General features: G+C 53.9%; 93 protein-coding genes, 1 tRNA gene and 5 pseudogenes (2 of these 99 cut by a window edge). 53 read left to right on the top strand and 46 right to left on the bottom strand.

Translation table 11 applies throughout. The features are described from left to right. Positions 1-246: the beginning of a GntR family transcriptional regulator gene (locus ACM5QY_RS14875; RefSeq protein WP_416121527.1), read on the bottom strand. The gene continues 420 nt to the left of window position 1, outside the view; 246 of the gene's 666 nt are visible here — the first part of the coding sequence; it begins with the start codon at positions 244-246; its stop codon lies beyond the left edge, outside the window. 185 nt (positions 247-431) lie between these two features. On the opposite strand from ACM5QY_RS14875, the gene ACM5QY_RS14870 reads away from it, so the two are divergent. From ACM5QY_RS14870 to ACM5QY_RS14840, 7 genes are all read left to right on the top strand, one after another. Then, entirely contained in the window at positions 432-1,925 is a 1,494-nt protein-coding gene (locus ACM5QY_RS14870) for an ABC transporter substrate-binding protein (RefSeq protein ID WP_416121526.1), read from the top strand. Then, positions 1,922-2,767: an ABC transporter permease gene (locus ACM5QY_RS14865; RefSeq protein ID WP_416121525.1), complete on the top strand. Its 846-nt coding sequence runs from the start codon at positions 1,922-1,924 to the stop codon at positions 2,765-2,767. The genes ACM5QY_RS14870 and ACM5QY_RS14865 overlap by 4 nt, the downstream gene beginning before the upstream one ends. 1 nt (position 2,768) lies before the next feature. After that, complete coding sequence (locus tag ACM5QY_RS14860) at positions 2,769-3,683, top strand: ABC transporter permease (protein ID WP_416121524.1); 915 nt, start codon at positions 2,769-2,771, stop codon at positions 3,681-3,683. Then, positions 3,680-5,062, top strand: coding sequence for a M20/M25/M40 family metallo-hydrolase (locus tag ACM5QY_RS14855; RefSeq protein WP_416121523.1), 1,383 nt, complete (start codon positions 3,680-3,682; stop codon positions 5,060-5,062). The genes ACM5QY_RS14860 and ACM5QY_RS14855 overlap by 4 nt, the downstream gene beginning before the upstream one ends. Before the next feature lie 63 nt (positions 5,063-5,125). Further along, complete coding sequence (locus ACM5QY_RS14850; protein ID WP_416121522.1) at positions 5,126-6,124, top strand: 1-aminocyclopropane-1-carboxylate deaminase/D-cysteine desulfhydrase; 999 nt, start codon at positions 5,126-5,128, stop codon at positions 6,122-6,124. Positions 6,125-6,126: 2 nt separating this feature from the next. Next, positions 6,127-7,110 (top strand): ornithine cyclodeaminase, encoded by a 984-nt coding sequence (locus tag ACM5QY_RS14845; protein ID WP_416121521.1) that lies wholly within the window; start codon positions 6,127-6,129, stop codon positions 7,108-7,110. A gap of 4 nt (positions 7,111-7,114) precedes the next feature. Continuing rightward, a complete protein-coding gene (locus ACM5QY_RS14840) occupies positions 7,115-7,981 on the top strand; it encodes a sulfurtransferase (protein WP_416121520.1) in 867 nt (288 codons plus the stop codon). On the opposite strand, the gene ACM5QY_RS14835 is transcribed toward ACM5QY_RS14840, so the two are convergent. From ACM5QY_RS14835 to ACM5QY_RS14820, 4 genes are all read right to left on the bottom strand, one after another. Continuing rightward, a complete protein-coding gene (locus ACM5QY_RS14835; protein WP_416121519.1) occupies positions 7,978-9,606 on the bottom strand; it encodes a dipeptide ABC transporter ATP-binding protein in 1,629 nt (542 codons plus the stop codon). The two genes, ACM5QY_RS14840 and ACM5QY_RS14835, sit on opposite strands and share 4 nt — an antisense overlap. 127 nt (positions 9,607-9,733) lie before the next feature. Next, positions 9,734-10,162 (bottom strand): hypothetical protein, encoded by a 429-nt coding sequence (locus ACM5QY_RS14830; RefSeq protein ID WP_416121518.1) that lies wholly within the window; start codon positions 10,160-10,162, stop codon positions 9,734-9,736. Continuing rightward, positions 10,162-10,293 carry an Hcp family type VI secretion system effector gene (locus ACM5QY_RS14825; protein WP_416121517.1) on the bottom strand — a complete coding sequence of 44 codons (132 nt, stop codon included), beginning with the start codon at positions 10,291-10,293 and terminating at the stop codon, positions 10,162-10,164. The genes ACM5QY_RS14830 and ACM5QY_RS14825 overlap by 1 nt, the downstream gene beginning before the upstream one ends. A 292-nt stretch (positions 10,294-10,585) precedes the next feature. Beyond that, positions 10,586-11,335, bottom strand: coding sequence for an SDR family NAD(P)-dependent oxidoreductase (locus ACM5QY_RS14820; RefSeq protein ID WP_416121516.1), 750 nt, complete (start codon positions 11,333-11,335; stop codon positions 10,586-10,588). A 181-nt stretch (positions 11,336-11,516) separates the two neighbouring features. On the opposite strand from ACM5QY_RS14820, the gene ACM5QY_RS14815 reads away from it, so the two are divergent. Further along, positions 11,517-12,425 (top strand): LysR family transcriptional regulator, encoded by a 909-nt coding sequence (locus ACM5QY_RS14815; protein ID WP_416121515.1) that lies wholly within the window; start codon positions 11,517-11,519, stop codon positions 12,423-12,425. 61 nt (positions 12,426-12,486) lie between these two features. On the opposite strand, the gene efeB is transcribed toward ACM5QY_RS14815, so the two are convergent. The 7 genes from efeB to ACM5QY_RS14780 all read right to left on the bottom strand — a co-directional run bounded on the left by efeB (position 12,487) and on the right by ACM5QY_RS14780 (position 20,112). After that, positions 12,487-13,761, bottom strand: coding sequence for an iron uptake transporter deferrochelatase/peroxidase subunit (efeB, locus tag ACM5QY_RS14810; protein ID WP_416121514.1), 1,275 nt, complete (start codon positions 13,759-13,761; stop codon positions 12,487-12,489). A gap of 3 nt (positions 13,762-13,764) precedes the next feature. After that, positions 13,765-14,991 carry an iron uptake system protein EfeO gene (gene efeO, locus ACM5QY_RS14805; protein WP_416121513.1) on the bottom strand — a complete coding sequence of 409 codons (1,227 nt, stop codon included), beginning with the start codon at positions 14,989-14,991 and terminating at the stop codon, positions 13,765-13,767. A gap of 14 nt (positions 14,992-15,005) precedes the next feature. Next, on the bottom strand, positions 15,006-16,631 hold the full coding sequence (gene efeU / locus ACM5QY_RS14800) for an iron uptake transporter permease EfeU (protein ID WP_416121512.1): 1,626 nt from the start codon (positions 16,629-16,631) through the stop codon (positions 15,006-15,008). A 230-nt stretch (positions 16,632-16,861) separates the two neighbouring features. Further along, positions 16,862-17,557 carry a glycosyltransferase family 2 protein gene (locus ACM5QY_RS14795; protein ID WP_416121511.1) on the bottom strand — a complete coding sequence of 232 codons (696 nt, stop codon included), beginning with the start codon at positions 17,555-17,557 and terminating at the stop codon, positions 16,862-16,864. Further along, positions 17,536-18,105 carry a DedA family protein gene (locus ACM5QY_RS14790; RefSeq protein WP_416121510.1) on the bottom strand — a complete coding sequence of 190 codons (570 nt, stop codon included), beginning with the start codon at positions 18,103-18,105 and terminating at the stop codon, positions 17,536-17,538. The genes ACM5QY_RS14795 and ACM5QY_RS14790 overlap by 22 nt, the downstream gene beginning before the upstream one ends. Before the next feature lie 7 nt (positions 18,106-18,112). Then, positions 18,113-19,276 carry a ceramide glucosyltransferase gene (locus ACM5QY_RS14785; RefSeq protein WP_416121509.1) on the bottom strand — a complete coding sequence of 388 codons (1,164 nt, stop codon included), beginning with the start codon at positions 19,274-19,276 and terminating at the stop codon, positions 18,113-18,115. Then, on the bottom strand, positions 19,267-20,112 hold the full coding sequence (locus ACM5QY_RS14780) for a UDP-2,3-diacylglucosamine diphosphatase (protein WP_416121508.1): 846 nt from the start codon (positions 20,110-20,112) through the stop codon (positions 19,267-19,269). The genes ACM5QY_RS14785 and ACM5QY_RS14780 overlap by 10 nt, the downstream gene beginning before the upstream one ends. Before the next feature lie 259 nt (positions 20,113-20,371). Here ACM5QY_RS14780 and ACM5QY_RS14775 point away from each other — a divergent pair, with 259 nt between their 5' ends. The 4 genes from ACM5QY_RS14775 to ACM5QY_RS14760 are packed head-to-tail and all read left to right on the top strand — an operon-like array spanning position 20,372 to position 23,291. Next, a complete protein-coding gene (locus tag ACM5QY_RS14775; protein ID WP_416122895.1) occupies positions 20,372-21,613 on the top strand; it encodes a SpoIIE family protein phosphatase in 1,242 nt (413 codons plus the stop codon). Positions 21,614-21,637: 24 nt separating this feature from the next. Beyond that, positions 21,638-22,192, top strand: a complete 555-nt coding sequence (locus tag ACM5QY_RS14770; RefSeq protein WP_416121507.1) for a SiaB family protein kinase — start codon at positions 21,638-21,640, stop codon at positions 22,190-22,192. 15 nt (positions 22,193-22,207) lie between these two features. Continuing rightward, positions 22,208-22,618, top strand: coding sequence for a DUF1987 domain-containing protein (locus ACM5QY_RS14765; RefSeq protein WP_416121506.1), 411 nt, complete (start codon positions 22,208-22,210; stop codon positions 22,616-22,618). Then, positions 22,602-23,291 carry a GGDEF domain-containing protein gene (locus tag ACM5QY_RS14760; protein ID WP_416121505.1) on the top strand — a complete coding sequence of 230 codons (690 nt, stop codon included), beginning with the start codon at positions 22,602-22,604 and terminating at the stop codon, positions 23,289-23,291. Before ACM5QY_RS14765 ends, ACM5QY_RS14760 begins: the two co-directional genes overlap by 17 nt. Positions 23,292-23,366: 75 nt before the next feature. Here ACM5QY_RS14760 and ACM5QY_RS14755 read toward each other — a convergent pair whose 3' ends face one another. The 5 genes from ACM5QY_RS14755 to gntK all read right to left on the bottom strand — a co-directional run bounded on the left by ACM5QY_RS14755 (position 23,367) and on the right by gntK (position 29,831). Further along, the gene (locus tag ACM5QY_RS14755) at positions 23,367-24,701 is read right to left on the bottom strand and encodes an MFS transporter (protein ID WP_416121504.1); all 1,335 of its coding nucleotides are present in this window, start codon (positions 24,699-24,701) and stop codon (positions 23,367-23,369) included. A gap of 735 nt (positions 24,702-25,436) precedes the next feature. Continuing rightward, positions 25,437-26,078: a bifunctional 4-hydroxy-2-oxoglutarate aldolase/2-dehydro-3-deoxy-phosphogluconate aldolase gene (locus ACM5QY_RS14750; RefSeq protein ID WP_416122894.1), complete on the bottom strand. Its 642-nt coding sequence runs from the start codon at positions 26,076-26,078 to the stop codon at positions 25,437-25,439. 31 nt (positions 26,079-26,109) lie between these two features. After that, positions 26,110-27,924 (bottom strand): phosphogluconate dehydratase, encoded by a 1,815-nt coding sequence (edd, locus tag ACM5QY_RS14745; protein WP_416121503.1) that lies wholly within the window; start codon positions 27,922-27,924, stop codon positions 26,110-26,112. Between the two features lie 15 nt (positions 27,925-27,939). Then, positions 27,940-29,277 (bottom strand): gluconate transporter, encoded by a 1,338-nt coding sequence (gene gntU, locus ACM5QY_RS14740; RefSeq protein ID WP_416121502.1) that lies wholly within the window; start codon positions 29,275-29,277, stop codon positions 27,940-27,942. Then, complete coding sequence (gene gntK, locus ACM5QY_RS14735) at positions 29,274-29,831, bottom strand: gluconokinase (protein ID WP_416121501.1); 558 nt, start codon at positions 29,829-29,831, stop codon at positions 29,274-29,276. Before gntK ends, gntU begins: the two co-directional genes overlap by 4 nt. Before the next feature lie 361 nt (positions 29,832-30,192). Here gntK and yahO point away from each other — a divergent pair, with 361 nt between their 5' ends. Further along, positions 30,193-30,471 (top strand): DUF1471 family periplasmic protein YahO, encoded by a 279-nt coding sequence (yahO, locus tag ACM5QY_RS14730; protein ID WP_416121500.1) that lies wholly within the window; start codon positions 30,193-30,195, stop codon positions 30,469-30,471. A gap of 105 nt (positions 30,472-30,576) precedes the next feature. Here yahO and ACM5QY_RS14725 read toward each other — a convergent pair whose 3' ends face one another. Next, complete coding sequence (locus ACM5QY_RS14725) at positions 30,577-31,110, bottom strand: hypothetical protein (RefSeq protein WP_416121499.1); 534 nt, start codon at positions 31,108-31,110, stop codon at positions 30,577-30,579. Positions 31,111-31,321: 211 nt separating this feature from the next. Then, positions 31,322-31,753 carry a CopD family protein gene (locus ACM5QY_RS14720; RefSeq protein WP_416121498.1) on the bottom strand — a complete coding sequence of 144 codons (432 nt, stop codon included), beginning with the start codon at positions 31,751-31,753 and terminating at the stop codon, positions 31,322-31,324. A 219-nt stretch (positions 31,754-31,972) separates the two neighbouring features. Here ACM5QY_RS14720 and ACM5QY_RS14715 point away from each other — a divergent pair, with 219 nt between their 5' ends. From ACM5QY_RS14715 to ACM5QY_RS14705, 3 genes and pseudogenes are all read left to right on the top strand, one after another. After that, complete coding sequence (locus tag ACM5QY_RS14715) at positions 31,973-32,560, top strand: TetR/AcrR family transcriptional regulator (protein ID WP_416121497.1); 588 nt, start codon at positions 31,973-31,975, stop codon at positions 32,558-32,560. Then, positions 32,560-33,480, top strand: coding sequence for a DMT family transporter (locus ACM5QY_RS14710; RefSeq protein ID WP_416122893.1), 921 nt, complete (start codon positions 32,560-32,562; stop codon positions 33,478-33,480). Before ACM5QY_RS14715 ends, ACM5QY_RS14710 begins: the two co-directional genes overlap by 1 nt. Before the next feature lie 107 nt (positions 33,481-33,587). Beyond that, positions 33,588-34,915, top strand: a pseudogene (locus ACM5QY_RS14705) (IS4 family transposase). A 52-nt stretch (positions 34,916-34,967) separates the two neighbouring features. On the opposite strand, the gene ACM5QY_RS14700 reads toward ACM5QY_RS14705, so the two are convergent. Continuing rightward, the gene (locus tag ACM5QY_RS14700; RefSeq protein ID WP_416121496.1) at positions 34,968-36,026 is read right to left on the bottom strand and encodes an NAD(P)-dependent alcohol dehydrogenase; all 1,059 of its coding nucleotides are present in this window, start codon (positions 36,024-36,026) and stop codon (positions 34,968-34,970) included. An 840-nt stretch (positions 36,027-36,866) separates the two neighbouring features. After that, entirely contained in the window at positions 36,867-37,757 is an 891-nt protein-coding gene (locus ACM5QY_RS14695; RefSeq protein ID WP_416121495.1) for a LysR family transcriptional regulator, read from the bottom strand. 157 nt (positions 37,758-37,914) lie between these two features. On the opposite strand from ACM5QY_RS14695, the gene ACM5QY_RS14690 reads away from it, so the two are divergent. Together ACM5QY_RS14690 and ACM5QY_RS14685 are read left to right on the top strand one after the other, a co-directional pair. Continuing rightward, positions 37,915-38,640, top strand: coding sequence for a pirin family protein (locus ACM5QY_RS14690; RefSeq protein WP_416121494.1), 726 nt, complete (start codon positions 37,915-37,917; stop codon positions 38,638-38,640). A gap of 214 nt (positions 38,641-38,854) precedes the next feature. Beyond that, positions 38,855-39,274: an META domain-containing protein gene (locus ACM5QY_RS14685; RefSeq protein ID WP_416121493.1), complete on the top strand. Its 420-nt coding sequence runs from the start codon at positions 38,855-38,857 to the stop codon at positions 39,272-39,274. Positions 39,275-39,311: 37 nt separating this feature from the next. Here the strand turns inward: ACM5QY_RS14685 and ACM5QY_RS14680 are convergent, their stop codons facing one another. After that, on the bottom strand, positions 39,312-39,593 hold the full coding sequence (locus ACM5QY_RS14680; protein WP_416121492.1) for a putative hemolysin: 282 nt from the start codon (positions 39,591-39,593) through the stop codon (positions 39,312-39,314). A gap of 310 nt (positions 39,594-39,903) precedes the next feature. Here ACM5QY_RS14680 and nifJ (ACM5QY_RS14675) point away from each other — a divergent pair, with 310 nt between their 5' ends. From nifJ (ACM5QY_RS14675) to fhuB, 6 genes are all read left to right on the top strand, one after another. After that, positions 39,904-43,434 (top strand): pyruvate:ferredoxin (flavodoxin) oxidoreductase, encoded by a 3,531-nt coding sequence (nifJ, locus tag ACM5QY_RS14675; RefSeq protein ID WP_416121491.1) that lies wholly within the window; start codon positions 39,904-39,906, stop codon positions 43,432-43,434. 303 nt (positions 43,435-43,737) lie between these two features. Then, positions 43,738-44,331: an RNA polymerase sigma factor gene (locus tag ACM5QY_RS14670; protein ID WP_226790033.1), complete on the top strand. Its 594-nt coding sequence runs from the start codon at positions 43,738-43,740 to the stop codon at positions 44,329-44,331. Then, positions 44,324-45,355: a FecR family protein gene (locus tag ACM5QY_RS14665; RefSeq protein WP_416121490.1), complete on the top strand. Its 1,032-nt coding sequence runs from the start codon at positions 44,324-44,326 to the stop codon at positions 45,353-45,355. The genes ACM5QY_RS14670 and ACM5QY_RS14665 overlap by 8 nt, the downstream gene beginning before the upstream one ends. A 129-nt stretch (positions 45,356-45,484) precedes the next feature. Then, positions 45,485-47,836: a TonB-dependent siderophore receptor gene (locus ACM5QY_RS14660; RefSeq protein WP_416121489.1), complete on the top strand. Its 2,352-nt coding sequence runs from the start codon at positions 45,485-45,487 to the stop codon at positions 47,834-47,836. Then, positions 47,836-48,756, top strand: a complete 921-nt coding sequence (locus ACM5QY_RS14655) for an ABC transporter substrate-binding protein (RefSeq protein ID WP_416121488.1) — start codon at positions 47,836-47,838, stop codon at positions 48,754-48,756. The genes ACM5QY_RS14660 and ACM5QY_RS14655 overlap by 1 nt, the downstream gene beginning before the upstream one ends. Beyond that, positions 48,749-50,662, top strand: coding sequence for a Fe(3+)-hydroxamate ABC transporter permease FhuB (fhuB, locus tag ACM5QY_RS14650; RefSeq protein WP_416121487.1), 1,914 nt, complete (start codon positions 48,749-48,751; stop codon positions 50,660-50,662). Before ACM5QY_RS14655 ends, fhuB begins: the two co-directional genes overlap by 8 nt. A gap of 200 nt (positions 50,663-50,862) precedes the next feature. Here the strand turns inward: fhuB and ACM5QY_RS14645 are convergent, their stop codons facing one another. The 6 genes and pseudogenes from ACM5QY_RS14645 to ACM5QY_RS14625 form a co-directional block, all read right to left on the bottom strand. After that, a complete protein-coding gene (locus ACM5QY_RS14645; RefSeq protein ID WP_463366398.1) occupies positions 50,863-56,532 on the bottom strand; it encodes an autotransporter domain-containing protein in 5,670 nt (1,889 codons plus the stop codon). 222 nt (positions 56,533-56,754) lie between these two features. Next, positions 56,755-57,546: pseudogene (locus ACM5QY_RS26505) on the bottom strand (S6 family peptidase); the annotation flags it as partial. 575 nt (positions 57,547-58,121) lie between these two features. Beyond that, complete coding sequence (locus ACM5QY_RS14640; protein WP_416121485.1) at positions 58,122-59,426, bottom strand: alginate lyase family protein; 1,305 nt, start codon at positions 59,424-59,426, stop codon at positions 58,122-58,124. A gap of 76 nt (positions 59,427-59,502) precedes the next feature. Further along, a complete protein-coding gene (nudI, locus tag ACM5QY_RS14635) occupies positions 59,503-59,928 on the bottom strand; it encodes a nucleoside triphosphatase NudI (RefSeq protein ID WP_416121484.1) in 426 nt (141 codons plus the stop codon). Between the two features lie 190 nt (positions 59,929-60,118). Then, positions 60,119-60,346: a YgdI/YgdR family lipoprotein gene (locus tag ACM5QY_RS14630; RefSeq protein WP_416121483.1), complete on the bottom strand. Its 228-nt coding sequence runs from the start codon at positions 60,344-60,346 to the stop codon at positions 60,119-60,121. 32 nt (positions 60,347-60,378) lie between these two features. Further along, complete coding sequence (locus tag ACM5QY_RS14625; protein ID WP_416121482.1) at positions 60,379-60,612, bottom strand: YgdI/YgdR family lipoprotein; 234 nt, start codon at positions 60,610-60,612, stop codon at positions 60,379-60,381. A gap of 515 nt (positions 60,613-61,127) precedes the next feature. On the opposite strand from ACM5QY_RS14625, the gene ACM5QY_RS14620 reads away from it, so the two are divergent. Further along, on the top strand, positions 61,128-62,033 hold the full coding sequence (locus ACM5QY_RS14620; RefSeq protein ID WP_416121481.1) for a GNAT family N-acetyltransferase: 906 nt from the start codon (positions 61,128-61,130) through the stop codon (positions 62,031-62,033). Positions 62,034-62,284: 251 nt separating this feature from the next. Then, positions 62,285-63,220 carry a tRNA 2-thiocytidine(32) synthetase TtcA gene (gene ttcA / locus ACM5QY_RS14615; RefSeq protein WP_416121480.1) on the top strand — a complete coding sequence of 312 codons (936 nt, stop codon included), beginning with the start codon at positions 62,285-62,287 and terminating at the stop codon, positions 63,218-63,220. A gap of 58 nt (positions 63,221-63,278) precedes the next feature. Here the strand turns inward: ttcA and ACM5QY_RS14610 are convergent, their stop codons facing one another. From ACM5QY_RS14610 to ACM5QY_RS14600, 3 genes are all read right to left on the bottom strand, one after another. Then, positions 63,279-63,956, bottom strand: a complete 678-nt coding sequence (locus ACM5QY_RS14610) for a hypothetical protein (protein ID WP_416121479.1) — start codon at positions 63,954-63,956, stop codon at positions 63,279-63,281. 284 nt (positions 63,957-64,240) lie between these two features. Continuing rightward, positions 64,241-65,224, bottom strand: a complete 984-nt coding sequence (gene zntB, locus ACM5QY_RS14605) for a zinc transporter ZntB (RefSeq protein ID WP_416121478.1) — start codon at positions 65,222-65,224, stop codon at positions 64,241-64,243. Positions 65,225-65,382: 158 nt separating this feature from the next. Next, on the bottom strand, positions 65,383-66,339 hold the full coding sequence (locus ACM5QY_RS14600) for a LysR family transcriptional regulator (RefSeq protein WP_416121477.1): 957 nt from the start codon (positions 66,337-66,339) through the stop codon (positions 65,383-65,385). Between the two features lie 113 nt (positions 66,340-66,452). Here ACM5QY_RS14600 and ACM5QY_RS14595 point away from each other — a divergent pair, with 113 nt between their 5' ends. Next, on the top strand, positions 66,453-67,658 hold the full coding sequence (locus ACM5QY_RS14595) for an MFS transporter (protein WP_416121476.1): 1,206 nt from the start codon (positions 66,453-66,455) through the stop codon (positions 67,656-67,658). 173 nt (positions 67,659-67,831) lie between these two features. Here the strand turns inward: ACM5QY_RS14595 and ACM5QY_RS14590 are convergent, their stop codons facing one another. The 3 genes from ACM5QY_RS14590 to ACM5QY_RS14580 form a co-directional block, all read right to left on the bottom strand. Beyond that, entirely contained in the window at positions 67,832-70,261 is a 2,430-nt protein-coding gene (locus ACM5QY_RS14590) for a DUF3772 domain-containing protein (protein WP_416121475.1), read from the bottom strand. A 167-nt stretch (positions 70,262-70,428) separates the two neighbouring features. Then, on the bottom strand, positions 70,429-71,247 hold the full coding sequence (locus ACM5QY_RS14585) for a hypothetical protein (RefSeq protein ID WP_416121474.1): 819 nt from the start codon (positions 71,245-71,247) through the stop codon (positions 70,429-70,431). A gap of 22 nt (positions 71,248-71,269) precedes the next feature. After that, a complete protein-coding gene (locus tag ACM5QY_RS14580) occupies positions 71,270-72,928 on the bottom strand; it encodes a multidrug ABC transporter permease/ATP-binding protein (RefSeq protein WP_416121473.1) in 1,659 nt (552 codons plus the stop codon). A gap of 182 nt (positions 72,929-73,110) precedes the next feature. Between ACM5QY_RS14580 and ACM5QY_RS14575 the strand changes: the two genes are divergently transcribed. Both ACM5QY_RS14575 and ACM5QY_RS14570 read left to right on the top strand, forming a co-directional pair. Continuing rightward, positions 73,111-74,397 (top strand): DUF445 domain-containing protein, encoded by a 1,287-nt coding sequence (locus ACM5QY_RS14575; RefSeq protein WP_416121472.1) that lies wholly within the window; start codon positions 73,111-73,113, stop codon positions 74,395-74,397. A gap of 239 nt (positions 74,398-74,636) precedes the next feature. Continuing rightward, on the top strand, positions 74,637-74,819 hold the full coding sequence (locus ACM5QY_RS14570) for a hypothetical protein (protein WP_416121471.1): 183 nt from the start codon (positions 74,637-74,639) through the stop codon (positions 74,817-74,819). 294 nt (positions 74,820-75,113) lie between these two features. On the opposite strand, the gene ACM5QY_RS14565 is transcribed toward ACM5QY_RS14570, so the two are convergent. Continuing rightward, complete coding sequence (locus ACM5QY_RS14565) at positions 75,114-76,772, bottom strand: glucan biosynthesis protein D (protein ID WP_416121470.1); 1,659 nt, start codon at positions 76,770-76,772, stop codon at positions 75,114-75,116. A gap of 476 nt (positions 76,773-77,248) precedes the next feature. On the opposite strand from ACM5QY_RS14565, the gene ACM5QY_RS14560 reads away from it, so the two are divergent. Beyond that, entirely contained in the window at positions 77,249-78,673 is a 1,425-nt protein-coding gene (locus ACM5QY_RS14560; protein WP_416121469.1) for a pyridoxal phosphate-dependent decarboxylase family protein, read from the top strand. Between the two features lie 12 nt (positions 78,674-78,685). On the opposite strand, the gene ACM5QY_RS14555 is transcribed toward ACM5QY_RS14560, so the two are convergent. Then, on the bottom strand, positions 78,686-79,537 hold the full coding sequence (locus ACM5QY_RS14555; RefSeq protein WP_416121468.1) for an AraC family transcriptional regulator: 852 nt from the start codon (positions 79,535-79,537) through the stop codon (positions 78,686-78,688). A gap of 260 nt (positions 79,538-79,797) precedes the next feature. Here ACM5QY_RS14555 and ACM5QY_RS14550 point away from each other — a divergent pair, with 260 nt between their 5' ends. The 5 genes from ACM5QY_RS14550 (at position 79,798) to ACM5QY_RS14530 (ending at position 87,130) form a co-directional block, all read left to right on the top strand. After that, positions 79,798-81,636: a DUF2264 domain-containing protein gene (locus tag ACM5QY_RS14550; protein WP_416121467.1), complete on the top strand. Its 1,839-nt coding sequence runs from the start codon at positions 79,798-79,800 to the stop codon at positions 81,634-81,636. Positions 81,637-81,678: 42 nt separating this feature from the next. Beyond that, positions 81,679-82,965, top strand: a complete 1,287-nt coding sequence (locus ACM5QY_RS14545; protein ID WP_416121466.1) for an oligosaccharide MFS transporter — start codon at positions 81,679-81,681, stop codon at positions 82,963-82,965. A gap of 24 nt (positions 82,966-82,989) precedes the next feature. After that, complete coding sequence (locus ACM5QY_RS14540; protein ID WP_416122892.1) at positions 82,990-84,180, top strand: glycoside hydrolase family 88 protein; 1,191 nt, start codon at positions 82,990-82,992, stop codon at positions 84,178-84,180. 389 nt (positions 84,181-84,569) lie between these two features. After that, positions 84,570-85,184 carry a transcriptional regulator RcsA gene (gene rcsA, locus ACM5QY_RS14535; protein ID WP_416121465.1) on the top strand — a complete coding sequence of 205 codons (615 nt, stop codon included), beginning with the start codon at positions 84,570-84,572 and terminating at the stop codon, positions 85,182-85,184. A 245-nt stretch (positions 85,185-85,429) separates the two neighbouring features. Then, positions 85,430-87,130, top strand: coding sequence for a methyl-accepting chemotaxis protein (locus ACM5QY_RS14530; RefSeq protein ID WP_416121464.1), 1,701 nt, complete (start codon positions 85,430-85,432; stop codon positions 87,128-87,130). Positions 87,131-87,227: 97 nt separating this feature from the next. Here ACM5QY_RS14530 and dsrB read toward each other — a convergent pair whose 3' ends face one another. The 6 genes from dsrB to ACM5QY_RS14500 all read right to left on the bottom strand — a co-directional run bounded on the left by dsrB (position 87,228) and on the right by ACM5QY_RS14500 (position 92,171). Then, the gene (gene dsrB / locus ACM5QY_RS14525) at positions 87,228-87,425 is read right to left on the bottom strand and encodes a protein DsrB (protein WP_416121463.1); all 198 of its coding nucleotides are present in this window, start codon (positions 87,423-87,425) and stop codon (positions 87,228-87,230) included. A gap of 405 nt (positions 87,426-87,830) precedes the next feature. Beyond that, positions 87,831-88,040 carry a transcription antiterminator/RNA stability regulator CspE gene (gene cspE, locus ACM5QY_RS14520; protein ID WP_013575246.1) on the bottom strand — a complete coding sequence of 70 codons (210 nt, stop codon included), beginning with the start codon at positions 88,038-88,040 and terminating at the stop codon, positions 87,831-87,833. Positions 88,041-88,338: 298 nt separating this feature from the next. Next, the gene (locus ACM5QY_RS14515; protein ID WP_416121462.1) at positions 88,339-89,214 is read right to left on the bottom strand and encodes an ion transporter; all 876 of its coding nucleotides are present in this window, start codon (positions 89,212-89,214) and stop codon (positions 88,339-88,341) included. A 154-nt stretch (positions 89,215-89,368) separates the two neighbouring features. Next, entirely contained in the window at positions 89,369-89,707 is a 339-nt protein-coding gene (locus ACM5QY_RS14510; protein WP_416121461.1) for a hypothetical protein, read from the bottom strand. Between the two features lie 165 nt (positions 89,708-89,872). After that, on the bottom strand, positions 89,873-90,934 hold the full coding sequence (locus ACM5QY_RS14505) for an NAD(P)-dependent alcohol dehydrogenase (protein WP_416121460.1): 1,062 nt from the start codon (positions 90,932-90,934) through the stop codon (positions 89,873-89,875). 226 nt (positions 90,935-91,160) lie between these two features. Continuing rightward, on the bottom strand, positions 91,161-92,171 hold the full coding sequence (locus tag ACM5QY_RS14500; protein ID WP_416121459.1) for an AI-2E family transporter: 1,011 nt from the start codon (positions 92,169-92,171) through the stop codon (positions 91,161-91,163). Positions 92,172-92,643: 472 nt separating this feature from the next. Here ACM5QY_RS14500 and ACM5QY_RS14495 point away from each other — a divergent pair, with 472 nt between their 5' ends. Genes ACM5QY_RS14495 through ACM5QY_RS14485 form a run of 3 tightly spaced genes read left to right on the top strand, consistent with a single transcriptional unit; the run spans position 92,644 to position 95,309 of the window. After that, positions 92,644-93,333, top strand: coding sequence for a DUF969 domain-containing protein (locus ACM5QY_RS14495; RefSeq protein WP_104921719.1), 690 nt, complete (start codon positions 92,644-92,646; stop codon positions 93,331-93,333). Further along, positions 93,330-94,280: a DUF979 domain-containing protein gene (locus ACM5QY_RS14490; protein WP_416121458.1), complete on the top strand. Its 951-nt coding sequence runs from the start codon at positions 93,330-93,332 to the stop codon at positions 94,278-94,280. The genes ACM5QY_RS14495 and ACM5QY_RS14490 overlap by 4 nt, the downstream gene beginning before the upstream one ends. A 12-nt stretch (positions 94,281-94,292) precedes the next feature. After that, positions 94,293-95,309, top strand: coding sequence for a DUF2891 domain-containing protein (locus ACM5QY_RS14485; RefSeq protein ID WP_416121457.1), 1,017 nt, complete (start codon positions 94,293-94,295; stop codon positions 95,307-95,309). 17 nt (positions 95,310-95,326) lie between these two features. Here the strand turns inward: ACM5QY_RS14485 and lpxA are convergent, their stop codons facing one another. Further along, positions 95,327-96,115, bottom strand: a complete 789-nt coding sequence (gene lpxA, locus ACM5QY_RS14480; protein WP_416121456.1) for an acyl-ACP--UDP-N-acetylglucosamine O-acyltransferase — start codon at positions 96,113-96,115, stop codon at positions 95,327-95,329. Positions 96,116-96,486: 371 nt separating this feature from the next. Between lpxA and ACM5QY_RS14475 the strand changes: the two genes are divergently transcribed. Further along, on the top strand, positions 96,487-98,121 hold the full coding sequence (locus tag ACM5QY_RS14475) for a phosphoethanolamine transferase (protein ID WP_416121455.1): 1,635 nt from the start codon (positions 96,487-96,489) through the stop codon (positions 98,119-98,121). Positions 98,122-98,154: 33 nt separating this feature from the next. On the opposite strand, the gene ACM5QY_RS14470 is transcribed toward ACM5QY_RS14475, so the two are convergent. Continuing rightward, on the bottom strand, positions 98,155-99,051 hold the full coding sequence (locus ACM5QY_RS14470; RefSeq protein ID WP_416121454.1) for a LysR family transcriptional regulator: 897 nt from the start codon (positions 99,049-99,051) through the stop codon (positions 98,155-98,157). 157 nt (positions 99,052-99,208) lie between these two features. On the opposite strand from ACM5QY_RS14470, the gene ACM5QY_RS14465 reads away from it, so the two are divergent. Beyond that, complete coding sequence (locus tag ACM5QY_RS14465) at positions 99,209-99,718, top strand: phenolic acid decarboxylase (protein WP_416121453.1); 510 nt, start codon at positions 99,209-99,211, stop codon at positions 99,716-99,718. A gap of 77 nt (positions 99,719-99,795) precedes the next feature. Here the strand turns inward: ACM5QY_RS14465 and ACM5QY_RS14460 are convergent, their stop codons facing one another. Further along, entirely contained in the window at positions 99,796-100,809 is a 1,014-nt protein-coding gene (locus ACM5QY_RS14460; RefSeq protein WP_416121452.1) for an alpha/beta fold hydrolase, read from the bottom strand. Between the two features lie 327 nt (positions 100,810-101,136). Here ACM5QY_RS14460 and ACM5QY_RS14455 point away from each other — a divergent pair, with 327 nt between their 5' ends. From ACM5QY_RS14455 to ACM5QY_RS14410, 10 genes and pseudogenes are all read left to right on the top strand, one after another. Next, positions 101,137-102,666, top strand: a complete 1,530-nt coding sequence (locus ACM5QY_RS14455) for an EAL domain-containing protein (RefSeq protein ID WP_416121451.1) — start codon at positions 101,137-101,139, stop codon at positions 102,664-102,666. A gap of 202 nt (positions 102,667-102,868) precedes the next feature. After that, positions 102,869-103,645 carry a DgsA anti-repressor MtfA gene (gene mtfA, locus ACM5QY_RS14450; RefSeq protein ID WP_416122891.1) on the top strand — a complete coding sequence of 259 codons (777 nt, stop codon included), beginning with the start codon at positions 102,869-102,871 and terminating at the stop codon, positions 103,643-103,645. A gap of 143 nt (positions 103,646-103,788) precedes the next feature. Continuing rightward, positions 103,789-103,864, top strand: a tRNA-Asn gene (locus ACM5QY_RS14445). Positions 103,865-104,040: 176 nt separating this feature from the next. Further along, complete coding sequence (locus ACM5QY_RS14440) at positions 104,041-105,234, top strand: tyrosine-type recombinase/integrase (protein WP_416121450.1); 1,194 nt, start codon at positions 104,041-104,043, stop codon at positions 105,232-105,234. A gap of 230 nt (positions 105,235-105,464) precedes the next feature. Then, positions 105,465-106,421: a plasmid segregation protein ParM domain-containing protein gene (parM, locus tag ACM5QY_RS14435; protein ID WP_416121449.1), complete on the top strand. Its 957-nt coding sequence runs from the start codon at positions 105,465-105,467 to the stop codon at positions 106,419-106,421. A gap of 5 nt (positions 106,422-106,426) precedes the next feature. Continuing rightward, positions 106,427-106,792, top strand: a complete 366-nt coding sequence (locus ACM5QY_RS14430; protein ID WP_416121448.1) for a plasmid partitioning/stability family protein — start codon at positions 106,427-106,429, stop codon at positions 106,790-106,792. Positions 106,793-107,417: 625 nt separating this feature from the next. Then, positions 107,418-107,921, top strand: coding sequence for a sugar dehydrogenase complex small subunit (locus tag ACM5QY_RS14425; RefSeq protein ID WP_416121447.1), 504 nt, complete (start codon positions 107,418-107,420; stop codon positions 107,919-107,921). A 55-nt stretch (positions 107,922-107,976) separates the two neighbouring features. Next, positions 107,977-109,581, top strand: a complete 1,605-nt coding sequence (locus ACM5QY_RS14420; protein WP_416121446.1) for a GMC family oxidoreductase — start codon at positions 107,977-107,979, stop codon at positions 109,579-109,581. A gap of 11 nt (positions 109,582-109,592) precedes the next feature. Beyond that, entirely contained in the window at positions 109,593-110,942 is a 1,350-nt protein-coding gene (locus tag ACM5QY_RS14415; protein WP_416121445.1) for a cytochrome c, read from the top strand. 255 nt (positions 110,943-111,197) lie between these two features. After that, positions 111,198-112,103, top strand: a pseudogene (locus ACM5QY_RS14410) (IS256 family transposase); the annotation flags it as partial. Here ACM5QY_RS14410 and ACM5QY_RS14405 read toward each other — a convergent pair. Beyond that, a pseudogene (locus ACM5QY_RS14405) lies at positions 112,066-112,317 on the bottom strand (LbetaH domain-containing protein); the annotation flags it as partial. The pseudogenes ACM5QY_RS14410 and ACM5QY_RS14405 sit on opposite strands and share 38 nt — an antisense overlap. Here ACM5QY_RS14405 and ACM5QY_RS14400 point away from each other — a divergent pair. The 3 genes and pseudogenes from ACM5QY_RS14400 to nifJ (ACM5QY_RS14390) all read left to right on the top strand — a co-directional run. Next, positions 112,317-112,526, top strand: a pseudogene (locus ACM5QY_RS14400) (ISL3 family transposase); the annotation flags it as partial. The pseudogenes ACM5QY_RS14405 and ACM5QY_RS14400 sit on opposite strands and share 1 nt — an antisense overlap. Before the next feature lie 176 nt (positions 112,527-112,702). Beyond that, the gene (locus ACM5QY_RS14395) at positions 112,703-113,416 is read left to right on the top strand and encodes a DUF2461 domain-containing protein (protein ID WP_416121444.1); all 714 of its coding nucleotides are present in this window, start codon (positions 112,703-112,705) and stop codon (positions 113,414-113,416) included. Positions 113,417-113,726: 310 nt separating this feature from the next. Then, positions 113,727-115,343, top strand: the 5' end (the start) of a protein-coding gene (gene nifJ, locus ACM5QY_RS14390; protein ID WP_416121443.1) for a pyruvate:ferredoxin (flavodoxin) oxidoreductase. 1,908 nt of this gene lie beyond the right edge of the window; 1,617 of the gene's 3,525 nt are visible here — the first part of the coding sequence; its start codon is at positions 113,727-113,729; the stop codon falls past the right edge of the window.

Here is a 115,343-nt window from a genome sequence, read left to right as displayed (position 1 = left end):
ATAACGCGACAATTCAATTTTCGGCACCAGAAACGCCTGCGCGGGTGTGGCATCCAATGCGCCGGCGGAGACCAGCCGCAGCAAGGCTTCGCGTACCGGCGTGACGCTGGTTCCCAGTTTTTCCGCAATCTCTTTCGTAACCAGACGTGCGCCCGGCTTGAGTACACCGACAATCAGCGCGCCTTTCAGTTTGGCTTCAACCTGCATGGTCAGGCTGATCCGCTGCGCTTTTTCCATCTCAAACATGTGACGTTTCCTTTAGCAAAAATATGTCTTTTCTTTTGCGGTTTAAAGTCTGGCTTGCCAAAAATACATTATATAGGATATATCCTGTATTAAGGAATTGAACATTGATTAAACGTTTTCGACACAGTGACTTCACTTTAATTCCGTCAACGCTTCTGGCGGCTTCACTTTGGGAATGACCGTAAATGAGAATACCTGCCTTCAAACTGGCTTCACTGGCTCTGCTGCTCGGCCTCACCACTCAGGCGGCTTTTGCCTCTGAGCTGGTGATCGCGCAAACCACTTCTGCCACCGCGATGGATCCGGGGTTCCTGAAAGAATCCGCCACGCTGGTGGACAACCTCTTTGATACGCTGGTGCTGCGCGATGCCAATATGCAGTTGCAGCCCGGGCTGGCAACCGGCTGGAAGTCGCTCGACGACACCACCTGGGAATTCACGCTGCGTCAGGGCGTGAAATTCAGCGACGGCGAGCCGGTCAATGCGCAGGCGGTCAAATTCTCTATCGACCGTATTCTTGATCCCGCAAACCATGCGCCGACCATCTCTTATATCCGCACAATTAAATCAGTGGAAGTCACCGGTGATTATCAGGTGAAAATTCATACCAGCGGCCCGGATCCGCTGCTGCCCACGCGCATGAGCCGTTACCCGACGTATATTGTGCCGCCAGCGTATGTCACCAAAGTGGGCGCGGCTGAGTTTGCGCGTAAACCGGTCGGATCCGGTGCATACACGTTGCAGACATTTATCCCCGACGAAAAAGTCGTGATGCAGGCCAATCCCGATTACTGGCGTGGTAAACCCGCCATCGATACCGTCACCTGGCGGCCGATTCCTGAAGCCACCGCGCGTATTACCGCCCTGCTGACCGGTGAAGTTCAGCTGGTGGACGGCGTTCCGGCGGACTTAGTCCCGGCGCTGAAAAACAAACCGGGCGTGCATCTGGAGCAGGTCAAAAACGGCGGCCTGACGATTTACCTCGGGCTGAAGAACGACCAGAAACCGCTGAACGACGTGCGCGTGCGTCAGGCGTTGTCTCTGGCGCTGAACCGCACCGCATATACCCGCGATTTGTTGCACGGTTTTGGTACGCCGACCGGCACGATGGCAGGCCCGAAAGATTTTGGTTATGAGGCCATTGCGGCACCGGCGCAGGACGTCGCGAAAGCGAAATCCCTGCTGGCCGACGCCGGTTATCCGCAAGGCTTCACCCTGAAATTCCAGGCACCGCGCCGCTATATTGCCAGCGCCGATGTGGCGCAGGCGATCGTGCAGGATCTGGCCGCGATCGGCGTGAAAGCCGAACTGGAAGTCCCGGAATGGTCGGTTTATACCCAGCAGGTGGCGGCGCAGAAACAGGCTCCGCTGTACATGCTGGCGTGGGGCTCCACGCAGACGCTGGACGCCGATGCCGCGCTGTATCCGATTCTGCATTCCGGCGAACCGTATTCCACGGTGAATTCTCCGGAACTGGATGCCCTGCTTAACAGCAGCCGCACCACGGTAGATCCGGCGAAGCGTGAAAAGATTTTGCAGCAAATCCAGCAGGTGGTGGCCGTACAACAGCCGCTGATCCCGCTTTACAAGGAAGATTCACTGTACGCCAGCGCCGACAACGTAACCTTCAAAGGCCGCGCAGATTCCCGCATTCCGCTGTTCGACCTGAGGCTTAAATGATTTCACTGCGTTCGGTTTTGCAGAGAAAACCCCGTCGTCGCTTTTATGGCGACGGTATTCTCGGCGGCCTTTTGCTGTTGCTGGTCATCATCCCGGCGCTTCTCGCGCCGTGGTTACCGCTGCCGGATCCGTTGAAGAACGATCTGGCGGCGGCGTTTTCTGCGCCCGGCGGCCAGCATCTGCTCGGCACCGATCAACTGGGGCGCGATTTATTGTCACGTATTCTTGCAGGCACCCGCCTTTCCCTGATGGTGGTGTTGCTGGCGGCAGCGATTGCGGCAGTGATTGGCTCGGTACTCGGCATGATTGCCGGGTACGTGGGCGGCTGGCTGGATGCGCTGATCATGCGCCTGATAGACATCCAGCTGGCGGTGCCGTTTATCCTGCTGATCTTACTGGTGATGGCACTGTTCGGCGCATCGCTCACCAACATCATCCTGATCATGGGCGTCACCAGTTGGGCCATCTACGCCCGCGTGGCGCGCGCCAAAACGCTGGAAATCCGTGAACTGGAATACATCGAATCCGTCAAAGCCATGGGCTTTTCGACGCCGCGCATTTTGCTGCGCCACGTTTTACCCAATCTGATGACGCCGCTGATTGTGCTGCTGACGCTGGATATTCCTCGTCTGATTGTGCTTGAAGCGTCGATTGGTTTTCTCGGCATGGGCATTCAGCCGCCGACGCCGACGCTGGGGAATCTTATCGGCGAAGGCCGTTCTTACATGCTGCTCGCGCAGTGGCTGGTGCTGTATCCGGGGCTGGTGATTGCTGCGCTGGTCATTGGCTGCAACCTGCTCGGCGACAGTCTGCTGCGCAAAACCCACACGAGGCTCGACTGATATGCTGCGTTATATCCTGCAACGCCTCGGGCAATCCGTGCTGGTGATGTTCGGCGTTTCCCTGCTGATTTTCTACAGTTTGCACCTCACCGGCGACCCGGCGGCGGTCATGATGCCGCCCGGTTCCAGCCAGCAGGAAATCGAGAATTTCCGCCACAGCATGGGCTTTGACCGCTCACTCATCTGGCAATACGGGCATTACCTGACCGGCGTTTTGCACGGCGATCTGGGCGAATCCCTGCGCTACAGCCAGCCGGTCACGGAGTTAATCGGTCAGCGCGTTCCCGCGACACTGTTGCTCGCCGTCAGCGCTTTGCTCTGGAGCACGATCGCCGGTTTGCTGCTCGGCATCGTCAGCGCGCTGTATCAGAACACTGTGTGGGATTTGCTCTCGCGCCTGCTGGCGTTCAGCGGTCAGGCGATCCCGGTTTTCTGGCTCGGCCTGCTGCTGATTATCGTGTTCAGCCTGAACCTTCGCTGGTTGCCGTCCGGCGGCTATGGCAGCGCCAGCCAGCTCGTCATGCCTGCGCTGAGCCTCGGTGCGTATTACATGAGCGCGATTGCGCGCCTGATCCGCGCCAGCCTGATTGACGTGATGCAGCAGGATTATATCCGCACCGCGCACGCCAAAGGGCTGAGTGCCTGGCGGATTGTGGTGCGTCACGGACTCCGCAACGCGCTGATCCCGGTCATTACCGTACAGGGCATGTATTTCGCCTCGCTGCTCGGCGGCGCGCTGGTAACGGAAATCATTTTTGCCTGGCCGGGCATTGGCCGCCTCGCCGTGCAGGCCATTCAGAACCGTGATTTCCCGCTGGTGCAGGCCATCGTGCTGCTGGCGGCGCTGGTGTTTGTCGGCATCAACCTGATTATCGACCTGCTTTATGGGGTACTGAACCCGAGGATCCGCCTGTGAGTATTTCAATCACGCCATCGATTTACCCGACGCTGGATTTGCTGTCTGCCATCACGCCGTTCGCCAGCGTTTCCGGCCAGATTGATCAGCAACGCGCACTGGCGCACTGGCTGGAAGACTGGATTGTTACCGAACTCGGCGGTGTGCCGGTGCTGGCGGTGAGCGGGCAAACGCAGCAGAACGCCCCGCCGCTGGTGCATATGCGCATTGACCGGCAGGCGGAAAAAACGCTGGTGCTTTACAACATGTATGACGTGATGCCTGCGGATGACGCGGGCTGGGAATTCCCGCCTTTCAGCGGCGGCATGACCGAATGGCCGGGCGTCGGCGAAGTGTTTATTGCACGCGGTGCCGAGAATAACAAAGGCCCGCTGGCAGGGATGCTGATGGCGGTGAAATCACTGAAGGACAGCGGAAAACTCAGCGTCAATATTGAAATTATTCTGGAAGGTGAAGAAGAAACGGGCAGCGGCCAGTTGCGCCGTTATCTGGCGCAAGATCCCTGCCCGGTGTCCGCCGCCAGCGCGGTCTTTTTCCCGTCGCTGTGCGAATACGGCGGCGGCGAACCCCGCGTGTATCTTGGTTTCAGCGGCCTGAGCGGCGGGCGTTTGAAAGTGAGCGGCGGCAAATGGGGCGGCCCGTCCGCAGCGATTCACGCCAGTAATGCCAACTGGATCGCCAACCCCGTCTGGCGGCTGGTGGCCGCGCTGAACGCCATCGCGCCCGCACACAACAGCGGCGTGATCGCCCGCCAGGTGATTGATGAAGAAGCCAACCGGCTGCTTTGCGCACTTGCCGCGCAGTTCAGCATCGCCGACGAATTACAGTTCCGCCGTAGCGAAACCTTATCGGTCAGCGGCGACACGCTGGCCTGCCTGCAACAGCTCATCAACGGCGCGGTGCTGAATATTTCGGAAATCCGCAGCGATCCGCTGGATTCGCGCGGCGTCATCCCGTGCAGTGCCAGCGCTGAGATTGCGCTGCGCGTTCCGCCGGGCATTGACGGCGAAAGCCTGCTGGCGGTGATCCGCCAGACGCTCGCCCGCCCGGAATTCGACGGCGTGGAGCTGGAACTCGACGACAGCTATCCCGGCCACCGTTTTGCGCACCACAGCCCCGGCGTCGGTGCCCTGCTCACCAGTTACGCCATGCAGGGCGCGAAACCGCAAATCTGGCCGTGGGCCCCCGGCTGCGCACCGGCTTACACCTTCGCCCGAGTGGCACCGGCCTTTCTGATTGGCGGGCTGGGTCATGGCGGCAACGCGCACGGCGTGAACGAATTCGTCACCCTGCGCGGGCTGGAACGTTTTCAGCAATCGGTCAAAGACTGGATCACAGCATTCAGCGATGAACCCCTTTTTTCTACGCAGGCGGTTTAGCCGCCGGCGTTTTGCGTCAACTCCCGGGAAAGTTTTAAAAAATAAACCAGCAGGATATTTACCATGAAACAGTCCGATGATTTTGAAAGAGTATCACTGGGGTTCTTCCCCACGCCGCTTGAGCGCCTGACCACACTGGGCAACTCGCTGGGCGTTACGCTGGACATCAAACGTGATGATTACACCGGTTTCGGCGGCGGCGGCAATAAAGTCCGCAAGCTGGAATATCTGATGGCCGACGCCTGCCGCAATGAAGTCGATGTGGTGATCACCACCGGCGGACATCAGTCCAATCACGCCCGTATGGTCGCCGCCGCCGCGCGGAAGTTCGGCATGAAACCGGTGCTGGTGCTGCGCGGCAATCCGCCTGAGGTGTATCAGGGCAACCTGCTGCTCGACAAACTGTTTGGCGCGGAGCTGGAGTTTCTCGATCCGGACGGCTATTTCACTCAGATTGAAGGCGCGATGAACGCCCATGCTGACGCCGCACAGGCGCGCGGTGAAAAGGCGCTGATCATTCCGCTGGGCGGTGCCACACCGCTTGGCGCACTGGGTTATGTCCGCGCCATTGAAGAAATGGACGCCCAGTTGAAAGAACGCGGCGAACCTTCGCCGGACATCATCGTCGCGCCCACCGGTTCCGGCGGCACGCTGGCGGGATTGTACGTCGGTGCGCGTCGTTACTGGCCGGACACCAAAATTGTCGGTATCAGCGTCAGCGCCAAAGCCGAATGGTTCCAGACGCGCATTTCGGCGATGGCACAGGATTGCGCTGACCTGCTTGAATGGCCGCAAAGCTGGACGCCGGAAGACATCTGGATTGAAGACGGTTTTGTCGGCAGCACATACGGCGTGCCTTCCGAAGGCGGCATCGACGCCATTTATCGCGTCGCGCAGGCTGAAGGGGTGCTGCTGGATCCGGTGTATACCGGTAAAGCCATGCACGGCTTAATCAGCCTGATTGAGCAAGGCAAAATCAGCGCAGGTTCGCGGGTGATTTTCGTGCACTGCGGCGGTTCCCCGGCCCTCTATCCCTTTGCACAAACGTTGCTGGAGCACTGAATATGACGCCAGGTTTTCGCACTTTGAGCCGCGCGGATGTGGTCGCACTTGGCGGCACCGATCCGCAGGCCGCGCTGGAAGATATCTGTGACGTTGTCACGCTGATGCGTCAGAATGCGGCGCAGATGCCAGCGGAAACCCACGTCAGTTTAGGCACGCCGCACGGCAAAGCGTATGCGCTGCCCGCCAGCGTGGGCGGGCGGTTCAACGCCGCCGGGGTGAAATGGACCGCACATCGCCCGGATGCGCAAGACAAGCTCCCGCAGGCGATGGCGCTGACACTGATTAACCGCGCCGATAACGGCCAGCCGATCGGGCTGGTGGAAAGCGGCGCACTGACCGCCACGCGCACAGCGGCGGTGTCGGCCATTGCGCTGCGCCACGCCGCGCCGCGTCCGGTTCAGCGTGTTCTGTTACTCGGTGCCGGGGTTCAGGCGCTGGCGCATCTCGACATGCTCCGCCAGCTTTTCCCCACGTTACAACAGGTCAGCTGGTGGGATCGCAGCGCATCTGCGTTGCCGGTTGAACCCGTGCAATTCCCCTGGCCGCTGCTTAGGGTTGCCGATCTTCACACTGCCGTGGCGCAGGACATCGATGCGGTGATCACCTGCACCAGCGCCGCTGAACCGCTGCTCGGGCCGGAAGCCATCCGCCCCGGACGGCTGGTGATTCAGGTGGGTTATCACGAAGTGTCGTTCAGCGCGATTAATCGCGCCACGCGGGTGGTGGTTGATTTATGGGGCGATTTTTGTGAAACCAGCGCCAAAAGCCTGTTCCAGATGTACCGCGCCGGAAAATTCCTGCCCGAACACGTGGATGCCGATTTAGGCAATCTGCTGCTCGACGGCTGGCGACCGGCAGCTGACGACAGCGTGTATTTCTCCTCTTTCGGCCTCAACGTTTTTGACATTGCCCTCGCATCGCGCGTTTTAAAACTCGCCGCAGAACGCGGAACCGGGTCGCTTTTACCGCTTTTTACGGAGTAAGAATTTGGCTACCTCCCCTTTACCGGCTCAACATTTTCTCAATCATAAACGGCTGATCTGCGCCACAGAATTACTCTCGCGCCGTCAGCTCGGGCAGGAGTTTGCCCTGATTGACGTCCGTGAATTTTCGCAATGGCAGGCAGAAACACTGCCCGACGCGCTTCATCTCAACGTGTACGATTATTTTATCCCGGAGAGCACTCCGGCGGGCATTGCAGGCATGGCGAATGCTTTCCATCACGCGTGGCAACAGCTGGCTATCAGTGACAACGTCACGCCGGTTTTCTTCGAACAACAGATCGGTATGCGTTCCCCGCGAGGTGCATGGTTTGCGCAGTTCGGCGGCATAGAAAATGCCCTGATTCTGGACGGCGGGCTGGACGCCTGGGCACAAGCTGGCGGGAAATTGCAGCCAGGAAAAGGTATCAGCGCGGTGATCAGCGCCGGTAATCACAAAAAACCCGATGCCTGCTTTTTCGACAAAAACCTGGCCGCTACCCGCGAGGAAGTGCTGAACGCGCAGGCCAGCGGCGTACAGATTCTCGATGCACGTCGCCCGACAGAGTTCAGCGGTGAATTTGCGCATGATTGCTGTCACCGTGCGGGCAGAATACCCGGTGCGACCCTGCTTTTCTGGGAAGAGGTGGTGCAAAACGGCGCATTTCTCAGCGCGGAAAAAATCCGTCAGCGTGCAGAAGCGGCCGGATTATCGCCTGACCGGCGGGTGATCATTTATTGCCATCGCGGGGCGCGGGCGGCCACGGTGTACACCGCCCTTCAGCTGGCCGGTTATCGCCAGCTGAAGGTGTATGTCGGTTCATGGCACGAATGGGCGGAACACGGCGAACTGCCGCTGATGAAAGGTTATTAACCCTCGCGGCGTAGTTGCAGCGCCCGAGTGATATCGGGCGCCGCAGCCAGTAGGATTTGCGTATAAGGGTGTTGCGGCGCACGCAGAACCCGCGCCGTTTCGCCGCTTTCCACGATTTTCCCGTGATACAGCACCACCACGCGGTCACAGACCTGTTTCACCGCCGCCAGATCATGACTGATAAACAGCACGGTCAGGCCGAGTTGCTGGCGCAACTGATCCAGCAGCGCCAGAATCTGCCCGCGAACCGAAAGATCCAGCGCCGACACCGCTTCATCCGCCACCAGCAATTCAGGTTCCAGCGCCAGCGCACGGGCAATCGCCACGCGCTGACGCTGACCGCCAGAAAACGCGCCGGGCAGACGGCTGGCGTGATGGGCTTCCAGCCCGACCAGTTGCAGTAATTCTTCCACACGCGCCTGAATTTGCGACGCAGGCCGCAGTTTATAGACGCGCAGCGGCTCGGCGATTTGTTCACCGACGGTAATTTTAGGGTTCAGACTGGCGTAGGGATCCTGAAAAATAATCTGCGCACGACGGCGCATTTTCTGCCGTGTTGCGTGGCTGGCCAGCGTCAGTGACACGCCGTCAAATTCGATATCACCGCTGTCGGTGTCCGTCAGGCCAATAATAGCGCGCCCGAGTGTGGTTTTGCCGGAACCGGATTCGCCAATCAGCCCGAGAATTTCACCCCGACGGATATCGAGCGTGGTCGGGAAAAGCACGGTCTGGCGTTTCGCCGGTACAAAAGGCAGACGCTGCGCCTGCGGATAGCTTTTGGTCAGCCCGCGCAACCGCACCAGCGGCGAATCCGCGCTGATCTCAGCCGTTTTTTCACGCGGCTCCGGCTGCGACGCCCCAATCAGTTTGCGGGTATACGGTGCCTGCGGATTTGTCAGCAGTTGCGCCACCGGCCCCTGCTCGACCAGATTTCCCTGATGCATCACGTAAGCCCGGTCGGCGTAGCGCGCGACCACGCTCAGATCATGCGTAATCAGCAAAATGCCCATGTCCATTTCCTGTTGCAGCGCCTGCAACAGCGTCAGAATTTGTGCCTGAATGGTGACGTCCAGCGCCGTCGTCGGCTCATCGGCAATCAGCAACGCCGGTTTACAGCTGATGGCGCTGGCGATCATCACACGTTGTCGCATCCCGCCGGAAAGCTGGTGAATATACTGCTTTGCGCGTTGTTCCGGGTTCACTATCCCGACGCGAGCCAGCAGCGCTACCGCTTCGCGATGCGCCTGTTTCCAGCCCAGTTGCTGATGGCGCACCAGCACTTCAGCAATCTGCTCCCCGACTTTCAGCACCGGATTCATGCTGGTCATCGGTTCCTGAAATATCATCGCCAGCCGTTTTCCGCGAACCGGCGCGTCGAAGGGCGTGTGCGGGCTGGCAATCCTCTGATCATCGAGCCAGATTTCACCGCCGGTCATGCTGACACCGGACGGTAACAATCCCATCAGCGCCAGCGAACTCAGGGTTTTCCCCGAACCGGATTCACCGACCAGCGCCACAATTTCACGGCGGTTCACCTGCAACGAAACCGATTTCACCAGCGGTAAACCGGCGGCGGTATGAAGGGCGAGAGAGCGGACATCAAGAAGCGGTCTGGCGATCGTCATGGGCAAATCCGGCGAAGAAATGAACTTAGAGAATATATCGTATATCTTTTAGTGACAACCCGAAAGCAGGCCGTTGGTTAGACGGATTTGTGCGAGGTTATGCCGGTTTGGTTGGGAAAGATCTGACTCAACAGTACCGGGTGCAAGTGATCAACACCAGGGTGATATCATCCCCATCCAGAACGACTGAATATGTTTCTCCCATGCTGTTTAGTTCTCCGTTTGTGATGCCATTTTCTGACAGATAATTTTCAACCTTTTTCTTCGCTACCATGATGTCCCCCACGTTTTCCCATGTGACCCGATCTTGTGTAAAGCCATAATTATCGTCAGCCCGTGTGTAGTAGAAAATATTCTTAGAGATATCGGGGGCATCCCTGAATAGCTTTGGGGTTAATAGATAATAATCAAAGACATTTGATCTCTTGTAAACTTTTCCGTCCAGCGTATAGATGAGCATGAAATATAAGTAAAAGACAAAAAGAATCACTGTGATAACTATCAGAATAATTATCGCAAGTACGGACTTCAGAAAAAACCTTATTGCACTCAACATTACCGTAATCCTTTTATTTGATCACGATGCAGTGCCTGATATTTATTCTCCATTGAGTCATAGGTTCCGCATCCCTGAGAAATCAGGCCTTGTTTCTCTCCGTTCAGCGTCATGTAGATTTGATTAGCCATTTAACACCTCCTGTGAATTTAAGAGGTTATATCTGAATAATTTGCTTCAAACAAATGCTGTATATCAATATAAAAACAGAAACAATACATCCAAAATATAATTACCAACAGAAGTCCCTGTGTTAACAGGAAAGCTTAATTTATGAAGTTAGTCATCTTCTTAAAAATTAAACGTAATATGAGATGTTATTCACATTATTAAATAGAGGAGCAGACAACCGAAGTGCCAGAAATCCAGACACAAAAAAACCGGCAGTATTCCGCCGGTTCATTTTGACTCTTACTTTAATTCTCAGACCTGCGCCATCCCGCCGTCGACGAAGAGTTCGACGCCGTTGATAAAGCTGGCGGCCTCAGAGGCCAGGAAGGCGACGGTTTTGCCGATTTCTTTCGGCTCACCCAGACGGCCTAACGGGACTTGTGCAGCCAGCGCATCAAACAGGCCCTGACGGTGTTCTTCCGGGACCAGGTCGCCTAAGCCAGGCGTGCGGATTGGGCCGGGGCTGACAACGTTGACGCGGATGCCGCGATCTTTCAAATCCAGCGCCCATGAGCGCGCAAAGTTACGGACGGCGGCTTTACTGGCGCTGTACACGCTGAAACTCGCCGTACCCTGAACTGACGTGGTGGAACCGGTCAGAATGACGGAGGCGCCATCGGTCAGCAGCGGTAAGACTTTCTGAACCGTGAACAATACGCCGCGGACGTTGGTGCCGAAAATACGGTCGAAATGCTCTTCGGTAATGCCGCCCAGTGGTTGCATGTCGCCGCCACCGGCGTTCGCAAACAGAATATCCAGACGTCCGGTGGTTTTGGCGATTTGTGCATAAACCGCATCAAGGTCGGCCAGAACGGAAGCGTCAGCGCGGATTCCCGTTGCCGCAGCGCCGATTTCAGCGACGGCGGCGTCCAGCTCAGCCTGACGACGTCCGGTGATAAAGACCTGCGCGCCCTGCTCTGCCAGCTCTTTTGCTGTTCCCAAACCGATACCGCTTGTCCCGCCGGTAACCAGTGCAATTTTACCGTTCAGTGGAGTTGTCATTTTTCATTCCTCAAAGTCAGATCAGGTTAAGTCAGGTCGCCGGAGGTTTGTGGCCGTTGTCTGCCGCCTCAGGCATGGCGGTAATTTAGCGCCAGACGGTTTATTGAAAAATAGCGAAAAATAAAAATGACTATTCCTGTGGCTGTATAATCAAAACATCGGATAACCGGCGGGAAAGCGTGTGGATCAGTTAACGGCAATACGGGCGTTTGCCCGGGTGGTTGAGGCGGGGAATTTTACCCGTGCGGCGGATTCCCTGAATATGCCCAATGCGACGCTGAGCAAAATGGTGCAGGAACTGGAAGCGCATCTTGGCGTGCGGTTGTTACAACGCACCACGCGGCGCGTGACGGTGACGCCGGAAGGCAACGAATATTATGAAAAAACGGCGCGGATCCTGCGGGATCTGGAAGATGTCGATACGTCGTTTAACGCCGTGCGCAGCAAGCCGCGCGGGCTGTTGCGTATTGACGTCGGCGGTTCGACGGCGCGCGATGTGCTGATCCCGGCACTGGCTCATTTTATGACGCGCTACCCGGAAATCCGTCTGGATCTGGGCGTTTCCGACCGGTCGGTAGATCTTATCAGTGACAATGTGGACTGCGTGATACGCGGCGGGCCGCTGGACAACTCTTCGCTGATTGCCCGCAATATCGGCCATGCGACGCTTATCACCTGCGCGACACCGGCTTATCTGAAAGCCTTCGGCACACCGGCTTATCCCGATGAACTGAAAAACGGCCACCGGCTGGTGAGTTATCTTTCACCGCAGAATGGCCGGGCTTTTCCGTTTCGTTTTGAACGCGATGGCGGGAAAACGGAAATTAAGGTCGATCACCGCATCGGCGTGAATGAAAGCAATGCCCATCTGGCGGCGGGAATGGCCGGTCTGGGGGTTATCCAGACGTTCAGCTATTCCATTTGTGAGGCACTCCAACGCGGAACGCTGGTAGAAATCCTGACAGAGTGGCGGCCTGCGCCCTATCCGTTCCATGTGGTGTATCCGCAAAACCGCCACGTTCCGCATCGCCTGCGCGTGTTTATCGACTGGCTGGTGGAAACCTTTCCGCAAAAAGTCAGCGGTAAATAGCCAGCAACGTAAAGGTTGCTGGCTTTATTTACGGGTTATGTTTTAGCCGGGTTAATGACAATCAGGATTCGAACATTTCCGCGCCGATATACGACCCTTCTTTTGGCGCAGGCGGCACAAAGAAGATCCCCGAACCGATGTGCGAAATGTATTCGTTCAAGGCGTCTGAGGAACCCAGACGGGTTTGCAACGCTTCAAACTGTGCCGGGTCTTTCTGATAACTGATAAACAACAGGCCGGCATCCAGCTGCGCCATGTTATTCAGGCCGTCCGTGTAGTTGTAAGAGCGGCGTAAGATTTTGATGCCCTGATTGTTTTCATGCGACGCCAGACTGATGTGCGCGGTCGCCGGAATGATCAGGTTTCCGTCAGCATCCTTTTTCCTGAAATCAGGCGTATCAAATTCCTTCGTGCCGGTTAACGGCGCGCCGGAGACTTTGTGACGTCCGAACACGTTGTTCTGATCACTGACGCGGTCGGTGTCCCAGCTTTCAATGTGGATTTTGATTTTACGCACCACCTGATAACTGCCGTTTTGCTGCCACGCCGGGCCACCGTCTTTGATCCAGACATATTTGTCGAAATCGGCTTTTTCGGTGATGTTGCGCGTACCGTCCTTGAAGCCGAACAGATTGCGCGGCGTGGACTGCCCTTTTCCGGCGGACGCACGGCCGAAGCCCATGACCGTCCAGCGGGTCTGGGCTGCGCCGGTGCTTTTGGCGATACGCGCCAGATCGCGGATGGCGTGATACGCCACCTGCGGATCGTCCGCACAGGCCTGCAACGATAAATCGCCGCCGGTCAGTTCCGGCTGCATGTCGTCACTCGGCAACTGCATCAGGTTACGCATCAGCACCGGTTTGTGCTGCGTCAGCCCGAATGTGTCCGTAAAGACGCGCGGCCCCAGGCCGACGGTCACCGTCAGCGACGCCGGGCCGAGATCCATCGCTTCACCGGTATCCATGCCGACGCCGCTGTCACGGCCAGGCTCAACCTGTCCGATGGTGCCGCCTTTCATCAGTTGTGCAATCGCCGACGACCAGCGCGCCAGAAGCACTTGTAAATCCTGCCGGGTGGCCGTCGTCAGATCAAACGTCATATACATGATATGACGCTGCGGCGGCGTGCTGATCCCCGCCTGACCTTCGTGACCGTAAAAAGGATACTGGCGGGAAAGGTCAATTTTATCTTCCGGGTCGCGGGCGGCCGTGGCCTGCCCGTGCGCATAGCTGACCGCTGGAATAGCCAGAGCACTGGCACCTGCCACGGCTCCTTTCAGCAATTCACGACGGGAAAACTTACCGGCCTCCCTGGCCGGACTGAGTTTGTCGCTCATTCATCAGGCTCCTTTATTCGCCGCCACTTTCTCGGCGATTTTTGACAGCGGTTCCTGCAACGCCTGAATCGTGCGGCTCAGTTTGGCGGCATCAGACGCTTTCAGTTCAGCGGTGTAGTATTTATATCCGCCCGGCACTTTTGAGTCGCGGTAAGTTTCCAGCATGTCGTGAACGGCAGCGAACTGCGCGGCAACCTGTTTAGTCAGCTCAGGATCAATTTTTTCCAGACCCGGTTGCAGGTAGGCGAATGCCTGCTGAGCGCCTTCGACGTTACCGGCGAAATCCACCAGATCGAAGTGGCTGAATGCCTCTTCTTCCCCGTTGATTTTGGTGTTTTGCACTTCTTCCAGCAGATCAGCCGCACCGTTAGCCAGATCTTCCGGTTTGTAAGTCAGCGCTTTGGTCAGCGCGTCCAGACGCACCACGTTCTGCTGCAATTCAGTGGCCGTTTGTTTGGTTTCGGCGGTAATTTTGCCCTGACCGAACAGGTCACGTTCGATGGCGTGGAAGCCGTGCCAGCCTGCTTTCGGATCCAGATTGGACGCACGCATGTCGATCAGGTAATCCAGATTCCCGGCGTTATCGGTCGCTTTGAAGCCCGGCAGAATAAAGCCGTTAACGTCAGACTCGATACGTTCGTAGAACGGACGCGCTTTGGCGTAATCGGCTTTGGCCGCCGTCAGATCACCGGCATCGATATCCGTTTTCAGGCGGTTAACGGCCACGACCATCGCGTCCACCACGCCATTCACATAGGTGGCGTAATCTTTGGTGCCCTGCGCCAGAATGGTGGCGGTGCTGCCCTGCGGCTGCGCGGCACTTTTACCGGTGACGGTAAAGTCGATCAGTTCACGTTTCGCGCCCGGACAGTAGATTTGGTATTTCCCGCCGTCGAGCGTCAGGGTGAATTTCACCGCAGGCAGCCCCGGCGCGAGGTTTTCTTTTTCGCCCAGAATACGGTTGTTGCTCAAAAGCTCTAATTCGGTAATCGACGTCGCGGTTTTGTTCACCACGTTAAAAGTCACCGGACCGGCTTTTGCGGAATCGTGATCGACCACGCAGGTGCCGTCTGCGGCACTGGTCATGGTGATATTCACTTGCGAAACGCCGTTTTTCACCGGAGCCGCGGATGCCGCATTGGCAGGCACTTCAACCGAGAACATCAGCAATGCCGTCAGCCCTGCGGCAGTGATCAGAGATTCTTTTTTCTTAAACGTCTTAACGCGCATAAGTTTCCTATCCTTTATTTATTTTTTGGCAAGCCAGTGTGTAATGGGGAACCGAATGACAGGCGGTCTTTATCCGAAAAAGAAAGCCGTGCATTGCGGAGCCTCAGGAGAACCCGTAGTGCAGAGATGACAAAAATCAGGGCCAGCGCCGCCAGAAGAGCAGGCAACATTTCAGCCCAAAAACGGTACGTATCCTGATAGGTTTGCATCTGTAACAGCGCGTCAGAAACGTTCTGCTGGTACGCGCCGCTCACCTGCCAGTTGCAGTCAGACGCCGCCTGTGTCGGGTTGCGTGCCGTTACAGTGCGCGAAGATTGCAGGCCGCTGCCCGACAGCGTGATGACTTCATCAGCCTGCCCGCTGGCCGCGAGCAATACGCCCTGTGCGACGGACACCTGAACGGTGCAGTGAATTGTCCACGCCGCCTGATACGGCCCCGGATGCTGCGCCGGATCCAGCCCGATCGGAACGCGGTTGCCGTAAAGCGCCACCACCTGATCGAGATCTAAAACAGCGGGCGCTCCCGGCGGCGAATACGCACTTTTGATCGTCCATTCGTCCGTTGGCATTCCGGCCTGAGTACCCGCCGTTGACGCATCCGCTGGCAGGTTTATCGCCGTGGCACTGCCGCTGGCGGTTTTCACACTCAGCTGATAACCGTTTCCGGCCACCGGCAGAAGCTGTAACTGCCCCGCCGCGTTTTGCGCGTCATTGCTGACCAGCGGCGCGGTATCGGGCACCTGAAGATTAAAAGTCGGATAAAACAGAAACAGCGAAACCGACGCCAGCACCAGCACAACGGCGGATGCCAGCAAGGCGCGGGCGGCGGCTTTTGGCGCAGGACGACGGTGCGCGGGCCAGTAAATCAGCACCACAACAATCGCGATGTAGAGCCCCCATCCGAAAGTTTCGATAAGGTTCGGATCCGCCGGAATACCGAGAACACCGGTGATCAGCGCGGAACGGACAGTGCCCGGCGGCACCAGCCAGGACAGATCGGCAACACGTTGCTGCCCGATATTGAGCCAGCCCGCTTCGTGCGCGGTCATCAGTGAGGTAATAATCAGGCCACCGGCGACGAAAATCAGGAACAGGCCGGTGAAGCGGAAGAAGCGCGAGAGGTTGATGCGGATGCCGCCGTAGTAAATCCCGCAGCCGATAAACACCGCCACCAGCAGCCCGATCACCGCACCCACGGCAGCCCATGCTGCCGACTGCGCCACCGAGAAAGTGGCCAGCAGGAAGACGCTGGTTTCGAAACCTTCTTTCAGCACGGCCAGAAATGCCATGCTCGCCAGTGCCCAGGCGCTCGACTGGCTGATCGCCTGCGCGGCCTCGCTTTCCAGCGTTTTCTTCATGTTGTGGGCGTGGGTGTTCATCCACAAAATCATGCCGGTGACGAAGAAGACGGCGACCGCGCCAATCACCGATTCCATTCCTTCCTGACTCGCCTGCGGCAGCGCGCGTTCGGTCAGATCCAGCGCCACGCCGACCACCACAGATAGCAGCACGGCAAGGACGACGCCGACCCACATCGCGGTCAGGCTTTTGCCATTCTTCCGCAGAAACGCCGCAATAATGCCGACGATAAGCGCGGCTTCTAAACCTTCACGAAGTCCGATAATAAAAGTGGCTAACAAAGGGGATAACTCCGTGGCAACAAGAAGCATTATCAATTATTAATGATAATTGATATCAGTTGACCGGGCGGGAAGAAAGATATGGAGTATGAGGATTTGCAACAGAGTGATGTAGAAATAAGAATATGATGTAAAGATTGCTTTATTTGTAACCAAATAAAAACCGCGCAGGTAAGATTTGAAAGTGAGGGTCGCGGCGCAGAAAATTGTCGTTCATATTCCGGCGGAAATCAGGCCTGACTTTGGCGTTTCAGGCTGATGATTTGTCGTACCGATTCCCGCACACTGATGGTCCGAAAGATATCCCGCATCATCGACATATCCGCCATCAACCCGCGCAGCCAGCCCATTTTGGCGGCCTTGTACGGGCTGATTACGCCCTGCCAGCTCACCACCTGCACGCGAAATCTGCCGGCAATCCACAGCCGGTTAATCCAGACTTCCAGCCCAAAATGCGGCAACGCACGGATTTCCGCCAGACGCGTTGCCAGCAGGTCGCGGGCAAACACCCGTTCGCCGGAAATATAATCCAGCCTGATACACCGCCAGATCCACGGGCTGTTGCGCCTCAGGCTGATGGTCACATCCGCCTGATTCTGACTCACCGGCTGAATCAGCCGGGTGATATCGCGCTCGCTCAGCCCTACCAGATCCGCATCCAGCATCAGCAGATGGCTGCCCGTCGCCGCCGCAATCCCTTCCGCCACTGCGTGACTTTTACCGCTGTTTTTCGCCAGGCTGACCACGCGAACGCCCTTTTGCCGCGCCGCCTCTGCGGTGTTATCCGTGGAACCGTCATCCACCACGATAATTTCGAACAACAGAGGATGATTGCGCACGGCGTCCAGCACCTTACCGATGCGCAACGCTTCGTTGTGAGCCGGGATAATGCAGCTCACGGTGATCATTCTTTTGACCTCAGCCATATCACACCCGCGGCGACCAGCACGATTAACAGCCCCAGAGAGACGTACAGGATCCCGTTGTTCACCTGCGTAATGATGTCGCCGAACATCCAGCCTGTCGCCAGCAGAAACAGGCTCTTGGGAATGGCGGCGACGATGTTGTAAAAAAGAAACGGGATTACGGGCATACGCGCCATGCCCGCGCCGGTGAGCACCAGCGCACCGGCGGAATGCGTCAGCTTGGCCAACACCAGCAACCGCCCGCCTTTATGCTCAAAACTGTGCACCATTTTTTCCAGTCTGGGCTGCGTCAGCCCGAGGCGCGCCAGCCAGCCGGGCGGTTGTCCGTCCGGCCCGATCACCCAGCGCCCGAGCGAATAAAAAAGAATATCGCCGAGCACTTCGCCCGCCATCACCACGGTTAAAACCGTGGCTAAACTGAAATAGTTGAGGCGGACAAAGTAGCCCGCGAGCACCGTCACCACGGGGCCTTCGATAATCGCCAGTGGTGTCAGAAACAGCAGTCCGTGCGTTTTAATCAGTGATTCAAGGGTTTCAAGAGCAAACATACGGTCCTTATTTTCCCGGCTGCTGACTGGCAGGTACGGGGGGTTTTTCAACAAAAAGAGGGTTGCCGCCTGAGAGGTTACCGCGCCAGGAGAATCCGCGCCCTGCCCAGCACCATAACCACAACGCGGGCAGCAGAACATCGCGCAGAAACATCGCCAGAATGTCCCTCAGCTGATGCGGCCAGCCGAGCGCTTTTGCCAGCGCCCATTCCCCGCCGAACCACAATACAAAAAGCGCGAACGGCGCGATCACCGGCAAACCACCGCTGGCGGTCAGCCAGATGACGGCGGCCAGCGCGGGCAGGAAACCCATCATAATTTCAGGCACGAACAACCAGAAGAAACCGTCCCGGCGGATACGCGCCCACCGCAGTTGCCTGCTCCAGACCGCGTCCAGACTGCGATGTCCGACGGGCTGTGCAAAAGGTCTCGCAGGCAAACGCACTTTCAGTCCGGCGCGGCGCACCAGTTTTGTCGAGGCCACGTCTTCGGCAAGTTCATTACCCAGCGCCGCCAGACCGCCACCATTATCGAGCACCTTACGCCGCCAGCACAGCGTTTTCCCCTGCGCAAAACCGTTGCCGAGAAAATCAGACATATACTGCCAGCGCGCCTGATGGGTGTTCAGCATCGCGGCCTCGACTGCGCCCCATAAATTCTCCGGGCGGATGCCGATGGCCGGCGAACTCACCAGCCCGGTTTCATCATCAAACGTATTCGCCAGCGAACGCAGATAATCTGGCGGCAAAAGCAGATTGCTGTCCGCCATCGCCACGACATTGGCGGTGGTGTTTTCCCACGCTTTATGGAGATTATTGACCTTCGGGTTGGCCGATATTTTGTCGTCCCCGACCAGCAAACGCGCACGGTGATGCGGATACTCTGCGATCAACTTTTCCACCAGCGGGATCACCGGATCAAACCGCGACGCCACGCAGAACACAATTTCGTAAGCGGGATAATCCTGATGAAAACCGGAGCGAAGCGTCTCCTCTTCGAACGCATTAAGCCCGCACAACGGTCTTACCAGTGCGATAAATTCTGCGGTTTCCTGCGCTTTATCCTGCGTCTCACTGCGGCGCAGTCGCCAGTATGCCATCGCCAGAGAGGTGAATTGTAACGTCATAAGCAAACTGCCAAAGGTTGCGGTGACTGCGGTGCTTAAAGCCATGATGAAACCCCTTCATTGTGATGCTCTGGCGAGATGCGCTCCGCGAATTCCTGTGGCTGCGCAGCGGGGTGTTGCCTGAAGTCCAGCATGACGAACTGCCCCTGTGAGTCTTCCGCAATCGCACTCATGTTTTGCACCCAGTCGCCGCAGTTGGCGTAAAGCACATCCTGCCGCTGTTGCAGAACGGGACGATGCAAATGACCACAGATAATGCCGTCGAACCCCCCGCCGGTCGCCAGACGGGTCAGCCTTTTTTCCATCACCCGCTGCGCCTGAAGCGCAAACAGATCAGTGGTGCGGATAAACGGCAGGATCAGCAGGCGTAACACCGGCGTTTCGCTGGCTCGCCGGAACAGGCGGGACGCCAGTGAATCTTGCAGCAGCCAGTCAATGCCGCTGCCCAGACGCGAAAACGTGTAAGACCGCAACGGCCAGAAATCACAGCAGTCACCGTGAACCACCAGATAGCGTTTGCCCCCTGTGGTTGTGTGAACCACTGAACGGTGGCCGGGAATGAGTGCGTTGAGAACAGATTGGGCGGGATGGAGCGTTTCATTGTGCGGATCATGGTTTCCCGGCAGGTTAATCACCCGGACGCCCTGCCTCGCCCGTTCGCACAATAAATCGATGATGAGGTCGTGGCCCGGCGTCCAGTGAACCGCCCGCCGGTGCCAGATATCAAACGTGTCACCGACCAGATAAATATGGTCCGCTTCATGGTTTTTCAGGAATGTCAGGAGTTTTTCTGCTTCACATCTTCGTGAACCAAGATGGAGGTCGGAAAGGAAAAGGCTTCGGAAACGCGTTGGTGTGCTGGCAAGTTCATATCGTGACATCACATACTCCGGTCAGTATTCCAGATTTCCGGTCGTCAACATCGTCAGAAAAAAGGCAAAACGATAATGAGGTAATACCCATCCTAGAGGGCTTTCATTAAAGTTTTCTTAAAGCGGAGAAATGTGAAGCGCGAAGTAACGTATTCGTCGTAAGGAAATGTTTTTGTTATTGGTCATTCGGATTTTTCTTAGTGACGTCGATAAACTGAAATATTTCCGCAGTAATCTGTTCATCTTTATCGTGACCGGATCTGCCAACATGGAACGCTCAGGCTATTTGCAAAGACAATTTACGCCCAGCTCCCGTTCTTTAACTGCCCGGGAATTGTGTATTGATGTCCCTTTTGTTACCCCGGAAAGTGACAATCTGAAAGTGATGGAATTATTCACGCAGCACCCTTCGCTGATAAGCCTCCCCGTCGTGGAAGATAACCGCCCGTTCGGGTTGATCAACCGTCATATTTTTCTTTCCCAGATGACCCGCCCTTATTTTCGCGAATTGTATGACCGGAAAAGCTGCATTGCTTTTATGGATAAGCATCCGCTGGTGATTAATTCCGAAAGTACGCTCGATGAGCTGGCGCAGAAAATGGTGGAGTCCGGCGACCGCTCGGTCACTGACGGGTTCATTCTCACCTCCGGCGGCAGTTACATCGGCATGGGCCTGGGGATAGACGTCATCAAAACGGTATCGAACGTGCAGACTCAGCAGCATCAGCAAATCATGCAAAGCATTGAGTATGCGCGCGTTATCCAGGAATCCATGCTGAACAAATCGTATCAGACGCTGGCGGCACAGCTCAAAGACTGGAGCCTGGTGTGGCAGCCGAGAGACTGTGTGGGCGGCGATTTCTATGCGTTTCATGAGGTGGATGGCGGCTGGCTGCTGTTTGTCGCCGACTGCACCGGGCACGGCGTGCCGGGCGCATTTATGACGGTGATTCTGTCGTCCGCGCTGGATAAATCCTTGCAGCAATGCCCGGCCAATCGCCCGGATTTGCTGCTCGGCCACGTCAATCATTTCATCAAGCAAACACTCGGACAGTCCGAACGGTCGAATCAGACGTCCACCTCTAACGACGGCTGCGACGCGATGGCGGCGTTTATTGACCCGCGTGAAGCGCGGCTGATCTGGTCCGGCGCGCGCCTTTCCGGGTTTCTGTTAGCGGCTGAAAGCGAAGAAGCGGTGGCGCTCAGTGCTGACCGGATGGGCGTCGGGTATACCGAAACGCCCGCTGATTATCGCTGGACGCTGCACGAAACCCCGCTGAATCCGCAGGATTTACTGTTTATTTTCACCGATGGCCTCACCGATCAGGTGGGCGGTAAACGCAACATCATGTTTGGTAAGAAAAAGGTCAAAACGTTGCTCGAACAGCACCGTTGCGCACCGGTCACCGAACTTTCGGCCGCACTGATGCAAGCCTATCTCGGCTGGCAAGGCCATCAGCAACGCCGTGATGATATGACTTTTCTAGGTTTTCGTTATTGTGGCCTTTAAGGCCGGCAACCGTAGAGTTTATTTATGACAAGCGAACCCGTTTTCACCGGATCGTTCAGTGCGCCGCATTATGACGTGGTGGCATTGCAGTACACCGGATTCTTCTCGCAAAACAATATTACCGCGATGGGCGAAGTGATCCGCTTGTATCTGGAACAGCATGAAACGTCTTCCAGCACCCGCCGTAAGCTGTTTTCCACCTTTATTGAGATGGTGCAAAACATCCTGCGTTACTCCTCCGACAGCCGTGCGCTGGCGCGTGCCGATGACGAAATGCGTTTCGGATCCGTCACATTAGGCTTCGATAATGGCCGGTACGTGTGCGAAAGCACCAATCTGATCCGCCCGGAAGACATTGTGCGGCTGCGCGAACATCTGGAAACGATCCGAACCATGAGCGCCGATGAAATCAAGCTCACTTATAAAGCGTCGCTGCGGGCGGAAAGCCCGGTGTGGAGCAAAGGCGCGAATATTGGCTTGCTCACCCTCGCACGCGATGCCAGCGAGCCGCTGGAATTTACTTTTTGTCAGGTGGAAGCCTCCGGACTTTCCACTTTTCATCTGAAAGCCATCATCTAAAAAGAGCGCATCACTATGAACAATATCAGCATCCCTGCGACTTCCTGCACGCCGGAAGTTGAATTTGATTTTGATGGCCGAACCTTGTCGCTGGCCGGTGAGTCTTATCCGGAGAATGCGGCAGCCTTTTATCGCCCGCTGATCACCGCGCTGGAAAGCTTTGTGGCGCCCCCTTCTCAGCACGCAGATTCCTCACTGACGCTGCACGTCGCGCTGAGTTATTTCAACAGTTCCAGCACCAAAATGCTTTTCAGCCTGTTAAGTACGCTCAATAACGGTGCCGCCGCCGGTCTGGCCGCGACGCTGCACTGGTATTACGACCCTGAGGACGATATTTCAGAAGAATTTGGCCAGGAACTGAGCCTTGATTTCCCCGCCATCGCATTCCACCTCCACTCGGAAAGCTATCATGACGAGCTTAGATGAGTTATTTACGGCAGAAAGCGCCATCCTGCAGGATAACCGTGAACTGGCCGAAACACCGGGGCTGGACGCGGAAATTTACCGCGACGCGCTGATCAAACTGACCGCGCATTATCAGAAGATCATGAATGAATCTTACCGGCTGATAAGGCGAAGCGATCGCGCCGAGCGGGACCTGAACCAGCTTAATGAACGGCTGGAATATGAGGCTACGCACGACCCGCTGACCCAGGTTTTTAACCGCAGCGCCATTATTGACCGGATAACGAAAGCCCTGAACACCGGAGAAGCCGGGCTGATTTTGCTCGATATTGATCACTTTAAGGCGATTAACGATCAGTACGGGCATCCGGCAGGCGATGCGGTAATTTGCGGGTTGATCCGGCGAATCGAGCAATCCGTGCCGGAATTAGGCAGCATAGGACGCGTCGGTGGCGAAGAGTTCACCATCCTGCTGCCCCGCTATACCAAAGCCCAGTCGGTGATTGTCGCCGGGTATATTCATGCGCTGCTCAACGCGTCGCCGCTGGATTTACTGCCGAATCAGCTGGTGACGGCGAGCCTGGGCGTGAGCTGGGGAAAGCAGAACAGCAGCTTTGATACGTTGTATAACGACGCCGACGCCGCCATGTATGAAGCGAAAAGACGCGGCAGAAACCGGGTACATTGCGGATAGTCAGTGCGCGGTATTACACGCAACGCAGATAAAAAAGCGTGAATGCAGGCCGCCTGCATTCACCTTTTTTTGGCCTTACACTTTCTTAAATTCAAGGCGTTTGATTTCGCCGACCACCAGCAGATAGCAAAGCATCGACATCAGCGCAGAGCAGCCAACGAAGATCAGCGCACTGTTGAACGAATGTAAGTTTTTAACCAGGTAACCAATGAGCAGCGGCGTGACGATGGAAGCAACATTACCGAAAATATTGAATATCGCGCCACACATGCCGATCATTTCTTTCGGTGCCGTATCAGCAATCACTGGCCAGCCCAGCGCACCGAAACCTTTGCCGAAGAAGGCCAGCGCCATCAGCGCCACAACAACAAAATTATTATCGGTGTAATTACACAGAATAATCCCGGACGCCAGAATCATGCCGCAGACAATCGGGATTTTACGCGCTGCGGTTAATGAGAAGCCGCGTTTGAGTAAATTATCCGAGACCACGCCCCCCAGAATACCGCCGCAGAAACCACACATGGCCGGAATGGAGGCAATCATGCCGACTTTCAGGATCGACATGCCTTTTTCCTGTACCAGATAAATCGGGAACCAAGTCAGGAAAAACCAGGTAATGGTGTTCAGGAAATATTGGCCGAAGAAAATGCCTAGCATCATTCTGCTGCTCAGAAGCTGACGAATGTAATTCCATTGAGGGCCTTGTTTGCCCTTTTTGGATTTCGCCTGATCCATATTCACCACCGCGCCGCCCTGTTCGATATAGTCCAGCTCGCTGGCGGAAACGCCCGGATGGTCAAGCGGATTACGGACAAACTTCACCCAGAACAACGTCAGCACAAAACCAATCACACCCATCACCACAAACACGTTTTCCCATCCCCAGGCGTAAGTCAGCCAGCCGAGGAATGGCGAGAAAATGGCGAGCGAGAAATACTGCGCCGCATTGAATATAGAGGACGCCGTGGCGCGTTCACGCGTCGGGAACCACGCCGCCACCATACGGGCGTTAGCCGGAAATGCCGGGGCTTCCGCAAAACCTAACAGGAATTGCAGCAGGAACAGCGAACCCACAGCGTACGCCACCGGGAACCAGCCGACAAAGCCCTGCACCAGCGTAAAGAACGACCAGAAAAACAGGCTGTAAGTATAAACTTTGATGGTGCCAAACCGGTCAAGCAGCCAGCCGCCGGGCAGTTGCATCAGCAGGTAGGAAATACCAAAGGCAGAGAATATTTTGCCGAGGTCGACAACGTCTAATCCCAGACTTTTAGACACTTCTGTTCCGGCTATCGATAACGTCACGCGGTCGGCATAATTCACGGCGGTAATAATAAAAATAATCAGCAAAATAATGTAACGGACATGCGTCTTTTTATTTCCTGACGCCACAGATTCAACACTCATGTTATCCCTCTCTGTAACACTTTCCGGGATCAGCACGCTTTGAAACATTCTCAGTCAAAGTGTGAAATGCAGAAACCGGAGGTTTGCTATCCCTGTTAAAATAAAAAATCCTTTTGGCATTTTTTTGGTAAATAACGCCCTTAATTCACCCGTATTGTTGACGCAATGAATGTGATTTAAGGTGACCTTCAGAGGGTTAAATCAGTATAGGAAAGAGAGTTCGAGATAACACTGTGCAGACGCCCAATCATTCGCGGCAAATTTTATTATTTTACTTTGCATTCTCACATTACGATAACCTAGAAATAACATCAAATTATCGCTTCATGGTTACCCGACAAAAATAGTGATGCGAGTCACACTTTATATTTCATATGCCATAAAAGTTCCGTTATTCACCCGGTAAAGCCGGTCAATTGCACAATGGGTAATCAGACACTTTACTTTATAATCTTCTTCATTAACCCGTATTCATTGACGAAGTGTGATTAACCTTTTCAGAGAACAGCGTTAGCTCTGTTTATTTTTGGATTAATAAGAACTTGCGCGAGGCGCTCTTTAATATCCGAAAGGCAGCGTTAACAACAGATGCATTTTAAAAGGAAAAACTACAGCACGTATTTAACCCGGTACCGGTGGTCTGGTCTATTCAGGTATAAAGTAAAAAGAAAGCCCGCAGAAATCTCTTTCTGCGGGCCTGTTTTTCTATTTACGTTTTATTGCTACGTTTATTCGTTACGCTTTTGCACCGGCAACGGCTTCTTTCGCCAGTTCGGTGATACGCGCATAATCGCCGCTTTCCAGCGCGTCCGCTGGCACAAGCCACGAGCCGCCAATACACAGCACACTTTTCAGCGCCAGATAATCACGGTAGTTCTTCGGAGAAATACCGCCGGTCGGGCAGAAACGCACCTGCGGGAACGGGCCGCCAATCGCCTGCAACGCTTTCACGCCACCGCTGGCTTCCGCCGGGAAGAATTTAAATTCACGCAACCCGTGATCCAGCCCCAGCATCAGTTCTGAAACGGTAGAAATCCCCGGGATCAGCGGGATAGTCCCGGCGGTGGCCGCTTTCAGCAGATCATCCGTCAGACCGGGGCTGATGGCAAACTGCGCGCCCGCGTCGGTAACGTTTTTCAACTGCTGCGCGTTCAGCACGGTGCCCGCGCCAATAATCGCGTCCGGCACGTCTCTGGCAATCGCACGGATCGCGTCCATCGCACAGGCGGTACGCAGCGTGACTTCCAGAACGCGAACGCCCCCGGCGACCAGCGCTTTCGCCAGCGGTACCGCGTGTTCCAGTTTGTTGATGACAATCACCGGCACAACCGGGCCAGATGTCAGGATTTGTTCAGCGCTCGTTTTCCAGTTTTTCATCATTGTTTTCTCTTGTTTCAATTCTCAGACATTAAAATTTGATACAGCACGCGCCCTGTTCCGCGCCGGAAAGCTGGCTGCGTAAGGCACCGAAAAGCTCACGGCCACAGCCGGTATGTTCGTCACTCAGATCGGGCTGGTACGCAGTACGTAGCGCCAGTTCGGCGTCGTCCACCCGTAACGCCAGCTCGCCGGTGCGGCCATTCACGCGGATGATGTCGCCGTCCTGCACTTTCGCCAGCATACCGCCGGTATACGCTTCCGGCGTGACGTGGATAGCCGACGGCACTTTGCCGGATGCGCCTGACAAGCGGCCATCGGTGACCAGCGCCACTTTAAACCCGCGATCCATTAACACGCCGAGCGGCGGCATTAATTTGTGTAACTCCGGCATTCCGTTGGCCTGCGGCCCCTGAAAACGCACCACCACCACGCAATCGCGGTTAAGCTTTCCGGCCTCGAACGCGGGCACGATGTCATGCTGACTTTCAAAGACCACCGCGGGCGCTTCGATAATCTGGTTATCCGCCGGTACCGCCGAAGTTTTCATCACCGCGCGCCCCAGATTGCCGGACAACACTTTGGTGCCGCCGTGATGTTCAAACGGCGCGGAAACGCGGGCGATCACGTTTGTATCCAGCGAACTTTCTGCGCCTTCGCGCCACGCCAGTTCGCCGTTATCCAGCCACGGTTCCTGCGTGTAACGTTCCAGCCCGAAACCGGCCACGGTGCTGACATCCTGATGCAACAGCCCATATTTGAGCAGTTCGCGCACCACCAGCGGCACGCCACCGGCAGCCTGGAACTGGTTGATATCCGCCGGGCCGTTCGGGTAAATGCGGCACAGCAACGGCACGGCGTCCGACAGCTCAGAGAAATCATCCCAGTTGATGATGATGCCCGCCGCGCGCGCCATCGCCACCATGTGCATGGTCAGATTGGTGGAACCGCCGGTCGCCAGCAGAGAGACCATTCCGTTCACCACGGTTTTCTCATTCACCATCTGGCCGAGCGGCTGATAGTTGCCGCTGGTTTCGGTCAGTCGCGTCACCTGACGCGCCGCCGAATCAGTCAGCGCACCGCGCAATGCGGTGTCCGGCGGTACAAATGACGACCCCGGCAGATGCAGCCCCATGACTTCCATCACCATCTGATTGGTATTGGCCGTGCCATAAAACGTGCAAGTGCCGATGCCATGATACGACGCGGCTTCCGCTTCCAGCAGCGCCTGACGATCGACTTTGCCTTCGGTGTACAGCTGGCGAACGCGGACTTTTTCTTTGTTCGGCAAACCGGTGCTCATCGGCCCGGCCGGAATAAAGACCGCCGGAAGGTGCCCGAAGGACAGCGCCGCCATGACTAATCCCGGCACGATTTTGTCGCAAATCCCGAGGTACAGCGCGCCATCAAACATGTTGTGCGACAACCCAATGGCGGCTGACATCGCGATAATATCGCGGCTCATCAGCGACAGTTCCATACCGTCCTGACCTTGCGTGACACCGTCACACATTGCCGGTACGCCGCCCGCCACCTGCCCGACCGCGCCGACAGATTTCAGCGCGTCTTTCAGGCGCTGCGGATAATGCTCGTAAGGCTGATGTGCGGAGAGCATGTCGTTGTAGGCAGTGATAATCGCAATGTCGCTGCGCACCATATTTTTCAGGGCGTTCTTTTCATCCGGCTGGCAGGCCGCAAAGCCGTGCGCCAGATTGCCGCAGGCCAGTTGCGCGCGGTGTACCGTTTTCGAACGGGCAGATTCCATGCGGGCCAGATACGCTTCCCGGGTCAGTGCCGAGCGTTCAATGATCCGCTGCGTGACGCGCGATACTGTTTCGTTAATCATCTCGTTCTCCTTTTCTTAAAGCATCGTGAAAGCAATCATGCCGATGATCCCGCCGGTGGTACCCAGCAGGGTTTCCATCACCGTCCAGGTTTTCAGCGTTTGCAGTTCACTGGCACCGGTAAATTTACCGAACAACCAGAAACCGGCGTCGTTCACGTGGCTCAGCACGATAGAACCACCGGTAATGCAGATTGCCAGCGCCGCGAGTTGTCCGCCGTTCAGCCCGAGCTGGTGTGTCACCGGCAGCACCAGACCGACGGTGGTCAGGCAGGCGACGGTCGCCGACCCCTGAATCACGCGCACCACGGCAGCCAGCGCAAAACAGGCTACGGCGATAGGCAAACCGGTGCCGATCATGGCGTCACCGATAGCCGGGCCGACGCCCGAATCCACCAGAATTTGTTTGAACACGCCGCCCGCACCGGTCATCAGCAGGATGATCCCGGCCGGCTGGACGGCAGCAGAACAGATGGCGAGGGTTTGTTCGTTGGTCATGCCGCGCGGTTTTGCCAGACCGTAAATCACAATCAGGCAGGCAATTAGAATGGCGGTAAACGGGTGGCCGATAAATTCCAGCCATTGCTGCAAATGCGAACCTTGCGTCACGAAACGCGCGCCGATGGTTTTCATCCCCACCAGCACCAGCGGGCACAAAATCAGCGCCAGACTGAAACCGAAAGACGGCAGATTGTCTTTATTCAGCGTTGGCGCATTTTCTTCCACCGGCATCGGCCAGCTCACGTAACGGCTGATGAAGTTGCCGTACAGCGGGCCTGCGATCAGCATACCGACAATGGCAGCGACCAGACCGATGGCAATCATCCAGCCAAAATCCGCGTTGAGTTGTGATGCCAGCAGCATCGGCACCGGACCCGGAAGCAGGAAACACGCGGCGGCAGCCACACCGGCAAATAACGGGATCGCCAGCCTCACGATATTGCCGTCAGTACGGCGCGCAACGGCAAACACAATGCCGATCAGCAGGACAATCGCGACGTCAAAAAACAGCGGCAACGCGCACACCAGCCCGGCAATCCCGAGGGCGTAATGGGCTTTGCTTTTCCCGAAACGATTCAGTAAATGGGCCGCAATTTGATCGAGAGCGCCGACTTCATGCAGGATCTTGCCAAACATCGCGCCCAGCGCTACCACAATCGCCAGAAAACCGAGCGTGCTGCCCATGCCTTTTTGCATGGTGTCGGCGATGGTATCAATGGGCATACCGGAGAAAATCCCGGCGGCGATTGACACCAGCATCAGCGCCACAAAGGCGTGCATGCGGACTTTCATGACCAGGAACAGCAGCAGTAAAACTGATCCGACCGCTGTCCCGACTAACGTTACTGTATTCACGCGCAATGCTCCTGTTGCTGAAAACTTTGAATATGTTGCAGGGTTTCTGCGATCACACCGTCAAGTGGCTGATTGATATTGATGGTGATCACATCGCGCTCTTCCGCTCCGGGCTGTTCGAGCGCGGCGAACTGAGAAATCAGCATTTGTGACTTAAAAAAATGGCCTTTCCGCGCTGCCATGCGTTCCTCGATGACCGGGAAATCGCCTTGCAGATAGATAAACGACAGATTGCCGTTCCCTGCCCGCAGGCGGTCGCGGTAACGTTTTTTCAGCGCGGAACACACGATGATCGAGACGTTATTGGTTCGCTGCATGGCGAATGCCGCATCATTGAGTGCCGCCAGCCACGGCGCGCGGTCATCATCGTTGAGCGCTTCACCCGCGGCCATTTTTGAAATATTGCTGCGCGGGTGCAGAAAATCGCCGTCAAGAAAACCGGCGGATAGCTGGTGTGAAACGGCGTTGGCCACAGCGGATTTGCCGCTGCCTGACACGCCCATGAAGATATAAATACGATTATTGTTTTGGTTGTTGTTCTGGTTATGGCTCACGACTACGCTCCTGGCACTGTCTCTGAATGAGTAATGTTACCGGTAACATGTTATCGGTAACATTATCAGAGGGATTTTTGCATCTGACAATCGTTGGCGGCGGGTGAAAACCATAAATGTGATCAGGTTCAAAGATAATTATTAGCAATGAAACAATTTTTGTAGGGTCATTAACAGGTGAATAACACGGCAGGATAATCATTAAAGAATATTCATTACGCCTTGTAATAATCACGTTCCTTGTCTATTACTTAAATCACGTGGTAAACCGCTGTTTTTGCTCCGGCTTATCACTTAACAGGGTAATTATTGACAGGCTTATTCTGCCGGGTTTCCGGTATTCATCCTTCTGAGGCAAAAAATGAAAATATCTCACGCATTGTTGGCAGTGGCTTTAACCGGTGGTCTTTCCTTTAGCGCATTTTCAGCACAGCTTTTGAAGAAAACAGATTTTGAAAAAGTCGCCTCGCAATACACCAAAGTCGGTTCTGTCACCACGTCAAATAAAACATCTCAGTCTGGCGCGCTGGAAGATTTGTCTAAAAAAGCCGATAAAAAAGGCGGCGATGTATTTGTATTAACCTCCGGCAATACCAACAATAAAATCCACGGTACCGCTGACGTTTATAAGAAAAAATAAGCAGCACATTTGATCGTAAAAAAACCACGTCAAGGCGTGGTTTTTTTATGCTTCTGTTTATACGGGTTTCAGGCCGTAAGTCCTTTCAATAACGAACTGATGCGGTCAGGATTTATACGGGTTTTTCAACGTCAGCTGTTTAGCTTTCCAGGTTTGAGCGATAAACATCAGGCGTTCGACATCACGCACAGTGAAAATCAGCAACTCTGTGCCGTTCATCGCCTTCGCCAGCACATTGTTGTGATTGAACAAGTCGATCAGCACCGGTGTTTTATTATCAACAGGAGAAACCGCGACCTGCATTTCGGCTTTCACGAATTCAGGGCGCTTATTGATAATTTCTGCCTGCGTGGCGCGCTCATTTTCAGGTAACGCCGCCCAGGACAAATAGGTGGTGAAAACGCTGAGTTTGTCAGCGAAATTAACCCGCGTAATTTTCCCCAGATGCCCGATTTCATAATACGTTTCGTACTGCCCGGTAATGAACATGATGTAAGTGTCATCATCATCGGTCTGAAGCAGCAGCGGATTATTCTTTTTGGTCACTTTAGAATGCGGATTGTAATTGGTGAACGTCATATCCGGGACGTTATACATTTCCCAGTGTCGGAAGGTCGCTTCCTTGTTAAAGTTAAACATATCTTTCTGGGAACAACCGCTCACAAATAAAACACAAATTATCAAAATACATCGCTTTATCATGTCTTTGTCCTTTCAAACCCATAAAATTTCCTAAAGCAGCAATATCGGCATTTCGTTATAAAGCTTGAGATTTATATTATTAATAAACAGGCAAGACAAAAAAAATCCACGCCGTAGCGTGGACTATGTAAATGGCGATTGAAGCGGTCTAGAAAGGCCGGATGACCGCCAATATCCCGATGACGATCACGCAGATTGCGATGATCCCGGCGGCATTGCGCAGTAACGCGAAATTTTTTACCGGCTGGCCGGTGGCACGTTTGCGTAAATCGCCGGAGAGCAAACCGTGTAACGCGGAAAGGAAGAACACCACCCCGATTTTAATCAGCAGCCACGCGTGCGGGATCTGCCCGTGGCTGACAATCATCACAATCCCGGCAATCCACAGCACAATCATCGCCGGGCTGGTGACGCAGCGGTTCCATTTGCGGACGGTGTCGAGTAATGCCGCTTTGCCCGCGTTATCCTGCCTATCTGCAGTTTTAGAAAACGTGATGGAAACCAGCGCCATCGCCAGCATTCCGCTCAACCACAATATCCCTGCGATAATATGCAGGGCATTCAGCCACTCATGAAGCATGTTTTATTCCTTCTAAAGTTAACGACAATGCGGTACGCCGGACAACTTCAACCTGCTGTCTCTTCACGGCTTTTACCGGATTATGGCCTTTTCCCCTGATAAAGGCACGGGTAATGTCTTCGCTTTTCAGAACGCCGGGCTTTCCGTTTTCTTTCTTTTTGGAACTTGGGTAGGTAGACTGGGCTACCTACTCGATAACAGACCAGGAAGAACTACGCTATGTCACACCCAGAAACGCCACCGGAAAGTGCCCGCGACCGCCTGCTCGGTGCTGCACGCGTCCTGTTTTATAACGACGGTATTGCCGCCACGGGCATTGACGCCATCGTGAAAAGAGCGGGCGTGGCGAAAAAAAGCCTCTACAACAATTTTGAATCCAAAGCGGAACTGGTCGCGACGTACATTACGGTTCGCCACGACGAATGGCTGGCGCTGTATGCGCGACGTGAACAGGAAGCGTCCGGCCCGAAGGAAAAAGTACTGGCGGTTTTCCGTGCCTATGACGATCACGCCGAATTTGCCTACGAGCGCGGATTCCGGGGCTGCGGGCTGCTGAACGCCGCCGCTGAACTCCCCGCCGGTGCACCCGGAAGACTGGCGGTGCGCGGCCACAAAGAACAGGTGGAATCCATCGTGACCGCCCATTTGCTGGCGCTTTTTGCTGACGATGAAGCGAAGGCGCAATTACTGGCGCGGCATTTTTCATTCCTGCTCGAAGGGGCGATTTCCCGCGCCGGGCTGGAAGGGAACGGCGCCTGCGTGCGTCAGGCGATGGCAATGGCCGAAGCCATGATGGAGGCGCCGTGATCAGTACATCTGCAGAACGTTTACTTGGGATTCTGGCTGTGGTTTTTGCCTCGGTATTATGGGGCTCGACGGGCACGGCGGCCACGTTTGCCCCGCAGGTCAGCCCGCTGGCGATTGGTGCGGTAGCAATGGGGATTGGCGGCCTTTTACAGGCAGCGATTGCCGCACGCGGCATTCTCAGACACCGCCGGACGCTGTCTTTACACTGGCGGATTTTACTGACCGGCGGCCTGTCGGTGGGCATCTATCCGCTGGCTTTTTATGCCTCGATGCATCTTGCAGGCGTGACCGTGGGGACGGTGATTTCCATCGGCTCCGCCCCGCTGCTTTCTGCGCTGATTGAATATTTTCTCGAAGGCCAGCGTTTAACACGCCGCTGGATGACGGGCGCGGCCATCGGCGTCGCGGGTATGGTGCTGTTATGCCTGGCGGAGAGCAGTACGCACGCCCTTTCCGGCCAGCAACCGCACGCGCTGGCAGGCATGGCGCTCGGTCTGGTTGCCGGGCTGACTTACGCCCTTTACGCGTGGGCGGCGCGGCAGCTGATGCAGCGCGGCGTGCCGTCGCGTGTGTCGATGGGCGCAACGTTTGGCCTCGGCGGTCTGATGCTGATGCCAGTGTTATTCGTGACCGGCGCGCCTTTGCTGGCGTCGTGGAATAACGCGGCGGTTGGCGCTTACATGGCGCTGATCCCGATGTTTACCGGTTATGTGTGTTTTGGTTATGCGCTGGCACGCATTCCGGCCAGCCTGGCGACCACCATCACGCTGCTCGAGCCTGCGGTGGCGGCGGTGCTGGCGGTGCTGATTGTCGGTGAACACCTGCCTGCAATGGGCTGGACTGGTATCGGGCTGGTCGTCGCCTGCCTGATTTTCATCACCGTGCCGCTGAGAAGAAGGCCGGTGCTGACATCGGCCTGAAAGAAGTATGGCCCTTTGCAGGGTAATGCCGATCAGTTAAGGATCAGTTGAACGATCCAGTGGCTGTGTAAAAATCCAGAAACGTTCTTCGTTTCTGGATTTTTTTTATGCGCATTGCTCAGGCTCTTGAGCTCGTTTCCTGCTACGACTCTACCCGTAACCCTCTGACTTCTCTCGGTGATGTTCTGGATCCCGACCTTGTCTCCCGCTGTCTGGCCGAGTCAGGTTCCGTCACGCTGCGTAAACGCCGTCTCCCGTTGGAAATGATGGTCTGGTGCATCATTGGCATGGCGCTCGAACGCGAAGAACCCCTCCACCAAATCGTGAACCGTCTGGATATTATGCTCCCCGGCAACCGGCCCTTCGTTGCCCCAAGCGCCGTTATCCAGGCCCGCCAGCGCCTGGGAAGTGATGCCGTTCGCCGCGTGTTTACCCAAACGGCACAGGTGTGGCACAACTCCGTCACCCATCCACACTGGTGTGGTCTGACATTACTGGCGGTGGACGGTGTCGTCTGGCGAACCCAGGATACACCAGAAAATGATGTGGCTTTCCCGCGACAGACCTATGCCGGGCAACCGGGGCTTTATCCGCAGGTGAAAATGGTCTGCCAGATGGAACTGACCAGCCACCTGCTTACGGCTGCCGCCTTCGGTACGATGAAAGAAAGCGAATATACGCTGGCAGAAAAACTGATAGAACAAACAGGCGATAACACACTGACTTTACTCGATAAAGGTTATTATTCTCTGGGGCTGCTGAATGCCTGGCATCAGGCGGGAGAGAGCCGTCACTGGATGATCCCGTTGAAAAAAGGAGCGCAGTACGAAGAGGTGCGAAAACTCGGTAAAGGCGATCATCTGATAAGGATGAAAACCAGTCCTCAGGCCCGGAAAAAGTGGCCTGATCTGGGGGAGGAAATGACGGCTCGCCTTCTGACGTTTACCCGTAAAGGCAAAGTCTGCCATCTGCTGACCTCAATGACAGATGCCATGCGGTACCCGGGGGGGAAATGGCCGATCTCTACGGCCACCGTTGGGAAATCGAACTGGGTTATCGTGAAATTAAGCAGACGATGTTACTGAGTCGGTTAACGCTGAGAAGTAAAAAACCAGAACTTGTCGAGCAGGAGTTATGGGGGGTATTACTAGCCTATAATCTTGTTCGTTATCAGATGATTAAGATGTCTAAAACCCTAAAGGGTTACTGGCCGAATCAGCTAAGCTTCTCAGACTCGTGCAGTCTGGTGATGAGGATGTTAATGACGCTTCAGGGCGCATCTCCGGGCCGGATCCCCGAACTGTTGCGTAATCTGGAGAGTATGGCGCAGATGGTGAAGCTGCCGATAAGAAGAGAAAGGGCCTTTCCGAGAGTGGTGAAGGAAAGACCCCGGAAGTATCCAAAAGCACAGGAAAAAAGCCAGTCAGTTGCTTAACTGACTGGCATTACCCTTTGCAGGGCCATTTTTTTGCCTAATTCACACGCAATTACACTGCCGCAGGGGCTTCCAGCGAGGCCATATCAATGACAAAACGGTAGCGAACATCTGCTTTTTCCATACGTTCAAATGCCGCGTTGATTTCATCCATACGGATCATCTCGCAGTCCGGCAGGATGTTTTTCTCGGCGCAGAAATCGAGCATTTCCTGCGTTTCGCGGATCCCGCCGATTGGCGAACCCGCCACACGGCGACGGCCCAGCAGCAGCGGCACGGTATTGAACTCTTCCATCGGCCCGACCTGACCGACCAGCACCAGCGTCGCGTCCACATCCAGCAACGACATGTACGGCGTGATGTCGTGTTTGACCGGCACGGTATCGATAATCAAATCGAAATGGTCGTGCGCCTGCGCCATGGCGTCGCTGTCTGCGCTGACCAGCAAACGGCTTGCGCCCAGCGCCAGTGCGTCGGCTTCTTTAGCATTAGAACGGCTCAGCACGGTGACATCTGCACCCAGCCCGACGGCCAGTTTAACGGCCATGTGACCCAGTCCGCCCAGACCAATGACACCAACGCGGCTGCCCGGCCCGACATTCCAGGTTTTCAGCGGCGACCAGGTGGTGATACCGGCGCACAGCAGCGGCGCGGCTTTGGAGAGGTCTAACCCTTCCGGCATACGCAGGCAAAACTCCTCACGCACCACTAAATGCTTGGAATATCCGCCCTGCGTAGGCTCTTTGGTGAAACGGTCGTAACCCGCGTAGGTGCCGGTGTTCCCTTCGCGACACAGCTGTTCTTCGCCCTTCTTACACTGGTCACATTCCTGACAACTGTCCACCAGACAACCGACAGCAACGTGGTCGCCCACTTTGTAACGGGTGACCTGATTGCCAATTTGCGTCACGCGCCCGACGATTTCATGGCCGGGAACAATCGGATAATAACTCCAGCCCCAGTCATTTCTGGCGGTATGCAAATCAGAATGGCAGACGCCACAATACAAAATTTCCATGGCGACATCATTTTCACGCAGGCCGCGACGTTCAAATGCGTAAGGTGCCAGCGGCTTTTTCGGATCGTATGCTGCAAATCCAACAGTTTTCATCGGTAAACTCCTGAGTTGATAGTGACCCCTTTACTATAGAATTTACCCTCAAAGCCACAAGCCACAGTCCTCCGTAATCCTTGCCTGATTCTGTTCAGTTTTCGTTTTTAATCTGCCGGCTCGCCGCACAAACTGGCCCGACAGACAGAGAACGTTTCGGTTTTTCACTCGCCGTGAGGGCCATGACCGAGAACGTTTCGGTTTTTCAATAACGGGTATCACTCAGCGGCTCGCGCCGAAACCGACCAGAGAGGGCCAGGACGGGCCCTCTCTGGGCTCTCCACGTCTTTTTCAACACGCGCTCCGCTCGCTGGCACTGTTTCAGATGCCACCGCTATTGCCGCGAAAACTTGCCGCTACGCGGTTCCTTCATTTCGGTCTTCGAGCCTTGCGGTCTCGAAACACTCACTCAGCAAGCTTTCTGATAGCGGCCAAGGCTTATCTAAATTCCACGGCATTTTGGATAACAATCAGCAGTGAGGTTGCGAATTGGAAAGTTTGTGGCCGCTTTCAAAAATCACGCCAAAGCGAGAGGTGGAAAACCGCGTATCTTTTCGCGCGGTTTGTAACCCGAGTGAAGGGAACCGCGCAGCGGCGGGATTTTGCGGCAATAGCTGTGGCATCTGAAACATAGCCAGCCAGCGATAGCGCGCAGTTAAAGAGCCGGAGATTCTTAAGAGGCGCGGCGATAGGCGCCTCTTAAGGCCAGTTTGGGTGGCAACCCAAGGTCTTGTGGGTTTGGGTGGTAACCCAAGGTCTTGTGGGTTTGGGCGGCGAGCCCAAGGTTTTAGCCAGTTTGGGCGGCAAGCCCAAGGTTTTAGCCCATGTGGCCGGCAAACCTTACGACACCCGCTGCGCTTTCAGCCTGTCCTGTAAGAAATCGAGAAACACGCGGGTAACTTCACTGCGCTGGCGGTGTTGCGGATAGAGCGCATGCAGACTCAGCGAACCGGGCTGGAAGCCGTCGAGGATCCTCACCAGCGAACCGTTTTCGAGCGCCGGGCCAACGATAAATTCGGGCAGCAATACAATGCCCAGCCCGGAAATGGCGGCGTCGCGCAGCACTTCGCCGTTGTTACTCAGCACCGGCCCGCGCACGTCGAAAATCCGCAGCTTGCCGTGGCGCTCCAGTTCCCAGCCATTTTGCCCTTCGCGGCCATAACGCAGGCAATCGTGCTGAAGTAAATCATCCGGCGTTTCCGGCGTGCCACGCCGTTCGAGATAACCGGGGCTGCAACAGATGACGCGCTTAAGCTGCCCGAGGCGGCGCGCCACCAGCGAGGAATCCGCCAGATTGCCAATGCGAATGGCGATATCAAACCCTTCGCCCACCAGATCGACATACCTGTCCACCAGTTCCACCTGAAACTGAATCGCCGGATTTTGCCGTAAGAATTCTGCAATCAGCGGCGAGAGATGGCTGATGCCAAATGACATCGGAATGCTGATGCGGTAAGAGCCTTGCAACGCCTGGCGTTTAGGCGAAACCGCCCTTTCGGCTTCTTCGATATCGTCGAGAATGCGCTGCGCGTGTTGCGCAAAAAGCTGGCCGGATTCGGTCACCGACAGTTTGCGCGTATTGCGGTTAAGCAGCCTGACGCTCAGTGAGGCTTCCAGCGCGGCCATCCTGCGGCTGACGTATTGTTTGGACAGCAACAACTGTTCGGCCGCTGCGGTGAAATTCCCGGCTTTTACCACCGCCACAAAAATACGGAGATCTTCAATCTGCATGTCAGTTTCGCCCTGAGGAATACCGTGAATTATTGTCAACTAAATCGTGACAGTGAAAGTCAATCCACCTCATTGTTGAACAAATTAGTTTACGTGTATTCTCTGTTCATCGGAAGCGCAAACGCACTTTCCCCCTGACAACACTGAGGAGTACACCATGATCGAACAACGTCTCTCTGAACAACGCGGCTTAGGTGACCACGGCTGGTTGCATTCCCGCCACACGTTTTCTTTCGCCAATTACTGGGATCCAAAACAGGTCGGGTTTTCAGACCTGCTGGTGATTAACGATGACCAGGTCGCACCGGGTCGCGGCTTCGGGGCGCATCCTCACAGCAACATGGAAATAATCTCCTATGTGCTCGAAGGCGCGCTGGAACATAAAGATTCAATGGGCACCGGTTCCGTGATTGTCCCCGGCGATGTTCAGCTGATGAGCGCAGGCAGCGGCGTGACGCACAGTGAATTCAACCACTCCGGTGAAGAAAACGTGCATTTCCTGCAAATCTGGATTGTGCCGTCAGAGAATGGCACCCCACCGGGATATCAGCAGGTGTCCGTCGCAGAAGCGGATAAACGCGGGAAATTCCGCCTGATCGTGTCACCGCTTGGCACAGACGGTTCGCTGACCGTGCGTCAGGATATGAAAATCTACGCCGGTTTCTTTGACGGTGCAGAACAGGCGACGTTTACCCTCGACGCTGACCGTTACGCTTACATTCACGTGGCACGCGGCAGCATCAAAGTGAACGGTGTCGAATTCAGAACCGGCGACGGCGCGCGTATCCGCAATGAAGATAGCGTCACCTTTACCGATGGCGATCAGGCCGAAGTGCTGTTGTTTGATTTGCGTCCGGTTGAAGTGAATCATCCGACACGCTGATACGGCGTAATGCCTGAGTAAAGCACGTTAAAGCTGAAGCCTGTGGACTTCCTGAAAAGGAAGGTCGCAGGCTTTTTTTTGGCACCGGTTTTAGGTGCGGAGATGTCACTGCCAGACACATTCATCCGCGATATAATTGCGATGCAATATGTAATATATTAAGATGAATGTAACGAAATTATTGACGCGTATGGAATATTTCTCAGGAGAGAACATGAAGAAGTCACTGTTTGTTCTGGCAGCCGCCCTTACTATCAGCGCATGTAGCAGCCAGACCGGCGTGAAACAAACTGATTTGCAGCATCACCGTTTTGAGTTACTGAGTGTGGACGGTCAGACGGTTCCGGCCGCACAGGGTCGTATCCCGGAAATTGAGTTCGGCTCTAACCTGCATGTTTCCGGTCAGATGTGTAACCGCTTTATGGGTCAGGGCAATCTGCAAAACAACGTGCTGACGGTGAAAGGCGGTCTGGCGTCGACCATGATGATGTGTCCCGACGCAAACCTGAATAAGTGGGATCACGTGATTAACGACGTGCTGAGCAACGGCGCTGCCGTTTCCCTGAATGAGAACAAGATGGTCCTGAAACAAGGTAAACATACGCTGGTTTACCGCCTGAAAGACCGGATGTAATCATAAAAAAACGCCAGACTTTCGTTTGGCGTTTTTTTTAAGCTTTGCAAAGCCCCTGCATCAGTGCGGCTTCAGAGCACTGACGGCCATTGGTCATCGAACACATACCGACGCGGCTGCCATCGAGCTGTGGCGCTAATCTGAGTTGCCCGCCCGCCATTGAACAAGCTGCATACGCCGGGCTATCCATGTTGACGGTACGCTGACCGATATTCACGCTGTTGCCTTTTTGGGGAACGTCAGCGGAATCGTCGTGGCTGCTGCATGAGGCCAACACCAGCACACCGGCGGCCAGTAACACGCGAAACGCAGTGATCATCTGTCCTGCTCCTGAATGATTTTGGGTAATGCGGGGGAATTTTTTAGAACGGTCATCATATCCGACGTTTTTCGCCTGCGTCGAGCCCTGCTGCTAAAGAACATCAACTTTTTCCTAAAAATCGCGGTTTTATTCATAAAACGAAACAATTTTCTGCCCCGACCCGGCCAAATCATTCACCTGACTAATAAAAACCCATGCACACAATCAGGATAAATTGATTATTCCGCCCTCTGCTAAGCTTTTATGATTATTGCCGGTAAAAATTATTGTTTTCCGGCCTGTTTGTGAGCAAAGCAAAGGGTATTCCATGATCACCACTGACGGTAATAACGCAGTCGCTTCCGTGGCTTATCGCACCAACGAAGTCATTGCCATCTACCCGATTACCCCCAGTTCTACCATGGCCGAAATTGCCGGGGCCTGGTCCGGCGAAGGGAAGAAGAATTTGTGGGGCGATGTCCCGACGGTAATGGAAATGCAGTCCGAGGCCGGTGCGATTTCCACCGTCCACGGCGCGTTGCAGACCGGCGCGCTGTCGACCTCTTTCACCTCGTCGCAGGGTCTGTTGCTGATGATCCCGGTGCTGTACAAACTGGCCGGTCAGCTGACGCCGTTTGTCCTGCACGTGGCGGCACGCACCGTCGCGACGCACGCGTTGTCTATTTTTGGCGATCATTCCGACGTGATGGCCGTGCGCCAGACCGGTTGCGCCCTGCTCTCTGCCGCCAGCGTGCAGGAAGCGCAGGATTTCGCGCTGATCGCACAGGTCGCCAGCCTCAACAGCCGCGTGCCATTTATCCATTTCTTCGACGGTTTCCGTACCTCGCATGAAATCAATAAAATCGCGCCGCTGAGCGACGACACGCTCCAGCAGATGCTGCCGCAGGCGCAGATTGACGCACACCGCGCCCGCGCCTTGTCACCGGATCATCCGGTGATCCGCGGCACGTCCGCCAACCCGGATACCTATTTCCAGTCACGCGAAGCCACCAACCCGTATTACAACGCTACCTGCCAGCATGTTATTGACGCAATGAATGCGTTCGCCGCCCTTACCGGCCGCGAATATAAGCCGTTTGAATACGTCGGCGATCCGCAGGCAGAACGTGTGATCGTGCTGATGGGTTCCGGGATCGGCACCGCCGAAGAAGTTATCGAGACCCTGAATGCGCGCGGCGAGAAAGTTGGCGTGCTGAAAGTGCGTCTATACCGTCCGTTCAGCGCTGAACATTTGCTGGCCGTATTGCCGGAATCCGTGAAAAGTATCGCCGTGCTGGACCGCACCAAAGAGCCGGGCGCGCTGGCCGAACCGCTGTATCTCGACATCATGACCGCGCTGGCCGAAGCCTGGAGCCGCGGCGAGCGCGATTCGCTGCCGAAAGTGATCGGCGGCCGTTACGGATTATCCTCGAAAGAGTTCGGGCCGGACTGCGTACTGTCGGTGTTCCGCGAACTGGCACTGAACAAACCGCGTCCGCGTTTCACCGTCGGCATTTATGACGACGTCACCGGGCTTTCCCTGCCGGTGGTTGAAGAAGAGTTACCTGAGCGCGCGTCCCTCGAAGCCCTGTTCTACGGGCTGGGCAGTGACGGTTCGGTGTCAGCCACCAAGAACAACATTAAGATCATCGGTAACAGCACGCCGATGTATGCGCAGGGGTATTTCGTCTACGACTCCAAAAAGGCCGGTGGCCTGACGGTTTCGCATCTGCGCGTCAGCGAAAAACCGATCAAATCCGCGTATCTGGTCACTCAGGCGCATTTCGTTGCCTGTCACCAGTGGCAGTTTATCGATCTGTATCAGATGGCAGAACGTCTGCGTCATGGCGGGATTTTCCTGCTCAATACGCCGTTCAGCGCCGAGGAGGTCTGGGCGCGTTTACCGCTGGAAGTGCAGGCCACGCTGATTCAGCGCGAAGCCCGTTTCTACGTGATCAACGCGGCGAAAATTGCCCGCGAATGCAAACTCGGCGCACGCATTAACACCGTCATGCAGATGGCGTTCTTCCACCTGACGCAGATCCTGCCGGGTGACGAAGCACTGAAAGCATTGCAGGACGCGATTGCCCGCAGCTACAGCAGCAAAGGCGAAGACGTGGTCACGCGCAACGGGATGGCGCTGGCCGCCACGCTGGAAGAGCTGGTTGCCGTGCCGTTGCAGGCCATTCCGGAAAATCCGCGCAAACGTCCGCCGATTGTGTCGGACGCCGCACCGGATTTCGTCAAAACTGTCACCGCCACCATGCTGGCAGGGCTTGGCGATGCCCTGCCGGTTTCTGCGTTCCCGCCGGATGGCACCTGGCCGACCGGCACCACGCAGTGGGAAAAACGCAACATTGCCGAAGAAGTGCCGATCTGGAAACCGGATCTGTGTACGCAGTGCAACCACTGCGTCGCCGCCTGCCCGCACTCGGCCATTCGCGCCAAAGTGGTTCAGCCGGACGCCATGGAAAACGCCCCTGCGGCGCTGCAATCGCTGGACGTTAAATCCCGCGACATGCGCGGCCAGAAATACGTGTTGCAGGTCGCGCCCGAAGACTGCACGGGTTGTAATTTGTGCGTGGAAGTCTGCCCGGCGAAAGACCGTCAGGATCCGTCCATCAAAGCCATTAACATGGCCGACCGCATCGAACATCTGGAAGAAGAACGCGCCAACTATGACTTCTTCCTCAAGCTGCCGGAAATCGATAAAACCACGCTGGAACGCATTGATATCCGCACCTCGCAGCTGATTACGCCGCTGTTTGAGTATTCCGGTGCCTGTTCCGGTTGTGGCGAAACGCCTTACATCAAACTTCTGACGCAGCTGTACGGCGACCGTTTGCTGATTGCCAACGCCACCGGTTGTTCGTCCATTTACGGCGGGAATCTGCCGTCAACGCCGTACACCACCAACGCCGACGGGCGCGGTCCGGCGTGGGCAAACTCCCTGTTTGAAGATAACGCCGAGTTCGGGCTGGGCTTCCGTCTGACGGTCGACCAGCACCGCCGCCGCGTGCTGCGTCTGGTGGAATCGCTGGAGCCACATATTCCGGCGGAGGTGTTAGGCGGCCTGCGCGATGAAACGTCCACACCGGAAGTTAAACGCGGGCATGTCACCGCGTTGCGTAAAATTCTGGCCGACATTGATACGCCGGACGCACGCCAGCTGGCGACCGACGCGGATTATCTGGTGGATAAATCCATCTGGCTGATTGGCGGCGACGGCTGGGCGTATGACATTGGTTTCGGCGGCCTGGATCACGTCCTGAGCCTGACGGAAAACGTCAACGTGCTGGTGCTCGATACCCAGTGTTATTCCAACACCGGCGGGCAGCAGTCGAAAGCCACGCCGCTGGGAGCGGTCACGAAATTCGCCGAACAGGGCAAGCGCAAATCGCGTAAAGATCTGGGTGTGAGCATGATGATGTACGGTCATGTGTATGTGGCGCAGATTTCCCTTGGTGCGCAGCTCAACCAGACGGTGAAAGCCATTCAGGAAGCCGAAGCTTATCCGGGGCCGTCGCTGATCATCGCGTACAGCCCTTGCGAAGAACACGGCTATGATCTGGCGCTCAGCCATGATCAGATGAAACAGCTGACCACCACCGGTTTCTGGCCGCTGTACCGGTTTGATCCACGTCGCGTGGCAGAAGGTAAACCGGCGCTGGCCCTCGATTCAAGGCCGCCTTCCAGCGGGCTGACCGATACGCTCAATAATGAGCAGCGGTTCAGAAGGCTGAATGCGCAACAACCGGAAGTGGCGGCGCAGTTGTATGCGGCGGCGGAGAAGGAATTGCAGCAGAAATATGACTTTTTGGCGATGCTGGCGGGGAAGAAGACGGAGTCTGAGTCTTGAGTCTTAAAATCAAGGTCGTGGGCGCCATCTTACCTTTCTCAAAAATAACAATGGTTTGGTTTGCTCCTCCCCCTGCGAAGGGGGAGGCTGGGAGGGGGTTTAGCAGGCCATTGCGCCGCTAAAACCAACACCCCATCCCGGCCTTCCCCTCGTGAGTGAACTGAACCCCGAATTACATAACCCCAGGTTCTGAACAGGCATCCTGAAAGATCATTTCGTAATTTTTACTTAAGGCAAATGAGAGGATAAGGTTAATTTATTTCGAGAATGATTATCATTTGTGAATGAATGATTGTGGGATTTATGTCTAAAATAGGCATCGCAGAAGTTCCCTGTCTTTCATTATCTGAGAATCCAGTGCCGGCTTTCGAGAAATATTACACTGAATTATATCGGTTTATTAACCGTAAGCTTCGTGACCGCGAGCATGCAGAAGACATGGCGCAGGAGACATTTATCCGGGCTTTGTCTGTCACGCAGCCGGTCCGGTCGCACCGGAGTTTGCTGTATCGCATCGCGCGAAATCTGCTGGTCGATCATTATCGCCGCCCCGAACTTCCGCTGGATGAGGCGTCTGAAGAAACCGATGGCGCGCATTTTGCCGCACCGTCTTATCTGCAACCTTACGAACTCATTGAAGAAAATCAGTATAATGCGCTGATGACCCGCACCATCGAAGCCCTGCCGCCACGATGCCGGGAAGCTTTTATCCTGCATCGTTTTGACGGATTGTCGCAAAAGGATGTCGCGAGCCACATGGGAATATCCATCAATATGGTCGAGAAGCATATTATCCGCGCCATGATTGCCTGCCGGAACAGCAATGACGCCTGGCAGCAGGAACATCACGCCCCGAAAGCCGCCGGTCACGCAGAAAAGGATGCCCGCGATGAATAACATCTCTGATGCGCAGATGTCCGCCAGCGAACAGGCCGCGCGGTGGCTGAGCCGGCAACAGGCCGGTTTGTCGGCACGCGAGCAGCGCGAGTTTACTGACTGGCTCTCGCAGGGCGAAAATGCCGGGGAATTTCAGGCGATGCAGGCCGTGTGGCAGCGGGTCGGAGATTTACCGCAGGAAAATATTGCCCGGTTGCGGGCTTCGCTGCCGGTGAAAAAACCGCAGGTGCGTCATCCTTTCTGGTTTGCCGCCCCGGCTGCCGCGCTGCTTTGCGTGATTCTGATGTGGCCCGCGTGGCAATGGTTTGCGCCGCCGGTCATGACCACCGCGTTCCATACCGGTCGCGGAGAATTAGAACAACTCACGTTGCCCGATGGCACGCTAGTCAGCCTCGATGCCGAAACGCAGTTGCAGGTCGCGTATTTTGCGCAACGCCGCGAAGTCACGCTGATCAAAGGTCAGGCGTATTTTCAGGTGCAACATCTGGAAGATAAGCCGTTCATCGTTTTCAGCGGCCCTTCCCGCGTGACGGTTTTGGGGACGCATTTCAGCGTCCGGTACATTCCGAAATCGATGAGCGGCGACGGCACGGACGTTGCCGTAAGCAGCGGCGCGGTGCGTGTCGGGCCGCGTTCGTGGCTGCAAAATATGCACTGGCGCGTGATGGCTACGCTGCGACAGGATCCGCAAAACCGTCATCTGATGGTGCTTCGCGCTACACAACGGGCGACCAGCGATGCCAGCGGCGCACTGACGCGTCAGGCGTCTGTCGCGCCGGACACAATTGCCGACTGGCGGCAGTCGCGGATTAATTTTAATAACACCCCGCTCAGTCTGGCGCTGGCCGAATTCTCGCGTTACGGCGAAATGCCTTACCACGCGGCCTCGCCGGACGTCGCCGCGCTGCGCATCAGCGGCAGTTTTAACGTTCACCGCCCGGACAGTTTCGTCCGCGCATTACCTAAAGTGTTGCCGGTAAAAATCAGCACACAGACCGGTGAAACGCAAATCTCACGGCGCTGATCGTCACAAAAATTTCCCCCCGCTAAAAAAAGTTTAAAAATTTTCAGGAGACGACGTCAGGGTTTTGGCGTCGGCCTCGTCTTCAGAAAGGATAATGATTCTTATTTGGTTTTTTCTGGGGATAACTGCATGACCATTTCGACGATTTACCAGGGTGCCCGTTTCAAAACCGGCCTGAGCGCCATCGCGCTGGCGGTTTGCTCACCGCTCGCCGTTGCGGCGGCCACGCTCACCGTTTCACTTCCGGCTCAGCCGCTGATCGCTTCGCTCAATACGCTGGCACAGCAGGCGGGCGTGCAGCTGATTGCCGCGCCCGAATCTGTGGCGCAAAAAACGGCACCGTCCGTGAAGGGAACGATGACGCTGGAAGCCGCGCTCGGCCGTGTGCTGCAAGGCTCCGGCCTGAGTTTCAGCATTGAAAATGACACGGTTGTCGTCGCCCCGCAGCCTGCTGCCGGTTCCGATACCATGACGGTGAACGGGCAATCCGGCGCGTGGACCACCGTTCCACAGGAAAGCAATTCCGCCACCAAAACCGACACGCCGCTGCTTGAAGTGCCGCAGTCAGTTTCCGTGGTGACGCGCGAGCGTATGGATCGCCAGAACGTGCAAAGCGTGACGGAAGCACTGCGTTATGTGCCGGGCGTGAAAACGGAAACCTACGGCGTCGATCCGAAAGGCTATGACTGGATTTATATTCGCGGCTTCAATGCCCTGACTACCAACGATTACCGCGATGGCCTGCGTCAGCTCAACAACAGCTACAGCTATTTCCGCACCGAGCCATACGCGCTCGAACGCATTGATATTGTGCGCGGGCCGTCATCCACCCTTTTCGGGCTGGGCGATGCGGGCGGGATTGTGAACCGCGTCAGCAAACTGCCGTCCGCGCAGGGCGTGCATGACGTTCAGGTTGAACTGGGCAATTTCAACCGCCGTCAGGCGCAGTTTGATATGAGCGACAAAATTGACGATGACAGCCACTATCTGTACCGCGTCATTGGCCTCGCCCGCGACAGCGACACGCAATTTCAGTACAAAAACGGGCCGGACGTGGAAGACAACCGCCTGTATCTCGCGCCGTCGTTTACCTGGCTGCCAGACGATCAGACCAGCCTGACCCTGCGCGCGGATTACCTGCGTGATACCTCCGGCGGCACCATTTCCGTGCTCACCAAACCGGGCGGCAACGTCACCGACACCCTGCTCGGCGATTACAACTACAACCATTTCCGTCAGGAACAGTTCACCGTGGGTTATGAACTGAGCCATCAGTTCAACGACATTTTCCAGGTGCGTCAGAACGTGCGCTACGGCCAGACCGACACCATTCTTAACAACCTGCTGCCAGGCAATGTCAATTTCACCACCGGCACCGTGTCGCGTAACGCCATCCGTTTTGATGAACACATGCGCGCGTTCAATATGGATAACCAGTTGCAGGCTGATTTCGCCACCGGTCCGGTGACACACCGCCTGCTGACCGGGCTGGATTACAGCCGCCTCGACGGCAATGCCAAACGTTTTGGCGCAGCCGCTCCGGCACTGGATATCTACAATCCGGTGTACGGGCTGGATATCGCGGATCCGACTTACGCGCTCAATGACAACGATCAGACCACCGCACAGCTCGGCGTTTACATGCAGGATCAGGTTTCCCTGACGCCAAAATGGCTGCTGACGTTGGGCGGCCGTCATGATGACGTGAGTATGCGTACCGAAAATAACCTGACCGACACCACAAGCTGGGTGGACAAAGGCGCCTGGACCGGGCGCGCCGGTCTGACCTATCTGGCCGAAAACGGACTTGCGCCGTACATCAGCTACGCCGAATCTTTCGTGCCAAACAGCGGCACCGACAGCAAGAACCGTACGTTTGATCCGAGCCAGGCGCACCAGTATGAAGTTGGCGTGAAATATCAGCCGGATCCGGCGCTGCTGATGACGCTGGCGGCGTTCGATATCACCAAAAGCAACGTGCTCACCAATGAGATCGTGAATAACGTGATCACCGGGTATCAGGTGGCGTCCGGCGAAGTGCGTTCGCGCGGTATCGAAGCCGAAACCACGGTGAAGCTGACGGAGAATCTGGATGCGCTGGCGTCGTACACCTACACCGAAACGGAGATCACCAAGAGCAACAACGGCGATCGCGGCAAACAACAGGCTAACGTGCCGAAACATATGGCATCGACCTGGCTGAACTACGGTTTCCATCAGGGTGTGCTCGACGGCCTGCTGCTCAGCACCGGCGTGCGTTATGTCGGCAGCATGTATGGCGATAACGCCAACACCATTCCGGTGAAGAACTTCGCGCTGGTGGATGCGGGTGCGAAATATCAGGTGAACCAGCATGTGACGGTCGGATTCAACATTCAGAACCTGTTTGATCACCACTATGTCGGCACCTGTGACGACGACACCAGTTGCTATCCGGGGCAGGAACGGACGTTTATCGGCTCGCTGAAATACAGCTTCTGATGTCCGCTTTTTTACTCAGTCGTCGAGACTGTCTGAAAGCGTTGCTGGCGCTGCCGTGGGTGAATGCCCCGGCGGCGCTGGCCGCTTCATCCCGGTTCGTAACGACAGGCGCAGATCGTATTATCGCGATTAACTGGCTGGCGGCGGAAACCCTGCTGTCACTGGGCATTGCGCCGCTGGCCGTTTCCGATGTGGGTTATTTCCACCGCCGGATTGCCGAACCCGTTTTACCGGAAAATGTGCAGGATATCGGCCCGTACTGGGAACCGAATATCGAGCTTATCGCCGCCCTGAAACCCTCGCTGATCCTCAGCGATAGGATCGCGCCCGCCCTTCTCGACAGCCTGCAACGCATCGCGCCGGTGCAGGTCGTTTCGGTCTATCCCGCAGCGGGCGATCTTTGGCTGGCATTAGTCAGTTTCACTGCTGCTCTGGGCAAAACATTCTCCGCATCCGCGCAGGCGGCGCAGCTGACAGACCACGCCACCCGCACTCTCCGTGACGGCCAGCAACGGCTCAGCCACGCGGCCGGTCAGCGGATCCTGGTGGCGGTGCGCAGTCAGGACGGCAAATACGCCACAGTGTATGGCCGGAATAGCCTGCCGGACGTCATTCTTACCCGCCTCGGCCTGAGTAACGCCTGGACGCAGCCGGTTGGCGCGATGGGCACGGCAAACGTCAGCGTTGAAAAGCTGGCGTCATTGCCCGCTGACTGGCTGTTTTACACCGAGTTACCGACGACGCTGACGCAGGTTTCCCGCCTGCGCCAGCCGGACGGATTATGGCAACAGCTGCCGCTGGTCGCGGGCGGATGCGCACGGGAACTGACGCATTTCTTTCCGTTTGGCGGCCTGACGACGGCCACCAGTCTGGCGCAGCACATCACGACAGCGCTCACGGAGCCTGATTCTCATGCGTAAATTTTCCCCGTTGCCCTGGCTGATTATCCTGCCGCTGGCGCTGCTGTGCGCCCTGCTGTTAATCAGCAATCTCGGTCGCCTTCATGCCGGTAATCTGCCTTCCACGGCCAGCCTGTTACTGCATTACAGTTTTCTGCCACGACTGGCGACCGGCGCGCTGGCGGGCATGGCGCTGGCGACAGCTGGTTTGCTTTTTCAGCAGGTTCTGCGCAATCCGCTGGCGGAACCGGCCACTTTGGGCATTGCCGCCGGTGCCAATCTGACGATGTCGGCGGGCATTATCGTTTTCCCCGGTTTACTGGTTTTCGGCCTGACGAATTTGGCGCTGGCCGGTGCGGCGCTGACCGCGCTGGTGCTTTATCTGCTGATCGCCCGTCAGGGGCTGGATCCGCTGAAAATCATTCTGACCGGCATGGTCATCAGCCTGTACGGCAATTCCGTGAATACGCTGATGGTGTTGTTTAATCATGATTATCTGAGTGATTTATTCAGCTGGCAGGCCGGTTCTCTGAACCAGAACGGCTGGCCGGTCGCGCAGTTTTTACTGTTGCCGGTGCTGTGTCTGATGGCGGGAAGCGCGCTGCTGGCAAGGCCGCTGATGCTGATCGGTCTGTCAGATCAGAGCGCCGGCGCGCTGGGCGTTTCGGTGGTGAAAATCCGCATCGCCACGCTCGCCGTTGCCGTTGCGCTCAGCGCGCTCATCACCAGTCAGGTCGGCATCATCAGTTTTATCGGGCTGGCCGCTCCGGCACTGGTGCGTCTGGCGGGCGTCCGGCGCTTCACGCATCAGCTGATTTGCGTGCCGCTGACCGGTGCCGGGCTGCTGACCGCCGTCGATCAGCTGGCGCAATTTCTCTCACCCGCAGGCGGGGATTTGCCGACCGGTGCGCTCGCCGGATTACTCAGCGCGCCGCTGATGCTGATGTTGCTGTTCCGCCAGCGCAATCCGTATATCGCCCCGCAAACGTTGAGCATGCCGGTGTTACGCACGCTGACGCGCCGCCGGATTGCCGTTCTGCTGCTGATGCTGGCGGGCGGCATCGCGCTTTCGCTGTTCGTCAACCGCACGCCCGACACCACGGCAGCAGTCGGTTCACTTCTGCAATGGCGCTGGCCGCGGATGCTCGGTGCGCTCAGCGCGGGCGCGATGCTGGCGGTAGCCGGTGTGCTGATCCAGCGCCAGAGCGGCAATCCGCTGGCAAGCCCGGAACTGCTGGGTATCAGCAGCGGCGCATCGCTGATGGTGGTGTTGCTGGTGATCCTGTTCAACCAGCCGCTGTCGCAGCTTTTCCCCGCCGCGCTGGCGGGCAGTTTGCTGGCAATTTTCACACTGTTTATGTTCGGCATGCGCTCGCGTTTCCAGCCGCAACCGATGGTGATGGTCGGGCTGTGTCTGACCAACCTGAGTATGGCGCTGAGCATGTTGTTGCTGATGAGCGGCGACCCGCGCGCGATGATGCTGCTCAACTGGAGCACCGGATCGACCGCCGGAATCACGCCTGAACGCGCAATGTGGGGCGCGGGACAGGCGCTGATGCTAATCCCGCTGGCGTTGTTATTGCAGCGCTGGATTACGTTGCTGAGCCTCGGACAGCAGACCACGCGGGCGCTCGGTGCCGGTGTGCGCCGCAGTAATATGCTGATTTTACTGCTCGCCGCCGCGCTGACCGCAGGCGGCACGCTGCTGATTGGCCCGCTGAGTTTTGTCGGCCTGATTGCGCCGCAGCTCGCCCGCTACAGCGGTGCAAACCGTTTTCGTGCGCAATGCCTGCTCGCCGCGCTGTATGGCGGATTGCTGATGGTGATCGCCGACTGGCTGGGTCGCAATATTGCCTGGCCGTGGCCGGTATCAGCCGGAATGCTCTGCGCATTGCTCGGGGGCCGTGGTTTCTGTGGGGTCTGGTGAGGCGGTAGGACCGCAGCGGGCGGTTTAGGCGCCAGCCGCTGAGCAATCACCGCACATGAAAAACCGAAATTTTCCCGGTTCCGATCCTGAGCCCCATCATGGCAAGTGATAACCCGTCCCCGTGATGCCCGTTTGGGCTCGCTACCCCAAAAAAATGGGGCTGCCATTCCTCCGGCAGCCCCTGAAACTGATTTAAAAAATCAGAAATTATACTTAACCCTGATCATCCCCTCCTGCGACTGATACCCTTGCTGATTACTTCCCGTGTAGCTGAACGACGTACTCAATCGCGGTGTGAATTTAACGTCCACGCCCGCTTCATACTCAACGATGTCCCGCCCTAATGTATCGCTTTCAACAGTAAACACAGTGCCGTCATTACTGGCGACAGTGCCCTTGTTGTTGTTCATCAGTTCATGGCGATAGGTCACTTTAAACGCAGGGGTCACTTGCGTATTGCCCCAGGTCAGATCGTGGGAAATCTTAACCCCGACATTCGGTTGCAGGCTGTCGTAGCGGTTTGCGTCGCCGCGCACTTTCATCCTGTCGATAACCTTTCCATAAAGTTCGTTATCCGACGACATATGTTCATCGTAGCCGGAATAGAACACGTTCAGACTGTCGATACCGATTTGCGGCACGAGAGTGGTATCACCAAACCGTATCGCCCAATTGGCGCTCAGCCCGGCCGAAATGGCATTGCCGGTGATGTCACTTTGCCCTTCGCCCAGGTTCAGACCACTACTGTTAACTTCACGCGTCACCTCTGTCGCGGCGTGGGTGTAACCCAGAGAACCGGTCAGGACTACGCTGTCCAGTTTTTGTGAGGCAAATACATTCACCGCGTAACGATCGGCTGAGGCTGATGATCCGTCGCCTGACAGGTCGAAGTCTGAATAATCCACAGAAACACCCACGCGCGTGTTGCCCATTTCCGTGTATCCACCAATGGAAATTCCATCCACTTTGGCATTGCCATTTCCAGCCATGACGCTGCCGTTGCTCATGTGCGGCATGATCCACATGGCGTCATCGTGGTAGCAGGAACCTGACAAATCGCAGGCAAATTTGCCACCAGACGCCGCAGACCAGTCAACCTGCGCCATGCTCCATTCCGTGGGCTTTTGCATGCCAAGGGACAGAAGCTGAACATCGTAGGCATGAAGATTACTCGGGTTAATCACAAATGTCGGTTGCGGTGGCACTGGGTCCGTTGGCTCGACCGGTACGACCGGGTCCGTTGGGTCTACCGGTATTACCGGGTCCGTTGGGTCAACCGATGGCGCAGTAGTCGTTAATGTGACATCCCTTGAACCGTAACTTAACTGCTGATCAACCCCTTCAATCCCCCCGTTTAATGAAGCAAACTCGCCTTCGATGCCTCCCTGCGCTGTCAGGAAAACATAGGATTGCGGTGTATACGTTCCCGGCGCATAAATCATCTGCAATCCGCCATCAAGCGAGGCATGGCCGGTGATCCCCAATACCGATGCGCCTTCCAGCGGGTCTATATCAATGAGTAACCACGAATCTGCCGTCTGGGTATAGTTACCGGATACGCGCAAGCTTTTGCCCGCACCAGCAGGGCGAACTTTCCCGCTGTTATACAGATCGCCGCCCACGGTGCCGTATCCCTGAAGCATACCGCCGGAATTCACCTGTACATCACTGGCGAGCGAGGCCCAGTCGTGCTGCGCATCGCCAATTTCCAGGATCCCCTCTTCAACCAATGTTTCCTGATTGAAGGTGTTGACCTTATTAAGCGTCAGTTTGCCGCTGCCGCGCTTCACCATCTGTCCGGCGGTTCCGCTTAACAAGGTGTCCGGCGTCATATCGCCCTCAGCAGCAAAAACAAGGCGGCCACCGTTAATAGCAATTTCACCCGCAGGCGTGGACTGTGCCTGACTGACGATCATATCGCCCAGATTCAGTTCCAACAGGCTGTTCCAGAGGTGGTTATCGCCGCTCAGGGTCAGTGTTTTATCACCCTGCTTCACGATTTTACCGCCCGTTTCACTGATCAGATCTGCCGCCAGCGTGGTGTCTTCCGACGATGAGAAGCTCAGCTTGCTGTTGTTTTTCACCCGCAGCGAGCCATCAAACGTAGAGGTATCGCCAAAGAGAGACACGCCCTGACTGCCTGAAATATTCAATGTGCCGCTGCCTGCCAGCCCACCGTAAATATTCAGACCGGACTTCTCGCCCAGCAATGTCCCCTGCGTGGCTACGTTCATTACACCATCAATACGCTGGTTTTGCGCGGTGCTGTTCGATGTCAGAACGCCACCGTCGAAGGTCACGCCATTGAGCAAATCGTAACCGTTCTGATCGAGCGTAGCGGTGTTCGCCAGCGTAACAATGTTTGCGATATCACCCAGCGCCTGGCTGTTGCCGAGGAGTGTTTTCCCGCCAGAGAGCGCCACATCACCGGTAAAGGTGTTGCTGGCCGCCAGCGTCAGGTCGTCTGCGCCCTGTTTGTTCAGGTGGATTTTCTGGCCGCTGATCGTGCTGTTGAGTGTGCCGCTTTGCAGATTGAGCGCTGACCAGCTGTTGGCGTCAGAAGAGGTAATCTCAGAACCCGCCGCATTCGCTTTAATATTCAGCGTGCCGCTGTGACCGTGCAGATCGACGATACTGCCTGCCGCCAGATTGCTGAAACTGACGTTGCTGTCGCTGTTGAGTTTCAGCGTACCCGCCGTCATACGGATATCACCGCCTGTCGCCGCCGTGGTGCTGCCCAACGTCAGCGTGCCGTCCTGAACATCCAGTTCGTTGGTGTAAGCGCGGTTATCGCCGGTGAGCGTCAGGTTTTTAGCGCCGGTTTTAACGGCTTTGCCGGTGCCTTCATTCGCCAAATTTGCCGCAAGTGTGGTGTCCTCAACCGGGCTGAGATACAGCTTACCGCCGGTTTTCAACAACAGATTGCCGGTGAATGCAGTGGTATCACCATAGAAGGAAACCCCCGGAGCACCTGTAATATTCAGCGCACCACCGCCCGATATTGAACCGTAAAGACCCAGGTTAATGCCAAATGACCGGTTGTTGCCATTCAGGGTGCCGCTGGTATCTACACGCAGCGCACTGCGCAACGTGGCACCACTGCCGCCACCATTACCATTTGTACCGGAAGCAATCGTACCGCCATCAAGAACGATCGTTTTGGCCGACCCGGCGTCTTGTTTAACATCACGCAATTCTAAAGTGGTATTATTACCCACCGTCATCGAACCACTGCCGCTGAGTTGGCCGTTGTTCCCGGTCCAGTTAACTTTGCTGTTATTAAAGACGATGTCGCCATTTTCAAATGAGTTGGTCGAAAATTGGGTATAGGTATCGTTTACGGTCAGGCGGTGGTCATTGAGCTGATATTTGCCCACCGTCGTCAGGCTTGAAGTCCCGTTAAAGGTTGCCGTGCTGTCATCACTCAGGCTGATCCCGTCAAGAGTGATCGCCCCGTCTTTACTGTTTATTAAGGAACCTGACGCCAGGTTGAGAGTATTTGATAAGTTAATACCATTGATATCAAGAATGGCGTTTTTTGCCACAGTCACGATATTGGTTACCGCACCAAAAGCCAGATTGCTACCCGCGAGGGTTTTTCCAGCAGATAACAGAACATCCCCGGTAAAGGTGTTCATGCCGCCAAGCGTCAATACACCCGCCCCTGATTTAATCAGATGTATATCTGCGCCTGAGATCAGGCTGTTCAGCACTGAACTCTCATCTGTTTGCAGATTTAAGGTTGAGGAATGTGTTTTATCAGAAGAGAGAATTTTTGAATTTATCGAGCCTGATTCCATATTCAACGTAACGCTGTGGCCGTTAAGATCGATAACCCCGCCGTCTTCTAATATCACATGCGAGTTTTTATCAATGGCATTATCCACACCTAATTTCAGCGTTATATCGCTTTTGCGCGATAACAGATTGTCACTGTTGTAACCGCGTACCGTCACATTGCTATTCAGATCGTTGACAGTATTTAGCGTGATAACACCACCCTCGTTGTCCTGGGCATCGACGGTAAGATGACTACCTTCTGTAAGCACGCTGTTGACTAACACATCACCACCACCGGAGAAGTAATATCCCGTCTGTGTCGGCTTCAGTGTGTTATTCAGCGCCAGCGTTTCCCCTGCCAGCGCCCCGATTGCCAGATGCTGGAAATCGCTCATGTCATAGTTAAAATTATCAGCCGTGTTGAAGCTAATCATTCCAGCAGACTCAAGGGTCACATTCCGCAGGACGTTGCCCCCTGCTACAGCGCCATAATTGACATTCAGACGACCATTGCCCAGCGAATTTTCGTAGTCGGTAATCAGGTTAATCCCACGTCGGAGATCGATATTTCCCACCCAGTTTTCATTGGCACTGGCGATATGGACTGTACCTATGCTTTGTCCATTCCCCAGATACAGCGATGAGCCGCTTGACGGGAGGTAGCCGTTAATTTTGACTTTTCCGTTACCACCACCCAGATAAAGATCCTGCGCACCCTGCGTCAGATTCTGCCCGGCTACACCGAGTTCAAGATTAGAACTGCTTCCTAAATAAAGATCTTTTGTCAGCAGAGACATCATGTCTGCAGACGTAATGGCCCCGGTCAGGGCAAGCACGCCACGGGAGGAGTCCGAGATTTTGTCCAGAATAGTGACAAGGCTATTGGTGTTATTCCCCACATCCAGCACACCAGCTTCAGTAATCGTCCAGCCATCAGTCTGCGTCCCAAGACTTGCCAAAGTTTCAGTAATAACCCGGCCCGATGAGATAAGATTACTGCCCGTCAGGGTATTAAGGCCGGTCAGATACAGCGTGCCTAGCCCTTCTTTGAGGATATGACCCGAACCACTTAACGCCGCGTTGATTTGCACGCGGAACGCCTCTTCAGGGGTCACTTTAAGAACAGAATTCTTACCGGTAAGATTCACGCGGCCATCAAGATACGCCCCTTCTTTAATACCCTGTTCGCTGCTGCTCAGCTCGCCACCGGACGTCATCACTATTGAAGAGCTGTCGTCCAGCACGAAGTTCCCCCGAGCCATCGCGTTGCGGCCCACGGTAAACTGGCTGCCGGTTAAATTGACCAGGCTATCGCCGAGATCAAAAGACGCTGTTTCATACTGCGTGGGGTCGATATATCCCCCGGCATGTAAAGTATAGGCACCCTGCACGGCCAGATTGCCGCTGAGAATATCCATCCCACCGCGGGTATTTACGTTGCCTTTTAGCGTCCAGGAAGAGCCCGCTGTACCCGGTGCATAGACCAGATGCAGCAAACCTTTACCCGCCGAACCGCCGTCAAAGAAATTGCCGAGATAGGTTTTCGGGCCGCTGCCGGTAAAGGTGAAGTTAGAGAGTGTATTGGCATGGCTGTTACCAAACGTTGCGCCATTATCCATATGGATAATATCGTTCCAGGTCAGGGACTGGCCGTAAAGATCGAGTACCCCGCCACGCGTGCCGAACCCGACCTGAGTGCCATCAAGTTGATCGGCAGCCCCCAGACGAACAATCGCTCTGCCACTGCTGATATGGATCACATCAGCTGCGTGGCCACCAAGGCGTTGCAGAATAGTGAGGCCATCCCCGACATACAAACTGGCATGGTTTACACCGCTGCCCGCAATCACCAGTGTCCCAAGACCCACTTTGCGCCAGATATCGCTCGCGCTGCCGGTCAGGTTGCTGAGGACCGTGGCACCGACGTTAATGATGTAGCCTGCCGTGTTCATACGCCGGCTGCTGTCGCCACCGTCAGAGAGCGTGTAATTAGAATTAAAGGTGAGTGAACCTGCGCCGAGGTCAAAATTTTGGGCCGTCAGCTGGAGCGTTCCGCCTGCCCCGCCGAGGATCAGGTTTTTATTACTCATGAAATCTTCATTGCCCCGGGCAGAAGCGGCAATATCGGTACGGATACCGTGATAGCGAATGATGTCACCGTTGAGCGTGAAGTCCCCTTCCCCGGTGTTAATATCCTGGTCACCGACATAAATAATATCTGAGGAGTTCGATGTCGCTATTGCCGGATCGTTGAAACTATCAATTATTTTTTGTGTCCATTCTGGGGCTGACTTGAGAAAAGTCCATTTATTATAGCCCCCACCAGAACCTGCTGAGTTAATACCTAAAAATTTCCAACTTTGAGATTTTGTATCCCACCCCCATATACCGCTACCACTATCACCAGATAACGTACCTACATCAAGTGGCGTTATTTGATTGACAGGCAGCAAGAAAGACAAAGTATAAACATCGCCAGAATAGCTTTTCCCGTTAACAATATTAAACCCACCTGCCAGCGGACCGTAGTCAAGGTAAGTAGCCTCTCCGACGGCTGTCGCAATAGCAAGATAACCACCACCAGTACGCGCGATAAGAAGCCCAGATTTAAATTGACTGGTATCGGTAAAGAGTTCTGCGGGTGCAACATCGGTGGCAATAGTTCGTTGACGAACCAGTTTATAATCATCTCCGGCGTCTACCTCGTATGCACGCTTTGTCACTTCATTCATAAGCGTATAGCTGTTTGCGTTATCCGCACCGCTAAATAGAGTCGCATCTAACTGCTGAAATTCCTTCGCAAACGACGCCTCGCTGGTATAGTCAACATGCCCTGCCGTTGCGGTAACCTGGGGATCTATTAATGTCTGAAACCCACCGTCATTACTGGCAGAAAAATCAGGCATCACATTAATGATTCCACTTAAAGAACCATCCAGGTGATAAATAGGAATATTTGTCGCACCGGGTGTGAAAGGCCCTCTATTTTCGCCAAAATCACGATAAACCTGAACACTAATATCATCACGAATTAATGCCGAATAGGCTGGATTTATTTGCCCGGTCAATATTAGAGAAGCAAGTAGTTTCTTTTTGAATTGCATTTTGTTTATCCTTAAACACACGAAAAACCCGCTCCGCAATATGTCAGGGAGCAAAGAGAGAGGCGATTTATTAAATCCCAACGAAAATAATACTACAAACATAAAGCAATTGTAACGTTATACGTTTTGAATTTCCGCCGTCCCAAACTCATTGAATAAATATTTCATATGGTAATTAACACGACATACTAAATATTAATATCACTTACATTTAATAGCAGTCTGTGGAACCAATAAAACCTTCATTAATCATCCGCGGGGAATAAAAAACAGGAGAATAAAAAAACACATCATAACTGCGATTAAATAATTTGTACTCGCAATGAACGTGCGGAAAATTAAAAATAAAGACGCATCAGTACGGCTTTATTTAAATGGTCACGAATCACTTTGATTTTAAAAATGCTCCTGGCCACTTTAAGAACGACATTGAACGAGGAGTAAGAAACGGCGAGATTTTTTTCGTGCAGATTAGAACCTGAAGCAAAAGGACCGCACAGCGGCGGGTTTTGCGCTGGCTTAAAAGCTTACCCCAATGCCTGGTTCAGGCCATCACCCGCACAAGCGTTGAATCCCTACTTTGCAAAAGCAGGCAGCGAAAGCAACCACGTCTCGCGCTCAGCCTCCATCACCGCGCCGCGCGTCACATCCTCATGATATCCGCCCGAGGCCGGTTTAACCGCAGGCGGCAGGTCAAAGGTGGCGCGGCGAATCTGCTGTTCGTAACGTTTATCGCCGGTGCCGTTATCCGCCCACGAAAGCAGCGGCACAGGCCGCACACGGATTTGGTCAATGGTTTTATACGGCCACGGCACGGCAGGGTCAGTGTAACGCGCCATAAAATCCAGCGAGGTCAGCAGCCCGCCGCCCTGAGGCGTTTTGTAGTGCCAGAGGTCGATACCGTTTTTTTGCGCCAGCACCGCCATCATGCTGATCGCCTGCAAATTGAAATAGCTGTAATGAAAAGAACGGGTGCGCGCCAGTTCGGCAGGCTGCGTACCGTCGGGTTTGAGCTGAATATCCAGCTTACTTTTCATCAGCTTCGCCATATCCCGGATTACCGCCTTATCACCGAGATACCACGCAATGCCGGACACCTGCGTGACATACCAGTTGCCGTGATTATTCTGCGTACGCCCTTCTTTTTTGGCGATTTTGCTGCCCTGCAGCCAGGTCAGATAATCCTGCATCCAGACGCGGATTTGTTGGTCATCATGGTCTGTCCAGGCCGGATTCCCGTGCAGTAAAACCAGAGAATCCACAATGCGCGTGGAGAAATAACGCCCGTCCAGCACACCCGCATTTCGTCCGGCAGAAATCCCCGGCACGCCCTGCGCGAAATTAAGATTCGGGTTCATGCGTGTTTCAGGTGTGATAAACCACGCACGCAGCAGGCTGGCGGCTTTATCAGCATATTTCTGCTCACCGGAGAAATACCAGGCCAGCGTCAGGTTTTGCACGCGGGCGGTAAAATCCGCCAGCCGCACGCCGTCACTCTGATCGTTTTTGCTGGCCGGATTGACGTGCCCGTCTTTACGGATCCACGGCAGACCGTCTGATTTACTGTCATCCGGCCACCAGTAAGCGCTCAGGCTGAGGTAATCGTGTTTCGAACCGGAGGGCGGCGTCATGCCTTTATCGGTCACGCTCAGATTGGGCTTCTTCAGCGCGGAATCTGCCGCTGCCAGTAAATAATGGTAGGCATCCGCCGTTTGCGGCGCAGCGGTGTTGTCATGTAACTGCTGGCGCACCACATTTAACTGCGCAGTATTGAGGAACGCGGGTTGTGTATCAGCCAGGGCGGCGGCGGAAGTCAGCAACATTGCAATGGCAGTCGTCGCTTTGCGAACATCAGATTTTCGGCACGGCAATAACGTCATGTTTTCTCCCGATACGGTGTTTTTGCGCACTGAAGACAACCGGTAAATGCATGAACGCGGATCCACATCTTTACCGTTAAATCAGCCCGCGCTGTTTTAGCGTAATTCGCGTCGCTTCATTTAAATCGTACCCCGGAAGATCGTCCTTGTGCACCCAGGCATATGTTTCAAATTCTTCATTGAGGGTGATCTCGGTGTTCTTGGCCTGACAGGTGAAAATCAGGTAAATCATGTAGATTTCTTCTTTTTTGCCATCCGCGTAATTCTTTATGCGGATATCATCGCGGAACGTCCACGGGGTGATATGCGTGAGTTCCAGCGCGTCGCCTAACTCTTCCCGCACTTCGCGCAGCAATGCCTGCTCAACGGTTTCGCCCGGTTCCATTCCTCCACCGGAAAGCGCCCACTGGCCGGGAAAAACACCGCGCCCGGAAGCCATTTTACACAGCAGATACGTCCCTTCGTGTTCAATCAACGGACAAACGATGGTTCTTTGACGCATGATGACTTTCCTTGTTTTGAGATTTTGTTTTGAGAATATTGCGCGCGGTAAAAAATACCATACTCCGCAGATGCATTGGCGGGCGTCGGAAAGAGTTGAGAGATGCTGCGCAAAATAGCCGCCGGACTGGCAATAAAAAAACCTGCTTTAACAGCAGGTTTTTAAGAAAAAATAACCAGACACACCGGACTTATTTAGGCAATTCCGTGACCTGTTTCACTTCTGATTTATTGATCTGCTGTTTCACACCATTGGCATCCGTAAATTCAAGCAATCCGGTAGGCGCTTCTTTTGGCTTACCGTCGCTGATGATGGTTCTCGCGTCATTGGTCTGAATGGCATAACTCGTCCGCGTGCAGCCCGATAAGGCGGCGACACTGATTAATGCGGCTAAGGGCAAAAGCAAGGTCCTGTTCATCTTTATCTCCTGTCTACCGGTTGTTGAGCAACTCAGTTATCCAGCTCGCTCATGTTTTTAACCTGATCACGGTTAATCTGCTCAGTCTTTCCTGTCTCAGCGTTTTTGTACGATACCAGGCCGGTATCGCTGTCAACCTGAGGTTTCCCGTCCGTGACGATGGTTTTTCCGTCCGTGGTTTTAATCGCCTGATTCGATGCACACCCGGCTACGAATAAAATGGAAACCGCAGCCAGCGACGCGGCAATAAGGGTATTGTTCTTCATGTGTTCCCTCCTGAATTAGTGTTGTGACTTAGGAATTATTGTATTAAGTATAAGTCATGATTTCGGATCCTTTTTGAAATTCAGACAAACGGAAGTTTTTCTATCGTTGTATGTATATTTTTTCACTTAGAGAACCCCATCACGAATCAGGTTTCGATTTCAATCCGAAGTTGTGCCGGTAGGGTAGTTAGCCTTTAAACGGACAACTATCAGGTTCTGATTATCAAGAGTGAAGTAGGGGAAATTAATATTCTTTTGTGCCAGATAAAAATAAAAACGATGTGATTCCTTTATGGTTAGCAATGATTCCATATGCGTTATGAATACCCTATTTTCCATGAGTTACTTTTTTCATCTCATTGTCATATGTCACAACATATCTCCTAATAATTAACATAAATTCAAACGATCGGTAAAAACGATCAATCTTCTGAAATTGATCGTCTATACCCGTTTGTATAGTGAAATTAATATCTTCATTCTGCAGACACTTAAAAACTCAAGAATTGAATTCAATGTTCATCACGAATCTACTTGGCTGGGAAGAAGGCACTCTGAAAGAATATCAAGAGTGTTATAATTTATACGGTGGGAACTTCTCAACTCATCCAGACGTTATTGAGTTACAACGTCAACTTCTAAATATTGATGCCCGGTACTTTATAAGAGCGGATAAAAAAGGTTCTATGCAGGGTGGGATCTGTGTATGGGGTGCGAAAATGCTTGCCAATGACTATGATTCAAAGTGTTTCACTCATCAGTTATCTTTACCCGTAGCCAAAGATGAGCTCATATTGCCCATCAGCAATAGTCGTAGTTTCATATTGCCATTCAAGAGCAAAATAATTTCATCGATTCATCGCGCTTCAATTATTAATACAACTTACACCGTCAACTCACAACGACATATCTGCATAGCTAAAGACGTTGATAAACTGTCCATCAAAACCAGACAAACACGAAAAAAAGAGTTTAGAACTTTTCTCGCGCAGGGTGGAGAAGTTCATCGTGTTGAGGATTTCTCTGCCACAGAACTTGTAGAAATATATTCAGCTCTATTCTTCAAAAGAAGATTAAGCAAGATTAACCATAAGACAGAACTTGCCCATTTTTTAGATGTTTTAAAAAAACACACCTTCGGTTCAATATTATTTATTGATAACTCGCCAGTTGCCTTTCAACTCATTATGAAGGCTGAAAGTCCCGATATTATTTCTTACGACTATATTAATATAGGACTGGATACATCTTATTCTAAACTCTCCCTCGGCACCGTTATTACCTGGTTAAACATTAATGAAGCCAGCGAAGAATGCCAACGAAAAGGTAAGAAAATGAGGTTTTCGTTTGGTAAACCCACCGCAGATTATAAGAATCGCTGGTGTCTTCAGGAACCCCTTGGCAGGACAATTACCCTCTAATTTGTCAATACGTCCCCCCCCGTCAGGGCAGATGAAAAGGTTTACGGCGTATTCTACATTCACTGTCGGGTATTTTGGTCAAACCCGAGCCCTTAGCAACCCAGGTTGCAGGCCGGGGTTACTATTAAAACGCGCTGACATTCTGTCGCATAATCCGTATCATAGCCCCATAAATCAGCATGCTGAACAAGAAACTCGCGTTATAGGTTCTGCCCCTATAGTGCCCCTAAACGAACTTAGCGCCCTATAAAATGACTATGAATCAAGAATTTAACAAGAAAGAAAAATACAACATCGATAAGTTGCAAAAGCGCCTGCGTCGTGAAGTGGGTAAAGCGATTGGTGATTTTGGCATGATCGAGGAAGGCGACCGCATTATGGTGTGCCTGTCCGGCGGTAAAGACAGCTACACCATGCTGGAAATTTTGGGCAATTTGCAAAAAAGCGCACCGGTGAATTTTTCACTGATTGCGGTCAATCTTGATCAGAAGCAACCGGGCTTCCCGGCGCACATTCTGCCGGAATATTTAGAAAAGCTGGGTGTGGAATATAAGATTGTCACCGAAGACACCTATGCCATCGTGAAAGACAAAATCCCGGAAGGCAAAACTACCTGTTCTCTGTGTTCACGTCTGCGTCGCGGGATTTTGTACCGCACAGCGACTGAGCTGGGTTGTACCAAAATTGCCCTCGGCCATCACCGGGACGATATTCTGCAAACGCTGTTCCTGAATATGTTTTACGGCGGCAAGCTGAAAGGCATGCCACCTAAACTGATGAGCGACGACGGTAAGCACATCGTGATCCGCCCTCTGGCATATTGCCGTGAGAAAGATATCGAGCGTTTTGCGGTTGCGCGTGAATATCCGATCATCCCGTGTAATCTGTGCGGATCTCAGCCAAACCTGCAACGTCAGGTGATCGGCGACATGCTCAATGACTGGGATAAAAAATATCCGGGCCGTATCGAAACCATGTTCAGCGCGATGCAAAACGTGGTGCCTTCACATCTTAACGACATGAATCTTTTTGATTTCAAAGGGATTAAGCATGGTGGCGAAGTGATTGATGGCGGTGATCTGGCGTTTGACCGTGAAGAGATCCCGATGCAACCTGCAGGCTGGCAGCCGGAAGACGACGAAACCGCCGCGACGGTTGAACGTCTCAATGTGCTGGAGATTAAGTAAGATTTCGCCCGGTCTTCTCCGGTTTTAAAAGCCCGCGCTGATGCGGGCTTTTTGCTTTTCAGGCCAGCGTGAGGGTTTCAGTCCAGTTGTAGTTGGTCATCACCAGTTTCACCGGCAGGCTGAGTGACCCGAAGCTTTTATGCTGATTCTCAAGAAACCAGACGCGCAGCGGTGCCGGCAGGTATTGCGCGCTGTAACGCAAGAGCGTGCTGTGCCAGAACACCTGAGGGATTTCCGTGTGAGGAAACCGCTCTCTGATTTTTTCTGCCCACGGCGTTTTCATCAGATCGTCTACCAGCGATTGTCTGACGCGCTGGCTTTTTTCATCAGGAAATCCGGCAAGCAGTAATTGATCCGGTAACGCAATCAGCCGTAAATCCTGAATGTGCAGGGTATGTCCGTCACAATGCTTTCTGAAAATATCGGTTAACCCGGCGATCCCTTCCGCGTCTTCCGGTTTGTCGTACAGCGCCTGCGTGATGCAAAAGAAGGTGAAATGCATTCCCGTTAACGGCGCAACGTCGGCCAGCGGATCGCCATTCGCTGCCGTTTCCAGCGCCGATAACAGCCCTGCCATGTCCGGCCCGGCGCGGTTGCCGCTGGTAATCGCCAGACGCGTGGGATGATAGAAAGGTTCCGTGCGGATCACGCCGGTGTCCGGGTGCGTATTCCATTCATCCAGCGTTCTTCGGGTCGCATCGTCATACGCTTTTTGAATTATTGCTGCTGTATGCAAGACAAACTCCTGAGTATTCAAAGAATGGGATCATACGGGCAAAAGTGCCTTCGGATGCACCTTGCAGGGCATAAACCTCAAAAAAGATTGAGCGAAATCAACATTAGAACCGTTGATTGAGTGCAGTATCTATTTCGCAGGTGAATGCAACGTCAAGCGATGGGCGTTGTGCTCCATATTGTCTTATTTCCAAATTTTTAGAATTAATGCATAGCACAATTTAATTCGAACGACGCCGGTCTTATGACCGGCTTTTTTTTGCTTTTTTTCAGGCAGTTAACGCATTACAGCCAGCGACTTTTCTTGAGCCACCACGCGACCACAACCCCCAGCAGCATCAGAAATCCGCAGAAAACACCAAAGCCCAAAGGCGACGTATTGCCGGGGATCCCACCGAGGTTGACACCAAAGAGACCGGTCAGGAAGGTCGTTGGCAGGAAAATCATCGCCAGCATCGACATGGTGTAGGTGCGGCGGTTCAGGGAATCGGCCATCAGCGAACTGATTTCATCGGAGAGCACTGCAGTACGCGCAATGCTGCCATCCAGATCATCAAGCCCGCGCCCCAGACGATCGGAGATTTCCTGCATCAGGCGGCGGTCGTCATCGTTCATCCACGGCAAACGCTCGCTGGCCAGACGCGAGAAAACGTCACGCTGCGGTGCCATATAACGGCGCAGGACGATCAGCTGTTTGCGCAGCAACGCCATCTGGCCGCGCTCCGGCACCTGTTGTTCCATCAGGTCATCTTCGATATCAATGATTTTGTCGTGCAGGTCTTCGATGAAATCGCTGGTGTGATCGGTCAGCGCATCGCAGGTTTCCACCAGCCATCTGCCGGTATTTTTAGGCCCGCTGCCGCTTTGCATATCGCTGATCATCTCTTCCATCGAGGACACTTTACGGTGACGGGTCGAGACGATAATTTTATCGGTAAGGTAAACGCGGACGGTGACCAGCTGATCGGGCCTCGAATCCGCATTCAGATTGATGCTGCGCAGGGTGATTAATGTTCCTTCGCCGACGCGCACCACTTTTGGCCGCACGCTGTCACCGGCCAGCGCTTCACGCACAGTATCGGGCAGCACCGGCGTATTACTGATCCACCGCTCGCTGGCAGGCAGCGTGTAATCCAGATGCAGCCAGCAGGGCTTTTCATCGCTCGCCACACATTGCGGGCTGATTTCGTTCACACCCCCCTCGCCGTTCATCTGTAAAGCATAAACGGCATCGGCGACCTGTAGTTCATTTCCCTTTATCACTTCCACGATGTTCCTCGCTTTTTCTGCATTATCTTTTCTAAGTTGGCGGTTAAGTGCTTGAAATTACAAAATACTGCTCAGGTAAAACCCCTTCACCTCAATGTCCTGAAGCGATCATGCCACGGGTGGCGGTAAAAAATGTAAACACCGTTCAGTTTACTGTTTCACGATATACCAGAGTATTTCGAACTGCCCGGTGCCTGCATTTCGGCCAGATCCTGCATCACACCGCGCATCATTTCCAGGAACTTGCGCAGCCGCGCCGGGTAGTAGCTGGAATAGGGATAAACCAGATACACGGGCAGCGGCAGCGCGTTCCAGCCGGGTAATACACGTTGCAAATGCCCCTGCGCGAGATCTTCCTGTACCACCCACGCTGACACAATGCCCGCCCCCAGCCCGGAAAGCGCGGCCTTGCGCACGGCGTACAAACTGTCTGTCGCCAGACGCGGCGCAATCGTGCAACTTTCTATTCTGCCGTCGGTGTCGTGGCAAAGTCTGACGTCGTTGCGATAGTAGGTGCTGAACGCTATCCACGGCAATTTCGCCAGTTCGCTGACCTGCGTCACCGGATGCTGTTGCAGTAAGTCGGGTGTGGCGACCACGATGCGCGGCACTTCCGCCAGCAAAACCGCCACCATTGAAGGATCTGCGACATTCCCGACCTGAATGGCACAATCGATATCTTCAGAGAGAAAATCCGGCGTGCGGTCGTTGAGCATCCAGTCCACCGTAAGGTTCGGATATTGCTGCAAATAACGGGTCAGCGGCCCGATCAGCTGATCCTGCCCGAACGCGTGCGGTGCGCGCACGCGCAGGATGCCCACCGGTTCATCCCCCGCGCCGTGCAACTGATCTTCCAGCGACGCCCAACGTTCCAGTAATAATTTGGCCTGCGCATAACAGCGTTCGCCGTCGTCGGTCAGTTTCATGGCGTGTGTGGTGCGAAGAATCAGTCTGGCACCCAGCATCTTCTCAAGCGACTGCAAACGGCGGCTGACCGTTGGCTGGCTGGTGTTGAGCTGAGCGGCGGCGGCAGAAAGACTGCCGCTTTCAACGATACGGACGAACGTCTGCATTAAGTCGATGCGGTCAATACCGCTGGTCAGTGGTGTATTCATACGCCTCGCGTATAACAGTTTTACCTTTGTGCAGGCTACCACTTATAACCGTTCGGGTGAAGAATGCGTTCCATAACATCTGACGCAACAAACAACTTCATCAGGAAAACACCATGTCTGACATCACCCAACCCACTGCAACAACGGCTGAACCGGCTCTTTCCGGTAAAATCATTTTTACACTGGCCGCCGGTGCCGGTCTGAGCGTGGCTTCGATTTACTACAGCCAGCCGATGCTCGGCATTATGGGCGGTAACTTACAGGCCAGCACCACGTCGGTCGGGCTTATTCCGACGCTGACGCAAGCCGGTTATGCACTGGGGATTCTGTTTTTAATCCCGCTGGGCGATCGTCATGACCGCCGTACAATTATCCTGCTCAAAAGCATTTTGCTGGCCCTTGCTTTGCTGTTGTGCGGTTTTGTTCCGGGGATTCATGGCTTACTGGTCGCCAGCCTGATCACCGGTATCGGCGCAACCCTGGCGCAGGATATCGTGCCAGCTTCAGCCCATCTTGCGCCGGCGGCGCAGCGCGGTAAAACGGTCGGGACGGTGATGACCGGCTTGCTGATCGGGATCCTGCTTTCCCGCGTGGTCAGCGGCTTTGTCGCAGAATATTTTGGTTGGCGGGTGATGTATCAGCTGGCAGCGGTGAGCGTGGCGTTGATTGGTTTTGCGCTGTGGCGTGTTCTGCCGCGTTTTACGCCCGACACGCGTATCAGCTATGCCCGTCTGCTGCACTCCATGTTCGGGCTGTGGAAAAACTATAAAACGCTGCGTCACGCGGCACTGGCTCAGGGGTTGTTGTCGGTGGCGTTCAGCGCCTTCTGGTCAACGCTGGCCATTATGCTCAGCGATACGTACCATCTGGGCAGCGCGGTGGCCGGGGCTTTCGGGCTGGCCGGCGCAGCCGGTGCGCTGGCAGCTCCGCTGGCCGGTGCGTTAGCCGATAAAAAAGGCCCGGCGCGGGTGACACAAATGGGTTCAGCCCTGGTGATGGTGTCATTTGCGGCGATGTTCCTGCTGCCGCTGTTATCACCCCATGCGCAACTGGCGCTGATTGTGGCGAGTGCCATCGGTTTTGATTTAGGTATTCAGGCCACATTGGTTGCTCATCAGACGCTGGTTTATGGCCTCGAACCGGCGGCACGCGGCAGACTCAACGCCCTGCTGTTTACCGTCGTGTTTATCGGGATGTCGGCAGGTGCCGCACTGGGCAGTAAAGCGCTGGAAGCCGGTGGCTGGACAGGCGTGATTCTGCTGGCAACCGTTGCGGCCGCCGCTGCCCTGCTGGTCCGTTTGTTGAGCCGCAAGAGCTGACCGGGCGATCCAGCGGGCCTCGGAAAATGGAGCATGTTGAGTAAGAACGGGTGACTGGCGATGCGTTGTTTCTTTATCGCATACGGCGACCGCATTGACGGTCACCTTTCATTAACAGGGTGGCAGTGACACAGAATGATTTACAGGGTCCAGGTGGGCCGCCACCCATAGATTTACTCTTGTGCCGGAACGTTCCGGCCACTCGAAGGCCTCTCGATCACCATCGTCTGCGTCTGACTCAGACTGATCCCCGCATCACGCAACATCTTGAGGATTTCATACAACAAGTCGCTTCGCGTCGCACTCACAATACGCGGGCTGCTCACATAACCCGTTACGCTCAGAATGATGCCGGTCGGGCCCAGTTCTTTAAAGCTGACGGACGCTTCGGGCGTATCGAGGATTTGTTCATGCGCGTTGTAAGCGTCGAGCAGCAAACTGCGAACCTGTTCCGGGTCGATATCGAGCGGGAAGGTCAGCGAGATAGTGGCCACGCCTTGTGCGTTACCCATGGTGGCGTTACGCACGTTCTGAGAAATCAGTTGCGAGTTCGGCACAATCACGGTGGATTTATCGCTGAGCTGGATTTCCGTCGCACGGACGTTGATCCGGCGAATATCCCCTTCCACGCCGCTGATGCTGATTAAATCGCCCACTTTCACCGGACGCTCGGTCAGCAGGATCAGACCGGAGATAAAGTTCTTCACAATCTCCTGCAAGCCAAAACCGATACCCACCGACAAGGCGCTCACGATCCACGCCAGTTTGTTCCACTCAATGCCGAGCGACGACAGCGTCAGCAGGATAATCAGCACGTAACCGACGTTGGTGAACAGCGTCACCAGGGATGCGCGCATCCCGCGATCCATCATGGTTTTCGGCAGGAAATCATTATCCAGCCAGCGGCGGGCAGAACGCAGAATATACCAACCGACCACCAGACACAGCACCGCATTGACCGCGTGTGCCGGAATAATGTTCACCCCTTCGAGACCTTTACCGCCCCAGATATCGACGATTTTCGCCAGTAATTCCAGCGGTGTCGTGGAACCGAAAGTGCCGTTGAGCAGCGCAACAGCGGCAAACAGCAGCAGCGCGGTTTTGCCGATAGCAGAGAATAATGTGGCCGCCAGTGACAGGTGACGGTCATTGACACTCAGGGTACCTTTGATGATTTTGCCGCTGTGAGTCCCCGGCGCGAACAGGCTTTCGAAGAAATCCACCACGAAATGAATCAGCAGATACAGGCAGCTCAGCACCAGCCCAATCCACAGCAGTTCGAAGGTCACGAAACGGGCCAGCGGGATATAACCAATCAGCAGCGCCAGCATGATAACGACGGCGGTGATGCTGATCACCAGATGGATCAGCCCGGCCAGCGTGGAGCGGGCTTCGGTTTGCTCGCCGTCGGCTTTCATTTTGCGACGCATTCTGTTGACGCGCACCGGTGCAATCAGGCAGTTCAGCGCCACCAGCAAGGCCGCAAGGCCGTTACCGAATAACGTTGCGGCCACGCTGGCACCCACCAGATTATTCAGTTGCTCGATAATGCCGAACAGGAAAATAAACGTCGCCAGCAGAACCGGGAATGAGGCCAGCGTTTTTGCCAGCGGATCGGCAATGCCCGGCAGACGCCATGACGGATGATTATTCGATAACAGCGCAATCCCCAGCCCGGCGATCAGGGCGGAGAAATAGGTCAGTTCCCCCAGTTGTTGGGCGAATTCATTCACCCACGCGGACGTATCCGGCAGCCGGGTAAAAATATAGCCGAGCAACTGAACGCTGAAGCCCAGCGTCAGTGTGGTGCTCAGTGTGGTGAAACAGGCCAGGAAACTGCGGCGGAAACGGCCCTGCGGCAACCAGCGCGGCAGGATCCAGTTCATCGGTTTATCCAGTACGTGGCGGCCGAAAATGCCCAATGCCAGCGCCAGCAGCAGGTAAATACCCGAGCCGACGCGCCATTCCGGGCTCCACGCCTGGGTCCAGGCATCACTGATCTGCGAACCAAATTCGTCAAACTGCGCAGCATCATCATCGTTAGGCTTGAACAGCGGTGCCCAGAAATTCCCGCCCAAAATACTGCCGGTGTTGAGTGCAATTTGCGTTTTCAGTGCATCACGACGCAGCCCGGAAATCTGTGAAGACAGGTTTCGCGCACCGACGGCAATCGCTTTGGTCTGTTCAATCTGCGTCGTAAGAAGGGTTTTGCTGTTGTTGAGCTTATTACGCTGGCTGACCACCTGCGGCGTTTCTGTCAGTGTTCCCGGCGCAGGTGCGGGCCCGAGAACGTCGAGCTGTGCCTGAACCTGCGCCAGATCGGGTGCCAGTGCTGCCGCCAGTTTATCGGCGTCTTCGGCCAGTGTTTGTGCGGCATCGGTCAGGCCGGTGAATTTTTTGTCAGTTTTCGCCGATGAGACCTGTTGTTTGAGCTGATCCAGGCGTTTTTGTAATGCCGGCAGCGCCGTGGTGGCGTTGACTTTGACCGGCTGTTCTGCGGCCGGTTGCGCGGTGCTGTCATCGGCCTGACTCAGCGCCGGCGTTAACAGCAGACATGACAGCAATGCCAGTAACAAAAACGGCACTCTAAACATTTTTTGCATAGAAAGAGGGTTCCGGGAGTTCATTATTTTTTTACGAAACAAGAGTGTTTTAGAAGAACGGCGTAAGGATACCCTTTCCTGTTAAGAAGAATAGTAGGGATTGTCTGTTTATGTTGCAGTAAAGCCGCGCCGGGCTGCACGTTCAAACACGGAGCCCAGCGGGAAGATCAGGGTTTTGCCCCGAGCATCTGACGCAAAATCGCCGCCGAGTCTGCCGGTTGCAGTGCAAGAATGCCGGAATACAGGCTGATGGAGATCTCACAGACTTTCTCGTGATCCACATCCGGCTTCGTCAGGTCGCTGAACATCTGCAACTGCTCGCCGTACATGTTGCCCAGCGCTTCACGCACCGGTGCCATCATCGCAATCACACGTTCTGTACTGACCGCCGCAGGTTGTTCGGTTTGCGCGCTGCTGGTCGCCAGAAGCAAATCGTTCATGGTGTTGAGATCTTTCCGGAACAGCTCCGGCGGCAGAACCTGCGCGGTGTTAACGCCACCGCTGACCTGCGGATACAGAAACTTAAAGCAACTGCCGTCCTTGCGCGCCTGCAAGGTTTGCATCTCTTCCAGATTCACCTGCATCGCCTCGTTAACGTTGGCGTCAGGCGCATGGCTGATGCGCTGCGTCAGCAATACGGAAACCATCGGTTTCACCGTATTAATAGCATCCTGCTGCGATTTACCTGCTTTGCGCAGCTTGAGAATATTGCTGCGGATCTGCGCATACAGCGCCGGTTCCTGCGTTTTGATGGTGGTGTATAGCGGCAGTTCAGCCAGCGCCTGATCGACCTTTTGCTCTTCACTGTTACTGACAAGATGCGGCTTTATCACCGCGCTCCACAGCAAATTTCCGCCGATAAACAGCACCAAAAACAAGAAAACCGCAGGCACGCGGTTTAACATGCCTTTTTTGTGCAGCAGCCCGATCAGTAAGCCTATTGCGACGGCACTGACGCCCCACACCACCCCTTCAGTCCAGTTCATTCCTGTTCCTTTTTATAAACGGTTAAAGACCGATTTGTGCGACCGCATCACGGCTGGCGTCGGTGCGCGCCTGCCCGTGCAGTTCTTTCAGTTTGCCCTGACGCATTTCCAGCAAACGATCGGCGTGTTCAAAATAGTGATCATCGTGGCTGATTGCCAGCACGGTTTTACCCATATCGCGCAATTGTGGCAACAACTCGCGGTAGAACGTCCGGCGAAATTGCGGATCCTGATCCGCCGCCCATTCGTCGAGCAGCAGGAAATCGCGCCCTTCGGCTGCCGCCAGCAGTAAGGCCACGCGTTTACGCTGCCCGGCGGAAAGCTGAAGATTGGTCACTTCGTTCCCGATGAACTGAAGTTTTTCTTTCATGTTCAGGCGTTGCAGCCAGTCTTCCACCAGTTGCGGATCCGGCGGTTTGCCCTGCGGGCCGATGAGCTGGCCGAACAGATGGAAATCGGTAAACACCGCCGAGAAAAGCTGCCGATACTGTTCGGTGTTTTCCGCTGTGACCGGCACGCCGTCGAGCAGGATTTGCCCGGAACGCGGCTGATACAGGCCGGTGAGCAGCATCGCCATCGTGGATTTCCCGCTGCCGTTGCCGCCGATCAGGAAGACCAGTTCGCCACGGGAAATCGTGAGATTCAGCGGCCCGACGCCAAAGCCTGCGCCCTCTTCTTTTCCGGCATAGCTGAACGTCAGGTCGCGCAGTTCCAGCGTCTGCCAGTGCTTCGCCGCCACCGCCGGGGTGAACGCTTCATTATGTCCGGCCAGTTTCAGCGCTTTCAGTTTACCAAAAGCGACCTGCGCGCTGAGTAACGTGGGCAGTGCGCCGACCGCCTGCAACATCGGCGTGCGCAGGAACAGCAGCGTCAGGGAGTACGTTGCGGCGACGTTGGTATCCGACCAGCCGAGCGTGTTCGCCATAAAGAACACCAGGCCGATCGCGCCCAACATCATGATATTCGACCAGTTCACGGCGCTGAGATGGAAGGTATCGGCGCGGATAATGTGATGACGGTATTCTTCAGCGTCTTTGCGGTACACATCGTCAAACAGGTGGCGCGCACGTTCGCGGTTCAGCGCCAGTTCTTTGCGCCCTTCAATCACTTTCTGATAATCCGTTTGCAACTTGTCTTCGGCGTCACGCACCTTCGCCAGATGGCGGTAAACGTGAGACACCAGTTTAAAGCCGCCAAAAATGGTGATCAGCAACCAGATAACGGTGACCAGCAGCATTTGCGGGGAAAGCCAGGCCAGATAACCCGCACAGCCGAGGGTCAGAATAATTCCCTGCACCAGTTCCGGTAAGCGCACGAAGGCCAGTGTGATATTGCGGATGTCGCTGCCGAGGCTGGCAAGCAGCTGCGCATTGCCGATTTGCTCGATGCGCTCGATGTCCGTATCCAGAATACGTTTGATGAATTGCCCGCGCAGACGGTAGATAAAATGGTGGCCGAGCACGGTAAGCGCCAGCTGAGAGCCAAGCGTGACCGCCATCAGCAGCAGGAGTAACCCGAGAAACTGTGGCAAAACCATCAGTGAAGCCTGCGTGGTTTCAATCAGTTTAAGATTGATGAACGCGATCAGGCCGATACCCAGTATGGCGCTGAGCAGACTCAGCGCCATTACGCCTAAAAACGGCCAGCGATATTGTTTAAATACAACGCGTAACAACTCCATGAATTGATCTCATTCTGAATGCAGGGGAATCATGCTGCACGCAGTGTAATGACACACCTTGTCATATCAAGAACAATTCTCATTTTAACCGCGTATCCGCCTGCATTCCGCTGCATTCCTAAAAAAAAGCCGCAGGCAATAAAAAAGCTGACAGCCCGCCCGGCGCTTCCTAAACTGAGGTAATGGATAAAGAACAAGAACTTCACCGAAGTAAACGCAACGCGCTCGGGCTGCTGCTGATTGCCGCCGCCCTGTTTGTCATCACCCTTTTCCTGCCGCCCAACTTTTGGGTTTCCGGCCTGAAAGCCATTTCCGAAGCCGCGATGGTCGGCGCAATGGCGGACTGGTTCGCCGTGGTGGCGCTGTTTCGCCGCGTGCCGGTGCCGTTTGTGGCGTCCCACACGGCCATTATTCCCAAAAACAAAGACAAAATTGCCGACAATCTGGCGGTGTTTGTGCAGGAAAAATTCCTCGCGCCCGCCACGCTCATCAACCTTATCCGCCAGCACGATCCGGCGCGGATGCTCACAGACTGGCTGAACGCGCCGGATAATGCGGCACGTTTCGCGAAATACGCGGTGAAGATGATCCGGGGGTTTCTGGATGTCACCGACGATCAACGTATCGCGCAACTTATCCGGCGCGCGCTGTACCGTGTCATCGATAAAATCGACCTGTCTGCGTCGATTGCCACAATGCTGGAGAGCCTGACCAAAGGCGGCCGTCACCAGCAACTGCTGGATCAGGCGATGGATCAGCTGGAAATCCTGCTGGCAAAAGACAGCACGCGACAGTTTATTTCCACGCAAATTGTCGGCTGGATGAAACGTGAACATCCGCTGACCGCCAAACTTCTGCCCACCGGCTGGCTGGGGCGAAACGGTGCCGATCTGGTGTCGAATGCGGTGAATTCCGTGCTCGATGATATGGGCAACGACAAAACGCACGCTTTCCGTAAAGGCTTCGACCGTTCGGTACAGAACTTTATCTGGAAGCTGCAAAACGACCCGGAAACCGCGCAAAAAGCCGAAGAAATTAAGCAATACCTGAAAGATGACGAGAAGCTTAATGTTTACGTGTTGCAGCTGTGGGGCGATATGCGCAACTGGCTGAAAGAAGATCTGGACAGCGAAGATTCGCGGGTTTTTGCCAAAGTCACGGAATCCGGCCAGTGGCTGGGCAATGCGCTGGCGCAGGACGAGAAATTGCGCAGTTCACTGAACCTGCAAATGGAAACCATCGCCGAGAAAATGGCACCGGAATTCGCGCAGTTCCTGACGCGTCACATCAGCGACACGGTAAAAGGCTGGGATCCGCGGGACATGTCGCGGCAAATCGAGCTGAACATCGGGAAAGATTTACAGTTTATCCGCATCAATGGCACGCTGGTCGGCGCATTTATCGGGCTGGTGTTGTATCTGCTGTCGCAGCTTCCGGTAGCCATTCCGTGGGTGGTGGCGCGGTTTTAGCGGCAAACTCTACAGCTTGCAGATGCATTAATCACCACAAATGACTATTCATATTTACAATCAATACCCCCTCGCGAGTTAGGTTTTAACTATTGAATGCATAAACAACACCAACTTTCACTTATCAATCTTTAAAGTAGAATGCAGTTCATTGGCAGCACGTCGTAAGCAGTGGTTATAAGCCAGCTCGCTGTTCGCCATCCCATTAATATTTATTTGATTAATAAGGAACTGACAGCATGTATAACTTCCAACGTTACAACGCAAAAGAACTGGCTCTGGCCTACATGAGCGGCAAATCACACGATTTCTCGCCACAAGAATTCTTACAACAGTTGAAAGAGATCGAGAGTTCTTTCGACGCGGCGCTGAGAAACCCTCAGCAACAACCGCAAAACGGAATGCTGGTTAAGGCGTTTTGATTGCCATCTTGGCCTTAATCAGTTGAGTACCGTGCGTTACCCTGGCATTACCCTTTGAAGTAATTTTTGCAAGATCCTGTGTCTGGTTCACCTGCAAATGACAGATACTCAGAAAAGTAAGAAAGCAAAAGCCCCGATGATTCGGGGCTTTTTGTTTTTCTGATCTTTCGATCCTCAAAATCATTCAGCTTGCAGGTAGGCGGCAAGCGATCGAACCCCGATGAGCTGACATAAGTCAGTGATTCGGGTGAACGAGTGCAGCCAGCACCCCTGCGGCCTGAATGATGAAGAGGATTATTTGGTCATCTGACGGTCATCGATGTATTTGCGTTTATCCGGCGCTGGCGGGAAGTACTGATACAACCAGGTTTCCGACAACGCTTTCTGGCCGGAACGCAGGAACATACGCAGTTCTACCGGCGCGACGGAATCGCTGTCCGGATACCAGTCAAACAGGATCCGGTAGCCGTCGAATGGCTGCACGTACAGAATTTCGATGTTCTTGATCTTACCCGACGAGGCGTTAATCACCGGTTCGATACCTTTATCGGCAAAGGCTTTCAGCTCGCCGCCGGTGAAATCAATGGCAAAACGACGCGCCCAGACTTGCGGATAATTCTCGCCCGGTGCCCAGCCTTCCGGGAAACCGCCCATGCCGGTGCGGGTCGCCAGTACGTTGGCCATCGGGCTGCGGTGCGGTGGCTCACCACTCCAGTAGAGTTTGTAGCTGAAGTTGAATTCAGAACCCGCCTTCACCGGTGTTTCCGGCTGCCAGAAGCACACGACGTTATCGAGCGTTTCGCCGGTGGTCGGGATTTCCATCAGATTGACGGCACCTTTTCCCCAGTCTCCGACCGGTTCCACCCACAGGCTCGGGCGCTTGTTGTACCAGCCGATCACGTCCTGATAATTATTGAACTCGTGATCGAGCTGCAACAGGCCAAACCCTTTCGGACTGTTATCGCTGTAGGCGTTGAATTGCAGGCGCTGCGGGTTGTTCAGCGGACGACAAATCCATTCGCCGGTGCCGGTCCACATTTGCAGACGATCAGAGTCGTGGATCTGCGGATGAATCGTGTCGCAACGGCCACGTTCACTGGTGCCACAGCTGAACATGCTGGTCATCGGTGAAATGCCCAGCTGTTTGATGTCTTCGCGGGCGTGAAGATGGTTTTCAATCTCCATCACAACGCGGGTCGGTTCGCAGTGGATGAGGAATTTATAGGCACCGGTGATGCTCGGGCCATCCAGCAAGGCGTAAACCGTAAAGGTGGTGTCGCCAGGTTTCGGCGTATCAAACCAGAAAGCGGTGAAGTCCGGGAATTCTTCCGGCTGATCGGTGAAGGTATCCACCGCCACGCCGCGCGCGGACAGACCGTACTGATAAGTATCGTCCACCGCACGGAAATAACTGGCACCGAGGAAAGAGACTACGTCGCGGCGCGTCAGCTCCGGGGCTTTGTTGACTTTGAAACCGGCGAAACCGAGATTCGAGAAGCCTTCCAACTGCTTGGTATCAACACCAGCGTCGTGATAATTAAACAACTCCGGGCGGAAATGAATTTCACGCGCGAGATGTTTCACCGGATCCACGGAGTACATGCGCACGCGACGGCGGAACCCCATGCCGACGTGGAACAATTCGACGTCAAGCTGGCGGTCCGGCAGGCCATTCCACAGGGAATGCGCGTGATCGTATTGGATGGCGTTGTAAGCCTGTGGTGTTAATTCCGCCAGCGTCTTAGGTAAAGGAAGCGGCGCACCGCCGTAAGGTTTGTCCGCCAGCTCTTTCGCCATCTTTTGCAGCGCGTTGAAATCAAACGGCAATTCTCCGCCATCTGCCACATTCGCCGCTGCCGCCTCAGCGGAACGGGTGAACAGTGAAGACATCGCCGGCACACCACACCAGGCGGCGAATGCCATTGATGCTTTAATAAATGCTCTTCGTTCCATGCCAGAATCGTTTCCTGTACTGGGCAAAAATCTGGGAGCACCGCCTCACGACGTGGCCCCCCGCGTATTCAAAAAATTTCGACCCTAAGGCTAACGTAAAATTCACACGCCGAGTACAGGAAATTGAATGCATTCAGCTAATATTTTACTTGAAAAAGTAAGCACATCTGTCAGCAACATTCCGCGTCAGACAAGGGCTGCGCGGCTTTTGGGCAACGGGTGCTCAAAGGGCGAGCAATGCCCTGTTTTAGGGCAGAAATTGCGCCTGATTTTAGGAGCATTCTGTTACAGGAAGGTTATTTCCCATAGGTTTCTCATATCAAAAGGTGACAACGTCACGTAATCCACGCAATTAACACTGATCGCTTTGCTGGTATGAGCCCGCCCCGCGTGGTGAAAATATGTCAATTTGCCGTAGCCGTTTATTCGGGTAAGTTAAAGAATTGTATTAATCATCTGAACCTTAATGGAATTTTATGCACCCACTGCTTCAGCACGACCTGGATACCCTGCCTGAGATCCTGCGACAGGCCTGCGACACGGCGGTTTCTTTCCTTGAAACGCTGCCGGAGCGTTCCACCTGCCCGCCCGCCAGTGCACAAAACCTGAAAACCGGTGACGACCGGCTACCGGAACGTGGCATCGGCGCACAGGCCGCGCTGGAGCATTTCTGGAATAACTACGCCAGCGGGATGTCCGCCAGCGCCGGCCCGCGCTATTTCGGTTTCGTGACCGGCGGCGGAACCCCGGCTTCGCTGGCCGCCGACTGGCTGGTCAGCACCGTGGATCAGAATACACAGCTTAATTTTGATTCGGTTTCCGCCGCTATCGAACTGGCGACTATCGCCCAGCTCAAACAACTCTTCGGCCTGCCGGACGCGCTGTGCGGCACGTTTGTCAGCGGCGCGACCATGGCGAACTTTGTCAGTATGGCGATTGGTCGCCAGTGGCTGGGGCAACAGCGCGGCATAGACATTGCGCAGCAAGGGCTGGCGGCGCTTGGCCCGGTGCGCGTGCTTTCCGCCGCCGCGCATTCGAGCAGCGTGAAAGCACTGAGCATGTTAGGCATCGGGCGTGATGCGCTGGTGACGGTTGCCACACTGTCGGGCAGTGAAGCAATTGATACGGCGGCGCTGGAAGAAATTCTGGCCGCCGATCCTGACCGGCCAACGATGGTGCTCGCCAGCGCCGGAACGGTGAATACGGTCGCGTTTGATGATGTGCCCGCCCTGCTCCGGTTGCGCGAGAAATACGGTTTCTGGCTGCACGTTGACGCCGCATTTGGCGGTGTGGCGGCGGCCTCGAAGCGCTATGCCCCGCTGCTGGCAGGCTGGGAAGACGCGGATTCCATCACCGTGGATGCCCATAAATGGCTGAACGTGCCCTATGACAGCGCGATTCAGTTTACCCAACAGCGCCATCTGGCGTTGCAGGTTCAGGTTTTCCAGAACCATTCTGCGTATCTCGTCCTGCCCAGTGTGCGTCCGGACAATTACCTGCACCTGACGCCGGAAAACTCGCGGCGTTTTCGCGCCCTGCCGGTGTGGATGGCGCTGAAAGCCTATGGCCGCGACGGGCTGGCTGAAGTGGTAGAACGCAATGTCGAACTGGCACATTTGCTGGGCGAAAAACTTGCCGCGACGCCGGGCTTTACGCTGCTCGCGCCGGTCAGTCTCAACGTGGTATGTTTTGCGCTTGATGATGCCGACGGAACGCCGCAAGCGCTGGCGAAGCGGAACCGTTTCCAGCAACTGCTGGATAACGCAGGCGTGGTGCGCTGCACGTCGACGTCGCTGAACGGTAAGCCGGGAATGCGCGCCGCACTGGTGAACTGGATGACCGGTGAAGCCGATATTCATCTGGCGCTGGATTCCATCAAAGCCTGCTACGCGGAAATCTGATCTACTGCCCTTTCAGGGCAATAACGAAAACGCCGCCTTGCGATATTGCAGCGGCGTTTTTCCTATCATTTTTTTGAAACGCGTAATGAAATATGGCGCATCTGAAAATCCGCATTGCAGGCCGATCTCCTCGATTGAGCGGTCAGTAGAACGCAGCAGTTCGCAGGCGCGTTTCACCCGCCGCGTCGCCAGATAATCCTGAATGGAACCCCCGGTTTCCTCACCAAATACCCGCGAAATATAGCTTTCCGATAAACCAATCGCCGCCGACAGTTCCGCCAGCGAGAATTTCTGCACGTAGTTTTCCTCAATCCACTGCATCACTTTCGACGCCGTGGTGCGGCTGACCGTTTTCGGCAACGCCTCTTCTGCTGGCATAAACGCCATCAGCTGCAAAACCAGCATGGAAATTTCTTCCCACTGATGGCGCTGCATTTCCGGCAGCCGGTTGAACTGTTCGAGGATCACTTCGATATGGCTGGCGTGTTCGGTGAGATCAAAAATGTGCGCCGCGCGGTCAGCGTCCCATAAGCTGGCAAACCGCGCCCGCCGTTGCGGAAAGGATTGCAGGCAGCCGTCGAGCAGAACGTGGTCAAGGTGAATGGTCGTGCGCAAATAGGCGTTTCTGGTATCCGCTTCAACAAAGACTTTATGCAGCTTAAAAGGCGGGAAAACAAATAATCGCCCCGGCCGCAGCGTATATTGCTGATTATCGACAATGACGATGCCATAACCCTGGCTGACGAAGAGTAATTCCAGACACTGGTGCCAGTGAAAATAATTGGCGCTGCCGCGGTTCATCCGGTTAAAAGAAACCTGACGATCGGTAAGGGCAATACGTTCAAGATAATCGGATGCCGCCATTGCGGGGTTCCTTGCGTTATTTAACGCCCGTTTTCTGCCGGGACAACAAAACACAATTTTTCGTCTGCTTTTTATAATTTAAGCCGTTTACCGCCAGATTAATAATCACAATTTCAAAAATCACCGCATTCTGTGAAGCACGTAACAATCAGAGATCGCCAGTTCTCTATATTTCACTCGCGATACTGAGAAATGAAATAATATTTCAAATTAATAAGCCCTTATTTTCTGGTACCCATCACGTCACCGGGAGTCCCTTTATGACGCTGAAAAAAATAAACACCGGCAATCCGCTGCGTACCCGCGACGATGTACAACATCTGCTCAAAGATCTGCTGGCCGCCGTTTCGCCCTACACCGAAGAAGGCAAAAGCGGAATCGACCTCGGCAATACCACCACGCATTACGGTAAAGAGATTGCCAAAATGGAAGCGCTATCACGCATGCTGTGGGGGATTTTTCCGCTGCTGGCCGGTGGCGGTGAATGCCCGGATTTGCCGTTTTACATCAATGCGATCCGCTTCGGTACGGATCCGCAGCATCCGCAATACTGGGGAAAAATCCGCGATTTTGATCAGCGTTGCGTAGAAATGGCAGCGTTTGGCGTCGGGCTGGCCCTGCTGGATAAACGTCTCCTGTGCCATTTTTCGAAGCAGGAACAGGAAAATCTCGCCGAGTGGCTGAATCAGGGACGCGACGCCGTGATCCCCAATAACAACTGGAATTTCTTCCCGATCATGGTGCAGATGGGCTTTAAACAGGCCGGCATCCCCTGGGATAAAAACGCCGTGGAAAAACGTTTTGCGCTGATGGAAACCTATTACCTCGGCGACGGCTGGTATTCCGACGGACCGGGACGCCCGCGCGACTACTATATTTCGATGGCGTTTCATTATTACGGCCTGACTTACGCACAGAATATGGCCGACGTGGATGCCCCGCGCGCCGCCGTGCTGAGGGAACGTGCCGGGCAGTTCGCGCAGGATTTCATCGCGATGTTTTCCGCCACCGGTGCCGCCGTGCCGTTTGGCCGCAGCCTGACGTACCGGTTTGCCGAAGCCGCGTTCTGGAGCGCCGCCGCGTACAGCAAGCTGGATGTGTTCACACCGGGCATTGTTAAAGGGCTGATTTTGCGCCATCTGCGGCACTGGCTTAAAGAGCCGATTTTCGACCGCGACGGCGTACTCAGTATTGGCTATCACGCGCCGAATCTGGTGATGGCTGAAGACTACAACGCGCCGGGTTCGCCGTACTGGGCGTGCAAACTGTTTCTGGTACTGGCCCTGCCGCAGGACGACGCATTCTGGCTGGCACAGGAAGCGCCGCTGCCTGAAATCCCCGCCACGCACTGTATTCCTCACGCCAGCCAGATCCTGACGCGCGACGCACAGGGTCAGCATGTGGTGATGCTCACGTCCGGGCAAATCGAGCTGAACAATTTCGTCAATACCGAAGCCAAATACACCAAATTCGCCTACTCCAGCCAGTTCGGTTTTACGATTGACCGTGGCCGTTACGGACTCAATCACGCCGGTTGCGATTCCCTGCTGATGTTCTCGGAAGACGACGGCTATTTTCGCGGCCGCCGCGAGTGTGCCGAAACGCACATCACGGAATCGATGATTTATTCCCGCTGGCTGCCGTGGCACGACGTGACGGTGCAAACCTGGCTGATCCCCTGCGGAGACTGGCATCTGCGCGTCCATCATGTCGAAAACCGGCGGCCCCTGACGTCGGCGGAAGGCGGTTTTGCGGTGATTCAGGAACCGGCGACGCACACGGAGATTTCCGCGGACAAACGTGCCGTCATCGTCAGCGCCCGTAACGGCAGCAGCAGGATTGTCTGTCTCGATGACAGCGCGACGCGCAACGCCGCCACCGTCATCACCCCGCCGAACAGCAGCATTATGTTTGCCGAAACCGCCGCAATTCCGGTGCTGACCGGCGCGCTTGCCGCCGGTTCACACTGGCTGATCACCGCCGTTTGTGCCTCGGCCACGCAGGATATTCGTGCGCAAGGCGTGCCGGAAGTGATCCGCGAAGGGCAGCAATTGCGCTGGCACGGTCAGGGACACAGCGGGCAAATCACGCTGCGTTGAAATTTTCGCTTTGCCCCGTCAGAACTGTCTTCAGGAGTCATTATGAAAGCGATAAAAACAGCCAGTAAGTCGGCGTATTACAAAATGAGTGGCTTTATATTTCTCTATTTCTTCACCTGGTCTTCCAGCTTCGGGCTTTACGCTTTATGGCTCGGCCAGAAAGCCGGGCTGGACAGCGTGACCATCGGCACGGTATTTGCGGTCAACGGTGTGTTCGCGGTGATCATGAAACCGGTCTACGGCTACATCATGGACAAAATCGGCATGAGCAAATCCCTGCTCTATTTTGTCGTGCTGGTCTCGGCCCTGATGGCACCGTTCTTTATCTTCGTGTATCAGCCGCTGCTCGACAGCCATCTGATGGCCGGGATTATCGTTGGCGCGTTGTATCTGAGCCTCGGCTGGTACGCCGGTGTGGCAGCGTCGGAATCTTACGCCGACCGCTTCAGCCGCCTTTATCACATGGAGTTCGGACAGGTTCGCATGTGGGGGTCGCTCGGCTGGGCGCTGGCGGCGTCGTTTTCCGGCGTGCTGTTTAATCTCTCTCCGGCGTGGAACTTTGGTCTGAGCAGTGCGACATCGCTGGTGATGCTGGTGGTTCTGCTGTCATTGAAAATTGGTGATGAAGAACTCAAAGATAACGATGTGATTTCCCAGCAGAAGATCATGTTCAGCGATGTGATTTTGCTGCTAAAAAACCGTAAGTTCTGGATGTTTTCGCTGTATGTCGCCGGTGTGGCGTGGATGATGTTTGTCGCCGAACAGCAGTTCTCGCGCTACTTCGTCACCTTTTTCGACACCAAAGAGCAAGGCAACGCGTGGTACGGCTATCTGAGCACCGTGCAGTCCGGACTTGAGTTTCTGATGATGATGGTGATCCCGTTCCTGGTGAACTATTTCGGCGCTAAAAAGAGCCTGCTGCTGGTCGGCACGCTGGTCGGGCTACGCCTGATTGCCTCCGGGCTGACCAGCGATCCGCTGCTGATTTCCATCATCAAACCGTTCTACGGGCTGGAAATCGCGCTGCTGCTGGTGTCGGTTTTCAAATACATCGCCGAGCATTTCAGTAAACGCGTGAACGCCACCATGTATCTGCTCGGCTATCAGGCGATGATTTACGTCGGTTCCATCGTCGTTGCGCCACCTGCCGGATACTTCTACGACCGCATCGGTTTCGAACATACCTATCTGTTTATGGGCGGCATCGCGCTGTGCTTCACGCTGATTTCCGCCTTCACGTTATCCGCCTGCCAGAGCCTGCGTTCCGGCGCACCTGAACCCGCTGCAACGCGTGAAAACAGTGCTGAACTGGCACCGCTGAAACGCTGAATTTTTTTTAAAAAGGGAGAAGAGATAATGATGAACATCGCAAAAGAGACGTTACGCCCTGTTGAGCTCAACCAACTGGACCGGATTGCCTTCGCGCAAAAAATGCTGCGCGCACGCGAGGTCGTGCTGAGCAAAATAGCGCGTAATCTGGACAAATTCGGTGACAAATTTCCGGCAGAAAACTGCGAGAAAGGCCATTATCCGCTGACTGATAATGTGGAATGGACCCCCAGTTTCTGGACCGGTCAGCTGTGGCTGGCGTGGGAAATGACCGGTGATGACCGTTACCGCGTGGCGGCGGAAAAACAGGTGACGTCTTTCGGCAACCGCATCGCCAACCGGATTGATACCGCGACACACGATCTCGGGTTTCTTTACAGCCTGTCGTGTGTAAGCGCCTTTAAACTGACCGGTAACCGTCAGGCGCGCGGTTTTGCGCTGCTGGCCGCCGAAGCGCTGATGGATCGTTTCAACACGCGGGCAAAAATCATTCAGGCCTGGGGAGATCTGAACGATCCGGAACAGGCCGGGCGCATGATTATCGACTGCAATATGAATCTGCCGCTGCTGTACTGGGCCAGCGAACAAACCGGCGAGCCGCGCTTTGCCGACGCAGCGCGCGCCCATGCGGAACAGGCGGCGAAATATATCGTCCGCCCGGATGCCTCAACGTATCACACCTTTTATATGGACACGGCGACCGGCGCGCCACGCTTTGGCAATACACATCAGGGTTATGCCGACGATTCCTGCTGGTCACGCGGTCAGGCCTGGGGGATTTACGGTTTCCTGCTCAGCTACCGTTACACCGGCGATGCGGAGCAGGTCGAGTTGTCACGCCGCCTGGCGCACTATTTCCTCAATCGTTTACCGGAAGACGATGTGTGCCACTGGGATCTGGCACTGCTGGGCACCCATGCGGTACGTGACAGTTCGGCGGCGGCGATTGCGGTCTGCGGATTGCTGGAACTGGCGGTCACCCTGCCTGCCACCGACGATAAGCGCGCCAGTTATGAAGAGATGGCGCTGCGCATTATGGATTCCCTGACAGATCATTATCTGGCGCCCATTCAGGAAGATTGTGACGGATTGCTTAAGCATTCGGTCTATCACATGGGCAGCGGCAAAGGCGTCGACGAGTGTTGCAGCTGGGGGGATTACTTTTACGTTGAGGCGCTGACACGCCTGACGCAGTGCTGGCAATCATACTGGTAAATGTTCAGACGCAGCGTTTGCGCGCTGCGTCTGGTTTTATTGCCATTTTTCATTCGTGAATTATTTTAAAGGATAATGCAGATCATCATTTTCTGGCGAACAGTTCCGTTGTGTTACGGTAACACGGCGTTAAACCAGTACATCTTGTATGTCATTACATCCATTAGGAATAGTCCTAGTTTTTTTATTTTTTTGATCAGTATCAAAGTTTAATGTGACATAAACCAAATTAATCTAAGCGCCCGTTCCCGTTAGTCCTCAAAAAATAAGGCTTTCACGCTGACGTTTTTCATGCAAAAAGTAGAGTCAGCACGCTAATGCTTCACGTTGTGCTGTTACTCCCGCATCCAATCATTATGCAGAACAAGGACGTCCTATGAGGACTCACCATGCAAACGATAATCTTGGATCCATGCAGGTATACACGTCTTGGCCTGCAGCAATTTCTCACCAGCGAACGACAGATCACTGACGTTGATCACTTTGACCAGCTTCAGACAGGGTGTGCAAAACTGAATCCTTCCGTGGTATTTATTAATGAGGATTGCATGTCTTCACATCCGGACAGCAAAGAACGGCTGGGCTCACTGATCACCGAATATCCCGACACACTGTTTTTTATTTTTATGTCACGCACGCGTATTCATTTTGAAGAATATATTTTCGTTCGTAAGAACGTCATTATTACCTCGAAATCGATTAAAGCTGAAACGCTCAAACAACTGTTAAATCATCCGTCACTGCCTCAGGCACAAAACCCCGCCAGTTCTGCTGTGCTGGATATCCGGCCGGTTATGCTTAGCCGATCTGAATCTGCCATGCTGAAAATGTGGATGTCAGGCAACGGAACGATTGAAATATCCGATAAATTACAAATCAAAACTAAAACGGTGTCTTCATACAAAGGAAATATTAAACGAAAGATTAAATCACCGAACAAACACATTATTTATCACGTCATCCGTTTGTGCGACCAGCTCAACAACGGCATCTACGCGAATTAACGTTTCCCACCTCGGGTTCTGGTTACAGGCTGAGCATGTGCTTCGCCTGTAGCAACCTGCTTAAACCTCAAAATGCGATCCAGATCTCATAGATAAATTGAATCCTTACGCAAAAATGCCGATGACCTGTTATGGCGTTTTCATTTCGTCACGGCCGGACTTGCCCCGCTGGCAATGCCTTTATCGCTGTTAATCACCGCCGGGAACAGGCGGTATGCAGGATCAATTGAGCGGAACAAAATAAAATGGATACTCCTACATTCACGACAACGCGCACCTCTTTTATCAGTAATATCCGACTTATCACCCTGATCAGCCTGATCCTCACCGGGATCCTCTTCCTGTTTGCCCTGTCCATCGGAACCTCCGGTTTCTTTTTAAAACAGAGTAATGCAGCACTGGCGAATGCCACGCAGGAATTGCAAATCCGTCTCGCGCTGTCGAACAGTTCTAACCATTTACGCACAGCGCGTTTACTACTGATTCAGGCAGCGGCCGCGGCCCGTATCGGCGATCAGGACGTGTTTAAACAAAACCTGACCGACGCGGCCAGCCGGATTAAGCAATCTCAGACCAGTTTTGACAGCTATATCAACCGGCCCAATAAAACGGATAAGGATCTGGCGCTCGATGAACCGCTGAAACACGCGTACAACGCCTATCTGACCAAAGGCATGGCACCGATGCTGGAATCCGCCCGGCAGGCACATTTCGAAGAAGTGATTTCGCAGGAAGCTGAAACCGTGCGCGGACTGGATCAGGCGAACAATGCGCCATTGCTGGCGGCGATTGCTTACCGCACCGAAACGGCCAATGCAATTAACGATAAGGCGCAGCACAACGCGGTGCTCGGTTATATGCTGATGGGCGGCGGTTTTCTGATTGCGCTGGTGCTGACGTTTATGACTTATCTGGTGATGCGCAAAGTCATCATCAATCCGCTCAATCGCCTGGTATCGCGTATCCAGAAAATTTCTGAAGGCGACCTGACTCAACCGGCAGAAAGCAGCGGTCGCAACGAAATTGGCGTGTTAAGCAGCAATGTTGAGCAGATGCAAAGCTCGCTCTCTTCCACCGTCAGAACCGTGCGCGAAGGCGCGGTGTCGATTTATCAGGGTTCGACCGAAATTGCATCGGGTAACACCGACCTATCTTCCCGCACTGAGCAGCAGGCCGCGGCGCTGGAAGAAACCGCCGCCAGCATGGAACAGCTGACCGCGACGGTGAAACAGAACTCCGAGAATGCCCACCACGCCAGCAAACTGGCAGCAGATGCGTCGAATAAAGCGCAAAAAGGCGGCGACATTGTGGCGGACGTGGTGACCACCATGGATAAAATTTCCCGAAGTTCATCCAAAATCGCTGAAATCACCACGGTGATTAACAGTATTGCCTTCCAGACCAACATTCTGGCGCTCAACGCCGCCGTTGAAGCCGCGCGCGCGGGCGAACAGGGCCGCGGATTTGCCGTGGTTGCCAGCGAAGTGCGAAACCTCGCGCAGCGCAGCGCACAGGCCGCCAAAGAGATCGAAGCGTTAATTGAAGAGTCGGTGGATTATGTCGGCGAAGGCTGCATTCTGGTGGGTGATGCCGGGGATACGATGTCCGAAATCGTGACCGCCGTCAGCCATGTGACGGACATCATGGGCGAAATCGCCTCGGCGTCTGATGAACAAAGCCGTGGGATCAGCCAGGTAAGCCAGGCGGTTTCTGAGATGGACGGCGTCACCCAGCAGAACGCCTCGCTGGTGCAGGAAGCGTCCGCGGCGGCGGCGTCACTCGAAGAGCAGGCAGCCCGCCTGACGCAGGCCGTCGCGGTGTTCCGTCTCGATGCGCATACGCAGAGTTCTTCTGCAAAGCGCCAGCCGCCGTCGCGCGCACTGAAATCCCCCGCTTCACGCACGACGAAAAACGCAAACGAAGAGCCAAACTGGGAAACATTCTGACCCGTAATCGCGCCGGATAGCCCGGCTTAAAGACAAAAAAATACCGGTGGCAGATGCACCGGTATTTTTTTATTCAGAATACGGACGAAGACGTGAATTACTCAGTGCCTTCGCGCGGCTCAACGAATGTGCCGTCTTTAGTATCGCCTTCATTGAAGAACCATATGCCTGCCGGATAATCTTCCAGCGACACCAGATACATGACGCCTTCGTAAAATTCCTCTACGGCTAATACTTTACCTTCGCGACGCGGCCCGCCGTCGGTTTTCACTGTCACAAGATCATTAATTTTCATCAGGTTATCCCATGGTTTTCAATTATCTTTATTGTAGTACAGACCGCCTGACAAAGGCACAGCGCAGGCTGAAAGTCGGCTTGAAAATGAGAAAATGACGCTGCATGAGTAATTTACATTTTCTTAACATTTTGATGCCAGAATCCTGACTTTCATTTCTTCTATACTGCCTGCGTGCTCACCCCCGAGGGAGTACATAATGAATGTCATAAGAAATATTTTTGCCCGCCTCTATGCGGGCATTTTTTTGCCTGCAATTCAGGGACTTTTTTCGAAGATGGGGATGATGCGAGGAGATCTGGCAGGCTTCTGCTGTGTCTCTCATAAACGACAGACGTAAAAAAACCCGCGCATGCGGGTTTTTGTCATCTGTGCATTTATCGCTGAAACAGCGAGAAAGCAAGATTAGATAGCGGTAACGTTAGCCGCAGACGGACCTTTAGCACCGTTCTCGATAGTGAACTGTACGTTCTGGCCTTCAGCCAGGGTCTTGAAACCTTGATCCTGGATAGCGGAGAAGTGTACGAACACATCTTTGCTGCCGTCAGCAGGAGTGATGAAGCCAAAGCCTTTAGACTCGTTAAACCACTTAACCTGACCTTTCATCATTGACATAAGAATTACCTTTTAAAAATAAATTTCGCCACCATGGGCATGTTATAGCCGGATTTCAGTCGTTACTTATGGAGGCACTAAGAAGGAAATTCGTCAGAGCAGGGTTATCATGGATAACGCTTTAAATTGGAACAACTTTACTCAGGATGTCGTGCATAAATAGGTCTGTACCACAGGCCGGTATGTATTTACTCATGACTGCCCTTTAATAGCAACTCTTTTTAATCCAATGCGCGAGTAAAGTCCAAAATCAGCCAGTTTATGTACCATGCAGTACAATTTACGTACAATTAACAAGCTATTTATCAATAGGTTGAGCAGTTTCTGATGTCAGAACCGCGCCACAGTGCGCACAAAACTTAGCATCAATTTCATGGCCCGAATGCAGACAAGTCTGACAAGAACGGGCGGCACGCCCTTTTTCCAGCTCTTGAGACATGTAAGCGGTTAAAATCCCGGTAGGAACGGCAATGATGGAATACCCGAGCAGGATAAGCACCGACGCAAGCATTCTGCCAATCGCCGTATGTGGCGTGATATCGCCGTAACCGACCGTTGTCAGCGTCACCACGGCCCAGTAAACCGATGCGCCGAGCGAGGTAAATCCGTCCTTTCCGCCTTCTGCTGCGAACATCAGCCCGCCAAATAAACACAAGATGATCGCCACGAAGCCAAAGAAGATGCCCAGTTTGCGTTTTGCGCGCATCAGGCTGCGCCACAAAATCCCGGCGTCGCTCATATAACGCAGCAGTTTCAGCACGCGCAGAACGCGCAAGATCCTCAGCAAACGGATCAGCACAATCAGATCGGTGGCCGTGCCAAACGACGGAATCAGCCAGATGATGTACATCGGTAAGATCGTCAGCAGATCGATAATGCCAAAAAAACTCACCGGATAACGCGTTTTGCGCGGGGACGAAAATACCCGCAGAACGTATTCCACGGTAAACAGTGCGGTAAACGCCGCTTCGGCCAGGCCGAAACGCCAGAGAATGTTTGGCGTATTGGGGAATAAATCGGTAGCGCTGGATTCAAAGAACAAAATAAACACGCTGAGAAGCGACGCCACAATCCAGAACGTTTCCATCCGGCGGCCGCTGCGGGTGCGGTGCTCAAATAAAAGCGCGTAACATCTGCGCCGCGGGGAAGCCAGAAAACGAAAATCCTGTGACATAGTCAGTACCAGCAATAAAGATATACAAAAGGATAAACGCTTTTTGCCGTGCCGCCTATCATGGCGGAGTCCAAAAAAAACGCCGGTCACACAATGCCCTGAAAGACGGGATGTGACCGGCGTTTGTTGAGACGTAATGTGCTTAAGTTAAATATTAATCCATTAACTCTGAAACGGCATTGCGGACGTAAGCGGTAATCTGCGCGACATCTTCTGCGTCAGCGCTGCCGCCGCCAATGGACCGCACAGTGCTCTCCAGATGGCCGATATCCTGCTCAACTTTCTTCGCAATCTGCACTTTAACAATGGTGTCGACCGAAGAGATAAAAGCCCGCATCACGGCTTTCAGGGCGAAAATCTCACCGAAAGAGTCGTACGCAGGTTTGTCAGCCGCTGCTGGTTGCGCCGCCCGTGGTGGCAAGTTTTTCAGCCTGTCCACATGTTCAATCATCAGATCCATATCTCTGATGAGTTCATCAAAACTCTTAGCCACTGGTTTTCCTTCGCCCGGCGAAAGGCAGCAGGATACCACCGCGCTTACAAGCCGAGAAGCCACAGAAATGCGTAAAGAGTAAATTTCGCCACAATGCACCCGCCCCGCTGTTCCCGACGAACAGAAAGACAGGCGCATCAGGTCGCTATTTAATCAGATTGCTGATTATCCGGCGTTTTTCAGTGACGCCATGTCGACAACAAAGCGGTATTTCACGTCACTTTTCAGCATACGTTCGTAAGCGCCATTGATGTCCTGCATGTCAATCATTTCAACATCACAAGAAATGTCATGTTCAGCACAGAAATCCAGCATTTCCTGCGTTTCTGCGATACCGCCGATCAGGGATCCGGCAACAGCTTTGCGGCCCATGACCAGTTTACCGCTGTGCAGCGCAGGTTCGATTGGCTCGATAAGGCCAACCAGAATATGCGTACCGTCGCGTTTCAGGGTATCCAGATACGGATTCAGATCATGCGGATTTGGCACGGTATCAAGGATGAAATCGAAGTGGCTTTTCACCGCCGCCATCTGTTCAGCATCGGTGGACAACACAACGTGGTCCGCGCCCAGACGATACGCTTCCTGCTCTTTGCCTTGAGAACGCGTGAACAGCGTCACGTCCGCGCCCAGCGCTTTGGCAAATTTCAGGCCCATGTGGCCCAGACCGCCGAGACCGACGATGGCGACTTTATGGCCTTTACCGACTTTCCAGTGCATCAGCGGCGAGTACGTGGTGATACCGGCGCACAGCAGGGGTGCGGCAGATTTGATGTCCAGTTTTTCAGAAACGCGCAGAACGAATTTTTCTGAAACAACGATTTGTTCGGAATAACCGCCGTAGGTCATCATATTGTCATGACGATCGTGGCTGTTATAGGTCATGGTCGCGCCTTCTTCACAGTACTGTTCCAGGCTTTCCGCGCAGGATTCACAGTGCTGACAGGAATCGACCATACAGCCTACACCGACGGTATCACCGACTTTGAAGCCGGTGACTTTCGCGCCAACCTGCTTCACGTGGCCGATAATTTCGTGCCCCGGAACCATCGGATAAATGCTTTGATGCCATTCATTACGGGCCTGATGGATATCTGAATGGCAGACGCCACAATACAGAATGTCGATAACAACGTCGGTATCACGCGGGTCACGGCGAACAAAATTATGAGGCGCAAGAGGCGCATCCGCTGAAAGTGCAGCGAAACCCTGAACGTTAAAAGTCATTTTTTTCTCCTGATAGTCTAACGGAATACGACATGCCGGTAAGAAACCGGCACTGAGAAAGTATGACCGTTAAAGGTGACAAACAGGTATAACGATTCTCGCCATTACTTGCCTGAATCTGTTTTTTTCAGGATTTTTGGCCGGATGCGATGAGAGGTTGTAATGCGATGCGCAGGAAAGGAGCAACCGTGACGCCACGGGGTTGCGGCGTCACGTTAAAGCAAACTCAGATCAGGCCCGCGTCTCTCAGTTCGCTTTTCAGATACGCGTAATAGATAGGCGCAGCGACCACGCCGGGGATGCCAAATGCCGCTTCGAAAACCAGCATCGCCAGCAAGACTTCCCAGGATTTCGCCTTGATGCGGCTGCCGACAATACGCGCATTGAGGAAGTATTCCACTTTATGAATGATGATGAGATACCCCAGCACCAGCGCCCCAACCCACAGTGACAGCGAAAGTCCGACAATAAAAATCAGCGTATTCGAAATCAGATTCCCCACCACCGGCAGCAAACCACAGACAAACGTCACGACGACCAGCGTTTTTGCCAGCGGCAGGTGAATACCGAACAGCGGCAAAATCCCGAACAGGAACACGGCAGAAAGCACGGTATTGATCAGGGAAATCTGGAACTGCGCAAACACCACATTGCGGAAAGCATCGCTCAGCAAACGCACCCGCTGAAGTAGCTCTTTTTTCAGTGGCGCGTGGTGTTCGCCCTGCGTGTGATGCTGAAGCGAAATAATCGCGCCGAGGATCATGCCGATCAGCATGGTGACGAAAACGTGCGCGGCGTTTTTACCAAACGTCTGGATCATCACGATGTGTTCACGCAGCCATTGCAGGAAACTGCGCTGCAATTCTTCGATATTGGCAGGAAGATAATGCAGGAGAACCGGCGATAACCGGCTTTGCGCATCCGTCAGAAGCCGCGACACCATCGCGTTAAACGCCACCGGGTTTTTCATGTCTTCCATCAGAAAATCCGCAAGCCCGGCGACGGCAATCGTCAGACAGCTCACCACTACCGTACTGATAAACACCACCACCACCCAGCGCGCACGTTCTCCGCTAATGATTTTCTGAAAATATGGCGTCAGCGCGTTGACCAGTTCATACACCACAAAACCGGCGATAAAACATGCCAGTAAATGAAGAGGAAGAACCAATAAAAGCCCGCCCATCACAATGAATACACTGAGCCAGCGAATTTGATTCGATCTCACTATTTGCATTGCCTGCATCCTTAATCCTTCGAGTACCGGGTCTGACCCTGAATAGCCACATCATAGCACTGAACCCGGACTTGTTAGCGGCTTACAGAACTATCAGAAAGGAAAACAGTACCCGGAAACCCCCGGACATTCGGATCACTTTTACAAAATATAATAAATGCCTTATGTTTAAAAATATCCCACGCGTTTTATTCTGTTATTTCCTCCCCGGCTATTTGAACCTGCGAAAAATATCCCTCGTTCCAGTTCATCCTATTGTTCAATGACATAAAAATTGAGCATCAGAATAATTCCCTCTGACTCCCAACGCCCGTATACCTTGCGTTCCCCTAATCCACTTGTTACTTTCCGCCTCACGCATTGCTTATGCTCATTAGCACTAATTTATTACACGTAGTGATTACCTGCGTATTTTTACTGTCGACGTTCACCCAAAAAATAAAGCAAACACAACATCACTGAGGGACAAATTATGTGGGTTTTAATTGGCATTCCGATCGTCGTGCTGGGTTTTGCGCTGCGGTTTAATCCATTATTGGTGGTCACCGTGGCGGGTATTTCCACCGGGCTGGCAGGCGGAATGCACACCGTCGAGATTATCAGTGCTTTCGGAAAGGCGTTCACCGATAACCGTTATATGGGCCTTATCTGGCTGACATTGCCGGTCATCGCCATTCTTGAACGCAGTGGCCTGAAAGAACAGGCCAGACACCTGATTTCCAAAGTCCATGCGGCGACCACAGGCCGCGTGCTGATGTTGTACTTCTTCCTGCGCCAGATGACCGCCGCGCTCGGGCTGAATTCTCTGGGCGGACACGCGCAGATGGTGCGCCCGCTGATTGCACCGATGGCTGAAGCCGCCGCCGTCACCCAATACGGTGATTTACCTGAGGACGTGCGTCAGAAAATCCGCGCGCATGCCGCTGCCGCCGATAACGTCGCGGTGTTTTTTGGTGAGGACATTTTTATCGCTGTGCAGTCCATCCTGCTGATTAAAGGTTTTCTGGAACAGTACGGCATAAACGTCGAGCCGCTTCACCTTTCCGTGTGGGCGATCCCGACCGCCATCGCCGCGCTGATTATTCACTTTATCCGGCTCTGGCTGCTCGACCGCTCCCTGGCTAAACGCTTTGATACACAACACGGGAGTGCCGCAAAATGATCACTTTGCAAACCGTGTACATTCTTGCCGGACTGATGTTCTGCGCTTATGCCTTCTTTAATCTGCGCGATAAAAGCAATGCACGCCGCTATGTCAACGCACTGTTCTGGGGCGTTTACGGCATCACTTTCCTGTTTGGCGGCGAGCTACCCCATTTTGTCACCGGCTGTATGGCCATTGCGCTGGCAGTCATTGCCGGTACCGGCAAACTGGGTAAAGGTAAATCTGACAGCGAACAGCCCGAGCTGGTCGAAAAACGCGAAGCCGGTGCGAAGCGTTTCGGCAATAAGCTGTTTATCCCTGCCCTGCTCATTCCCATTGTGACGCTGATTGGCACGCTGACGCTGAAATATACCCCGCTGGTGGAAGCCAAAAACGTCACGCTGATTTCACTGGTCATCGGCACACTGGTGGCGTTTATCGTCGCGCTGGTGATGCTGCGCGATTCGCCGGTAAAAGCCATTAAGGCGGGCGGTCAGACGATGGATACCGTCGGCTGGGCGGCGATTCTGCCGCAAATGCTGGCCGCGCTCGGTGCGCTGTTTGCACTGGCAGGCGTCGGCGGCGTGGTGTCGGAGCTGGTCAAAAACATTATTCCGCTCGACTCACCGCTGGCGATTGTGGTGGCGTATACCTTCGGCATGGCGTTGTTCACCATGATCATGGGCAACGGCTTTGCGGCGTTCCCGGTGATGACTGCCGGTATCGGGCTGCCGCTTATCGTGAATCAGCTCGGCGGCAATCCGGCCATTATGGGCGCAATCGGTATGCTTTCCGGCTTCTGCGGCACGCTGATGACGCCGATGGCGGCCAACTTTAATATCGTGCCTGCGGCGTTGCTCGAATTGCAGGATAAAAACGGCGTGATCAAGGCGCAGTGGAAGACCGGTGTTTTGCTGTTGCTGGTTAACACTGCGTTCATGTACCTGTTTGTGTTCCGCTTCTGATGAGGCAATAAGATGACGATGACGACAACACTGACGCCGGAACTGGCGTCGCGCTTTGCCTCGCTGGCACTGAATCATTTGACGCGTGAGTTTCCGAACAAACTGATGCACGCCATGAGCAGCGCCGCCGATGCGCAGACACCGCGTCAGTTGCACCCGATATTTTATGGCAGCTATGACTGGCATTCCTGCGTCCACGGCTACTGGTTATTACTGCGCCTGCTGGATCGTTTTCCCGATTTGCCCGAAGCCGGAGCGATCATTGCCGTGGTCAGCGCGCATTTCACCGACGAAAACGTGGCCGGTGAAATGGCCTATCTGCGCCAGCCGCAGCACGCCGGATTTGAGCGGCCTTACGGCTGGGCGTGGTGCCTGGCGCTGACGCAGCAGTTGCACAAAATGGCGTTGCCGCAGGCGGCGCAATGGGAAAAAACGCTGGCACCGATGAGCCGGTTTTTTGAGAAAAATTTTGCGGATTTCCTGCCGAAAGCCACCTATCCGCTGCGTGTGGGCAGTCACTTTAATACCGCCTTCGCGCTGTCGCTCACCCTCGATTACGCCCGCTGCATGAAGCATGACAAACTGGCGGAACTGATTGAGGAGACGGCGATGCGCTGGCATCTGGAAGATGTGCATTGTCAGGCGTGGGAACCGGGCGGCGATGAGTTTCTTTCGCCATCACTGATGGAAGCGGAACTGATGCGCCGCGTGTTACCGGGGGAAGCGTTTGTGACATGGTTCGGGCGTTTCCTGCCGGACTTAGCGCAGCGCCAGCCTGCAACGCTGTTCACCCCGGCGACGGTCACCGACCGCAGTGACGGGAAAATCGGGCATCTCGACGGGCTGAACCTTAGCCGTGCCTGGTGCCAGCGCTCCCTCGCTTCGGCATTACCGGCGGGTGATCCGCGTGCTGCGCTGCTGCGTCAGACGGCAGAAGCCCATCTGCACAGCGCGCTGGATCACCTCGACAGTACGTATATGGGCGAACACTGGCTGGCGACGTTTGCGCTTTTAGCGCTCGAAGCCTGAAGATTCACCTCACCCGCTCAGCGAATAATGCCGCGCGTGGAACGGGTGAAAAAGTCATTGAAACAGCGCAGAAAAGGGAATTCTGCGCTCAGCCGTTGAATTTCCGTTTTCACATCTTCTGACGCCGACTGCTGTCGATACAGTAAATCGTACAAATGCAGAATCACATTCTGCTGCGCTTCGTCAGCGGCGGCAAACACGGGGGCCTGCTCATTAATCCCTTTGGGCACGGCGCGATTGCCCTGCGCCTCAATGTACGGCGGCACATCCTGCACCACGCAGCTATTTGCCAGCAGATGTGAACCCTCCCCGACAATGCAAAACTGATGCACCGCGCACATGGCGTCGATCCGCACCGCATCGCCCACGGTGACATGCCCCGCCAGCCCGCTGTTTTCACCGATAAATGTGTCGTTGCCCACCTGACAGTCATGCCCGATATGCACGCCGCCGTCGAAGGTGTTCCGGTGGCCAATCCGCGTAAAACCGCCGCCCTGCGCGGTGCCGCGATGAAACGTTGCGTGACGGCCAATCCGGTTGCCGTCGCCGATTTCCAGCCCGGCGGCCTCACCGGCATATTTCAAATCCTGACTGATTTCCCCGATTGAAGATTCCATTCCTATAATATTGTGACGCCCGATACGGGTGTTGCCGTTAATCACGACGTGGGAGGCAATACGCGTCCCTTCACCGATGTGAACACCGGCGGAAATAAAACAAAAAGGCCCGATAACAACGTGCGGCCCGATAACGACACCGGGTTCAATGATACTGCTGGCCGCAATAGTGGCCGAAGATGAAATCAACGCGAACGTCCTTCTGACAGCCGGAAGCCACCAGTGGTGAATTAAACCTGTCGGAATTAATCAGAGAGGAAGGTCAATATGAGCGGAGAAATGCACTCAAAAAGGTGTAAACGAAGCGGTTGAGGAATGATCGCACACTTCGCCATGCCGCACAGCATAAGGGTTTCAGCCCGGAAAACCCGCTTACTATATTTTATTTATTTTCTGAACCTTTTCTAAAAATGTGATTGGTAAAGGGAGTATCAGTATTTTGTTACAGTAGCATTAAGGCTTTCTTAAGCTTGCAGTTATATGATTCGCGCAAAATCATTTCTGCACGTTATGTTTCGCTCACATTAACGCCCGCGACCTCAGCATGTTGGGAGTTTTCATTGCGCTATTTATTGCCGAAAATCAGCTACTTTAAGCTGACCCTGCTTTTAACTCTGTATTTTACGTTTGTTGTTAACCTGCCAATTTTATTGCACTTTTACCGCATTCTTCATGCGTTGCCGGCCTACAATCTTTTGTTCGCGCTGACCATTCCCGTGGCACTTTTCGCCGCGCTGAACTTTGTGTTTACGCCGTTCAGTTTCCGTCCGCTGCTTAAGCCTTTCTTTATTATCGTGCTTCCTGTCAGTGCGCTGGCCAGTTTTGCGATGATGACCTTTCAGGTGGTGTTTGACCGCGGCATGATCGAAAACATTCTGGATACCCAGTCTGCCGAAGCGACCTCTTACCTGAATCTGAAGGTGGTGCTGTGGTTTGTGTTCACCGGCATCCTGCCCGCAATCCTGCTGTTTTTGACCCCGGTCAGTTATGAAAAAACCGTTTTGCGTCGCCTGGGTGTGCGCCTGGTGTCGATGGTGATTTCCCTGCTGGTGGTCGCCTCCATTGCCGGCGTGTTCTACAAAGATTACGCCTCCGTGGGCCGTAACAACCGCACGCTGAATCTGGAAATCGTGCCGACGAATTACCTGTACAGCACTTTCCAGTACATGAATCATCGTTATTTCACGCCAAAAGTGCCGTTCCAGACGCTGGGTAACGACGCCAAACTGGTGCAGCAGCCGGGGCAGAAACCCAATCTGGTGTTCCTGATTGTGGGCGAAACCGCGCGTGCGCAAAATCAGTCATCAAACGGTTATGCCAAACCGACCAATCAGTACACACAGGCAATCCCCGATGTGGTGTATTTCAACAAAATGACGTCCTGCGGCACTGCAACGGCGATTTCCGTCCCGTGCATGTTCTCGAATATGAAACGCACCAGCTACGACGCCAACCGCGCGCGCAACAGCGAAGGGTTGCTCGATATTCTGCACAAATCCGGTGTTTCAGTTTTCTGGAAAGATAACGACGAAGGTTGTAAAGGCGTGTGCGACCGCGTGCCGAACGTCATTATCGATACCAAAAACGACGGCAAATATTGCGATGGCGATACCTGTTACGACATGGCGCTGATGCAGAATATTGACGACGACATCCGCCCGGACGGCAAGAATACGCTGATCGCCCTGCACCTGATTGGCAGCCACGGCCCGACGTATTACAAACGTTATCCGCCGGAATTCCGCAAGTTCATACCGGATTGTGCGCGCAGTGATATCGAAAACTGCTCGCAGGAACAACTGGTGAATACCTACGATAACACCCTGCTGTACACCGATTATCTGGTGTCTCAGGTGATTGAAAAAGCCAGGCACTATCAGGATAAGTACAACGTGGCGGTGATTTATCTTTCCGATCACGGCGAATCGCTGGGCGAGAACGGTTTGTATCTGCACGGTACGCCCTACAGCGTGGCACCGGCCCAGCAGACGCACGTTCCGATGCTGTTCTGGCTGTCAGATGGCTACATAAAGGCTCAGGGCATCGACCTGCAATGCCTGAAAGCCAGTGCGGCGAAAGATGATGTGTCGCAGGATAACCTGTTCCATACCGTGCTCAGCGTCATGAATGTGCAGACCTCGGAACGTGACCCGCAACTGGATATCCTCGCGGCCTGCAAAGCCCCGCGCGCCTGACGTTTGTTTTAACCGGAAGGTTTGCTGCCTGCTTCAGGGCAGCAAACCACATTCTTCCAGGATGCTTTTTGCCAGGGCACTGACAGTCTGGTCAAACCGCTCCGATTCATCCTCCAGCATCATATATAAAGCCGTATGCCGTACCGTTCTGGCCGATAATGCCAGACGGCTCAGCAAGCCGCTCTCCAGCGCACTTTGCACCGTTTCCAGCGGCAGCCAGCCGTATCCGACTCCCACCGCAATCGCCTCCATCGCCGCACCAACGGTGGTAAACGTCCAGTCTGCTATCGTCCCCGAGGCATGGTTATCTGTGCGCGCCGTATGCCGGTCCGCGACGCTGATCAGGGGGAAACGTGCCAGATCCTGCGCCGTCAGCGGAACAGGAAGTTGCAGCAACGGATGGTCACTTTTCGCCACCGGCACAAAATCAACATCCAGCAAAAAACGCCCGTGGATCGCATTCTCCGGCGCCAGCGTTGTGATGTACAAATCCGCCGAACGCTCATTAAGCTGCGCAATACTTTCCCCGCGCAGGATTTCAGTCAGATGCACCCGTGTATCCGGGAATTGCTGCTGAAACGCTTTCAGGGCACGGAATAAATGGTTTTTCGGAAACACGCTGTCCACGACCAGACTGAGTTCCGTGCGCACGCCGTCTTTCAGACCGGCGGCGCGATGCTCCAGTTGCAAAAACGCCATGATCAGCGGGCTGGCCTGCACCAGCAGCGCGCGCCCCTGTTCGGTCAGGACCGCCTTGCGTCCATGGATTTCCAGCAATGATAACCCGAGCCGTTCCTGCAAGCCGCTCAGCGCATAACTGACCGATGACTGGCTGCGGTTAAGCACCTGCGCCGCCTGAGCATAACTACCCTGCTCTATAACCGTTTGTAAAACTACCCATTGTTCGAGGGTGGTACGCGGAAGTGCCAAGGGATTTTCCTTTCGGATGAGTTTTCTCGCTATTAAACCGATCTGATTTTCAGATGGTTTACATCGAAAATAAGCGTTTTTATATCTGATTTGTGAAGTGTAATCTTCTTCTCAACGAAACGAAACGTTTCATCCCAACACCGAGTTAAGGAGAATTATGATGAGCAACTTCGACAAACATGACCTGAGCGGTTTCGTGGGCAAACACGTTGTTTACACTTACGACAACGGCTGGAACTACGAAATTTATGTGAAAAACGCCGAAACTCTGGATTACCGTATTCACAGCGGCCTGGTCGGGAATCGTTGGGTGAAAGACCAGCGCGCATATATTGTCCGCGTCGCGTCTGATGTCTACAAAATTTCATGGACTGAGCCGACCGGCACTGACGTCAGCCTGATTGTAAATCTGGCCGACAACGTGTTCCACGGGACCATCTTCTTCCCGCGCTGGATCATGAATAATCCGGAAAAAACCGTCTGCTTCCAGAACGACCATATTCCGCTGATGAATTCATACCGCGACGCAGGCCCGGCGTATCCGACCGAAGTGATCGACGAATTCGCCACCATCACCTTTGTGCGTGACTGCGGCGCGGATAACGACACCGTGATCGACTGCGCCGCCAGTGAATTACCGGCCAACTTCCCGGACAACCTGCGTTAATTCATTTATTTAACACAATAAAAAAGCCGCAGCGCGTAATGCACTGCGGCTTTTCTGTCTGTTTACTTTCGGTTAAATCAGCGCGCCAATGTTTTGAGCAGTGCAGCGTTAAATTTCTCCGGTTCTTCCATCTGCGGCGCGTGCCCTAATCCGGCAAAGGCAATCAGCTTCGCGTGGGGGATCAGCTTCGCGGCCTGCTTACCCAGCACTTTGTAATTGCCGATTTTCGCTTTCACCGCAGGCGGCGCGATATCACTGCCAATCGCCGTGGTATCGGACGTCCCGATCATTAAGGTCGTCGGAACGCGGAGGTTTTTAAATTCGTAAAACACCGGCTGCGTGAAAATCATGTCGTAAATCAGCGCCGAGTTCCACGCCACCAGTTTATGTCCCGGCCCGTTGTTCAGCCCAGCCAGCATATCGACCCAGCGGTCATATTCCGGCTTCCACTTATTCACGTAATAGGTTTTCAGCTCGTACTGTTTAATGCTGTCCGCCGACGTTTTCAGCTCGCGGTCATACCACTGATCGACCGTGCGGTAAGGTACGCCCTTGGCTTTCCAGTCTTCCAGCCCGATCGGATTGACCAGCACCAGCTTCGACACTTCCGGGGCAAACATCAGGCTGTATCGGGTCGCCAGCATCCCGCCGGTGGAATGCCCGACAATCACCGCTTTCTTGATGTTGAGGCTTTTCAGAAGGTCATGCGTGTTGTTCGCGAGTTGCTGAAAGCTGTACTGATAATGCCCCGGCTTGGTGGAAGAACAAAATCCAATCTGATCGGGCGCAATCACGCGATAACCGTTCAACGCCAGCGCCCGGATAGTATCGCCCCAGGTCGCGGCACAGAAATTCTTGCCGTGCATCAGCACCACCGTCTGGCCGTTTTTATGCCCGGTCGGTGCGACGTCGAGATACCCCATTTGCAGCGGCGCACCCTGCGAGGTGAAGGAATATTGTTTGAGCGGATAAGGGTAATCAAAGCCTTGTAATTGCGGACCGTAGGAAGGCGCATCGGCCGCAAAAACGGGCGCGGTAACGGCAAGGGATAAAGCAGCAGCGCAAAAGAGCATTTTAACACGGGGCAACATTGTTCAGTCCTATTGTCGTTTACCGGACAGGCGGCTTAAAGTCTTATGCTACAAACTTTATGCTGCCAGGAATACCCGATAAAACTGAAACAGCACGAACGGATTTTAGTCTTGAGATCTCAGAATAAATCGTAACCCTGTGCGCAGTAAATTTGAGTCATGCAAAAGATCGTTGAACCGCGAAGTATTGATGACTCACATCAAATTTTTGTTAATCATCAGAGGAGTGAATATCTTAAAAGTGAGCGGTAACAGTGGATTGAGCTTTTTTGGGTTATATTAACTGTACGATACTTCTTTCTGTCGCTTTCACTGGTGGATATCCCTTTGGCCTTAAATTGGTTAAACCGACCGCATATCCGGATTTGCCTGTCGGTACTGGCATTTTTCATTGTAGCTGCACTGGGAACGCTGGCCATTTCATGGCAAACCTCGCAGGGGTTGCGCCGGGATACCACCGCCAGCCTGGCGCAATCAGTCCGCCTCGTCGACCTGACGCTCAATAACGCCTCGACCGCCGCCGATTCAGTGCAAAATCTGGTCGGTAAGGAATGCGATCAAAACGTCATTCAGGCATTACGCTGGGAAGTCGCGCGGGTTCCCAACGTGCGTACCGTGAACCTATATCGTGGCGATAGAATTTATTGCACCTCGCTGTTTGGTAAAAAAATCGATTACGTTTCCACAGAAAAATACAACGGCGGGGAGTTGCTCCTGATGAGTGGCAACCCCGTCACGCCTGGCCATCCGCTGATTGCTTACCGGCGTGATATCAATGGCAACGGTGTGCTGATTGGCGTGGATGGCTATTTTCTGCATAACATTCTGGATTTGCTTAGCACCCACAGTTATCTGGCGTTACAAGTCGGTGACCAGTGGATGGACAGCAAGGGCAAAATTCATCTGGGCGAAAACTGGCCGAACGGTGAACGGATAATCCAGCATTCCACCCAATATCCCTACCAGATGAAACTCGTCATCCGTAACGGCGATCACTGGCGTTATATCTTTGATTACGCCACCGCCAGCCTGGTGCTTTTCCCGCTGCTCGGCGTATTCGTTGCCTTTATGACCTACCTGTTGCTTGGCCGCTTCGGAGGCCCTGTTTCAGCGCTTAAAGACGCGCTGGCGAAAAAGCAATTTATTCCCTTTCTGCAACCGGTGGTGGACGGCACTCATCACCGGCTGACCGGTTGCGAAGTGCTGATGCGCTGGCAGCATCCGCAATCGGGCCTGATCCCGCCGTATCAGTTTATTCCGCTGGCCGAAGAAAGTGGGCTAATCGTACCGATGACCCGCCTGATGATGGCGCAGGTTCGCGATCAGTTCGGCCCGCTGGCTACGCAACTGTCGGATGATTTCCATTTCGGTTTCAACATCTGTGCCGGACATTTCAAAGACCTGACACTGGTGGAAGACTGCAAAGCCTTTCTGCACGCCTTTAAAGATAAGCCGGTCAAACTTGTGCTTGAGCTGACCGAACGCGAGCTGATTGAATCGAGTGAAATCACCCACAGCCTGTTCAGCGCGCTGCGCAGACTGGGCGTGCTGATCGCGATGGACGATTTTGGCACCGGCCATTCCAGCCTGACGTATCTGCAAAAATTCCATATCGATATCCTGAAAATCGACCAGAGCTTTATTGGCCGTATAGGAACAGACGCGCTGGCCGGGCATATCGTGGATAACGTCATTGATCTCGCGAAGCGTTTGCAGATGGTCATCGTGGCGGAAGGGATTGAAACGCAGACGCAGGTGGATTACCTGACGCCCTATCATCTGGAATATTTTCAGGGATATTTTTTCGGAAAACCGGTGCCAACAACCGAATTTATCGAAAAATGGCTGAAACGATAACAGCCTCATATTCTGCGACTAGAATAATTACGTGAGCTACGTCTTATAAGATGCGCGCGCTTTTTGCTAAAAATCAACTGATGTGTAACATCCACACAGACTCAGCACGGCAGTGACGCTAACTTATTGAAGTTACATGCATTGACGTAGTCTGCCACTGAACCCTGCTGAAAATTCGAATGATCACTTTGCGAGCAAGATGATGATTAAGTGGCCGTGGAAAGCGAATGCGCTGAAAATTGAGAAATCGGACGCGTGGAATGACGCTCTGAATATCCCGCTTTTATCTTCCCTAAACCAGGAGGAGAAGCAGCGTCTGGTTCAGGTCGCCAGCCAGTTGTTGAACCAAAAGCGGCTGGTTCCGTTGCAGGGCATCGAACTGACAGAACAGATGCAGGCGCGCATCGCCTTACTGTTTGCCCTGCCGGTGATGGAACTGGGCGCATCCTGGCTCGATGGTTTTCATGAGATTCTGCTCTACCCTTCGCCTTTCGTCGTCGATTCACCGTGGCAGGATGAAAACGGGCTGGTTCACGCCGGTTCGCAAATCCATGCCGGGCAAAGCTGGGATCAGGGCCCGATTGTGCTCAACTGGCAGGACATCGAAGATTCCTTCGACAACTCCGGTTTCAATCTGGTGATCCACGAAGCGGCGCATAAACTCGATATGCGCAATGGCGGAGAAGTCAGCGGCATCCCACCAATCCCGCTGCGTGAAGTAGTGGCATGGGAACATGATTTACAGGCCGCCATGCAGAATCTGCAAGATGAAATCGACACCGTTGGCGAAGAAGCCGCCAGCATGGATGCCTACGCTGCAACCGATCCGGCAGAATGCTTTGCGGTCTTGTCGGAATACTTTTTTAGTGCGCCTGAACTGCTTTCCGAACGTTTTCCGCTGGTATACGGTCATTTCACTCGTTTTTACCAGCAGGACCCGCTGGCAAGGCAACTCCGCGGCCAGCGCTGCAATTGTTAACCGGCGTGATCCATGGCGATATTCAGCAGAAAAGTTCTCTTTTATCGCCGCATTGATTAGTTGCTGAGCAGTCGGCGGGTTTTCGTGAATTTAGCGTTGACACTCCGCGCCCCTCTGGATAACATGCGCCCCGTTCACACGATTCCTCTGTAGTTCAGTCGGTAGAACGGCGGACTGTTAATCCGTATGTCACTGGTTCGAGTCCAGTCAGAGGAGCCAAACTCAAGTCGATGGAGTTCCACCAAACTCCACCCTCCCTCGCTAGAAACCCTGATATCATTGATTTTACTCCTAGCTGAGCTCCACCCAATTCTCTATACTTCCACCTAAATCAACTTCAAGATGGGGGCCATTTTTGGGGCTCTTCCAGTTCAACGATTTCTCGGGGCCCCCATATGCCACTGAACGCCAGGCAGGTAGAGACCTGCAAACCCAAAGAGAAAGAATATAAGCTCTCCGACGAACGCGGCCTTTACCTGCTCGTCAAACCCAATGGCTCACGCTACTGGAGAATGAAGTACTATTTCGGCGGTAAAGAGAAAAAATTATCCATTGGCGTATACCCTGACATTTCTCTTGCTGAAGCGCGTAGTCGTCGTGACGATGCCAGGAAGTTATTAACCGATGGACAAGACCCGGGCGAGAAAAAAAAGCGTGAGAAACTTACACGCAAAATTTCCGTTGAGAACACGTTTAAAGCCCTGGCGCTCGAATGGTATCAGCACAAATCCACCACCTGGGCCAAAAATACCGCCGACTGGGCTTTAGATGCGCTTGAGAAAGACATCTTCCCTGCCGTAGGTAACCGTCCTGTCACCGACATTGTCCCCCTCGAAATGTTGACCGTATTTCGTTGCATCGAAAAGCGCGGCGCGCTGGTCAAATTGGGAAAGATACGACGCTACTGCAGCCAAATTTTCCGATACGCCATCGCAACCGGACGTGCCACATTAAACCCTATTGCGGATCTGGCCTGTACTCTGGCCACCCCCGAAACATCGCATTTCCCCCATCTTAGTCATGACGAACTCCCGGCGTTTATTCATAAACTACGCAGTTATCAGGGACCGGTCACCGGTGCCGCAACACAGCTGATGCTTCTGACGGGGCTTCGGACGATTGAATTACGGGCTGCTGAATGGTGCGAGTTCGATTTTGATAATGCGCTCTGGACCATACCAAAATTCCGTATGAAGAAACGGCGTATGCATCTGGTCCCATTATCACAGCAAGCGATCGCTATATTACGCGACCTTCAGTCCCTCACAGGTCAATTTCGCTTGCTGTTCCCTGGCCGAAATGATGTTAACAAATCCATCAGTGAAGCCACTATAAATAAAGTCCTCAAAATCCTGGGTTACCAGGGTAAAGCAACGGGTCACGGTTTTCGGCACACCATGAGTACCATTTTGCATGAGCAGGGTTTTAATTCTGCCTGGATAGAAATGCAGCTGGCCCATCTGGACAAAAACAGTATTCGCGGGACGTATAACCACGCCCAGTATCTGGATGGGCGTCGTGAGATGATGCAGTGGTACGCGGATCACATCGACAGCCTGGCCGCAGGTACAGTAAAGAAAATGGCATAACCCAAGACACCCGGCCACGATGGCGGGGTGTCACTTGCAAGCGATTCATACCCCTCAATTTCTCGTTCGTAAGCTCATCCATCAGCCGTTGCATTAACTGCAACTGCGCCAATAAGTCCCTGCTTTTCTCAATCTAGTCTCTGGGAACGTTCATTCAGCGCCATTCATGCGCGTGACCACGCTGAAAATCTCAATTTCAACTCACATTTGACTCAACAAGAGGTGCATTTATGCGCATTTTTATTGATGACGGCTCAACCCATATCAAAATGCTGTGGGAGCAGCACGGCAAGACCTTCACACACCTCAGCCCGAACAGCTTCAAACGCGGATGGTCGGCTACATTTGGTACCGGTAAGCCATTTAATTACACCACAGGCCACGAGAAGTATTCGTTCGACCTTATATCCCCTGACGCACTCACTACCACCAATATCGAATGGCAGTACAGCCCGCTCAACGCCGTCGCCGTGCATCACGCGCTGCTGACCAGCGGACTGGCGCCACAGTGCGTGGATATCGTGGTCACGCTGCCGCTGGCGGAATTCTACGACGAAGACGCTCAGTACCGACTTGATAACATCGAGCGTAAGAAGCAGAACCTGTTACAGCAAGTGGTGCTGAATAACGGCCAGGTATTTACCCTCACCCGCGTCACTGTACGCCCGGAGTCCATTCCTGCCGGTATTAGGCTGTGTGATCAGCTCTCGTCCTCCCACTCAGTGCTCATCATTGATTTGGGGGGAACCACGCTTGATATTTCGCAGGTCGCAGGCCAGATGTCTTCTGTAACGCGTATCTACGGCGATCCGGCACTCGGGGTGTCACTGGTGACTGATGAGGTTCAGCAAGCGCTGCGTAAGGCTAACATCTCCCTGTCTCGCTACAACGTGGATCGGTTAATCATCAAACGTTTCGACGATACGTACCTGGCGAACAATATCAACGATCCGCGTGCTGTTGATTGTACCAAACAGGCTATCCACAGTGGTATCGCGCGTTACCGTGCTCGGGTGCTGGAAGCGATTGATCGCTTTAAGGGGTACACCCATGTGGCTGTCGTGGGCGGTGGAGCCTGTCTGCTGGCTGATGCCATTCGTACTCACGTTAATCTGCGCGAAGATCGTTTCTTTGTGGCACAAGACCCGCAGTTTGCACTGGTTCATGGTCTGAAAGCCATTGGTTAACGGAGGTGGCAATGACTCGCAGAAAGGTACTCATTTACCTGCGCCCGGCAACACATGCCAGTGAACGCTTTGCGGACGCCCGAATAGAATCGTCACCACGTGGCGAGCGCGGTGAGCTGACACGAACAGCATTACTGGCAGGCATTGCGCTGGGTGAGATAGACAGCCGTATACCGTCGGTACTGGCAGCACTGCTGGTTGACAACACAACCCCGGTCACCCTGCGCACAATGCTGACATCGTTTCTAAACATTCAGTCAACAGAAAACATACCGGCAATAGTGCATTCCGCAGGGCCACCACAAGCGGTAACCAGGCAAGCATCCGACAGCATTTCAGCGAAAAATCTGGCGGGGTCTCTGCCAGAATAATTCAATGCTTAATGTTAGCTTGTGACTCAATCGAAAACAAAAAAAAGCCATAATCCCGGACGCTCAGCCTTCATGGCCGGGCGTCCTTTTGGCGCTATGTTTTTTTGTTTTCATCATCAGCGTGACCCCCTCAGAATTTCAAAACAGTGCATGAATCATTTGTCGCGTAACCAGGGTTTTCGTTCCACTGCCTATCAGATTACTAAAATCTTACAAACGACTGACCACGCATTCTTGAGGGCTTGGAACAGAAAATAAGCAATTCACAGCAGAAGAAATTAGTTGTTACACAACTTATTCATAGATGTTATACAAGCCGAACAACTACAACATTTCTGATTACCCCCCATTTTAAAAACTTATAACGTCATAACTCTATGTAATTTAATTGATTTTTTAATTAACATTAAGACCCTATTTTCAAAAAATACCGCAACGTTCAACTTAACAGAAATAAAACAACTCACCACAACTTAGATCATTCCTCTTACGTCATTGGCGATCATTTGCAAACCCAATATAATGACTAAGGTTATTAGATGGCGATTCTGATGCTCACGCAGGACGTAAAATTCAACCTATGATCACGTTATTTTCAGTAAAACAACACATTCAGGAACGCTAAATGACTGATATACTTGGCCGTCTTACTCGCAGACGCTTACTGCAAGGGATGGGGGTGCTTGCAGCGACAACCTTGATCCCAACAGGCGTTTTGCCCGCGTATGCCTCTTCGGCTATAAGTAACGATTTCATAACAATCTCAATTTTTCTGACTGGCCGTGACAAGCTGTCAGCTGACTACAGCACCGCACTTTATTCCGCATTAACCAAATTTGACACCACTATTGCCAGCAAGCTTTCTCATCTGCGCGCTTACATCGACGCAAACTCAATCAAAGCGGCTGATTTAAAAAACAGGCTGAGCACCGACCCTGCGGTTGCTGATTTAGTGGGACTGCCAGGACTGCTTCTTACCGGATGGTATCTCGGCATTGTGGGATCGGGAGACAACGCCATCTGCGTAACCTACGTTGATGCATTGGCCAATAAAGAGGTTGCCGACGTCCTTAGACCACCAAGTTATGCCTACGGCGCCTACGGCAGCTGGGCTGCAAAACCGGTTTGATTGCCACGGTACATATTTCATTTTCAATTCGACTTATTTAACAGAAGTGACAAAAATGTCTGACACTATAACTACCGATGTCCTCGTCATTGGTTCTGGCGTCGTGGGCGCGCTAACGGCACGCAAACTGGCTTTGGCAGGGCGGCAGGTGCTGATGCTAGAAGCAGGTCCAAGAATACAACGCGATGATATTGTGACCAATTTTAGGCATTCACCGCGTAAAGACGATTTTATTGCGCCTTATCCCAATTCCAAAATAGCGCCTTTCCCGGATTATAAACCCGAAGACAATGGATACCTGGATCAGGCAGGGCCGAACCCTTATAAACCCGAATATATCCGTGTAGTAGGGGGAACCAGCTGGCACTGGGCCGCGCAGGCATGGCGTTTAGTTCCCAACGATTTTCGACTCAAATCTCAGTATGGCGTCGGACGTGACTGGCCTATCAGCTATGCCGATCTCGAACCTTACTATTATGAAGCTGAGTTGCTCTGGGGCGTTTCAGGTCCTGCCGAAATGGCGAAGTATTCTCCGCGAAACGAACCATTTCCTCTTCCCCCTGTAACAAAATCCTATCTCGAACAGCGGGTTACTGAACGACTCGCGCCGAAATATGAGTTACTGACCAACACCACTGGCCGTAATTCACTGCCGTATGATGGCCGTCCTCAGTGCTGTGGAAACAACAACTGCATGCCTATTTGCCCGATTGATGCTCAATACCACGGTGGTATTGCAGCGGATGCGGCGGAAAAAGCAGGCGTTAAATTAATCCCGCAGGCTGTTGTTTATAAGCTGGAACAAGATGGTCACGGTAAAATCACCGCCGCATACTACTATGACTGGAATAAGGTCTCGCGTCGCGTTGTGGCCGAAGTCTACGTGATGGCCGCCAATGCTATCGAAACACCAAAAATTCTGTTCTTGTCCGCTGATGCAAAAAACCCGCACGGGCTCTGCAATAACTACGATCAGCTCGGACGGAATCTGATGGATCACCCGTCAAACTCAGCCACTTTTTATGTCGATGAACCCCTTTGGCCAGGCCGTGGCCCGATGAGCCCTTCATCCATCCAGCAGATGCGTGATGGTGATTTCCGTTCAGAATCTGCGGCCTTCCGCATAGATTTTTCCAATTCATCACGTGTTGCCGGGGTTACCGCCAATGCCATTAAAGAAGGGCTGACGGGACAGGCTCTGGAGCAGGCGATTCGCTTTCGCTCATCCCATGAACTCAGCATCAAAAATGTGCTGGAGCAACTGCCGGACCCAAACAACAGAACCATGCTGAGCTCACATAAGAAAGATGCGCTGGGACTGCCAACGCCATCATTTTCTTACTCTTACGATGAGTATGTGGAAAAAGGAATGCAACATTCATTAAGTATCTATGCCGACATTGCAAAAATGTTGGGTGCCACGGACGTTCGTTATTCAGCTCCCGGCGTTTACAGCAACAATCAACACATTACCGGCACGCTGGCGATGGGTTTTGATGAGAAAACCTCGGTGACTGACCACGTGGGCAAGGCCTGGGAATATGACAACCTTTATATGGTGTCAACAGGGGTTATGCCAACGGTTGCAACAGCAAACTCAACACTCACCGCCTGTGCATTAGGTCTGCGCACTGCCGATGCCATTCTGGGCAAAATTTAAGGAGAGTTACTATGAAAACGTTGCTTTCATTAAAGATTGCAGGGGTTATGACGGGATTGTTATTGAGCCTTCCCGTGCTGGCGGACCAAAGTGACAGTCAGTCGCTGATTGAAAAAGGTCAGTATCTGGCGGTTGCCGGGGACTGTGGTGCGTGTCATACCGATTCCGGCGGCAAGGCGTTCGCAGGCGGCCTGGCCATTAAAACGCCGATTGGTGAAATATTCTCAACCAATATTACCCCTTCTAAAACGGCTGGCATTGGCAATTACACCCTCGAGGAATTTGATAACGCCGTGCGTAAAGGCGTGCGCAAGGATGGGGGAAATCTCTATCCTGCCATGCCTTACACCTCCTATTCCAAGATAAGCGATGATGACATGAAGGCGCTTTATGCCTATTTCATGTCTGCCGTACCGGCTGTTGACGCTAAGGGACCAGAAACTGCGCTTCCTTTCCCATTTAATATTCGCTTATCTATGGCTGGCTGGAACCTGATCTTTGCCGGAGGAAAACCTTTTGTCGAAGACAACACCCAATCGCCTGAATGGAACCGGGGAGCGTATCTGGCAGAGGGACTGGCACACTGTTCAACCTGCCATACACCTAGAAATCCGCTGATGGCTGAAGAGTCAGACAAGTCACTGGCAGGTGCATCATTAGGGACATGGTTTGCGCCGAACATCACGTCCGACCCGCATGCGGGTATAGGCAACTGGACACAACAGGATTTGATGACCTATTTGGCAACGGGTCGTGCTGAAAATGGCTCTCAGGCAGGAGGGCCAATGCTTGAAGCCATTGATAAAAGCTTTAGCAAACTGTCTCCTGAAGATCTGAAAGCTATTGCGACTTACATTCAAAGCGTCCCGGCTCAAAGCAGTAATGCGACGTCGGAAAAACTGAAGGGTGCGGCGCCGGAAATTTCTGACATTTCCATTATGAATGGTACAGCGTCAGAAGGCTCCAGGCTTTATGCCTCACATTGCTCCACGTGCCATCAGGCCTCAGGTCAGGGCAGCAATGGCCTGCCGGCACTTTATAATAACGCTGCGTTAAGGCGTCCGGTTGCAGACAACGCGGTGATGGCCGTTCTGGAGGGGCTTATTCCCTCGAAAGGACAGGCTATGCCCGCTTTCAATGACAAGATGGATGACCAGCAGGTAGCGACATTGGTTAACTATTTGTTCAACACCTACGGCGATCCTAAAGTCCAAACGACGCCGGAGCGTGTGAAGTCGCTACGTCAGGGAGGCGCCCCCTCTCCCCTGCTTGCTATAGCCAAAGGCGGCATGATTGTTGTGGCCTTGATAGTGCTTATCATCGGTTTGTTAGTATTCAGGTTACGTAGAAAACGTAGATAAATAAGGTGAATGGCTGCCTGTGGCAGCGATCAGCAAAATAAAAAGTCCTGGTCGAAAGGCCAGAACTTTAATTGTATGTAACCCCCCGCTTTTCGCTCATTGCAATCTCAGTTAAATGTTCTCCATATAACGGAACGCTTTCTGCAGATCTGGGGTTCCACGCCGGAACCCCAGGTTTTTCTGGCAACAAAAATCACCCCCGGTTGAGCCGCGTTGGTCAGGATTGACGGACTTTTTACGGCAGTTGGCTCAGCCACTGGCTGCGGTAACCAGATCCTGTCGTTGTATGCAAAAGGCATGACTACCCGCGAAATCGCTGCCGCATTTAAAGAACTGTATGATGCCGATGTCTCACCCGCACTGGTCTCAAAGGTCACCGATGCCGTGATGGAGCAGGTAGTCGAATGGCAAAATCGCCCCCTAGATGCCATCTATCCTATTGTTTATCTTGACTGTATCGTCCTGAAAGTACGGCATGACAGCCGCGTTATCAACAAAGCCGTGTTCCTGGCTTTGGGGATTAATATCGAAGGCCAGAAAGAACTGCTGGGTATGTGGCTGGCAGAAAATGAAGGGGCAAAGTTCTGGCTGAATGTTCTCACGGAGCTGAAAAACCGTGGTCTGAACGACATTCTTATCGCCTGCGTTGATGGTCTGAAAGGCTTCCCTGACGCGATAAATGCGGTCTACCCGGAGACGCGTATTCAGCTGTGTATTGTGCATATGGTGCGCAACAGTCTGCGGTTCGTCTCCTGGAAGGACTACAAGGCTGTCACCCGTGACCTGAAGGCGTTCCATCAGGCGCCGACGGAAGAGGCGGGCTTGCAGGCGCTGGAAGCCTTTGCCAGTGCCTGGGATAGTCGTTATCCGCAGATAAGCCGCAGTTGGCAATCCAACTGGTCAAATCTGGTAACATTCTTCGCGTGGCCAGCGGACATCCGCAAGGTGATCTACACGACTAATGCCATCGAGTCGCTGAACAACGTGATCCGGCATGCGACCAAAAAACGCAAAGTGTTCCCAACAGACGATGCCGTGAAAAAAGTGGTGTGGCTGGCGATCCAGGCGGCGTCCCAGAAATGGACCATGCCGTTAGCCAACTGGCGACAGGCTTTAAACCATTTTATGATTGAGTACCCGGAGCGAATGGCCGGGTACTGACAAACGGGCGTTTACACAAAATCTGGTACAGACCCCCGGCGTAAACGCCTTTTACGGTGACGGGTTTTACGACCACGCTTCCTGCTCCAATAACCGCTCCGCTTTTGAAAAGATCGTTAGCAAACGTGACGTTCTAACCGATAAAACAGGCTTTACCCATCGTTACGTTCTCGCATATGAACGTATACGACTGAATATGACTACCTTCACCGACGTCACTGGTACTGCCGTAACCCGATGTGTTCGCGTAAAATCTTCGCTGAATCTCTGGTCCCCTTAGCTGGTTCGAGGCAGCAATCCTCAGAGACTCTAAAGAATTTACAGCATCAACTGGGGCTAAACGCTTGTGGCGAGGACGGGAAGCGAGCCGCAATAGCCACCGGTATCCAAACCAGCGCTGATACTCTGTTGCGCAGGGTGGTTCAGGTACGCTAACCCTGCCTGAGCTGCCATCTGAGTTTAGCGTCTTAGGTGAACGTAATAATTTTACTTACCGGTTGTTCAGCAAGAAATTTTTACTTTTCGGTTTGCACTGAATGGTTTCAGGCGTCAGGATCTATCCTGATTTCTCCATTCGCAGTAAGAAAGGTTCATTGATAATGACGACTCAGACACTTGGAAAGACGGTTGCGGCAGGAACAATTTTTAGTCCGGCCGGTCTGCAATTTCTGAATAAACTCGCACAAAACAACTCCCGCGACTGGTTTAAGGCTAATCAGGATGAATACGAAAATACGTTGAGAACGCCTGCACTGCGCTTTATCGAGCAAATGCAGCCAGAGATTGTTGCCATTTCTCCCAGGCTGACTGCCGTCTCTAAGAAAGTCGGTGGCAGCCTGATGCGCCCGCAACGCGACAGCCGGTTCAGCAAAGATAAAACGCCTTACAAAACCAATGTCGGCATTCAGTTTCGTCACTTTCAGGGCAAAGATGTCCACACTCCGGGGCTCTATCTGCATATCGCCGAAGATGGTTGTTTTATTGCGGCAGGGATCTGGCATCCGGAATCGAAAGCGTTAAATGTGATTCGCGCGTGCATTGATGAGAACCCCAATGCTTACCAGAAAGCCCTTAAAATATTGCACGATAACGGGTTTGTGATGGATGGCGACAGCCTGAGTCGTCCGCCAAGAGGTTACGACAAAAACCACCCGTTGTTAGCGGAATTAAAACGCAAAGATTTTATCGCGGTTAAAAACATTGCCTTTGAGGATCTGTGCAAGCCGGATGTTATCGATTTTTGCGCACAGCAGTTCAGGCATTGCGCGCCGCTGATGTCCTACCTGTGTTTTGCACTTGAGCTGGATTTCTAAACCCCGTTGAGGAAAACCGTACCGGCCATATTTTGCGGGGCTGAATTTCAGGCATAAAAAAGACATCGGCTTTACTGCCGGCTGAAAACCGGGGTGGATAAGTGCCGAAACCGGTGCGGGTAATGTCAGTGTAGCGACAAGTTGCTAACAAATGTGTGCCGAAACATTCAATGCCGACAAACGCTCCCGACAGATTTCCAAAATTACTTCATTTAATTCAATGCATTAATGTAAACATCCCGTCTGGCATGTCCCATGCTTGTTCCTTTCCAAACCTTGAATTGAGCAACATCAAGCTGGAGAGTGAGTCATGCCGAGACAAATGAAAACCATGGACGGGAATACGGCGGCAGCCTATATATCTTATGCCTTCACGGATGTTACCGCGATTTATCCGATTACACCTTCGACTCCGATGGCAGAAAGTGTTGATGAATGGGCCGCACAGGGTAAAAAAAACCTGTTTGGTCAGACGGTAAAAATCATGGAGATGCAGTCCGAATCTGGCGCGGCGGGGGCCATTCACGGTGCCTTGCAGGCCGGCGCACTGGCGACCACTTATACTGCTTCGCAGGGGTTGTTGTTGATGACGCCAAACATGTACAAAATTGCCGGTGAACTGCTGCCGGCGGTTTTTCATGTCAGTGCGCGTGCCCTGGCAACCAACTCGTTAAATATCTTTGGGGATCATCAGGATGTCATGGCTGTTCGCCAGACCGGTTGCGCCATGCTGGCGGAAAGCAGCGTCCAGCAGGTGATGGACCTGGCGGCGGTGGCACATCTGACCGCCATTAAAGGACGTATCCCGTTTATCAACTTCTTTGATGGATTCCGTACCTCTCACGAAATTCAGAAAATCGAAGTGCTCGATTATGAAGAACTGGCCGCGTTGCTGGACTGGGATGCCGTTACGCGGTTTCGCCAGAACGCGTTACATCCGGATCATCCTGTCGTACGCGGTACGGCGCAAAACCCGGATATTTATTTCCAGGAGCGTGAAGCGTCGAATAAATTCTATATGGCTCTGCCGGAAATGGTGGAGTCCTACATGGCCAAAATCAGCGAACTCACCGGTCGCGAGTACCACCTGTTCAACTATTACGGCGCGCCGGATGCCAGCCGGATGATTATTGCAATGGGATCGGTGTGCGAAACCATTCAGGAAACGGTGGATTATCTCAATGCCAACGGTGAGAAAGTCGGCGTACTGACAGTGCATCTTTACCGGCCTTTTTCCCTAAAGCATTTCTTCAAATACATTCCGAAAAGTGTCAGTAATATTGCCGTTCTCGACCGGACTAAAGAGCCGGGTTCACTGGCGGAACCGCTGTATCTCGACGTGAAAAGCGCGTTTTATAACAGCGACTGGCGCCCGGTGATTGTCGGCGGCCGCTACGCGCTGGGCGGTAAAGATATTCTGCCTTCCCATATAATTTCTATCTTCGACAACCTGCTTTCTGAACGTCCGCGCGATGGCTTTACGGTGGGGATAAACGACGATGTCACCTTTACCTCATTGCCACTCTCAGGCCGTGATCTTGATACATCATCCGGCGGAACAACCGCCTGTAAATTCTGGGGACTGGGTTCAGACGGTACCGTCGGGGCCAATAAAAGTGCCATCAAAATTATCGGCGACAAAACCGATATGTATGCGCAGGCCTATTTTGCTTATGACTCTAAAAAGTCCGGCGGCGTCACGATGTCGCATCTGCGCTTTGGTCACAGCCCGATCAAATCCCCGTATTTAATCGATAAAGCCGATTTCATTTCCTGCTCACAACAATCCTATGTGAACAAATATCACCTGCTGGCGGGGCTGAAACCAGGTGGAACCTTCCTGCTTAACTGTAGCTGGGATGTCGATGAACTGGACGAAAAACTGCCCGTCGCCATGAAGCGCTATGTCGCGACATACGATATTCAG

It is taken from the genome of Rahnella sp. PCH160, from assembly GCF_047784855.1.
In the GTDB taxonomy this organism is placed as follows: Bacteria; Pseudomonadota; Gammaproteobacteria; order Enterobacterales; family Enterobacteriaceae; genus Rahnella.
This window is presented reverse-complemented; position numbering and strand designations above follow the sequence as displayed.

What these genes read in the sequence shown, in the direction of transcription:
- ACM5QY_RS14870 (WP_416121526.1), top strand. Translation starts at nt 432, where the DNA reads ATGAGAATACCTGCCTTCAAACTGGCTTCACTGGCTCTGCTGCTCGGC.
- ACM5QY_RS14865 (WP_416121525.1), top strand. Translation starts at nt 1,922, where the DNA reads ATGATTTCACTGCGTTCGGTTTTGCAGAGAAAACCCCGTCGTCGCTTT.
- ACM5QY_RS14860 (WP_416121524.1), top strand. Translation starts at nt 2,769, where the DNA reads ATGCTGCGTTATATCCTGCAACGCCTCGGGCAATCCGTGCTGGTGATG.
- ACM5QY_RS14850 (WP_416121522.1), top strand. Translation starts at nt 5,126, where the DNA reads ATGAAACAGTCCGATGATTTTGAAAGAGTATCACTGGGGTTCTTCCCC.
- ACM5QY_RS14845 (WP_416121521.1), top strand. Translation starts at nt 6,127, where the DNA reads ATGACGCCAGGTTTTCGCACTTTGAGCCGCGCGGATGTGGTCGCACTT.
- ACM5QY_RS14835 (WP_416121519.1), bottom strand. Translation starts at nt 9,606, where the DNA reads ATGACGATCGCCAGACCGCTTCTTGATGTCCGCTCTCTCGCCCTTCAT.
- ACM5QY_RS14830 (WP_416121518.1), bottom strand. Translation starts at nt 10,162, where the DNA reads ATGTTGAGTGCAATAAGGTTTTTTCTGAAGTCCGTACTTGCGATAATT.
- ACM5QY_RS14825 (WP_416121517.1), bottom strand. Translation starts at nt 10,293, where the DNA reads ATGGCTAATCAAATCTACATGACGCTGAACGGAGAGAAACAAGGCCTG.
- ACM5QY_RS14820 (WP_416121516.1), bottom strand. Translation starts at nt 11,335, where the DNA reads ATGACAACTCCACTGAACGGTAAAATTGCACTGGTTACCGGCGGGACA.
- efeB (WP_416121514.1), bottom strand. Translation starts at nt 13,761, where the DNA reads ATGAGCGACAAACTCAGTCCGGCCAGGGAGGCCGGTAAGTTTTCCCGT.
- efeO (WP_416121513.1), bottom strand. Translation starts at nt 14,991, where the DNA reads ATGCGCGTTAAGACGTTTAAGAAAAAAGAATCTCTGATCACTGCCGCA.
- ACM5QY_RS14795 (WP_416121511.1), bottom strand. Translation starts at nt 17,557, where the DNA reads ATGGCTGAGGTCAAAAGAATGATCACCGTGAGCTGCATTATCCCGGCT.
- ACM5QY_RS14790 (WP_416121510.1), bottom strand. Translation starts at nt 18,105, where the DNA reads ATGTTTGCTCTTGAAACCCTTGAATCACTGATTAAAACGCACGGACTG.
- ACM5QY_RS14785 (WP_416121509.1), bottom strand. Translation starts at nt 19,276, where the DNA reads ATGGCTTTAAGCACCGCAGTCACCGCAACCTTTGGCAGTTTGCTTATG.
- ACM5QY_RS14780 (WP_416121508.1), bottom strand. Translation starts at nt 20,112, where the DNA reads ATGTCACGATATGAACTTGCCAGCACACCAACGCGTTTCCGAAGCCTT.
- ACM5QY_RS14775 (WP_416122895.1), top strand. Translation starts at nt 20,372, where the DNA reads ATGGAACGCTCAGGCTATTTGCAAAGACAATTTACGCCCAGCTCCCGT.
- ACM5QY_RS14770 (WP_416121507.1), top strand. Translation starts at nt 21,638, where the DNA reads ATGACAAGCGAACCCGTTTTCACCGGATCGTTCAGTGCGCCGCATTAT.
- ACM5QY_RS14765 (WP_416121506.1), top strand. Translation starts at nt 22,208, where the DNA reads ATGAACAATATCAGCATCCCTGCGACTTCCTGCACGCCGGAAGTTGAA.
- ACM5QY_RS14760 (WP_416121505.1), top strand. Translation starts at nt 22,602, where the DNA reads ATGACGAGCTTAGATGAGTTATTTACGGCAGAAAGCGCCATCCTGCAG.
- ACM5QY_RS14755 (WP_416121504.1), bottom strand. Translation starts at nt 24,701, where the DNA reads ATGAGTGTTGAATCTGTGGCGTCAGGAAATAAAAAGACGCATGTCCGT.
- ACM5QY_RS14750 (WP_416122894.1), bottom strand. Translation starts at nt 26,078, where the DNA reads ATGAAAAACTGGAAAACGAGCGCTGAACAAATCCTGACATCTGGCCCG.
- edd (WP_416121503.1), bottom strand. Translation starts at nt 27,924, where the DNA reads ATGATTAACGAAACAGTATCGCGCGTCACGCAGCGGATCATTGAACGC.
- yahO (WP_416121500.1), top strand. Translation starts at nt 30,193, where the DNA reads ATGAAAATATCTCACGCATTGTTGGCAGTGGCTTTAACCGGTGGTCTT.
- ACM5QY_RS14725 (WP_416121499.1), bottom strand. Translation starts at nt 31,110, where the DNA reads ATGTTTAACTTTAACAAGGAAGCGACCTTCCGACACTGGGAAATGTAT.
- ACM5QY_RS14720 (WP_416121498.1), bottom strand. Translation starts at nt 31,753, where the DNA reads ATGCTTCATGAGTGGCTGAATGCCCTGCATATTATCGCAGGGATATTG.
- ACM5QY_RS14715 (WP_416121497.1), top strand. Translation starts at nt 31,973, where the DNA reads ATGTCACACCCAGAAACGCCACCGGAAAGTGCCCGCGACCGCCTGCTC.
- ACM5QY_RS14700 (WP_416121496.1), bottom strand. Translation starts at nt 36,026, where the DNA reads ATGAAAACTGTTGGATTTGCAGCATACGATCCGAAAAAGCCGCTGGCA.
- ACM5QY_RS14695 (WP_416121495.1), bottom strand. Translation starts at nt 37,757, where the DNA reads ATGCAGATTGAAGATCTCCGTATTTTTGTGGCGGTGGTAAAAGCCGGG.
- ACM5QY_RS14690 (WP_416121494.1), top strand. Translation starts at nt 37,915, where the DNA reads ATGATCGAACAACGTCTCTCTGAACAACGCGGCTTAGGTGACCACGGC.
- ACM5QY_RS14685 (WP_416121493.1), top strand. Translation starts at nt 38,855, where the DNA reads ATGAAGAAGTCACTGTTTGTTCTGGCAGCCGCCCTTACTATCAGCGCA.
- ACM5QY_RS14680 (WP_416121492.1), bottom strand. Translation starts at nt 39,593, where the DNA reads ATGATCACTGCGTTTCGCGTGTTACTGGCCGCCGGTGTGCTGGTGTTG.
- nifJ (WP_416121491.1), top strand. Translation starts at nt 39,904, where the DNA reads ATGATCACCACTGACGGTAATAACGCAGTCGCTTCCGTGGCTTATCGC.
- ACM5QY_RS14670 (WP_226790033.1), top strand. Translation starts at nt 43,738, where the DNA reads ATGTCTAAAATAGGCATCGCAGAAGTTCCCTGTCTTTCATTATCTGAG.
- ACM5QY_RS14665 (WP_416121490.1), top strand. Translation starts at nt 44,324, where the DNA reads ATGAATAACATCTCTGATGCGCAGATGTCCGCCAGCGAACAGGCCGCG.
- ACM5QY_RS14660 (WP_416121489.1), top strand. Translation starts at nt 45,485, where the DNA reads ATGACCATTTCGACGATTTACCAGGGTGCCCGTTTCAAAACCGGCCTG.
- ACM5QY_RS14655 (WP_416121488.1), top strand. Translation starts at nt 47,836, where the DNA reads ATGTCCGCTTTTTTACTCAGTCGTCGAGACTGTCTGAAAGCGTTGCTG.
- fhuB (WP_416121487.1), top strand. Translation starts at nt 48,749, where the DNA reads ATGCGTAAATTTTCCCCGTTGCCCTGGCTGATTATCCTGCCGCTGGCG.
- ACM5QY_RS14645 (WP_463366398.1), bottom strand. Translation starts at nt 56,532, where the DNA reads ATGAGTAATAAAAACCTGATCCTCGGCGGGGCAGGCGGAACGCTCCAG.
- ACM5QY_RS14640 (WP_416121485.1), bottom strand. Translation starts at nt 59,426, where the DNA reads ATGACGTTATTGCCGTGCCGAAAATCTGATGTTCGCAAAGCGACGACT.
- nudI (WP_416121484.1), bottom strand. Translation starts at nt 59,928, where the DNA reads ATGCGTCAAAGAACCATCGTTTGTCCGTTGATTGAACACGAAGGGACG.
- ACM5QY_RS14630 (WP_416121483.1), bottom strand. Translation starts at nt 60,346, where the DNA reads ATGAACAGGACCTTGCTTTTGCCCTTAGCCGCATTAATCAGTGTCGCC.
- ACM5QY_RS14625 (WP_416121482.1), bottom strand. Translation starts at nt 60,612, where the DNA reads ATGAAGAACAATACCCTTATTGCCGCGTCGCTGGCTGCGGTTTCCATT.
- ACM5QY_RS14620 (WP_416121481.1), top strand. Translation starts at nt 61,128, where the DNA reads ATGTTCATCACGAATCTACTTGGCTGGGAAGAAGGCACTCTGAAAGAA.
- ttcA (WP_416121480.1), top strand. Translation starts at nt 62,285, where the DNA reads ATGACTATGAATCAAGAATTTAACAAGAAAGAAAAATACAACATCGAT.
- ACM5QY_RS14600 (WP_416121477.1), bottom strand. Translation starts at nt 66,339, where the DNA reads ATGAATACACCACTGACCAGCGGTATTGACCGCATCGACTTAATGCAG.
- ACM5QY_RS14595 (WP_416121476.1), top strand. Translation starts at nt 66,453, where the DNA reads ATGTCTGACATCACCCAACCCACTGCAACAACGGCTGAACCGGCTCTT.
- ACM5QY_RS14590 (WP_416121475.1), bottom strand. Translation starts at nt 70,261, where the DNA reads ATGCAAAAAATGTTTAGAGTGCCGTTTTTGTTACTGGCATTGCTGTCA.
- ACM5QY_RS14585 (WP_416121474.1), bottom strand. Translation starts at nt 71,247, where the DNA reads ATGAACTGGACTGAAGGGGTGGTGTGGGGCGTCAGTGCCGTCGCAATA.
- ACM5QY_RS14580 (WP_416121473.1), bottom strand. Translation starts at nt 72,928, where the DNA reads ATGGAGTTGTTACGCGTTGTATTTAAACAATATCGCTGGCCGTTTTTA.
- ACM5QY_RS14575 (WP_416121472.1), top strand. Translation starts at nt 73,111, where the DNA reads ATGGATAAAGAACAAGAACTTCACCGAAGTAAACGCAACGCGCTCGGG.
- ACM5QY_RS14570 (WP_416121471.1), top strand. Translation starts at nt 74,637, where the DNA reads ATGTATAACTTCCAACGTTACAACGCAAAAGAACTGGCTCTGGCCTAC.
- ACM5QY_RS14565 (WP_416121470.1), bottom strand. Translation starts at nt 76,772, where the DNA reads ATGGAACGAAGAGCATTTATTAAAGCATCAATGGCATTCGCCGCCTGG.
- ACM5QY_RS14560 (WP_416121469.1), top strand. Translation starts at nt 77,249, where the DNA reads ATGCACCCACTGCTTCAGCACGACCTGGATACCCTGCCTGAGATCCTG.
- ACM5QY_RS14555 (WP_416121468.1), bottom strand. Translation starts at nt 79,537, where the DNA reads ATGGCGGCATCCGATTATCTTGAACGTATTGCCCTTACCGATCGTCAG.
- ACM5QY_RS14550 (WP_416121467.1), top strand. Translation starts at nt 79,798, where the DNA reads ATGACGCTGAAAAAAATAAACACCGGCAATCCGCTGCGTACCCGCGAC.
- ACM5QY_RS14545 (WP_416121466.1), top strand. Translation starts at nt 81,679, where the DNA reads ATGAAAGCGATAAAAACAGCCAGTAAGTCGGCGTATTACAAAATGAGT.
- rcsA (WP_416121465.1), top strand. Translation starts at nt 84,570, where the DNA reads ATGCAAACGATAATCTTGGATCCATGCAGGTATACACGTCTTGGCCTG.
- ACM5QY_RS14530 (WP_416121464.1), top strand. Translation starts at nt 85,430, where the DNA reads ATGGATACTCCTACATTCACGACAACGCGCACCTCTTTTATCAGTAAT.
- dsrB (WP_416121463.1), bottom strand. Translation starts at nt 87,425, where the DNA reads ATGAAAATTAATGATCTTGTGACAGTGAAAACCGACGGCGGGCCGCGT.
- cspE (WP_013575246.1), bottom strand. Translation starts at nt 88,040, where the DNA reads ATGTCAATGATGAAAGGTCAGGTTAAGTGGTTTAACGAGTCTAAAGGC.
- ACM5QY_RS14515 (WP_416121462.1), bottom strand. Translation starts at nt 89,214, where the DNA reads ATGTCACAGGATTTTCGTTTTCTGGCTTCCCCGCGGCGCAGATGTTAC.
- ACM5QY_RS14505 (WP_416121460.1), bottom strand. Translation starts at nt 90,934, where the DNA reads ATGACTTTTAACGTTCAGGGTTTCGCTGCACTTTCAGCGGATGCGCCT.
- ACM5QY_RS14500 (WP_416121459.1), bottom strand. Translation starts at nt 92,171, where the DNA reads ATGCAAATAGTGAGATCGAATCAAATTCGCTGGCTCAGTGTATTCATT.
- ACM5QY_RS14495 (WP_104921719.1), top strand. Translation starts at nt 92,644, where the DNA reads ATGTGGGTTTTAATTGGCATTCCGATCGTCGTGCTGGGTTTTGCGCTG.
- ACM5QY_RS14490 (WP_416121458.1), top strand. Translation starts at nt 93,330, where the DNA reads ATGATCACTTTGCAAACCGTGTACATTCTTGCCGGACTGATGTTCTGC.
- ACM5QY_RS14485 (WP_416121457.1), top strand. Translation starts at nt 94,293, where the DNA reads ATGACGATGACGACAACACTGACGCCGGAACTGGCGTCGCGCTTTGCC.
- ACM5QY_RS14465 (WP_416121453.1), top strand. Translation starts at nt 99,209, where the DNA reads ATGATGAGCAACTTCGACAAACATGACCTGAGCGGTTTCGTGGGCAAA.
- ACM5QY_RS14460 (WP_416121452.1), bottom strand. Translation starts at nt 100,809, where the DNA reads ATGTTGCCCCGTGTTAAAATGCTCTTTTGCGCTGCTGCTTTATCCCTT.
- mtfA (WP_416122891.1), top strand. Translation starts at nt 102,869, where the DNA reads ATGATTAAGTGGCCGTGGAAAGCGAATGCGCTGAAAATTGAGAAATCG.
- ACM5QY_RS14440 (WP_416121450.1), top strand. Translation starts at nt 104,041, where the DNA reads ATGCCACTGAACGCCAGGCAGGTAGAGACCTGCAAACCCAAAGAGAAA.
- parM (WP_416121449.1), top strand. Translation starts at nt 105,465, where the DNA reads ATGCGCATTTTTATTGATGACGGCTCAACCCATATCAAAATGCTGTGG.
- ACM5QY_RS14425 (WP_416121447.1), top strand. Translation starts at nt 107,418, where the DNA reads ATGACTGATATACTTGGCCGTCTTACTCGCAGACGCTTACTGCAAGGG.
- ACM5QY_RS14420 (WP_416121446.1), top strand. Translation starts at nt 107,977, where the DNA reads ATGTCTGACACTATAACTACCGATGTCCTCGTCATTGGTTCTGGCGTC.
- ACM5QY_RS14415 (WP_416121445.1), top strand. Translation starts at nt 109,593, where the DNA reads ATGAAAACGTTGCTTTCATTAAAGATTGCAGGGGTTATGACGGGATTG.
- ACM5QY_RS14395 (WP_416121444.1), top strand. Translation starts at nt 112,703, where the DNA reads ATGACGACTCAGACACTTGGAAAGACGGTTGCGGCAGGAACAATTTTT.